The organism is Pseudomonas sp. TH41 (assembly GCF_016650695.1).
Lineage (GTDB): Bacteria > Pseudomonadota > Gammaproteobacteria > Pseudomonadales > Pseudomonadaceae > Aquipseudomonas.
The window spans coordinates 288358-403700 of sequence record NZ_JAEKFH010000004.1 but is presented as its reverse complement, the minus strand read 5'-3'; the positions used below and the strand labels follow the sequence as shown (position 1 = coordinate 403700).

General features: G+C 58.3%; 94 protein-coding genes and 5 pseudogenes (2 of these 99 only partly in view). 40 read left to right on the top strand and 59 right to left on the bottom strand.

Translation table 11 applies throughout. The features are described from left to right. The 3 genes in view from JFU37_RS18495 to JFU37_RS18485 are tightly spaced (at most 58 nt apart) and all read left to right on the top strand, a layout consistent with a single transcriptional unit that may run on beyond the window. Positions 1 to 821 carry the 3' portion of a DUF1254 domain-containing protein gene (locus tag JFU37_RS18495; RefSeq protein WP_342214951.1) on the top strand. The gene continues 580 nt to the left of window position 1, outside the view, so the window shows 821 of its 1401 coding nt (coding positions 581-1401); the start codon falls outside the window, past its left edge; it ends in the stop codon at positions 819 to 821. Positions 822 to 853: 32 nt separating this feature from the next. Then, positions 854 to 1687 (top strand): SDR family NAD(P)-dependent oxidoreductase, encoded by an 834-nt coding sequence (locus tag JFU37_RS18490; RefSeq protein WP_201117131.1) that lies wholly within the window; start codon positions 854 to 856, stop codon positions 1685 to 1687. Positions 1688 to 1745: 58 nt separating this feature from the next. Beyond that, complete coding sequence (locus JFU37_RS18485; RefSeq protein WP_201117129.1) at positions 1746 to 3380, top strand: 3-(methylthio)propionyl-CoA ligase; 1635 nt, start codon at positions 1746 to 1748, stop codon at positions 3378 to 3380. 3 nt (positions 3381 to 3383) lie between these two features. Here JFU37_RS18485 and JFU37_RS18480 read toward each other — a convergent pair whose 3' ends face one another. The 10 genes from JFU37_RS18480 to JFU37_RS18435 form a co-directional block, all read right to left on the bottom strand. Next, positions 3384 to 4652, bottom strand: a complete 1269-nt coding sequence (locus JFU37_RS18480) for an anaerobic sulfatase maturase (RefSeq protein WP_201117127.1) — start codon at positions 4650 to 4652, stop codon at positions 3384 to 3386. 112 nt (positions 4653 to 4764) lie between these two features. Beyond that, on the bottom strand, positions 4765 to 7128 hold the full coding sequence (locus tag JFU37_RS18475) for an arylsulfatase (protein WP_201117125.1): 2364 nt from the start codon (positions 7126 to 7128) through the stop codon (positions 4765 to 4767). Between the two features lie 80 nt (positions 7129 to 7208). Continuing rightward, positions 7209 to 7685, bottom strand: coding sequence for a 2,4'-dihydroxyacetophenone dioxygenase family protein (locus tag JFU37_RS18470; protein ID WP_201117123.1), 477 nt, complete (start codon positions 7683 to 7685; stop codon positions 7209 to 7211). A gap of 97 nt (positions 7686 to 7782) precedes the next feature. Continuing rightward, a complete protein-coding gene (locus tag JFU37_RS18465) occupies positions 7783 to 8178 on the bottom strand; it encodes a hypothetical protein (RefSeq protein ID WP_201117121.1) in 396 nt (131 codons plus the stop codon). An 11-nt stretch (positions 8179 to 8189) separates the two neighbouring features. Next, positions 8190 to 8984, bottom strand: a complete 795-nt coding sequence (locus JFU37_RS18460) for an SDR family NAD(P)-dependent oxidoreductase (protein WP_201117119.1) — start codon at positions 8982 to 8984, stop codon at positions 8190 to 8192. A 61-nt stretch (positions 8985 to 9045) separates the two neighbouring features. Beyond that, positions 9046 to 10284, bottom strand: a complete 1239-nt coding sequence (locus JFU37_RS18455; protein ID WP_201117117.1) for a thiolase family protein — start codon at positions 10282 to 10284, stop codon at positions 9046 to 9048. Positions 10285 to 10353: 69 nt separating this feature from the next. Next, complete coding sequence (locus JFU37_RS18450) at positions 10354 to 11910, bottom strand: AMP-binding protein (protein ID WP_201117114.1); 1557 nt, start codon at positions 11908 to 11910, stop codon at positions 10354 to 10356. Positions 11911 to 11928: 18 nt separating this feature from the next. After that, on the bottom strand, positions 11929 to 13062 hold the full coding sequence (locus tag JFU37_RS18445; RefSeq protein WP_201117112.1) for a saccharopine dehydrogenase family protein: 1134 nt from the start codon (positions 13060 to 13062) through the stop codon (positions 11929 to 11931). A gap of 49 nt (positions 13063 to 13111) precedes the next feature. Continuing rightward, a complete protein-coding gene (locus tag JFU37_RS18440) occupies positions 13112 to 14395 on the bottom strand; it encodes an acyl-CoA dehydrogenase family protein (RefSeq protein WP_201117110.1) in 1284 nt (427 codons plus the stop codon). A gap of 306 nt (positions 14396 to 14701) precedes the next feature. After that, positions 14702 to 17185: an arylsulfatase gene (locus JFU37_RS18435; RefSeq protein ID WP_201117108.1), complete on the bottom strand. Its 2484-nt coding sequence runs from the start codon at positions 17183 to 17185 to the stop codon at positions 14702 to 14704. A 181-nt stretch (positions 17186 to 17366) separates the two neighbouring features. Between JFU37_RS18435 and JFU37_RS18430 the strand changes: the two genes are divergently transcribed. After that, positions 17367 to 18482, top strand: a complete 1116-nt coding sequence (locus JFU37_RS18430; protein WP_201117106.1) for a formylglycine-generating enzyme family protein — start codon at positions 17367 to 17369, stop codon at positions 18480 to 18482. Positions 18483 to 18856: 374 nt separating this feature from the next. Next, positions 18857 to 20278 carry a DUF1254 domain-containing protein gene (locus tag JFU37_RS18425; protein WP_242485772.1) on the top strand — a complete coding sequence of 474 codons (1422 nt, stop codon included), beginning with the start codon at positions 18857 to 18859 and terminating at the stop codon, positions 20276 to 20278. Between the two features lie 71 nt (positions 20279 to 20349). Here JFU37_RS18425 and JFU37_RS18420 read toward each other — a convergent pair whose 3' ends face one another. Further along, a complete protein-coding gene (locus tag JFU37_RS18420) occupies positions 20350 to 21972 on the bottom strand; it encodes a DUF1254 domain-containing protein (protein WP_201117104.1) in 1623 nt (540 codons plus the stop codon). 372 nt (positions 21973 to 22344) lie between these two features. Further along, entirely contained in the window at positions 22345 to 23490 is a 1146-nt protein-coding gene (locus JFU37_RS18415; RefSeq protein WP_201117102.1) for a cytochrome P450, read from the bottom strand. Positions 23491 to 23572: 82 nt separating this feature from the next. Between JFU37_RS18415 and JFU37_RS18410 the strand changes: the two genes are divergently transcribed. Beyond that, positions 23573 to 24337 carry an ArsR/SmtB family transcription factor gene (locus JFU37_RS18410; RefSeq protein WP_201117100.1) on the top strand — a complete coding sequence of 255 codons (765 nt, stop codon included), beginning with the start codon at positions 23573 to 23575 and terminating at the stop codon, positions 24335 to 24337. Between the two features lie 362 nt (positions 24338 to 24699). Here the strand turns inward: JFU37_RS18410 and JFU37_RS18405 are convergent, their stop codons facing one another. The 5 genes from JFU37_RS18405 to JFU37_RS18385 form a co-directional block, all read right to left on the bottom strand. Beyond that, entirely contained in the window at positions 24700 to 25719 is a 1020-nt protein-coding gene (locus tag JFU37_RS18405; RefSeq protein WP_201117097.1) for a branched-chain amino acid aminotransferase, read from the bottom strand. 252 nt (positions 25720 to 25971) lie between these two features. Beyond that, on the bottom strand, positions 25972 to 27357 hold the full coding sequence (gene lpdA, locus JFU37_RS18400) for a dihydrolipoyl dehydrogenase (protein ID WP_201117095.1): 1386 nt from the start codon (positions 27355 to 27357) through the stop codon (positions 25972 to 25974). A gap of 3 nt (positions 27358 to 27360) precedes the next feature. Further along, positions 27361 to 28632 (bottom strand): dihydrolipoamide acetyltransferase family protein, encoded by a 1272-nt coding sequence (locus JFU37_RS18395; protein ID WP_201117093.1) that lies wholly within the window; start codon positions 28630 to 28632, stop codon positions 27361 to 27363. Continuing rightward, positions 28633 to 29691 (bottom strand): alpha-ketoacid dehydrogenase subunit beta, encoded by a 1059-nt coding sequence (locus JFU37_RS18390; protein ID WP_201117091.1) that lies wholly within the window; start codon positions 29689 to 29691, stop codon positions 28633 to 28635. Position 29692: 1 nt separating this feature from the next. Next, positions 29693 to 30928, bottom strand: coding sequence for a 3-methyl-2-oxobutanoate dehydrogenase (2-methylpropanoyl-transferring) subunit alpha (locus tag JFU37_RS18385; RefSeq protein WP_201117089.1), 1236 nt, complete (start codon positions 30926 to 30928; stop codon positions 29693 to 29695). 185 nt (positions 30929 to 31113) lie between these two features. Between JFU37_RS18385 and bkdR the strand changes: the two genes are divergently transcribed. Beyond that, positions 31114 to 31599, top strand: coding sequence for a Bkd operon transcriptional regulator BkdR (gene bkdR, locus JFU37_RS18380; protein WP_123408806.1), 486 nt, complete (start codon positions 31114 to 31116; stop codon positions 31597 to 31599). A 1127-nt stretch (positions 31600 to 32726) separates the two neighbouring features. Here bkdR and JFU37_RS18375 read toward each other — a convergent pair. Then, a complete protein-coding gene (locus JFU37_RS18375) occupies positions 32727 to 33590 on the bottom strand; it encodes an MBL fold metallo-hydrolase (protein WP_201117087.1) in 864 nt (287 codons plus the stop codon). A gap of 162 nt (positions 33591 to 33752) precedes the next feature. Between JFU37_RS18375 and JFU37_RS18370 the strand changes: the two genes are divergently transcribed. From JFU37_RS18370 to nahK, 6 genes and pseudogenes are all read left to right on the top strand, one after another. Further along, on the top strand, positions 33753 to 34559 hold the full coding sequence (locus tag JFU37_RS18370) for a sulfite exporter TauE/SafE family protein (protein ID WP_201117085.1): 807 nt from the start codon (positions 33753 to 33755) through the stop codon (positions 34557 to 34559). A 39-nt stretch (positions 34560 to 34598) separates the two neighbouring features. Then, a pseudogene (locus JFU37_RS18365) lies at positions 34599 to 34730 on the top strand (porin); the annotation flags it as partial. A gap of 103 nt (positions 34731 to 34833) precedes the next feature. Continuing rightward, positions 34834 to 35862: an IS110 family transposase gene (locus JFU37_RS18360; protein WP_201112718.1), complete on the top strand. Its 1029-nt coding sequence runs from the start codon at positions 34834 to 34836 to the stop codon at positions 35860 to 35862. A 187-nt stretch (positions 35863 to 36049) separates the two neighbouring features. Further along, positions 36050 to 36280: a hypothetical protein gene (locus JFU37_RS18355; RefSeq protein WP_201117083.1), complete on the top strand. Its 231-nt coding sequence runs from the start codon at positions 36050 to 36052 to the stop codon at positions 36278 to 36280. Between the two features lie 114 nt (positions 36281 to 36394). Beyond that, the gene (gene nosP, locus JFU37_RS18350) at positions 36395 to 37558 is read left to right on the top strand and encodes a nitric oxide-sensing protein NosP (protein WP_201117081.1); all 1164 of its coding nucleotides are present in this window, start codon (positions 36395 to 36397) and stop codon (positions 37556 to 37558) included. Further along, the gene (nahK, locus tag JFU37_RS18345) at positions 37527 to 40121 is read left to right on the top strand and encodes a hybrid sensor histidine kinase/response regulator NahK/ErcS' (protein ID WP_201117159.1); all 2595 of its coding nucleotides are present in this window, start codon (positions 37527 to 37529) and stop codon (positions 40119 to 40121) included. The genes nosP and nahK overlap by 32 nt, the downstream gene beginning before the upstream one ends. A gap of 132 nt (positions 40122 to 40253) precedes the next feature. On the opposite strand, the gene JFU37_RS18340 is transcribed toward nahK, so the two are convergent. The 6 genes from JFU37_RS18340 to JFU37_RS18315 all read right to left on the bottom strand — a co-directional run bounded on the left by JFU37_RS18340 (position 40254) and on the right by JFU37_RS18315 (position 45431). Then, positions 40254 to 40919 (bottom strand): response regulator transcription factor, encoded by a 666-nt coding sequence (locus JFU37_RS18340; protein WP_201117079.1) that lies wholly within the window; start codon positions 40917 to 40919, stop codon positions 40254 to 40256. 56 nt (positions 40920 to 40975) lie between these two features. Beyond that, complete coding sequence (locus JFU37_RS18335; RefSeq protein WP_201117077.1) at positions 40976 to 41533, bottom strand: PQQ-dependent catabolism-associated CXXCW motif protein; 558 nt, start codon at positions 41531 to 41533, stop codon at positions 40976 to 40978. Positions 41534 to 41739: 206 nt separating this feature from the next. Further along, complete coding sequence (locus JFU37_RS18330) at positions 41740 to 42531, bottom strand: ABC transporter permease (RefSeq protein WP_201117076.1); 792 nt, start codon at positions 42529 to 42531, stop codon at positions 41740 to 41742. Continuing rightward, positions 42528 to 43259 carry an ABC transporter ATP-binding protein gene (locus tag JFU37_RS18325; protein WP_201117075.1) on the bottom strand — a complete coding sequence of 244 codons (732 nt, stop codon included), beginning with the start codon at positions 43257 to 43259 and terminating at the stop codon, positions 42528 to 42530. The genes JFU37_RS18330 and JFU37_RS18325 overlap by 4 nt, the downstream gene beginning before the upstream one ends. Next, on the bottom strand, positions 43256 to 44215 hold the full coding sequence (locus JFU37_RS18320) for a YVTN family beta-propeller repeat protein (RefSeq protein WP_201117074.1): 960 nt from the start codon (positions 44213 to 44215) through the stop codon (positions 43256 to 43258). The genes JFU37_RS18325 and JFU37_RS18320 overlap by 4 nt, the downstream gene beginning before the upstream one ends. A 31-nt stretch (positions 44216 to 44246) precedes the next feature. Next, entirely contained in the window at positions 44247 to 45431 is a 1185-nt protein-coding gene (locus tag JFU37_RS18315; protein WP_201117073.1) for an ABC transporter substrate-binding protein, read from the bottom strand. A 430-nt stretch (positions 45432 to 45861) separates the two neighbouring features. On the opposite strand from JFU37_RS18315, the gene pedF reads away from it, so the two are divergent. From pedF to pqqE, 10 genes are all read left to right on the top strand, one after another. Next, positions 45862 to 46323: a cytochrome c-550 PedF gene (gene pedF / locus JFU37_RS18310; RefSeq protein ID WP_201117072.1), complete on the top strand. Its 462-nt coding sequence runs from the start codon at positions 45862 to 45864 to the stop codon at positions 46321 to 46323. 3 nt (positions 46324 to 46326) lie between these two features. Next, on the top strand, positions 46327 to 47202 hold the full coding sequence (locus JFU37_RS18305) for a substrate-binding periplasmic protein (RefSeq protein ID WP_201117070.1): 876 nt from the start codon (positions 46327 to 46329) through the stop codon (positions 47200 to 47202). Then, positions 47202 to 47963, top strand: a complete 762-nt coding sequence (locus JFU37_RS18300; RefSeq protein WP_201117068.1) for a quinoprotein dehydrogenase-associated SoxYZ-like carrier — start codon at positions 47202 to 47204, stop codon at positions 47961 to 47963. The genes JFU37_RS18305 and JFU37_RS18300 overlap by 1 nt, the downstream gene beginning before the upstream one ends. Before the next feature lie 16 nt (positions 47964 to 47979). Next, complete coding sequence (locus JFU37_RS18295) at positions 47980 to 48918, top strand: quinoprotein relay system zinc metallohydrolase 1 (RefSeq protein ID WP_201117066.1); 939 nt, start codon at positions 47980 to 47982, stop codon at positions 48916 to 48918. A gap of 278 nt (positions 48919 to 49196) precedes the next feature. Continuing rightward, positions 49197 to 50972 (top strand): PQQ-dependent methanol/ethanol family dehydrogenase, encoded by a 1776-nt coding sequence (locus JFU37_RS18290; RefSeq protein WP_201117063.1) that lies wholly within the window; start codon positions 49197 to 49199, stop codon positions 50970 to 50972. Between the two features lie 236 nt (positions 50973 to 51208). Continuing rightward, positions 51209 to 52729, top strand: coding sequence for an acetaldehyde dehydrogenase ExaC (gene exaC / locus JFU37_RS18285; RefSeq protein WP_201117061.1), 1521 nt, complete (start codon positions 51209 to 51211; stop codon positions 52727 to 52729). Between the two features lie 269 nt (positions 52730 to 52998). Continuing rightward, complete coding sequence (gene pqqA / locus JFU37_RS18280) at positions 52999 to 53070, top strand: pyrroloquinoline quinone precursor peptide PqqA (RefSeq protein WP_010455123.1); 72 nt, start codon at positions 52999 to 53001, stop codon at positions 53068 to 53070. 55 nt (positions 53071 to 53125) lie between these two features. After that, positions 53126 to 54040 carry a pyrroloquinoline quinone biosynthesis protein PqqB gene (gene pqqB / locus JFU37_RS18275; protein WP_201117059.1) on the top strand — a complete coding sequence of 305 codons (915 nt, stop codon included), beginning with the start codon at positions 53126 to 53128 and terminating at the stop codon, positions 54038 to 54040. 156 nt (positions 54041 to 54196) lie between these two features. Beyond that, entirely contained in the window at positions 54197 to 54949 is a 753-nt protein-coding gene (pqqC, locus tag JFU37_RS18270) for a pyrroloquinoline-quinone synthase PqqC (protein WP_201117057.1), read from the top strand. Further along, complete coding sequence (pqqE, locus tag JFU37_RS18265) at positions 54946 to 56079, top strand: pyrroloquinoline quinone biosynthesis protein PqqE (protein ID WP_201117055.1); 1134 nt, start codon at positions 54946 to 54948, stop codon at positions 56077 to 56079. The genes pqqC and pqqE overlap by 4 nt, the downstream gene beginning before the upstream one ends. Positions 56080 to 56099: 20 nt before the next feature. On the opposite strand, the pseudogene JFU37_RS30730 reads toward pqqE, so the two are convergent. After that, positions 56100 to 56177: pseudogene (locus JFU37_RS30730) on the bottom strand (outer membrane lipoprotein carrier protein LolA); the annotation flags it as partial. Between the two features lie 120 nt (positions 56178 to 56297). Between JFU37_RS30730 and ercA the strand changes: the two are divergent. Together ercA and JFU37_RS18255 are read left to right on the top strand one after the other, a co-directional pair. After that, complete coding sequence (gene ercA / locus JFU37_RS18260; protein ID WP_201117053.1) at positions 56298 to 57461, top strand: alcohol dehydrogenase-like regulatory protein ErcA; 1164 nt, start codon at positions 56298 to 56300, stop codon at positions 57459 to 57461. After that, positions 57445 to 59172 (top strand): PAS domain-containing hybrid sensor histidine kinase/response regulator, encoded by a 1728-nt coding sequence (locus JFU37_RS18255; protein WP_201117050.1) that lies wholly within the window; start codon positions 57445 to 57447, stop codon positions 59170 to 59172. Before ercA ends, JFU37_RS18255 begins: the two co-directional genes overlap by 17 nt. On the opposite strand, the gene JFU37_RS18250 is transcribed toward JFU37_RS18255, so the two are convergent. The 6 genes from JFU37_RS18250 to copC all read right to left on the bottom strand — a co-directional run bounded on the left by JFU37_RS18250 (position 59157) and on the right by copC (position 65191). Beyond that, positions 59157 to 60041, bottom strand: a complete 885-nt coding sequence (locus JFU37_RS18250) for an aldose 1-epimerase (RefSeq protein WP_201117048.1) — start codon at positions 60039 to 60041, stop codon at positions 59157 to 59159. The two genes, JFU37_RS18255 and JFU37_RS18250, sit on opposite strands and share 16 nt — an antisense overlap. 396 nt (positions 60042 to 60437) lie before the next feature. Further along, the gene (locus JFU37_RS18245) at positions 60438 to 61325 is read right to left on the bottom strand and encodes an SMP-30/gluconolactonase/LRE family protein (protein WP_201117046.1); all 888 of its coding nucleotides are present in this window, start codon (positions 61323 to 61325) and stop codon (positions 60438 to 60440) included. A gap of 40 nt (positions 61326 to 61365) precedes the next feature. Further along, positions 61366 to 62184 carry an NAD-dependent epimerase/dehydratase family protein gene (locus JFU37_RS18240; protein ID WP_201117044.1) on the bottom strand — a complete coding sequence of 273 codons (819 nt, stop codon included), beginning with the start codon at positions 62182 to 62184 and terminating at the stop codon, positions 61366 to 61368. Positions 62185 to 62441: 257 nt separating this feature from the next. Further along, a complete protein-coding gene (locus JFU37_RS18235; protein WP_201117042.1) occupies positions 62442 to 63734 on the bottom strand; it encodes an OprD family outer membrane porin in 1293 nt (430 codons plus the stop codon). Positions 63735 to 63964: 230 nt separating this feature from the next. Further along, positions 63965 to 64822: a copper homeostasis membrane protein CopD gene (copD, locus tag JFU37_RS18230; RefSeq protein WP_201117040.1), complete on the bottom strand. Its 858-nt coding sequence runs from the start codon at positions 64820 to 64822 to the stop codon at positions 63965 to 63967. 3 nt (positions 64823 to 64825) lie between these two features. Beyond that, positions 64826 to 65191, bottom strand: coding sequence for a copper homeostasis periplasmic binding protein CopC (gene copC / locus JFU37_RS18225; protein ID WP_201117038.1), 366 nt, complete (start codon positions 65189 to 65191; stop codon positions 64826 to 64828). A gap of 139 nt (positions 65192 to 65330) precedes the next feature. Here copC and JFU37_RS18220 point away from each other — a divergent pair, with 139 nt between their 5' ends. Next, entirely contained in the window at positions 65331 to 65951 is a 621-nt protein-coding gene (locus tag JFU37_RS18220) for a TetR/AcrR family transcriptional regulator (protein ID WP_201117033.1), read from the top strand. Positions 65952 to 66058: 107 nt separating this feature from the next. Here JFU37_RS18220 and preA read toward each other — a convergent pair whose 3' ends face one another. The 3 genes from preA to hydA form a co-directional block, all read right to left on the bottom strand. Further along, positions 66059 to 67333, bottom strand: coding sequence for an NAD-dependent dihydropyrimidine dehydrogenase subunit PreA (gene preA / locus JFU37_RS18215; protein WP_201117026.1), 1275 nt, complete (start codon positions 67331 to 67333; stop codon positions 66059 to 66061). After that, positions 67334 to 68701 carry an FAD-dependent oxidoreductase gene (locus JFU37_RS18210; protein ID WP_201117024.1) on the bottom strand — a complete coding sequence of 456 codons (1368 nt, stop codon included), beginning with the start codon at positions 68699 to 68701 and terminating at the stop codon, positions 67334 to 67336. It abuts the gene before it with no gap. Positions 68702 to 68906: 205 nt separating this feature from the next. Continuing rightward, positions 68907 to 70346 (bottom strand): dihydropyrimidinase, encoded by a 1440-nt coding sequence (gene hydA, locus JFU37_RS18205; protein WP_201117022.1) that lies wholly within the window; start codon positions 70344 to 70346, stop codon positions 68907 to 68909. Between the two features lie 552 nt (positions 70347 to 70898). Between hydA and JFU37_RS18200 the strand changes: the two genes are divergently transcribed. From JFU37_RS18200 to JFU37_RS18185, 4 genes are all read left to right on the top strand, one after another. Then, on the top strand, positions 70899 to 72383 hold the full coding sequence (locus tag JFU37_RS18200; protein ID WP_201117021.1) for an NCS1 family nucleobase:cation symporter-1: 1485 nt from the start codon (positions 70899 to 70901) through the stop codon (positions 72381 to 72383). 142 nt (positions 72384 to 72525) lie between these two features. After that, complete coding sequence (locus JFU37_RS18195) at positions 72526 to 73809, top strand: Zn-dependent hydrolase (RefSeq protein WP_201117020.1); 1284 nt, start codon at positions 72526 to 72528, stop codon at positions 73807 to 73809. Between the two features lie 198 nt (positions 73810 to 74007). Further along, entirely contained in the window at positions 74008 to 75504 is a 1497-nt protein-coding gene (locus JFU37_RS18190) for a helix-turn-helix transcriptional regulator (RefSeq protein ID WP_201117019.1), read from the top strand. A gap of 133 nt (positions 75505 to 75637) precedes the next feature. Beyond that, positions 75638 to 75886: a DUF1652 domain-containing protein gene (locus JFU37_RS18185; protein WP_201117149.1), complete on the top strand. Its 249-nt coding sequence runs from the start codon at positions 75638 to 75640 to the stop codon at positions 75884 to 75886. 554 nt (positions 75887 to 76440) lie between these two features. Here the strand turns inward: JFU37_RS18185 and JFU37_RS18180 are convergent. The 7 genes and pseudogenes from JFU37_RS18180 to JFU37_RS18150 all read right to left on the bottom strand — a co-directional run bounded on the left by JFU37_RS18180 (position 76441) and on the right by JFU37_RS18150 (position 83245). Continuing rightward, positions 76441 to 77208, bottom strand: coding sequence for an SDR family oxidoreductase (locus JFU37_RS18180; protein WP_201117018.1), 768 nt, complete (start codon positions 77206 to 77208; stop codon positions 76441 to 76443). A 44-nt stretch (positions 77209 to 77252) separates the two neighbouring features. After that, positions 77253 to 78320 (bottom strand): phosphotransferase family protein, encoded by a 1068-nt coding sequence (locus JFU37_RS18175; protein WP_201117017.1) that lies wholly within the window; start codon positions 78318 to 78320, stop codon positions 77253 to 77255. 144 nt (positions 78321 to 78464) lie between these two features. Further along, on the bottom strand, positions 78465 to 79430 hold the full coding sequence (locus JFU37_RS18170; protein WP_201117016.1) for a 2-hydroxyacid dehydrogenase: 966 nt from the start codon (positions 79428 to 79430) through the stop codon (positions 78465 to 78467). A 102-nt stretch (positions 79431 to 79532) separates the two neighbouring features. Next, positions 79533 to 80129 (bottom strand): TetR/AcrR family transcriptional regulator, encoded by a 597-nt coding sequence (locus tag JFU37_RS18165; RefSeq protein ID WP_201117014.1) that lies wholly within the window; start codon positions 80127 to 80129, stop codon positions 79533 to 79535. 30 nt (positions 80130 to 80159) lie between these two features. After that, positions 80160 to 80543 carry a tautomerase family protein gene (locus JFU37_RS18160; protein ID WP_201117011.1) on the bottom strand — a complete coding sequence of 128 codons (384 nt, stop codon included), beginning with the start codon at positions 80541 to 80543 and terminating at the stop codon, positions 80160 to 80162. Positions 80544 to 80961: 418 nt separating this feature from the next. Further along, a pseudogene (locus tag JFU37_RS18155) lies at positions 80962 to 81528 on the bottom strand (transposase); the annotation flags it as partial. A gap of 124 nt (positions 81529 to 81652) precedes the next feature. Next, positions 81653 to 83245, bottom strand: coding sequence for a GMC family oxidoreductase (locus tag JFU37_RS18150; RefSeq protein WP_201117009.1), 1593 nt, complete (start codon positions 83243 to 83245; stop codon positions 81653 to 81655). 97 nt (positions 83246 to 83342) lie between these two features. Between JFU37_RS18150 and JFU37_RS18145 the strand changes: the two genes are divergently transcribed. Further along, positions 83343 to 84380 (top strand): AraC family transcriptional regulator, encoded by a 1038-nt coding sequence (locus JFU37_RS18145; RefSeq protein ID WP_242485771.1) that lies wholly within the window; start codon positions 83343 to 83345, stop codon positions 84378 to 84380. Positions 84381 to 84429: 49 nt separating this feature from the next. Here JFU37_RS18145 and JFU37_RS18140 read toward each other — a convergent pair whose 3' ends face one another. From JFU37_RS18140 to JFU37_RS18130, 3 genes are all read right to left on the bottom strand, one after another. Next, the gene (locus tag JFU37_RS18140; RefSeq protein ID WP_201117007.1) at positions 84430 to 85425 is read right to left on the bottom strand and encodes a fatty acid desaturase family protein; all 996 of its coding nucleotides are present in this window, start codon (positions 85423 to 85425) and stop codon (positions 84430 to 84432) included. 56 nt (positions 85426 to 85481) lie between these two features. Next, positions 85482 to 86270 (bottom strand): PaaX family transcriptional regulator C-terminal domain-containing protein, encoded by a 789-nt coding sequence (locus tag JFU37_RS18135; RefSeq protein ID WP_207201671.1) that lies wholly within the window; start codon positions 86268 to 86270, stop codon positions 85482 to 85484. Positions 86271 to 86398: 128 nt separating this feature from the next. Further along, positions 86399 to 87358 carry a LysR family transcriptional regulator gene (locus JFU37_RS18130; protein ID WP_201117003.1) on the bottom strand — a complete coding sequence of 320 codons (960 nt, stop codon included), beginning with the start codon at positions 87356 to 87358 and terminating at the stop codon, positions 86399 to 86401. Between the two features lie 167 nt (positions 87359 to 87525). Between JFU37_RS18130 and JFU37_RS18125 the strand changes: the two genes are divergently transcribed. The 3 genes from JFU37_RS18125 (at position 87526) to JFU37_RS18115 (ending at position 92627) form a co-directional block, all read left to right on the top strand. Next, positions 87526 to 89562: an alkyl/aryl-sulfatase gene (locus JFU37_RS18125; RefSeq protein WP_201117001.1), complete on the top strand. Its 2037-nt coding sequence runs from the start codon at positions 87526 to 87528 to the stop codon at positions 89560 to 89562. A 504-nt stretch (positions 89563 to 90066) separates the two neighbouring features. Then, a complete protein-coding gene (locus JFU37_RS18120; protein WP_201116991.1) occupies positions 90067 to 90513 on the top strand; it encodes a hypothetical protein in 447 nt (148 codons plus the stop codon). Between the two features lie 401 nt (positions 90514 to 90914). Continuing rightward, entirely contained in the window at positions 90915 to 92627 is a 1713-nt protein-coding gene (locus tag JFU37_RS18115; protein WP_201116989.1) for an arylsulfatase, read from the top strand. A gap of 211 nt (positions 92628 to 92838) precedes the next feature. Here JFU37_RS18115 and JFU37_RS18110 read toward each other — a convergent pair whose 3' ends face one another. Continuing rightward, positions 92839 to 93498 carry a MarC family protein gene (locus JFU37_RS18110; protein WP_201116987.1) on the bottom strand — a complete coding sequence of 220 codons (660 nt, stop codon included), beginning with the start codon at positions 93496 to 93498 and terminating at the stop codon, positions 92839 to 92841. A gap of 456 nt (positions 93499 to 93954) precedes the next feature. On the opposite strand from JFU37_RS18110, the pseudogene JFU37_RS18105 reads away from it, so the two are divergent. Then, a pseudogene (locus JFU37_RS18105) lies at positions 93955 to 94376 on the top strand (IS5/IS1182 family transposase); the annotation flags it as partial. 695 nt (positions 94377 to 95071) lie between these two features. Here JFU37_RS18105 and JFU37_RS18100 read toward each other — a convergent pair. The 3 genes and pseudogenes from JFU37_RS18100 to JFU37_RS18095 form a co-directional block, all read right to left on the bottom strand. Next, on the bottom strand, positions 95072 to 96661 hold the full coding sequence (locus JFU37_RS18100) for a methyl-accepting chemotaxis protein (protein ID WP_201116985.1): 1590 nt from the start codon (positions 96659 to 96661) through the stop codon (positions 95072 to 95074). Between the two features lie 359 nt (positions 96662 to 97020). Then, positions 97021 to 97164: pseudogene (locus JFU37_RS30725) on the bottom strand (5-carboxymethyl-2-hydroxymuconate isomerase); the annotation flags it as partial. Positions 97165 to 97468: 304 nt separating this feature from the next. Continuing rightward, positions 97469 to 98806, bottom strand: coding sequence for a hypothetical protein (locus tag JFU37_RS18095; protein WP_342214949.1), 1338 nt, complete (start codon positions 98804 to 98806; stop codon positions 97469 to 97471). A gap of 447 nt (positions 98807 to 99253) precedes the next feature. On the opposite strand from JFU37_RS18095, the gene JFU37_RS18090 reads away from it, so the two are divergent. From JFU37_RS18090 to hpaR (JFU37_RS18080), 3 genes are all read left to right on the top strand, one after another. Next, positions 99254 to 100423, top strand: a complete 1170-nt coding sequence (locus JFU37_RS18090) for a p-hydroxyphenylacetate 3-hydroxylase oxygenase component (RefSeq protein ID WP_201116983.1) — start codon at positions 99254 to 99256, stop codon at positions 100421 to 100423. A gap of 73 nt (positions 100424 to 100496) precedes the next feature. After that, positions 100497 to 101438, top strand: coding sequence for a p-hydroxyphenylacetate 3-hydroxylase reductase component (locus JFU37_RS18085; protein ID WP_201116981.1), 942 nt, complete (start codon positions 100497 to 100499; stop codon positions 101436 to 101438). A 170-nt stretch (positions 101439 to 101608) separates the two neighbouring features. Further along, positions 101609 to 102031 carry a homoprotocatechuate degradation operon regulator HpaR gene (hpaR, locus tag JFU37_RS18080; RefSeq protein ID WP_201116979.1) on the top strand — a complete coding sequence of 141 codons (423 nt, stop codon included), beginning with the start codon at positions 101609 to 101611 and terminating at the stop codon, positions 102029 to 102031. 69 nt (positions 102032 to 102100) lie between these two features. On the opposite strand, the gene JFU37_RS18075 is transcribed toward hpaR (JFU37_RS18080), so the two are convergent. From JFU37_RS18075 to JFU37_RS18035, 9 genes are all read right to left on the bottom strand, one after another. Then, positions 102101 to 103561: an NAD-dependent succinate-semialdehyde dehydrogenase gene (locus JFU37_RS18075; RefSeq protein ID WP_201116977.1), complete on the bottom strand. Its 1461-nt coding sequence runs from the start codon at positions 103559 to 103561 to the stop codon at positions 102101 to 102103. Between the two features lie 16 nt (positions 103562 to 103577). Further along, positions 103578 to 104378, bottom strand: a complete 801-nt coding sequence (gene hpaI, locus JFU37_RS18070) for a 4-hydroxy-2-oxoheptanedioate aldolase (protein WP_201116975.1) — start codon at positions 104376 to 104378, stop codon at positions 103578 to 103580. Positions 104379 to 104393: 15 nt separating this feature from the next. Then, complete coding sequence (hpaH, locus tag JFU37_RS18065) at positions 104394 to 105197, bottom strand: 2-oxo-hept-4-ene-1,7-dioate hydratase (RefSeq protein WP_201116973.1); 804 nt, start codon at positions 105195 to 105197, stop codon at positions 104394 to 104396. Positions 105198 to 105209: 12 nt separating this feature from the next. Then, positions 105210 to 106514, bottom strand: coding sequence for an MFS transporter (locus JFU37_RS18060; RefSeq protein WP_201116971.1), 1305 nt, complete (start codon positions 106512 to 106514; stop codon positions 105210 to 105212). A 50-nt stretch (positions 106515 to 106564) separates the two neighbouring features. Then, positions 106565 to 106957, bottom strand: a complete 393-nt coding sequence (locus JFU37_RS18055) for a 5-carboxymethyl-2-hydroxymuconate Delta-isomerase (RefSeq protein ID WP_201116969.1) — start codon at positions 106955 to 106957, stop codon at positions 106565 to 106567. A gap of 49 nt (positions 106958 to 107006) precedes the next feature. Beyond that, on the bottom strand, positions 107007 to 107864 hold the full coding sequence (hpaD, locus tag JFU37_RS18050) for a 3,4-dihydroxyphenylacetate 2,3-dioxygenase (protein ID WP_201116967.1): 858 nt from the start codon (positions 107862 to 107864) through the stop codon (positions 107007 to 107009). Between the two features lie 102 nt (positions 107865 to 107966). Continuing rightward, positions 107967 to 109427, bottom strand: a complete 1461-nt coding sequence (hpaE, locus tag JFU37_RS18045) for a 5-carboxymethyl-2-hydroxymuconate semialdehyde dehydrogenase (RefSeq protein ID WP_201116965.1) — start codon at positions 109425 to 109427, stop codon at positions 107967 to 107969. Between the two features lie 5 nt (positions 109428 to 109432). Beyond that, positions 109433 to 110203, bottom strand: a complete 771-nt coding sequence (locus tag JFU37_RS18040; protein WP_201116963.1) for a fumarylacetoacetate hydrolase family protein — start codon at positions 110201 to 110203, stop codon at positions 109433 to 109435. A gap of 11 nt (positions 110204 to 110214) precedes the next feature. Next, a complete protein-coding gene (locus JFU37_RS18035) occupies positions 110215 to 110871 on the bottom strand; it encodes a fumarylacetoacetate hydrolase family protein (protein ID WP_201116953.1) in 657 nt (218 codons plus the stop codon). Positions 110872 to 111060: 189 nt separating this feature from the next. Here JFU37_RS18035 and hpaA point away from each other — a divergent pair, with 189 nt between their 5' ends. After that, positions 111061 to 111963, top strand: a complete 903-nt coding sequence (hpaA, locus tag JFU37_RS18030) for a 4-hydroxyphenylacetate catabolism regulatory protein HpaA (RefSeq protein ID WP_201116941.1) — start codon at positions 111061 to 111063, stop codon at positions 111961 to 111963. 253 nt (positions 111964 to 112216) lie between these two features. Then, entirely contained in the window at positions 112217 to 112639 is a 423-nt protein-coding gene (gene hpaR / locus JFU37_RS18025; protein WP_201116939.1) for a homoprotocatechuate degradation operon regulator HpaR, read from the top strand. Between the two features lie 91 nt (positions 112640 to 112730). On the opposite strand, the gene JFU37_RS18020 is transcribed toward hpaR (JFU37_RS18025), so the two are convergent. Together JFU37_RS18020 and JFU37_RS18015 are read right to left on the bottom strand one after the other, a co-directional pair. After that, on the bottom strand, positions 112731 to 113726 hold the full coding sequence (locus JFU37_RS18020; protein WP_201116937.1) for a helix-turn-helix domain-containing protein: 996 nt from the start codon (positions 113724 to 113726) through the stop codon (positions 112731 to 112733). 433 nt (positions 113727 to 114159) lie between these two features. After that, positions 114160 to 115343: the 3' portion of an aldehyde dehydrogenase family protein gene (locus JFU37_RS18015; protein ID WP_201116935.1), read on the bottom strand. It continues 304 nt past the right edge of the window; only the last 1184 of its 1488 coding nucleotides appear in the window; its start codon lies off the right edge, out of view; the stop codon is at positions 114160 to 114162.

Here is a 115343-nt window from a genome sequence, read left to right as displayed (position 1 = left end):
TGCAGGCCGGCTACACCGTGCAGACACTTTCGGCGTTCCTGGGCCGCCCGCCCGTGAAACCCGCGCCTGCCATCGATTTCGTCAAGCCGCTCAGCCGTGAGGAGCAAAAGACCTCGCTGCAGCTGTTCAGTACGCTGAACTTCCTGCTGCAGTTTTGCCCGACCGATCCTTCCGAAAAAGAACTGATGGCGCGCTTTGCCAAGATCGGTATCGGCGCTGGCAAAGCGTTCGACCCAGCCAAACTCAGCCCTGAGATCAAGGCGGCTTTCGAGCAAGGCATCGCCGATGCCTGGGCTGAATTTGCGGGTGGGGTCAAGCAGCTGAATGAGGGAACGCTGACCTCGGGCGATATTCTCGGCTCGCGCACGACCATGAAGAATAACTACCTGAACCGCATGCTCGGGACGATTGGTATCTATGGCGCCTCCAGGCAAGAGGCGATGTATCCGTTTTATCGTGTCGACGCGGATAAGCAGAAACTGGATGGCAGCAAGCGCTACAGCCTGCGCTTTGCGCCTGATCAGCTCCCACCCGTCAATGCGTTCTGGTCGCTGACGATGTATGAACTGCCAGGGAGCTGGTTGGTCGACAATCCTCTCAATCGTTATTTGATCAACTCACCGATGGTGCCCCAGTTCAAGCGCGATGCGGACGGTGGCGTGACATTGTTCATCCAGCACGAATCCCCAGGCTTGGACAAGGAAGCCAACTGGTTGCCAGCGCCAAAGGGTCCCTTTGCCATGTACATGCGGCTGTATTGGCCGCAAGTCCAGGCTTTGTCGGGAAACTGGACTGCGCCACCGCTGGAACAACTCAAGTAATCAGAACGTTCATTTCAGATGGAACCCCTCTAATGGCCATCCCCGAACTCAAAAACAAGAAAGTCATGATCACCGGCGCGGCCTCGGGCATCGGTCGTGCAGCGGCGTTTGCATTCGCCCGCCGAGGTGCCCACATCATCGCCACGGACGTTAATCGAGAGGCGCTGAAACAGCTCCAGATCGACCTCGTCGCGCTGGGAGCCATTTGCATGATCCATCAACTTGATGTTTCGAATGGCGACGAGATGCAGGCGTTCGCCGAGCATCCGTACATGAAGCTGCGGCCAATCGATGTACTGATCAACAACGCGGGTATCGGTTACCTGGGGCAGTTTCTCCAGAGTGATCTGGCTCACTGGCAGCGGGTCATGGACATCAACCTGATGGGCGTGGTGCATGGCTGCTATCACTTCATTCCGCAAATGATCCTGGCAGGCGGCGCGCGCCATGTGTTGAACGTGGCCTCGGTGGCGGGCGTCTATCCGTCACCGACCATGGGCGCCTATGCCGCCTCCAAACATGCGGTGTTCGGCTTGAGTGAAGTGCTGAAGATGGAACTGGCCGACTCCAATGTCCGCATCACCACGGTTTGCCCCGGCATCATCAATACCGCCATCACCCAGTCCCGCAGCAGCATCTCGCCTTCCATCAGTGAAGAGCAGCTCGAGCGATTGCAGGCCTACTACAAAGCCAAGGGCTGCGAGCCCGAACTGGTCGCTGAAGCGATGGTCCGCGCCGTGCAGAAGGGCCAGGACCTGGTGCTGGTCGGGCCGTTCGCCAAGCTGATTTTCCATCTCAAACGTTTGTCACTGGGGCTGATGCGCCGGGTGATCCTCAACGACGCGCGGAAGATCGGCTACCTGTAATCCGACGCCATGCCAGCAACACCGAACTCATACAAGAATAAAAAAGGAACACAAAACCATGCTGGGCTTGATGCAAGATCAACCGCTGTTGATTTCTTCTGTTCTGGAACATGCGCTGAAGGCGCACCCGCGCACTGAAATTGCCTCGCGCACGGCAGACGGATCCGTGCATCACTGCACCTATACCGACATTGGTCGTCGCGCCAAACAGGTGGCCAACGCGCTGGTTGCGCTAGGCGTACAACCCGGCGATCGAATCGGCACGCTGGCCTGGAACGGCTACCGGCACATGGAACTGTACTTCGGCGTGTCGGGCATGGGTGCGGTGCTGCACACGATCAACCCACGGTTGTTCGCCGAGCAGATCGAGTTTATCGGCAACCATGCCGAAGATCAGTACCTGATATTCGACCTATCGTTCGCGACGCTGGTCGAGCAAATCGCGCCGCAGTTGAAGAGTGTCAAAGGCTTCATTGCGCTGTGTGACCGTGAGCAGATGCCGGCGATCAATGTGCCTGGTTTGATCTGCTACGAAGACCTGATCGCCGAGCAAAGCAGTGATTTCAGCTGGCCCGTGTTCGATGAGCGCACGGCGTCATCGATGTGCTACACCTCGGGCACCACCGGTAATCCGAAGGGCGTGCTGTACTCGCACCGGTCCTCAATCCTGCATTCGCTGGCACTGTGCACCTCGGACGGCTTTGCCTTGTCGGCGGCGGATTCGGCGCTGTTGGTGGTGCCGATGTTTCACGTCAATGCCTGGGGCATGCCTTATGCCGCCGCGATGTGCGGCGCCAAACTGGTGTTGCCGGGTGCTGCTCTGGATGGCGAGAGCCTGTACACACTGATGCGGGATGAACAAGTGACCCTGGCGCTGGGCGTGCCAACGGTCTGGATGATGCTGCAACAGCATGTCGAGGCGCAGGGCCTGCATCCAGCGACAGAGCTGTGCCTGAACCGGGTGGTGATTGGCGGGGCTGCTGCACCACGTAGCCAGGTCGAGACGTTTGAGACGTCTTTTAACGCCCGGGTGTTGCATGCCTGGGGCATGACGGAGATGTCACCGCTCGGCACCGTCTGTAACCCCTTACCCAAACACTGCAATGCACCGCTCAGCGCAGTGCTCGACTTGCAGGCCAAACAAGGGCGGGCACTGTTCGGCGTGTCGATGAAGATTGTCGACGAGGAGGGCGCTGAACTCCCGCGCGATGGCAGAGCCTCTGGTCTTCTGCTGGTCAAGGGACCGTGGATCGCCAGCCAGTATTACGGCGGTGAGGGTGGGCAGATTCTCGATAGCGAGGGCTGGCTCGATACTGGCGATATCGCAACCATCGATACCGATGGCTACATGCAGATCACCGACCGCGCCAAGGATGTGATCAAGTCGGGCGGCGAGTGGATTTCATCGATCGACCTGGAAAACGCCGCCATCAGCCACCCGGCTGTGGCTGAAGCCGCGGTGATTGGCATCCCTCATCCCAAGTGGCAGGAACGCCCGTTGTTGGTGGTGGTGCTCAAACCCGGCAAAACAGCGAGTAAAGACGATCTGCTGCAGATTTTACAAAGCCGGGTGGCGAAGTGGTGGTTGCCGGACGATGTGGCCTTCGTCGAAGCGTTGCCGCATACCGCCACCGGCAAGTTGCAAAAAATGAAGCTGCGCGAGCAGTTCCGCGACTACCGTTTTCCGGGCTAAAGGCTATTTATCCAGTGGCACGATCAGCGGGCCGGCAAACGCCTGCATGATCAGTGCCGCGGGTTGTTTGTGACTCACCAGTTGGGCCATGGCATTCATGTACGGCGTCAGGTGGCGGAAGTATTTCTTGTAACTCGGGCACAGATAATTCAGGCCCGATTCGCCATTCGGTGCGTTCATGAAACGATTTTTCGGGCACTCGCCATGGCAGGCGAAGCGGTAATCGCACTGCTGGCAATAACTCGGCAGTGTCTCTTCCTTGGCCGCGCCGAAGGCCTGTTGAGCGGGGGAGGCGAGTAGCACGGCAGGGTCATCGGACTTGAGGTTGCCCAGCAGGTACTCGGGGTACATGTAGTGATCGCAGGAGTAGACGTTACCGTCGTGCTCGACGATTGCCGCTTTACCGCAGCGTGGACTGAACAAGCACACAGAAGCCGGCAGCTGACACCATGAGGCCAGTGCCCACTCGAAGTTCATGACGTGAACTTCACCAACATCCTGGCGCACCCACTCGTCAAAAATCTTGATCAGAAAATCGCCGTAGGCCTCTTGCCCTACGGTGTGCTCCGTCACCAGTGCGGGCTCTGGTACCGCGTGCAAACGCAGCTCCGGCGGGACGGCAAAGTGCAGCCCCTGGCTGACCTGCGGCGCGCTCGGCTGGCGTTCCACCACCGGGTTGAACTGAATATGACGAACGCCTTCAGCCTTGAGGAAACGGTAGATTTCCAACGGATATTGGGCGACATCCCGCGCCACGGTCACCAGCACATTGAAGGCGACGCCGTGGTGCTTGAGCAGCCCGAGCCCGCGCATCACCTCATCGAAACTGGAACGCCCACGCTTGTCAGGGCGATACAGATCGTGGACGAAATCCGGGCCATCCAGGCTGATCCCGACCATGAAACTTTCGCGTGCGAGAAATGCGCACCAGTCATCGTCAAGTAGCGTGCCATTGGTCTGCAACGTATTGCGAATGACCTTGTCCCCGGCGAACTGGCGTTGATAGACGATCGCTCGCTGGAAAAACTCCAGGCCCAACAGCGTCGGTTCGCCGCCTTGCCAGGTGAATTCGACTTCCGGCGTGGGCTGGGCTTCGATGTAGCGCTGCACGTACAGACGCAATACGTCGTCGGTCATGCTGAAGCGTTCCCGGGGCGGGTAGAGCTGTTCTTTTTCAAGATAGAAACAGTAACTGCAATCGAGGTTGCAGATCGGCCCGACGGGCTTGGCCATGAGATGCAGGCCCTGGGGCGGGGTTTCGTGGATAGGCATGGTCGGCAGGCTACGTTCGGACCGCGTCGCGGATCGGAGCGGTTCCAATGCCAGAGGCTAGGGGCAGAACGGGTGTTGGCCGCCCCCCATGATTGGGGGGCAGCGTAGAGGGTTAAGGCAAGTAGGTCACGTGAACATCGTTGACCTTGCCATTAAAGGCAAAGGGCGCCCGGTCGAAGTAATCCAGAGTCACGGGGGAACCCAAGTCTTCAGCCACATCGAAGGTTTCACTCGCGGTGAACGTCAACGATGGTGTAAACGGCGTCACACCTTTGGCGACTTCCTTGCCGTCGACAAACAGGCTGAGATTGGCCGGTGCACCGAGCTTGGCTGAGGACATCGCAGTCAACATTTCGATGCTGACTTTACCCGCGGGTACTCGTTCTGCCGACTTCAACTTGACTCGCGCAATGGCCAGCGCGTTGTACTCGTAGACCAGGAAGCCGTCATCCATATACAGACTGACGCCACCGCCAATACCGCCCAAGGCATACAGCACGCCACTGGCGTTGGCCGGTACTTCGGCGTCGACGACAACCTTGCTGTTCTGGCTACGCAGGTTGGGCGCGGCGAACTCAGGGAAGCGCTGGACGCGATCGCTGAAGTGCCACTCATGTTGGCTGGTCGCAACCCGTGCTGCCGGATTGAGAAACGGGTACAGGCCGGCACCAATCGGATAGACATGGTTAGCCTTGGCCTGTACGTCGAACTCTGCTTTCAGTTCAGCCAGTTTTTCCGGGTTGCTGGCAGCAACGTCCTTGGCTTGCGAGTAGTCGTCCTTCAGGTTAAACAGCGACCACTGATCATTCGCCGGGTTCCAGCCCATGAACTGTGAAAAACCTTGCACCCACGGTTTTCGGGGGCCGAACACCGAGGCCATCCAGCCGTCTTTATAGACGCCACGGCTGCCGAGTACTTCAAAGTACTGCGCCGGTTTTTTCGACTTCACCTCAGCATCGTTGAAGGTGTAACGCATGCTCACGCCATCAATCGGGTCCTGAGCGATGCCGTTGACCTCTTTTGGCGGGGTGATCGACAGCACGTCGTAGACCGTAGGAGCGATGTCATTGACATGGTGGAATTGCCCGCGAACCTTGGCGTCGGCCTTGATCTGTTTTGGCCAGGAAACCGCCAACGGTGTGCGAGTGCCGCCGAAGTAACCAGCAACCAGTTTGGTGCCTACAAACGGTCCTGAACCGGCCCAGGCCCAGGCGGAGTTGTACATGCTTTCCAGCTTGGGCCCACCGAGCGCAGACAAGCCGCCATACATCTCGTTGAGGACTTTGAGCTGTTGCTCTTTGGGAACCGGAATACCGTTCTGCGCCAGCAATTCGTTGATCGTACCTTCCATGCCTTCGGAAGAGGCGCCGTTGTCGCTGAAGACATAAAAGATCAGTGTGTTGTCGCGTTTGCCTTCACGCTCCAGCTCGTCGAGGATCTTGCCGGCCTGTGTGTCGGCGTGTTCCAGGAAACCGGCATACACCTCCATCAAGCGTGCCTGATACTGCTTTTGTTCAGCCGACAGGCTGTCCCAGGCGGGCATTTCCGCGGGGCGCGGGGTCAGAACGGCGTCCTGTGGAATAAAGCCCAGGGCTTTCTGACGTTCGAACGTTTGTGCGCGATAAGCATCCCAGCCACCATCAAACTTGCCTTTGTACTTGTTTGCCCACTGCGCGTTCACCTGGTGCGGGCCGTGCACGGCACCCGGTGTCCAGTACATGAAAAACGGTTTGTCCGGTGCGTAGGTCTTTTGATCCTGCAGCCAGTTCACGGCCTGATTCGCCAGGTCTTCGCTGAGGTGATATTTCGGATCGCGCGGCGGTTCGATAGGCGTGTTGTCGCGGTACAGGCGCGGCTCGTACTGGGAGGTTTCGCCGGCCAGGAAGCCGTAGAAATGTTCGAAGCCGTAGGCCGTCGGCCAGCTGTCAAATGGCCCGGCAGCCGTCGTTTCCATCGGCGGGGTGTTATGCCATTTGCCAAACGCAGCGGTGCTGTAGCCGTATTGCTTGAGCACCTCGGCCATGGTCGCCGAGCTTTTTGGAATCTTGCCGGTGTAGCCGTCCCAATCGGTGGCCAGCTCGGCGATCACGCCGTTGCCGACGCGGTGGTGATTGCGTCCGGTCAGCAGTGCTGCGCGGGTGGCGGAGCTGATGGCAGCGGTATGAAAGGCGTTGTAACGCACGCCGCTGTCGGCGACACGCGTCAGGGTCGGCGTGTGGATCGCGCCGCCGACAGTGTCGGACTGCGCGAAGCCCGCGTCATCGAGCATGATCACCAGAATGTTCGGTGCGTCGGCAGGCAGGTGCGATTGTTGCTGACGTTTTTGGTGCTTCGATTCTTGCAGCGTCGGTTTGGCGTCACTGGCCGAAGGCGTAGGCGGGAAGGGCAGTGAGTCCTGTGCGGATGCGACGGAGCTGGCCAACAATGCGCAGAGTTTTAGAGTGAAACGTCCGGCGGGATGTAGCTTCTGGGACATGGTTGTCTCCGTTTTTTTTATTATTACAACGGCGCAGCCGCCCAGTGGATCACCGAGCGGCTGAGAGATTGGAGAGCCGGTCAGACCGAAAAACTGGTGATGTCTACAGGCTCGAGATCATTGGCTTTGCAGAACGCCAAGTAACGTTCCACACTGGTTTTCCAGTTTTCGATCGCGACGATATTGTCGTTCTCGTCGACGTACTGCAGGTCACCCTGGGTGATGTTCAAGGTGATGATTTCATCGCCGTATTCAGGCAAGGCGACAGGCGTGTGGCTGGTGCCCGCGGTTTCGAATACCACACCGCCTTGCTTGGAGACCCAGTCGTGTTCCAGGTATTTCCATCCACCTTTGATGGTGTAAACGATCACCGTGCCCGAGTGATGATGTTTGGGCAGAACGGTACCCGCCGGCGCTTTGAGCAGAGTAATGGTCTCGCCGCGAATCGGGTCGCACTTGAGGTATTTGATGAAGACTTCATCGCTGTAAGGCGCGAACGGGACCCACGGCAGTTCCTCGGCGTCGATGGCGGCGGTGTCGATGTTTTCATAAAACATGCTTGTTGTTCTCTTGTTGGTTGAAGGTGTTCACGGTGTTCAGAGGCATCCTGTATCGCCTCCGCATTTACCACCCCCCCATTGGCGAGGGGTATGATCAGCAGCGCTGAACCGCGGTCAATCGGCTGCCGCTCAAGTAACGCCAGAACAATGCCGCAAAGACGATGTCACCCGATGCCAGGGCCGGCAGCTGCCAGGGAATATTGCCCGTCAGCCAGTAACCGCCGATGAGCGCGACAACCATGATTTTCGAGGCAAGCCCCAGCCCGATGAACGGGCGGTAGCGCGCTGGATCGACGCTGACCATCCAGTAAGCCCAGCCAAACATGACGACCATCGCCATGGTGATTTGAATGAACAGCATGGAGGTCGGGGTCACTTCCAGTCCCACTAATGAGGCGACCGGTGTCGTGGCCAACAGAAATGGAAGGCCTGCAAGCAGGTTGAAACAGGCGGCGATCTTGAATAGCCCGCTGGAGTATTTGGTTTGCATGATTAGATTCCTCAAGCCATCAGTTTGAGCAGTTTTGGATAACTGTTCGGGAACAGTCGGCTGACCCAGTACACGGTTTTCGACTTGTTCCCGGTCATGATGCGTTTCGCGCCTTTGCGCAGGCCTTTGATGATGTCGGCGGCACACTCCTCAGGAGGGGTCAGCAGCATGCCGGCGGCGAGGGCCGCGAACTTTTCTTCTTCCACGCCGGCGGCCTTGCAGCGGCGGCTGGCTTTTTCGATGTTGGTCTTGATGCCGCCGGGGTGAACACACACCGCGCGTACGCCAGTGTTCTCCAGTTCCGACCACAGGCATTCGGTCAGGCCACGGATGGCAAATTTCGACATGTTGTAGGCGCTTTGCATCGGATAGCCGAGCAGGCCGAAAATGCTGGAGATGTTGACGACGCAACCTTCGCGCTGTTCGAACATCATCGGCAGGAAGGCCTTGGTGCCATAGAGCACCCCCCACATATTGATGCCCAGCTGCCACTCGAACTCTTCGATGGAGGTGTTGGCGACCGTGCCGACGACGGTGGCGCCGGCATTGTTGATGACGTAATGCGCGGTGCCGAAATCGCGTTTGACCTCATCGGCGTGGGCTTGAAACGCCTCCCACGAGGCCACGTCCAGCAGGTAACTGTTGGCGTTGCTGCCGGCGGGCAGGCGCCGCAGGGTTTCGTCGAGACCGACGCGATTGATGTCGGACAGGGCGAGGCGCGCCCCGGCCTCCGCAAACTGAATGGCCAGTTCCCGGCCAATGCCGGAACCCGCGCCGGTAATGACCACCACTTTGTTTTGAAACATGTCTTTTTATCCTTGTTGTTTTGATGTTTCGCCTGCCATCGACACTCGAAGAGCAGGTGACCTATTTGCTGAGAATGTGAATGGCGACAGCGGCCTCTTCGATGCCCTGAAGTCCGCCACCGTTTTCCTGAATGGCATGGCGCGCGCCTTCGATCTGGCGCTTGCCGGCCTCGCCGCGCAATTGCGTGACCAACTCGCAGAGCTGCCCGAGGCCGGTAGCGCTGATCGGATGGCCCTTGGATTCGAGACCGCCCGAGGGGTTGACCGGGATTCGACCGCCGAGGGTGAAATCGCCGCGCTCGGCGCACGGTCCGCCCATGCCCAATTCGGCCAGTCGCAGGTTTTCGACCTGGATGATTTCACCCATCGCCGACGCGTCATGCACTTCCGCGACATCGATATCCTCCGGCCCGAGGCCGGCGAGGTCGTACGCGTGATCAGCCGCCAGTCGCGCAATGTTCAGCTCTGGCTGATCGAGGCGACGATGGCTGAAGCTACGGATCACACTGGCCGAAACCTTGATGCAGCGGCTGCGGTCTGCGCCGATGCGCTTGAGGCCTTCCTCAGTGCAGAGGATCGCCGCCGCAGCGCCGTCCGACAGTGGGGCGCACATCGGCAAGGTGATCGGGTAGGTGATCGGCGGTGCCGCCAGGATTTCTTCGATGGTGAACGGCTTGCGGAACTGTGAAAACGGATTGTGCACCGAGTGGGTGTGGTTCTTGGCCGAGACCGCAGCAATCTGCCGTTGCGTCGTACCGTAGGTTTTCATGTGGTATCGGCACATGGCGGCATAGATCGCCATAAACCTGCTGTAGGGTTTGTCCGATTCCGAACCCTCGGGAATCTCGACGCCTTCGCCCATGTTCACCAGCGTCTGGTAATTCTCGTCGACGCGAGACACGTCCCAGCCACCTTCGAAAATCTGGAAGGCCCTCGCTTTGTCGGGGATGTTCATTTTCTCGGCGCCCAGCGCCAATGCGATATCGGTCGTGCCGGCCTGCAAACTTTGCACAGCGAGATTGAACGCAGAGCTGCCGGAGGCGCAGGCGTTTTCCACGTTGTAGACGGGGATGCTTTCGATGCCGATCTTGCTGAACACAACCTGGCCCGGGATGGAAATCTGACCTTGCAAAGGGCCATTGGTCATCCCGGCATAAAAGGCAATGCCCAGATCCAGGCGGCCGCATTTGGCGTCTTTCAGCGCGCCGTCCAGCGCTTCGCGGGCCAGGTCGTCGAGGCTGCGTTCCAGGTGACGACCGAAGACCGTCATGGCGATGCCGGCAATGTAGATGGTGCTCATGCAACTCTCCTGAGTGACGCCGCATGACTGCGGCGCCGTTCAACGATGGTGAAGGTGAGGGGCGATGAATCAGATCTGGCGTTGCGCGCCATCCCAGTAGCGGGCACGCAGGTCTTTCTTCAGCACCTTGCCCACCGGGCTGCGTGGCAGGCTGTCGATGAAGTCCACCGATTTGGGTGCCATGACGCCACCCAGCCGGGCTTTGCACAGGTCGATGAGTTCTTGTGAGGTGACGGTATGACCGGGGTTGAGTTCAACCACCGCCTTGACCGCTTCGCCCCATTTCTCGTCGGGCACGCCGATCACGGCGCAGTCCTGCACAGCCGGATGGCTCCACAGCACTTGCTCGACTTCGCTCGGGTAGACGTTGAAGCCACCGGTGATGATCATGTCCTTCTTGCGATCGGTCAGGTGCAGGTAGCCTTCGCTGTCGATATGGCCAATGTCGCCGGTGTGCAGCCAACCGCCGACGATGGTCTGCGCGGTCACTTCCGGCTGTTTGTAATAGCCTTTCATGATCAGGTCGCCCTGTACGCAGATTTCACCGGTTTCGCCCCGGGCGAGAATCTGCCCGGCGTCGTTCATCACCTCGACACGGATCAGCGGATTGGGGCGGCCGACAGATGAAAGACGGCTGTCACTTGCCAGTTCACCGTTAACCAGATGCTCGTCCGGACGCAGGTTGGCGATGCTCGCCGGGGCCTCGGTCTGACCGTAGCCGCCAGCCATGATCGGACCGAAGACTTCGATAGCCTTTTTCAGTTTCTCGACCGACATCGGCGCAGCGCCGTACAGCAGGTACTTGACCGAAGAGAAGTCGAGGTTTTCGATCCCTGGGATTTCCAGCAGCTTGTAAATCACCGTCGGCGGCAGGAAGAACTCGCTGACTTTGTGTTGTGTGATGGACGCCAGCATCAGCGCCGGATCAGGCTTTGGCAGGACGACGACCGTGCCGCCTTGCGCCGTGCAGGGCACCGCCAGCAGGCCGGCGGTGTGGGTCATCGGCGCAGCCGCCATGTTCACTGGCTTGAGCCCGTCGCGATAACTACAGGCCAGCATGAAATGAGCAATGAACGTTTGCGCGCTGCGATGCGTATTCATCACCCCTTTCGGCTTGCCGGTGGTGCCGCCGGTGGGCGAGAGCATGACCACGTCGTCCATGTCATAGGCGACTTCCGGGCGCGTCGACGGCTGGCCTGCGGTCCAGGTGTCCAGCGACGGCGTAACGCCGTCGGTGGCATCGATGCAAATCCAGTGCTTGATCTTCGGCAACAATGGACGGATGTCGGCCATCACGGCGGCAAAGTCGTGCTGGTAGAACATCACGTCGCAATCGAACGAATCGAGGATGTCGGCGTTTTCCTGCACCGCGTTGCGCGCGTTGACCGGAATCCAGGTCATGTTCGCGCGCCACAGCCCCAAGGTGCAGGCCCAGGCTGTCACGTCATTGCCGGCCCAGATCGCGCCTTTGGTTTCCTTCGGCAGGTCCAGTGCCAGCAGCGCGTTGGCGATGCGGCAGGACAGTTCTCCGATTTCATTAAACGTGAAAGAACGCTCGCCCTGGATGTAGGCGATGGCGGCCGGATCAATGCGCCAGCCGCGGTCGTAAAAATCGATAATTGCCATGTCAGTTCCTGTGCCCGATCAGAGCTGGGTAACGGTGGCGCGAGCCAAGCCACGTTCTTCGAGGAAGCCCAGCAGGTAGCGATGGCCGAAGGCTTTGGAGCCGGAGACGAAACCGACCTTGTTGGTGTCGCCATCGATCAGCTTGATCGCCGCTGCAGTCTGCAAGGCGCCGGTGGCGATGTAAGCGGTGGTGCCATGCACGGTGGCGCGCACGGATGAGAGCTGGCCACGGCCGATAGCGGTATCGACCATGCGCACGATGGTGGTGCGCTCGCGTGGCGGCATCGTCGGTGTGGTCGACTGGACCATTTGCTGGATCACCGCGTCTTGCTGCTCAGGTGGCAGGAACTTGTACTCCGACTCCCACTTCTGGCCGATGGAATGCACCATCTGCATCACGTTGTTGTCGTAGAAGCCGACGCAGGACACGCAAGAGCGCACCCGTGGATCGTTCTCGAAATACACCGGCAGCGACGTGCCTCCCCATGGTAAGGCGAACACCGGGGTCAGGAAGTCAGGCGAGGCGATGTTGAAGGACGTGCCCACCGGGTGCGCCACGAGCTTCTTCTCCCAGAGATAGCATTGCTCGGAGCGCAGCAGCTCGAAAATCGAAGCGGTCGAGCCAACGGTGACACCGGCGGCGCCGCCACGCGGGCCACGGCACAGAGTCGAGGTTTCCAGCGCATCGATGCCCGGGTGTTCCAGGGCCAGTTCGGCGGCGATTTCAGCGTAGGTGTACATGTAGGACAGCGACGGTGAGACCACCAGGCCGGCCTGGGCATACAGGTCGCCGAACTGCTCACGCACCTTGCGCATGTACTCTTGTTCGCCGGTTGTATCGAGGTGATGGCAACCCGCTTTGAGTGCTGCTTCAACGGTGGTCAGGCCGAATTTGACGAAAGGGCCGACGGTGTTGCACACGACTTTGGCACCTTTGAACGCATGCGTCAGCGCTTCGACGGTGTGTTCCGCTTCGATGATCTCGTAGGTGGCCGACTCAAGGCGAACCACCCGTTGCGCCATCATTTCCTGAGTGCGGCGGGCATCGCGGGCCACGGCAGTGAACGGGATGTTCTGGTCAATCAGCCAGTCCATTGTCAGCATGCCGGTGTAGCCGCTGGCGCCATAAACAACTACAGGGTATTTAGCCATTTCATCAGATCTCTTGTTTTTGGAGTGGTGCGGAGCAGGTTTGCAGCGGTCAGTTCTGTGACCAGCCTTCGGCGTACAGCTGCTGGCAGAGCAGGCCGACGCGCATGGTGATGATGTAGTTCTCGCCGTCCTCGATCAGCGCCGAACGGGCGTCGCGGAACAGCTTTTCAATCGGGTACTCACGGGAAGTGCCCGCGCCGCCGAACAGCTGCAGGGCTTCGCTGGCGACTTTCATGCACTCTTCGGTGACGGTCACTTTTGCGGAGGCAGTGGCGTAAGGATGGGTGTGCGGGGTAAGGCGGGCGTAGGCCAGCGAGCGACGCGCGACTCCACGTGACAACTCGACACGACGCATCATGTCGCCCAGGCGATAGCGGGTCAGTTGATGGTCAATCAGCAACTGGCCGCCTTGTTTGCGCTCATGGCAATACTGCAGCGCCAATTCGAAGGCCGAACGAGCGACACCGGTAAACACCTGCGACATGTGCGTGCCGGCGTAGGACCACGCCGACGATTGATTGCCGTAATACTCGTCTTTCAGCGCTACAGCGAAACGTATTGGCACTGTGACGTTGTCGAAGTAAATCTCGCCCTGCGGCAGCGAGCGTTGGCCGATCTTATCCAGCGGTTTGCCACGGGAAACGCCGGGCAGGTCGAGGGGGATAATCACCGCAAGTCCATGGGGTCGACCGTCGGCATCGAAGTAACCATCGCCATAATCGGCAGCGACGTAAGCCAGACCCACTTGAGCGACTGCACCGTTGGACACCCAGGCCGAGCATTGGCCGTTAAGGACGATGTTGTCCTTGTCGACCTTGGCGCCGAGGCTGCCCTTGTTGCCTGGCTGGTCCTTGGGCCATTCGCGCTTCATGTCGTAGACCATGATGTCGCTGCCCTTGTCCGGATGGGTGATCATCCAGCAGCCGATCTTGCCGGTGCACAGCTCCACCAGTTCCTGATTGCCGACGGCCATGGCCATTTGCAGGGGGAAGCCCGCCGCACCCAAAGAAACGCCCAGGCCCGCATCACCCCAACCCATCTCTTCGCCAATCAGCGACTCGAGTCGAACAGCGACGTCGGGTTCGAATTGGGAGAAGAAATCAGGGTCCAGCCCCAGCTTCGCGGCTTCCTGGTAAACCGTCCAGAACGGTGAACCGGCTGCGCAGACATCCTCGGCGCTCATTTTGTCGAGTTCCTGGCCGATGGGACGCAGGACGTTTTTGGCGAATTGGTGCACGGAGTGCTGGACGGCGCGTTCCACTTCGTTGAGCGGCGTTTCGAAGCCGGTCAATCCAACATCCGGTAACTGTAAGGTGTCGTGCAACTTGATCATTGTTTTTCCTCGCCCACAGTTGAAGTCGTTGTGTGCATGTACGTGCTGGGGAGGGAAAATGACGTGGTTTGATTGTTTAAACCCCCCCATTGGGGAGGGGGGAGGAGGGAACACGAGGAAATTTACATCCGGGTTTGTGACTCAATACCGGAACTACGCGCGTCGGCGTCTGTGGCGGATTTGTAGCAACGAGGGGGCTCGCGCCAAATCGGGTGGGGGTTTCTGAGGGCCGCTTTTGTTACATTAAGAAGGCTGTCGTTGGTAAATCGCGGATCATCCCGTGAGAGATGATCCGCGTGCTTTTTCCTAGTCTTTGTTGCCGACCTTGTTCTGAACTGCTTCCTTGCCCGCGACATTCAACTGCGTTGGTTCGAGCTTGACGGTAAGTTTGTGCAGTGAACCGGTGAATGCAAACGGTACCTGGTAATCCTTGTCATCGACGGGGGTGCCGGTGTCGGAACCGACATCGAAACTTTCATCCACACCGAAGACGAATGGAACGCTGTGGGGGATTGTTTGACTAGCCAGTTGCTTTCCATCCACCGACAGCACACCGGTGCCGCCTTTACCGAATCCCGGCCCGGCATATTTGAAATCAAAGCTGATGCTGTGCTTTCCGGGAGTGAGCGCCTCGGTCCCTTCCCAACGGAATCGCGCAACGCCTTCAAGGTTGTAGCTGAAAATCGGCTTACCTTTCAGGAGGTAGAGGGCGTAACCCCCAAAGCGGCCGCCGTCGGTCACCAGTACACCGTCGCCGCCATTTTCCGGAACAGTGATGTCAGCCGTAATGACGTAGGACTTGTTCAACACGTTGGGCTCGTTGCCTGGAAGAATGCCCGTCACTGGCGAAAGGTAATCGAACTCGGTGCGTCCGGCCACGATGCTCGGCCTCTGTGCAACGACGCGAGTAAATGCGGAAGCGTCGAGCGGCAGCACCTGATATTTGTTCGCTTCCACCCAGAACAGATCCTGTAGTTCCTTGAGTTTCGCAGGGTTGGCGGCGGCGATATCGTCATTCTGCGTCCAGTCCTTGGTGATGTCGTACAGCTCCCATTTGACGCCATTGACGATGTCCTTGGGTGGCTGAGAAGTAATGTCCCAAGGTGCGCGGTAGGGCGTCGTCGATGCCATCCAGCCCTCGTGATAAAGCGCGCGCATTCCAAACATCTCGAAATACTGCGTGGTGCGTGTAGAAGGCTTTTCGGCATTCTGCTTGTCGAAGAGGTAAGCCATGCTCGTGCCTTCGATGGGTTTTTGCGCAATGCCATCTACCTGGAGCGGCGCATCAATGCCGGTGGCTTCAAGGATCGTCGGCTCGATGTCAATGACGTGGTGGAACTGGTTACGGATGCCGCCGGCATCCTTGATCCGGTTCGGCCAGGAGATGGCCATGCCCTGGCGGGTGCCGCCAAAATGCGATGCAATTTGCTTGGTCCACTTGAAGGGGGTGTCCATGGCCCAGGTCCAGCCCACGGCCATGTGCGGATAAGTCTGGTCCGACCCCCAAGCATCCAGATACTTCATCTGATCGGCGACCGGAACGTCGATTCCGTTGAAAGTGGTCATTTCGTTTGGTGTGCCGTTAGGGGTGCCTTCTGCGCTACTGCCGTTGTCACCACTGATGTAGATAACCAGCGTGTTGTCGAGCTTGCCCATGTCATCAATCGCCTGGATCACCCGACCGATTTCATGATCGGTATACGCCAGATAAGCCGCATAGACTTCCATCTGGTGGGCGTACAGTTTTTTCTCGTCCGCCGAAAGTTCGTCCCATTTCTTCAGTGAATCCGGCCACGGCGTGAGCTTGGCTTCCGGCGGGATGACGCCGAGGCGCTTCTGATTGGCGAAGATCTGGTCGCGCGCGGCGTTCCAGCCCATGTCGAACTTGCCCTTGAACTTGTCGATCCATTCGGGCGTCGGGTGATGCGGCGCGTGGGTACCGCCGGGCGCGTAGTAAAGAAAGAACGGCTTCTTCGGATCGAGCGCATTCAATTCATTGACATAGCCAACGGCGTCATCCGCCATCGCGGTGATCAGGTTCCACCCCGGTTTGCCGACGTAAGGATGGATTGGTGTGGTGTTGCGCATCAGATTGCCCGGTTGCCACTGGCTGGTTTCGCCGCCCATGAACCCGAAGAAATAATCAAAGCCCATACCAATGGGCCATTGATCAAACGGACCGGCCTGACTGATCTGGAATGACGGCGTGTTGTGGTTTTTGCCAAACCACGACGTTGCATAGCCGTTGTCTTTGAGGATTTTGCCAATGGTCACCTTGTCCTTGGTGATGACACTGTTGTAACCGGGATACCCTGTCGAAATTTCCGTGATGACGCCGAAACCGACGGAGTGGTGATTGCGTCCGGTAATCAAGGCTGCACGTGTGGGCGAGCACAGTGCCGTCGAATTGAATTGCGTGAAGCGCAATCCGGCTGCCGCGACGCGATCCATGCTCGGCGTCGGGATGAGACCGCCGAACGTACTGGGGGCACCGAAGCCGACGTCGTCAGTGATGATCAACAACACATTCGGCGCGTCTTTGGGAGGTACGATGGTTGGCGACCAGTAGGGCGTGGAGTTCACGGCGTCGAGGTTGATGACGCCGCCAAACGCCGGGGGAGGGTTGGGTAGGTATCTGCCGTCGACGGTCGTGGTCGCACTGGGTGAACCGGGCGTGCCGTTGACTTCCTGTGACGCTGCATTGGCGGAGAGCGTAAGCATCGCAACGACCAGCCCTGCACCAAGCCTGTTGTGCAGCCGTAATGATTGAGTCCAGTTCGCAGTGGCCATGGCCAGCTCCTGTAACCCCCCGAAACCCCAAGCTCGGAGTGTAGAACCGTTTTGTTCTCTCGCCAGTCCATCTCAACGTTAACCCGAGTGGCCGTTGACTTTGGAGGAGTGGTGTCTATACCTGATGTTGATACCAAACAGGTTCAGCAAGGGCCGCAGACTGAAATGAGGAGGAGCGCACATGCTTACCAGGAAACGGCGTTTTGGTATCGCCATCGTCTGCGCCGGGATCGTGTCAGCTTGCTTGGCGTTTGTTGTTTATCAGCATATTCGCGGCCCTGTGCCATTGACGCTGGGTGATGGAAAAAATGGCCCCCTGGAAATGGTCTGGCTTCCTGCCGGTGAATTTTTGATGGGGAGCGATCACAAGCAGGCTCGTCCAAACGAGGGGCCGGCGCACAAGGTTCGGCTCGATGGCTATTGGATCGACCGCTATGACGTCACCAATGCCGATTTCGCCCGTTTCATTTCTGAAACGCATTACGTCACGACCGCCGAACGCAAACCCCGATGGGAAGATCTGAAGGTACAACTACCGCCGGGTACTCCTGAGCCGGATGACAGCGTCATGGTGCCTGGCGCAATGGTTTTTGTGGGTACAGACAGGCCGATCCCGCTCAATGATTTCAGCCAGTGGTGGGCATTTGTCCCGGGGGCTGACTGGCGTCACCCGCTGGGGCCTGACAGTACAATCGAGGGCAAGGAAAACCATCCGGTTGTTCAGGTTTCACGTGAAGATGTGCAGGCGTACGCCGCATGGGCGCACAAGCGCCTACTCACCGAGGCTGAATGGGAATACGCCGCAAGAGGCGGTCTTGAACAGGCCAATTATGCGTGGGGGAATGACTTCTCGCCCGGTGGAAAAAAGATGGCGAATACCTGGGATGAGATACAGCCGTTTCCCGTGACCGGAGCCAGCAACAAATTCAAAATTGGCACCAAGCCGGTAGGCAGTTACCAACCTAACGCCTATGGACTCTACGATATGTCCGGGAATGTTTGGCAATGGGTCGCCGATTGGTATCGTGCCGACGCGTTTAGAGTTGGGCTCAAACGTCAACCGGCGGGTGAAGCAGCGGTAAACCCGACGGGGCCTTCCGACAGCTATGACCCCGAACTTGGGGTGACGGCCAATGCACCGCAGCGTGTAGTCCGAGGCGGATCTTTTCTTTGTAGCGACAGCTACTGCACGAGTTTTCGAACCAGTGCCAGGCAAGGCGCAGATCCTATGAACTCCATGTCGCATCTCGGCTTTCGCTTGGCGATGAGTAATGATCAATGGGAAAAGAGCCATTGAATACAACATGCACGCGGGTGATGCGTGAAAACACGAATGACTGCTCAGCTGAATGCTGTCTATCGTGAAAGGGTGCAGTCGACCCATAGTTGCCGTTCAGACATCTCCTTTATGCCTTGGGAAATTGGCGCAATTCACCTCCTATTCCAATACCGTAACGCTTCTGATCACAGGTATGAAGGTTTTTACAAGCCTGAGTAAATCGCTAATACCCTCGATCCAGTCCCCTTAAATATCTTGGCCCCCTCGTCAACGGGGGGGCGTCGATCATCAAAACGTTCACTCTGATCATGTTTTCTGATGTTAAGCAGAGAAAACCTCGAAACCAGCGCGGGTAAATAGCGCCAACTTCCAATATTTCTTGAGGAGACATGATGAATCATCGCCCTAACATGCTGCGCGGCGCGCTTGCTGCCACCGTGCTGCTACTGGCCAATCTGGCCGCTGCGCAAACGCCTCCCCAGGAGCATGATGCCAGCGAAGCCGCACGCATCCAGAACATCGCCGAAGAAGCCTATATCTACGGCCTGCCTATCGTGATGAATTACGGTGTGATGTATTCCTATGCCGTAGACAAAGCCTCGCCGCAATACAAGGCGCCATTCAATCAAATACACAACATCCCCCGCGTGTTCACACCCGAGGACAAGGCCGTGGTCACGGCCAACAGCGATACGCCTTATTCCTTCGCTCCGTTGGACCTGCGCGCAGAACCGATGGTACTGAGCGTGCCGCCGGTGGAAAAGGGCCGTTACTACTCAGTGATGTTGTGTGACGGCAATACCTACAACTATGGGCTGATCGGCAGTATCGCCACCGCTGGCGAGCCGGGCGACTATCTGGTGGTCGGCCCTGATTGGCAAGGCGAGACGCCCAAGGGCATCAAGAAAATGTTTCGCTCGACGACGCAGTTCTCGCTCGCCGGCTACCGCACGCAACTGTTTTCGCCGCAAGACATCGAGAACGTCAAAGCCATTCAAGCGGGCTACAAAGTGCAGCCCCTGTCTACCTGGTTGAAGCAACCGGCACCCCCGACCGCTCAGCCGCTGGATTTTCCTCCCGCAGACAAGGATTCCATCAAGAAGAACTTCTTCACCTACCTGGACTTTGCCTTGCGCTTTGCGCCGGCCGCGCCTGAAGAAAAAGCCATCCGAGAAAAACTGGCGAGCATCGGTATCGGAAATGGCGAGATGGATCGTTTCAAGAATATTGCCGCCGTCTATGGCAAGGAACTCGCCGCCGGGGCAGCCGCTGGCGACCAGCGTATCACCCAGAGCATTGCCCGCCACGGCCAGCCCATCAACGGTTGGATCCTCATGAACGAGGGCGGCGGCGATCGCCAGCGCTATAACGGCGATTGGCAGGCCCGCGCTGTTGTGGCGAAAGCAGGTATCTACGCCCTGGATGCCTCCGAAGCACGCTACGCACTCACCCGCACCCTGCCCACCGGTGAGACGCTGGACGGCAGCAAACATAAGTACACCCTGACGTTTGCCGCCGGTGAACTGCCTCCGGCGAATGCCTTCTGGTCTGTGACTATGTATGACGGCGCCACGCAACTGCTGGTTGCTAACCCGATCCAGCGCTATCTGATCAACTCGCCGATGCTGCCAGATATGCAGAAGAATGCCGACGGCTCGGTGACACTCCACATCCAGAAGGACTCACCGGGCAAAGACAAGGAAAGCAACTGGTTGCCTGCGCCCGACGGCCCAATCTACCTGGCGCTACGCATCTACGGCCCCCAGGACAAGATGAACAAGTGGCAAGTGCCACCGCTGGCCCTTGCCGACTGACCCATCCGCAGAAGTCGGCGCTGGTGAACAGCGCCGATCGCATTCGAGCCTGACAGAGAGCTGTGGCCCCTTCACTGAACCTTTTCGATTTCGCTCGGCCGCCACGCTTTCGTGAAGAACGATTCAAGTGGGCTGTAGAGGCGCAGGATCGTAAACCAGCCCTTGTCAGGCGTGGTCTGAATCCAGTTACCCGCTTTGGCGTCGGCTGGCTTGGAAGGACCGAAATAGATTGTTGTGGACCCGTCCGCATTCTCCACGGCGGCCGGTGAAGGGTAGGTCTGGCTGCCGACGCGCGGGTAGCGCTGCGGCGTCTGGAGCATGGAACGCGTCTGGTTGTCGTAGACGGTGAACGACCAGAATTTGGCCGCTGGAATCTTCGGTGGCAGGGTCATCTTGTAGGTCTTGCCGCCATCAAAGGGATTCTTTTGCGCATCCGAGAAGCCCATGAGGTACTGCGAGCCCACGTTGGGCAATCGCATGATCATGCCTGGCGAATCCATGGTGTAGCCGTAATAAAATGCCGTGCGCGAATCGAGTGTGCGCGCGCCCGTCGGCGGCAATGGTTTGAAATAGCCTTCCTTGGTGATCATGGGCGGCGGTGTTTGAAAGTCGAAACCACCTTGCCACAGCATGTTGGCCCACATCGAGTTCGGGTAGTAGGCCCAGCCGGGGTACTCGGCAGCACGAAAGTTCAGTGATCGTCCCGCCGCATTGCCCACGGCCGCCGCGTCGGTGAGGATCTTCTTCATCCGCTCGTCCGGAGCAAAGGGCTTGCCCTTGACGATGCCAATGGCCGCCAGTTGGCCCAGGAGTTCCGGGTTGAACGAGGTGGAGGGTTCCAGCTGCACCAGCTTATCGAGCGTCTCGTAATAGGCGAAGTCATTAGGGGGGATGGTGTTGAAGGACTTGCCGCTGCCCTCGATGAACTTCGTCGGCGGTATTGGCGGGTTGGGTTCTAGCCTGATTTGGCCTGCCAGTGCCGTGGCAATACTGGTGCCGTAGCCGCCTGGTGTGTAGGGATAAATCTTCAGCTTGTCTTTGATCAGGTCGACAGCGGGCTTGGGATCGTTGTTCTCCATAAATGCACGAACGGCGTACAGCACATGGTTGGTTTTCGATCGGCCTACGAAGAAGCCGCTGTCTGGAAGCGGACCGTCGTAGTCCGGCGGCACGATCAGGTATTTGCCGCCTTCACCCCGATCAGGGCCAGGGGCGCCAAGGTCGATAATCCAGCCGAACCACATGTCATTGAGCGTGCCGAGCGACTTCGGTGGCACTTCAACCACCAAGGGTCCCTTAGTCAGGTCGAGGACCGAGAGCGTATAGATGGTGTCGGCGTTGGCGGTGAGAAACAGAGATTGGGAGTCCATCAACTCGGAGAAGATGATTACCGTGTTGTCGTCTGCCCCAATGCTGTGGAAGCCCTCGCGAATTGCATAGGCCGATGCGCCCGAAAAACTGTTCATGAACGCGTCTATGCCGCGAGTGAAAGCCAAGGTGTCGTAGACGTCCTGTGTGGTTTTTACGCTGGGCGCGCCGTCCTTGAACTCCAATGTGCCGATACGGGTCTCGATGCGATCGGGTGTGGTGATTCCCGGGGGAATTTCGGTATCCGCCTGCACCAGGCTTATGACAGGTATCGCCAGCACGGCGAAGGTTGCCAGAACGGTTATTGGTTTGAGAATTTGCGTCATAGAGTTCTCCCTGATGGATGCCAAATGCATGGACTACCCAAACTTAGGAACTAATGGCGCAGTGACATTTTCAGAGCGCGGTCAATCACACGCCTTGCGCTCGCGTCACCACTGAGGGTACTGGCATTGATTCGCTCGGATGACTTTTTACAAATGTTGCGCACCATTGTCGGAGCAGCACAGTCTGCTTGATCAATTCTTCCAGCAGACCAAGCATAGGTGCACATGTGCCATTGCTCCAGCCACCCGCTGCTTTTGGCCGCTCTCTGCCGGTCATGGGGGGATTCAAATGATGCAGCGTTTATCAGGACGCTATCGTCGGAACGCCGCCCGGACCAAGCAAGCTCCCACAGGTACTGCGTCGTATGCCAATCAAATGTGGGAGCGAGCCTGCTCGCGATGAACGATAACGCGGTCACTGAAGACAGGAATACGCCCGTTCAGCGAAGGGCGGTAGTTCCATGCCAAGCGGTTCAGCGCAGGTTTACGCGCCAGAATCTCTTTCAGCGTGGCGCTGGCAATACTCAACGCCACTATCTGCCCCGGACATTCATGTCGCCCCCCGCCAAAGGTAAAGCTGCGTCGCTGCGGACGGTCCAGCATAAAAGTGTCGGGACTGTCGTTAAGCTGCGGATCGCGATTAGCCGAAGCCAGTAACACCAGAATCACATCGTCGGGATTGAGACTTACACCGTCGATTTCACACGAGGCCACGACAAACCGGCGGGTGTTCTGCACCGACGGATCGAAGCGCTGGGTTTCGGCAATCAAATCCTCAACGCATGCCGCATCTCGCAATAACGTGGGGTTGCGAATCAACGCCACTACCCCATTGCCAATCAACCCGGCAGTGGCGTCATAGGTCTGGGAGAACAAGCCAATCAAATTGGCAATCAGCGTTTCCGGGTCGCCGGCGAAGCGCTTGCGAATCCCGGCGAGCAGCGGGCTTTTATTGTCCGGATCATCCAGCAGTTCAACGAAATAACCTCTCAATTGCTCCGCCGCAGCCTGTGCAGCATCCAGTTGAGCCTGATCGCTTAGCGGCGACAGGCACGCCACGAAATCCGCCGTCAGTTCACTGATCGCCCGACCCTGAGCCGGCGAGAACCCCAGCAATGCGGCTACAACGCAAACCGGCCCCCGAAACATAGCCTTGTACAGCCCATCGGCATCCGGCGTGATCAACCGTGCACCCACCAGCGCATTGACCTCGTCCACACCTATCAACACTAACTCCGGTTGAATCGCCGACCTCGGGCAGCGCTGCCGTTCGCCCTCATTCATCCGCATCAATTGCCCAAATACGTTGCCGGCCATACCGCCGGCAATCGCCTTGGGTACCGGCTCGCTGGGTGGCCGAACGTGACAGTCAGGATGCGCCAGCACCGCAGCCACAGCCCTGGCGCTGCTGGCCACCCACACTTTCAGCCCTTGATGAAAAACCAGCCCGCCCTCGGCGCGCAGTTGCGCGTAGTAGGGATAAGGATCGGCGTGAGTCGCAGCGATGATTGGGTCCATGGGTCGCAGCCTTGTTCGTGGTTGGGAAAGTGTTGCTACTATCTCCAGTCCGAAAGACCCTTGATTCGTCCGGGAGCGAAATATGAACGTAGAACAACACGACATCGGCGTCTCTCACGTAGCGGCGGCCATCGCGGAACCGGCCCGGACGAAAATCCTCTGCTCGTTGATGGACGGCCACGCCCGCACCAGCACCGAGCTGGCGGCGATTGCCGAGGTCAGCGCCTCTACCGCCAGTGCACACCTGGCCAAGCTCAAGGAATTGGCGCTGGTGCGGCTGCACGTACAGGGTCGCCATCGTTATTACAGCCTCGCGGACAAACGCGTGGCCCAGGCCCTGGAAGCGCTGATGGTGATCGGCCAGAATGCTGCGCCGACCTTTAACTCGCGCACTCCCGATCGCCTGCAATTTGCCCGTACGTGTTATGACCATATGGCTGGCACGTTGGCGGTGTTGTTGCATGACCGGATGCTGGAAGAAGGATGGTTGCTGGAAACCGATGAGCAGGCTTATCGGCTGAGCGACAGTGGCGAGGCGTTGCTGGAAGGATTGGGCATCGAGGTCAAAGACTTGAACACGCTACGCCGGCGATTCGCCTGCCCCTGTCTGGACTGGAGCATGCGCCGCCCGCATCTGGGTGGTTCGTTGGGCGCGGCGTTGTTGCAAACGGCGAACAAGCGCAAATGGGTGACGCAGGATCTGGACAGCCGGGCGCTGGCGTTGACGGCGGTAGGGCGCAAGGAGATGGTGGTTCGATTTGGGCTGGAGTTGCCATCGGCTATTGAAGGCAAGATCAAAAGATCGCAGGCTGCGCCAGCTCCTACAGAGTCCGGGTACACCCGATGAATAGCGGTCGAGCAGGGGCAATCGGGTACACCCGTTGAAAGCGGTTGTGTACGGTCAATCGGGTGCACCCGTTGAATTGCGGTCGAGTACGGTCAATTGGGAACACCCGTTGAATTGCGGTCGCGTACGGTCAACCGGGTACACCCGTTGAATAGCGGTCGAGCACGGTCAACCGGGTACACCCGTTGAATAGCGGTCGAGCACGGTCAATCGGGTACATCGGTTGAATAGCGGTCGAGCACGGTCAACGTAGGAGCTGGCGGAGCCTGCGATCTTTTGATCTTCGCTTCGCGGACGAAAAAAAGCCCGGCCCATCAAAATGATGGCCGGGCTTTTTTGCTCAAACGGACAGCAACGTCAGATCAAACCTTGACGATCCAACCCGCTGGCGCTTCGATGTCGCCGGTTTGCACGCCAGTCAGCTCTTTGTAGAGCTTCTGGGTGACCGGGCCGACTTCGGTTTCGCTGTGGAACACGTGCAGGTGGTCGTTGTAGCTGATGCCGCCGATCGGGGTAATCACCGCAGCCGTACCGCAAGCACCGGCTTCCTTGAAGTCGGACAGCTTGTCGATGAATACGTCACCTTCAACCACTTCCAGGCCCAGACGCGATTTTGCCAGCTCGATCAACGACAGACGGGTGATGCCCGGCAGTACCGACGGCGAGTTCGGAGTGACGAACTTGTTGTCGTGAGTGATCCCGAAGAAGTTGGCCGAACCGACTTCTTCGATTTTGGTGTGGGTCATCGGGTCCAGGTAGATGCAGTCGGCAAAATGCGCCTTCTTGGCCTGGGAACCTGGCATCAGGCTGGCCGCGTAGTTGCCGCCGACCTTGGCCGCGCCGGTGCCTTGAGGGGCTGCGCGGTCGTAGCTGGAGATCAGGAAGTTGTGCGGGGTCAGGCCACCCTTGAAGTAAGCGCCGACCGGAATGCAGAAGATCGAGAAGATGAACTCGGGCGCGGTACGCACGCCGATGTTGTCACCCACGCCGATCACAAACGGACGCAGGTACAGCGCGCCGCCGGTGCCATAAGGCGGGATGAAACGCTCGTTGGCGCGGACCACTTCCTTGCAGGCTTCGATGAACTGTTCGGTTTCCACGAACGGCATCAGCAGGCGTGCACAGCTGCGCTGCATGCGCAGGGCGTTCTGATCCGGGCGGAACAGGTTGATCGAGCCGTCCTTGCAACGATAGGCCTTCATGCCTTCGAAGCATTGCTGGCCATAGTGAAGGGCAGTCGAGCCTTCGCTGATGTGCAGCACGTTGTCTTCGGTCAGGGTGCCTTTGTCCCAGGAGCCGTTACGCCAGTACGACAAGAAACGCTTGTCTGTCTTGATGTAGTCAAAACCCAGCTTGTCCCAATTGATGCTTTCGTTACCCATGACACCCTCTATCACTTAACAACCGCCGAAACGGTTCAAGGCTTCTGACGTTTTTCTGGATGGGGACAACAATACTTCATTCCGGACCTAAATCGCAGCCCAGACGATCGGGTGATTGGCAGATAAATGATGTCGCCTTGAGAATTCGCGAGCAGGCTCGCTCCCACACTTGATCTGCGTCGTGCACAAATTCACTGTGGGAGCGGGCTTGCCCGCGAAGGGGCCATCAAATCCGCCATCAATTTCCCTGTATTACAGGTGTAACGCATGCCCCAAGGCACGCAACGCCGCTTCCTGGACCGCTTCACCCAGTGTCGGGTGCGCGTGGATGGTGCCGGCGATGTCTTCCAGTCGAGCGCCCATTTCCAGGCTCTGACCGAACGCCGTCGACAACTCCGAAACGCCCACACCGACCGCCTGCCAGCCAACAATCAGATGATTGTCCCGACGAGCGACGACCCGTACGAAGCCACTTTTCGACTCCAGGGTCATCGCCCGGCCATTGGCCGCGAACGGGAAGCTGGAAACGATACAGTCCAGACCGGCAGCCTTGACCTCGTCCGGGGTCTTGCCGACCACCACCAGTTCCGGGTCGGTAAAGCACACGGCAGCAATAGCGGTCGGGTTGAACTCGCGGGCTTTACCGCTGATCAGTTCGGCCACCATCTCGCCCTGGGCCATGGCCCGGTGCGCAAGCATCGGTTCGCCGCTCAGGTCGCCGATGGCGTAGACGTTGCGCATGCTGGTCTGGCAGCGGTTGTCGATTTTGATCGCTGAACCGTTCATGTCCAGGTTTAACGCTTCGAGGTTAAAACCCTGTGTATTCGGTTTGCGACCGACAGCCACCAGCACCTGGTCGGTTTCCAGGTTCAAGGTGGCGCCGCTTGGGTCAATAACTTGCAGAGTATTTTCAGCGGAATCAAAGCCTTGAACGCTATGCTTCAAGTAAAGCTTTACACCGAGTTTTTTCAATTCGTCATGAACGGGCTGGGTCAACTCGGCATCGTAGGCCGGCAGGATACGATCCTGAGCCTCGACCACGCTGACGTCGGCGCCGAGCTTGCGGTAGGCAATCCCCAGTTCCAGACCGATGTAACCGCCACCGACCACGATCAGCCGTTTTGGCACGGACGTCGGCGCCAGGGCTTCGGTGGAGGAGATGATCGGTCCGCCAATCGGCAGCATCGGCAGGTTCACGCTTTTCGAGCCGGTGGCCAGCACCAGGTGCTCGCACTGGATCCGCAGGTCGCCGACTTCGACGGTTTTGCCGTCGATGACCTTGGCCCAGCCTTCAACCACCTGGACTTTGTTCTTTTTCAGCAGCGCCGCAACGCCTGTGGTCAGGCGATCAACGATGCCGTCCTTCCACTCGACGCTTTTGTTGATGTCCAGGGTCGGCGCGGAAACGCTGATACCCAGGGCTGAGTGTTGGCTGTGGTGTTGCGTCTGGTGAAACTGTTCAGCGACGTGGATCAGCGCCTTGGACGGGATGCAGCCGATGTTCAGGCACGTTCCGCCCAGTGATTGGCCTTCCACCAGAATGGTTGGAATGCCCAACTGGCCGGCACGGATCGCCGTCACATAACCGCCAGGGCCGCCGCCAATGATCAGCAGCGTGGTGTTCAAAGTCTGTTGCATGACTTACTCCACAAACAGGGTGGCGGGTTGTTCGAGCAAGCCGCGAACGGCCTGGATGAATTGCGCCGCGTCCATGCCATCGACCACACGGTGATCGAAGGAGCTGGAGAGGTTCATCATCTTGCGAATCACGATCTGGCCTTTGACGACCATCGGGCGTTCAACGATTTTGTTGACGCCGACAATCGCCACTTCCGGCAGGTTCAGCACGGGCGTGCTGACGATGCCGCCCAAGGCACCGAGGCTGGTCAGGGTGATGCTTGAGCCAGACAATTCATCGCGACTGGCCTTGCCATTGCGTGCGGCCGTGGCCAAACGGGAGATTTCGCTCGCGCTGTCCCACAGGCTGCGGGCTTCAGCGTGACGCACCACCGGCACCATCAAACCGATGTCAGCTTGCGTGGCAATACCCACGTGCACCGCGCCGAGGCGGGTGATGACCTGGGCTTCGTCGTCGTAACGGGCGTTGATCTGCGGGAAGTCGCGCAGGGCGACGACCAGGGCGCGGACCAGGAACGGCAGCAAGGTCAGCTTGCCGCGCGTTGCGCCGTGTTTTTCGTTCAGGTGAGCGCGCAGTTCTTCGACCGCAGTGACGTCGATTTCCTCGACATAACTGAAGTGGGCGGCGCGTTGGGTGGCGTCCTGCATGCGCTGGGCAATCTTGCGGCGCATGCCGATGACCGGGATTTGCTCTTCATCGTTACGCTGGGCGTAAGCGGCGGCAGCGCTGGATTGTGGCTGCTGACCTTGCGCCAGATAGACGTCGAGGTCTTCGTGCAACACTCGGCCGGCAGGGCCGGTGCCGCGCACCAGACGCAACTGGATACCGAGGTCCAGCGCATGTTTGCGCACCGCCGGGGAGGCCAGCGGACGTTCATCGGCTTCGCGAGCGACCATCGGGCCTTGGCAAACGGCAGCACGTGGCGCTGCAGCAGCGACTGGTTTGCTTTCCACAACGGCTGCAGCTTTCGGCGCTGCAACCGGCGCTTCTTTAACGACAGCCGGCTGGGCCGACTCTTTAACGTTGCCCGCGCCTTCGACTTCAATGCTGATCAGGATGCTACCGACCGCCATGACTTCGCCTGGCACACCGCCCAGCGCAATCACCTTGCCATGCACGGGAGAAGGGATGTCGACCATCGCCTTGTCAGTCATGACATCGGCCAGCACCTGATCTTCGACGACCATATCGCCGACCTTGACGTGCCACACCGACAATTCAACTTCTGCAATGCCTTCACCAATGTCCGGCATTTTAATAACGTGCGTGCCCATTCAGACCTCCATAACCCGATGCAAAGCCGCGCCCACACGGGACGGACCAGGGAAATACGCCCACTCTTGTGCGTGCGGGTAAGGGGTGTCCCAACCGGTGACGCGCTCGATAGGCGCTTCCAGGTAGTGGAAGCAGTGTTCTTGCACCAGGGCGACCAATTCGGCGCCGAAACCGCAGGTGCGGGTCGCTTCGTGGACGACCACACAGCGGCCAGTCTTCTTCACCGACTTGACGATGGTTTCCAGATCCAGCGGCCACAGGCTGCGCAAGTCGATCACTTCCGCGTCGATGCCGGTTTCTTCGGCGGCCACTTGCGACACATACACCGTGGTGCCGTAGGTCAGGATGGTGACGTCCTTGCCCGGACGCGTAATGGCGGCGACATCCAGCGGTACGGTGTAGTAACCGTCCGGCACTTGCGCGGCCGGGTGTTTCGACCACGGGGTTACCGGGCGATCGTGGTGACCGTCGAACGGGCCGTTGTACAGGCGTTTTGGCTCAAGGAAGATCACCGGGTCATCGTTTTCGATGGAGGCGATCAGCAAGCCTTTGGCGTCGTAGGGGTTGGACGGCATGACGGTACGCAGGCCGCAGACCTGGGTAAACATCGCCTCGATACTTTGGCTGTGAGTCTGGCCACCGTAGATGCCACCGCCGCACGGCATGCGCAAGGTCATCGGCGCGGTGAACTCGCCGGCCGAGCGATAGCGCAGGCGTGCCGCTTCGGAAATGATCTGGTCCGACGCCGGGTAGACATAGTCGGCGAACTGGATTTCAGCCACCGGACGCAACCCGTAAGCGCCCATGCCGACGGCGACGCCGACGATGCCGCTTTCGGAGATCGGCGCGTCGAACACCCGGGAGGTGCCGTATTTGGTTTGCAGGCCTTCGGTGCAACGGAACACGCCGCCGAAGTAGCCGACGTCCTGGCCGAAGACCACCACGTTGTCGTCACGTTCGAGCATCACGTCCATGGCCGAGCGCAGGGCCTGGATCATGGTCATGGTGGTTGTGGTCATGGCGGTGTCCAACTGGATATTGTTGTTGTGGTCGTTCATGTCAGATCCCCAACTCTTGACGCTGGCGCTTCAAGTGCTCCGGCATCTCTTTATAGACGTCTTCGAACATGGTCGCGGCGCTTGGAATCTGGCCACCGGCGAGGGTGCCGTACTGTTCGGCCTCTTTCTGCGCGGCAATCACTTCGGCTTCCAGTTCGGCGCTGACGGCGACGTGTTCCTCTTCGGACCAGTGGCCGATCTTCACCAGGTGCTGCTTCAGGCGCGCAATCGGGTCGCCCAACGGGAAGTAGCTCCAGTCGTCGGCAGGACGGTATTTGGACGGATCATCGGAGGTGGAGTGCGGGCCGGCGCGGTAGGTGACCCATTCGAGCATGGTCGGGCCGAGGTTGCGGCGCGCGCGTTCGGCGGCCCAGGCAGAGGCGGCGTAGACCGCGACGAAATCGTTGCCGTCGACCCGAAGGGAGGCAATCCCGCAGCCAACGCCACGACCGGCGAACGTGGTGGCTTCACCGCCGGCAATCGCCTGGAATGTGGAGATCGCCCACTGGTTGTTGACCACGTTGAGGATTACCGGCGCCCGGTAAACGTGGGCGAAGGTGAGGGCGGTGTGGAAGTCGGATTCTGCGGTGGCGCCGTCGCCGATCCAGGCTGAGGCGATTTTGGTGTCGCCCTTGATCGCCGAGGCCATGCCCCAGCCCACACCTTGTACGAATTGGGTGGCCAGGTTGCCGGAAATGGTGAAGAAGCCGGATTCTTTGACCGAGTACATGATCGGCAACTGACGGCCTTTGAGCGGATCGCGCTCGTTGGACAGCAGTTGGCAGATCAGGTCCACCAGCGGTACTTCCCGCGCCATCAGAATGCTTTGCTGGCGGTAGGTGGGGAAGCACATGTCGTCGATGTTCAAGGCCAGGGCCTGGGCGCTGCCGATGGCTTCTTCGCCAAGGCTCTGCATGTAGAACGACATTTTTTTCTGACGCTGGGCGACCACCATGCGGTTGTCGAAAATCCGCGTCTTGAGCATGGCGCGCATGCCTTTGCGCAGGATCTCCACCGGAACGCCTTCACCCCAAGGACCGAGGGCGTTGCCCTGGTCGTCGAGCACGCGAATCAGGCCCTTCGCCAGATCAGCAGTGTCGGCAGGTTCAACGTCGATGGCGGGTTTGCGCACCGTACCGGCATCGGTCAGACGCAAGTAGGAGAAGTCGGTTTTGCAGCCAGGGCGGCCCGATGGTTCGGGAACGTGCAGGTGCAGCGGTTCGTACGCTTGGTTCATGGCTTCTACGCTCGATCTTGTGAATTTCTTGTAGTGAGCTGACAGAGTTCCTTCGATAAAAGGAATCTTGTCCTACAACAATCATAGGCCCGGCCAAGAAGAATATTTATCTCTGTTTCGTTGCACTGGAGATCATTTGAGGATAAAAAATCTGCACAAACATAAAAAACAGGTGTTTTTGTCTCATGCGCAAACTGGACCGTACCGATATCGGCATTTTGAACAGCCTTCAGGAGAATGCCCGCATCACCAACGCCGACCTCGCACGCTCGGTCAACCTGTCACCGACGCCGTGCTTCAATCGGGTCAAGGCGATGGAAGAATTGGGCCTGATACGGGAGCAAGTGACCCTGCTGGATGCCGACCTGCTTGGGCTGCATGTCAACGTGTTCATCCACGTCAGCCTGGAAAAGCAGGTGGAAGAGGCGCTGGCGCATTTCGAAGAGGCGATCTCGGATCGCCCGGAAGTGATGGAGTGCTACCTGATGGCCGGTGACCCGGACTATTTGATCCGGGTGCTGGTGCCAACCATCCAGTCGCTGGAGCGATTCATGATGGACTTTTTGACCAAGGTACCGGGCGTGGCGAACATCCGTTCGAGCTTTGCGCTCAAGCAGGTGCGCTATAAGACGGCGCTGCCGTTACCAGCCAATGGCCTGACCCTGGCGTAATGGCAAGATCAAAAGATCGCAGCCTGCGGCAGCTCCTACATGGAAATGTGATTTACATCGGACCTGTAGGCGCTGGCGAAGCCTGCGATCTTTTGATTTTCAGGTACGTCACCCCATTGTCTTCGGCCAACGGCCTGACCCTGGCGGGCTACACCCAATCTCCGTAGCAGCTGTCGAGCACCGCGAGGCAGCGTTCGGCGGCGCAGCCGTCGCAAACCCTGCAACCGGGTTCGTTCAGACAGGCCGCAGACGCAGCCTCGCGGTGCTCGTCAGCTGCTACAACGTCAGAGTTTGTTGATCGGGATTTTCAGGCACATCACCCCATTGTCTTCGGCCAACGGCCTGACCCTGGCAGGCTACACCCAATCTCCGTAGCAGCTGTCGAGCACCGCGAGGCAGCGTTCGGCGGCGCAGCCGTCGCAAACCCTGCAACCGAGTTCCCTCAGGCAGACTGCAGACGCAGCCTCGCGGTGCTCGTCAGCTGCTACAACGTCAGAGTTTGTTGATCGGGATTTTCAGGTACGTCACACCATTGTCTTCGGCCAATGGCCTGACCCTGGCGGGCTACACCCAATCTCCGTAGCAGCTGTCGAGCACCGCGAGGCAGCGTTCGGCGGCGCAGCCGTCGCAAACCCTGCAACCGGGTTCGTTCAGTCAGGCCACAGACGCAGCCTCGCGGTGCTCGTCAGCTGCTACAACGTCAGAGTTTGTTGATCGGGATTTTCAGGCACATCACCCCATTGTCTTCGGCCAATGGCCTGACCCTGGCGGGCTAAACCCAATCTCCGTAGCAGCTGTCGAGCACCGCGAGGCAGCGTTCGGCGGCGCAGCCGTCGCAAACCCTGCAACCGGGTTCGTTCAGTCAGGCCACAGACGCAGCCTCGCGGTGCTCGTCAGCTGCTACAACGTCAGAGTTTGTTGATCGGGATTTTCAGGTACATCACACCATTGTCCTCGGCCAACGGGTTGACCCTGGCGGGCTACACCCAATCCCCGTAGCAGCTGTCGAGCACCGCGAGGCAGCGTTCGGCGGCGCAGCCGTCGCAAACCCTGCAACCGGGTTCGTTCAGACAGGCCGCAGACGCAGCCTCGCGGTGCTCGACAGCTGCTACGGGTTGTGGGGGATGTCAGAGTTTGTTGATCGGGATTTTCAGGTACGTCACGCCATTGTCTTCGGCCGGTGGCAAATTCCCCGCCCGCACATTCACCTGAATCGCCGGTAGCAGCAGCGTCGGCATGCCCAGCCCTGCATCGCGCTGGGTGCGCATGGCGACAAAGGCCGCTTGGTCGATGCCATCGTGGACGTGAATATTGCTTTTGCGCTGCTCGCCAACCGTGGCCATGCACCGGGGGGCGCGGCCCACGGGCGGATAATCATGGCAGACGTACAAGCTCACGCTGGCGGGGAACGCCAACAGTCTGTGGATCGACGTAAACAGCTGAGTGGCGTCGCCACCGGGAAAGTCGCAGCGCGCGGTGCCCACGTCCGGCATGAACAACGTATCGCCCACCAGGATCACATCGCCGCCGATCAAGTAGGCCATGTCCGCCGGGGTGTGACCGGGCACATGCAGCGCCGTGGCCTTAAGGTTGCCGATCATGAACGACTCGTCCGGGGCGAACAGATGATCGAACTGCGAACCATCGATGCGAAACTCCGGTTCCAGATTGAACAGGGTCTTGAACACGCCCTGAACCTTGCTGATCGACTGGCCGATGGCGATCTTCCCTCCCAGCTCCCGGCGCAGGTAAGGCGCGGCGGATAAATGATCGGCATGGGCGTGGGTTTCCAGCAGCCATTGCACCTGCAATTGATGTTCACGGACGAAGGCGATGATCTTGTCGGCCTGTACGGTCGCGGTGCGTCCGGCGGCCGGGTCGTAGTCGAGCACCGGGTCGACGATTGCGCAGTGCCCGCCATCGTGCTCATGGACCACGTAGCTGTAGGTCGACGAGGCGGGGTCAAAAAAAGCTTCAATCAAGGCAGGCATGGTGGCCGATTCTATAAGGGCAGGCCTTGAGGTTAGATTCATTTTCCCCCGACTGACCAGCCCCCGATCAATTCTATGAAGGAAAAAAGCCGCGCGGGCTCTATCCTGTCAGTCATCGATACCGGGCGCTCCCGGCTTTTTGTCGCAGATCACGAGTGTTCTATGTTGCTGGCGAGTTTCTTTGGCGTGGTGATGGGGTTGGTGCTTGGGCTGACCGGGGCGGGTGGCGGCATTCTGGCGGTACCGGCCCTGGTGCTGGGGTTGGGTTGGACGATGACCCAGGCGGCGCCCGTCGCGCTGTTCGCGGTGGGCAGTGCGGCGGCTATCGGGGCCATCGACGGATTGCGCCATGGTCTGGTGCGCTATCGCGCGGCGTTGTTGATTGCGCTGTTGGGGGCGGTTTTTTCGCCGGTGGGGATTTTCTTCGCCCATCAGTTGCCGGAAAAGGTGTTGATGATCCTGTTCAGCCTGCTGATGGTCCTGGTCGCCTCGCGAATGCTGCGTCGTGAGCGACACGATGAAGGACCGAGCGACCACGGCCACGCCAACTGGGGCCAGAAAAACTGCATGCTCGATCAGCAGACCGGGCGGTTTTCCTGGACCGCCAAATGCACCGCGACGCTCGCAGCACTGGGCGCGGTGACCGGGGTCGTGTCCGGTTTGCTCGGAGTGGGCGGTGGTTTCCTGATCGTACCGGCGTTCAAGCAGCTGACCGATGTGCAAATGCGTGGGATCGTCGCCACGTCCCTGATGGTGATCAGCCTGATTTCCGCGATCGGCGTCATCGGTGCGTTTCAAGCCGGGGTGCGTATCGACAGCCTCGGTTACACCTTCATCGCCGCGAGCATCGTCGGCATGATCATTGGTCGAAAATTGTGCGCGCGCATACCGCCACGGGCCCTGCAAACAGGCTTTGCCGCCATTTGCATCGTGGTCGCCGCTTATATGTTGTTCCGAACGGCCATGTGACGGGTCTTACACCCTTGGTTCCGGGCCTTGCCTCGGCCGCTGTTCCATGACATCAACGACAACCTCAAGCTCGTGGCTGAATACAACCCGTTCGAAATCAACGGCCACGACACCAGCGCCCAGAACGAAAACACCGACACCTTTGCGGTGGGGGCGGTGTTGAACTGGTAACCCGTCGACCAGAGCCACACCCGATCTAATGAAATGGCTACCCCCGCCGCCCCCTGTGATCGCCCACTAAGCTTTCACCGGGGGCTCATCGGAGACTGATGCCATGACCAAAGTAGCTATTGCCGCCATCGACTTGGGAAAACACTCTTTTCATCTGCATGCACAAGATGATCGCGGTCATGAGCTTTGCCGCAAAAAATTCAATCGGGTGACGCTCATTCGGTACCTGGCCAACTTGGAATCCTGCACCGTCGTGATGGAGGCCTGCGGCGGCGCCCACTTCATGGCGCAGGAGGTCGCCAAGCTGGGGCATACGCCCAAGCTCATTGCACCTCATCTCGTGCGTCCGTATGTGAAAAGCAACAAAAACGACTTCGCTGATGCCGAGGCGATCTGCGAGGCGGCGACCCGGCCCACGATGCGTTTTGTGCCGCCAAAAACCCAAGCCCAACAGGCGCTGGCCATGTCCAACTCGCTCCGTGAGTCGTTCATTAAAGACCGCACTGCGACCGTCAATCGGATTCACGCAGCCCTTCTGGAGGTTGGTGTCAGCCTCGCAGCCGGCTTCAAAGCCATCAAAGAGCTTCCAGCGTTGCTTGAGGTGAGTTCATTTTCTGAACGCATCAAGAAAAATCTGATGGTGCTGCATGGGCACTTCAACTATCTGGATGGGCAGGTCAAGGCGCAGGACAAAGACATGGAATGCCAGGCCGCTGAAGATGATCTGGCAACGCGCTTGATGACCATGCCGTGCATCGGCCCGATCACCTCCACCGTCCTGGCTGCCGAGTTGGGCGATGGCAAACAGTTCAAATGTGGCCGAGGCTATGCGGCCTCGATCGGGTTGGTGCCCAAACAGCACTCCACGGGCGGCAAGACCGTTCTGCTGGGCATCAGCAAGCGTGGTGATCGAAACCAGAGACGCCTACTCATCCAGTGTGCCCGTGTTTATTTGATACAGCTGGAACGACAGAAAGGTGCTTTGGCGGACTGGGTCCGCCAGCTATTAGCGTCCCACCATCACTCCAATCTCGTGGTCTGTGCGTTGGCCAACAAGCTGGCAAGAATCGCCTGGGCGATTGCGGCACACCACACCGAATTCGATGCAGGGCCAAGCGTGATGAACGCCTGACCCTGCTGTCACCCAAGCACCACCCACCTGGTTTGCGATGCTGGATAACAGATGACGTGAACGGCCAACCGGCCTGACGACAACCCTGAGCTGCTACACGGCTGAAAGGCCGTCAATCTAATTAGGGTCGTTAGGCATCGATTCTCATCGAGGCGCGGGGCCACAACCCCACTCAGACGCCGGATAGATGAAAGCAAGCCAAACACGCATCAAAAACAGTATTGCAGAAAAGGGGGTAACCATAGATGTAGCAGCTGTCGAGCACCGCGAGGCAGCGTTCGGCGGCGAAGCCGTCGTCATCCGGTTGACGCGGTTTGCCAGGAAGAGTTCGGTTGCAGGTTTTACGACTGCTTCGCCGCCGAACGCTGCCTCGCGGTGCTCGACAGCTGCTACAGAGTTTGAGTTGTCTTTGAAATGACCTTACAGACTCTCATCCCATCGAAGCGGCTACCCGCTACCCAAGTAGCATACGTCGCAGGCCACAGGCTTCGTACACTCGAGCCTCATACATGTGCACCTGCGGGAGGCCACGATGCAGCAGGTCCAGAGCGAAGGCGTTGTCAGTGCAATGTCCCAGGCCACCGAGGCCCAGCAGGTGGCCCAGGAGCTGGCGCGACAGTTGTTGCACCCGCACCTGGGGTTTGTGCTGTTCTTTTGTTCCGCCGAGTACGACTTGCAGGCGCTGGGGCAGGCCTTGCAAGAAAGCTTCGGCGGCATTCGTCTGGTGGGGTGCACCAGTGCCGGAGAAATCACCCCGCTGGGTTACGGCCGTAATTGCGTGACGGCGGTGGGTTTCGACCATCGGCATTTTTCCATCGACGCTGAACTGATCGACGAAATGGAACGCTTCAGCCTGATCGACGCCCAGCACATGGTCGAGCGACTGGTCAGTGGCTGTCGTAGCAATACCCTGGCGCCGATCAAGGGCAACAGCTTTGCCCTGACCCTGCTCGATGGTTTGTCCAGCCGTGAAGAAATGGTCCTCGCCGCCTTGAGCGCGGCGTTGGGCGACATTCCTCATTTCGGCGGTTCAGCCGGTGACGACAACTACCTGACCCACACCCACGTCTATTTTAATGGCGAGTTCCACAGCGGCGCGGCGGTGGTGGTGCTGGTCAACACTTGGCTGGATTTTGAAGTCTTCACCACCCACCACATCCTGCCACGGGCGGAAAAACTGGTGGTCACCGGTGCCGACAGCGCTTCGCGCCGGGTCTTTGAGCTCAATGCCGAGCCCGCTGCCGAGGAGTACGCCCGACACATCGGCGTACCGGTGGCCGAACTCGACCACCGAATCTTCGCCGCGCACCCGCTGGCGGTGCGGATCAACGATCAGTATTACGTGCGGGCGATCCAGCAGGTTCATCCGGACCTCAGCCTGAGTTTCTACTGCGCGGTGGAGAACGGCATCGTTCTCACGGTCATGACCCCGGGCCCGATGCTGCCGAATCTGCAAGCCTTGTTCGAAGGGTTGCAGGAGCGCCTCGGCGATCTGTTGCTGACCCTTGGCTGCGACTGTTTTCTCAGGCGTCTGGAATTGGAAGACGACGGCCGTCTGGAGCAGATCGGAGCATTTTTGCGTGACCAACGGGTGATGGGTTTCAACACCTACGGAGAACAGTTCAATGGCATGCACATCAACCAGACCTTCACCGGGGTTGCCATTGCCCGAGGCCGGTCCCTTGGACACCGCTGAGCTTCAGGCTCAGATCGCCAGCCTGCGACACGAAAACCACAAACTGCAACGCATCAATGGCGCGCTGATCGAGCGGGTCGAGTCCGGCATCACGCGCGGTAACGACCCGTACGCGGCGTTCCAGCATTCCGTGGTGTTGGCCGAGCAAGTGCGTGAGCGCACCGACGCCTTGAACCAGGCCATGGCCGAACTCAGGGCCGGCAATCATCTGCTCAGCGAGGCGCGGCTGCGGGCTGAAACCGCCCACCAACATTTGATCGATGCCATCGAGAGCATTTCCGATGCCTTTGTGCTGTTCGATGCCGAGCAACGGATCGTGCTGTTCAACAGCCGTTTCAGGGCGTTTTGGGGCAGCAGTCGGGTGCGGATCAACGCCGGCATGCGCCTGGGCGAGGTTAAGCAACTGATGACAAGCACCGGCGTATTCACCGAGGAGCCTCGGGGGCATGCCGACGAAAATCTGCTTTATCGCCTGCAGGACGGGCGCTGGCTGCAAGTCAGCGAGCGGCCCACCCAGGAAGGCGGGCGGGTGATCCTGTTCACCGACATTACCGACGTCAAACTCAGCGAAGCCGTGCGCCGTGAGCAAGCGGTGGCGCAAAAATCCCACTTGTTGCAACGGGCGGTCGACAACCTGTCCCAAGGTGTGGCGATGGTCAATGCCGAGGGGATTCTGGAGTTGTGGAACCGGCGTTTTCTGGAGCTCAGCGGCCTGGCGCCGGTGGCGGCCCATCGCCCGTTCGCCGAAGTGATCGCCGACAGTGAATTGCACCTGTTGACCCCGGACAGTCGTGATTCAAACGGACGGCAGGTACAGGAATGCGAACAACGCCTCTACGATGGCCGAGTGCTGGAAATTCGCACACATCCGTTGCCCACCGGCGGCTTTGTCAACACCTTCACCGACATCACCGAGCGCTACCAGCACGCCGAAACGCTGATCGAAAGCGAGCGCTGGATTCGCCTGATCACCGACCATGTGCCGGCGTTGATCGCCTACCTCAATGCCGATCTGGTCTACGAATTCACCAACAAGGTCTACGAAGAATGGTACTGCTGGCCCCGCGGCGTGATGCTTGGGCAGAGCCTGCGGGAAGTGCACAGCGAACAGCATTATCAGCGCCTGGAAGCCTACGTGGCCCGGGCCTTGGCGGGGGAGAGCGTGACGTTCGAATTCGCCGAAATCAACATCAACAATCAGGAGCGTTACATGCTGCGCTCCTACGTGCCCAATCGCCTGGCCACCGGAGAAGTGGTGGGGATTTTTGTGTTGATCCGCGACATCACCGAGCGCCGACGCACGGCCGAGGCGTTGCATCAGGCCTATCAGAATCTGGAGCTGCGGGTGCGCGAACGCACGACCGAACTGACCACCCTCAATCACCAGTTACTGCGCGAAATCGATGAGCGTCGGCGCGTGGAATCGCGCTTGCGCGAAGCCAAGCTCGAGGCCGAGCAGGCCAATCTGTCGAAGACCAAGTTTCTCGCGGCCGTCAGCCATGACCTGCTGCAACCGCTGAATGCCGCGCGGCTGTTTACCAGTGCGTTGCTGGAGCGCCGGGAACCGGTGGCCAACGCGGTTTTGGTGCGCAATGTCAGCAATTCCCTGGAGGATGTGGAAAACCTGCTGGGTACGCTGGTGGACATTTCCAAGCTGGATGCCGGGGTGATCAAGGCCGATATTGCGCCGTTCGCCCTGAGTGAACTGCTGGAAAACCTCGCGGTCGAGTACACCCAGGTGGCCCGCAGCGAAGGACTGGCGTTGCATTTCATCCCCTGTTCAGCACTGGTGCGCAGCGATATTCAATTACTGGCGCGGATTCTTCGCAACCTGCTGAGCAACGCCATTCGTTACACCTACAGCGGTCGGGTGGTGCTTGGGTGCAGGCGTCATCACCAGCGGCTGTCGATCGAGATTTGGGACAGCGGCATGGGCATTGCGCAAAACCGTCTGCAAGAGATTTTCCAGGAGTTCAAACGCGGTGATGTGCAGCGACCGGATCAGGATCGTGGTTTAGGCCTGGGGCTGGCGATTGTCGAGAAAATTGCCGGGATACTCGGCCACCGGATTCACGTGCGTTCATGGCCGGGCAAGGGCTCGATGTTCTCCGTCGAAGTCCCGTTGAGCGCCACGGCACCCAAGGCGTTACCGAGCCTGGTGATGAGTGAACCGATGCTGGAGCGTCTGCGCGGGGCTCGCGTGTGGGTGCTGGACAACGACGCGGCCATTTGCGCGGGGATGCGCACGTTGCTTGAAGGTTGGGGGTGTCGGGTGGTGACGGCGTTGTCGGAGGAGGACCTGGCACGGCAGGTGGACAACTACCATGAAGAAGCCGACTTGCTGATTGCCGACTATCACCTGGATGACGATCAGAACGGTGTCGATGCCGTGGCCCGGATCAACGCGCGACGCGGCTCGGCCATTCCGGCGATGATGATCACCGCCAACTACAGCAACGAGCTCAAACAGCAAATCCGTGAACTGGGCCACACCTTGATGCACAAACCGGTGAGGCCGATGAAGCTCAAGACGGCGATGAGCCATTTGCTCGGCAGGCCTTGAATGCTCTAGTGCTTGTGCTGGCCTCTTCGCGAGCAAGCCCGCTCCCACATTTTACCAAGTTGAATCAGATCAAATGTGGGAGCGGGCTTGCTCGCGAAAGGGCCGACTCGATCTTCCGGTTGTCCCCTAAAGTCAGCGCCGCAGGTAAGACCCGAAATCAATATCTCCGGCACTCAAAATAGCCTGCACCCGGTTGTGCACGTTGAGTTTGCGCAGGATCGCCGAGACGTGAGCCTTGACCGTGGTTTCGGCGATTTCCAGGGTGTAGGCGATTTGTTTGTTCGACTCGCCCTTGGTCATGCGTTCCAGCACGAGCAACTGCTTGCGGGTCAGGGCTTGCAGCAGTTCAGGCGGGAAGCTTGGGGCATCGTTCATCCGGCGGTGGGTGCCGCTTTTTTGCGTGCGAATGATGTCCGGGGGCAGGTAGACGTTGCCGTTGAGAATCTGCTGGATGGCTTCGGTCATCTGAACACGCGGCGAGGATTTGGTGATGAACCCCACCGCGCCGTACGTGATGGCTTGCAGCACGATCTGTTTGTCTTGTTCGGCCGAGACGATTACCACCGGAATGGTCGGGGCTTCGTTGCGCAGGTTGATCAGGCCGTTGAGGCCGTGCATACCCGGCATGTTCAGGTCGAGCAGGATCAGATCGAGGTCGTCATGCTCCTGAGTCAGCAGCAGGGCGCTGTCGAGATCGGCGGTCTCCATGACCTCGCTGCCTGGAAACCCATCGCTGATGACGTTGTGTATGGCTTCGCGAAACAGCGGGTGATCATCGGCAATCAGAATTTTATACATAGCCTTTCACCTCATTATTTTGATTAGGGTGTGGCAACAACACGCAAGCGTAAAGATCAGGGAAAGGGCTCAGGTTGGGCCGGCGTCACGGGCAGGTTCGCCGCTTGCCAGGCGTCCAGGCCATCGCGATACCAATACAAAGACTTATAACCCATGGCGGCGGCGCGTTTGACCGCGTTCCAGCTCAACCAGCAATCGGCGCGGCAATAGAAGACCAGCGGTTGTGCACGATCGCCTGCGGTTAATGTGTTCAGGTTACGCGCAAAATAGGCGTGCCAGGCGGGCGTCAGGTCACCGTCGCCAGTATTGGCCAGCCAGTGGCTGCCGAGAAGGTTCTCATGGGGCTGGTCTTCGATGAAACGTCCTTCCAGCCATTGGCGGCGGTAAACGTCGATCAACACCGGACGCGGCGTCCGGGCCAGCAGCGTTTGCAGGGCGGCGGTGTCGATGATGGCCGCGCCCTCGACCTGATGGGGCGTCGGGCTGCGGTAGAGGCCGATGCGATAACCGTCGGCGGAGAACAGGGCTGTTTCGGCGTGCGTGACGCCCAGCACCAGGCTCAGCGATAGCGCAGCGAGAGAAGGGCACAACAGACGATGTCTGGCACGCGACATGGGGTTCAATCCTTATAGTTATGAACCCATTACATGCCAGTCACGGCGCGATTGGAATGCGACGATAGACAGGTAAACCCGTACTAAAGTAGTAATTTCGACGATCAATGTAGGAGCGAGCTTGCTCGCGATGGTGTGTCAGTCGACACTAATGCAGCTGACACACCATCGCGAGCAAGCTCGCTCCTACAAGGGGGATTGTGTGGTTAGTTGGATTTACGCAGAGCGGCGTGTTGCGGGTTGAAGGTGAGTACCGCCAGTAGCGAAAACAGCAGCGTCAGACCGATGCACACCGCCAGCGCCAACGGATTGAAGCGTTCATACAGGGCAAACCGTACCAGCTCCACCGCATGAGTAAACGGGTTCAACGCGCACAACCAGTACAACCATTCACTGGACTCGCGCATTTTCCACAACGGATACAAAGCCGACGACAGGAAAAACAGCGGGAAGATCACGAAATTCATCACCCCGGCAAAGTTCTCCAGTTGGCGGATCGCGTTCGACAGCAACAAGCCCAGGGCACTGAGCATCAATGCCACCAACAACAGCGCCGGCAACGCGATCAGCACCCCCATGGCCGGCGGTTGCACGCCATACACCCAGGCAATCGCCAGAAAGGCATACACCTGCAACAGCGAAATCAGCGAGGTGGCCAACAGTTTGCTGCACAGCAGAAAGGTCCGGGGCAGGGGGCTGGTCAGCAGCACCCGCATACTGCCCATCTCCCGGTCATAGACCATCGACAGCGAACCTTGCATGCCGTTGAACAGCAGGATCATGCAGGCCAGCCCCGGAATGATGTAGACCTCATAGGGAATGTAGGTGTCGTAGGGTTCGATGATCGCGATGCCGAGTGCCGCGCGAAAACCTGCCGCGAACACCAGCAGCCACAACAGTGGCCGCACCAACGCACTGAGAAACCGCGTGCGCTGCAACACAAAACGCAGCCATTCGCGCAGTACGATGCCGCTGAAACAGTGCCAATACGCATTCATCGGGCGGCTCCTGAGGTTGTCAGCCGAGCAAAGGCTGAACCGAGGTCGCCGCCGTGTTCCAGACTCAGGGAATCCGCCTGTCCGCTGGCCACCAAGCGTCCTTGATGCAGGATCAACAAATCGTCACTGGCCTGTACTTCGTCAAGCAGGTGAGTGGTCCAGAGCACGCTGATCCTTTGCTCGCGGCACAGGCTGCGGATGTGTTGATTGAGCGCCAGGCGACTGGCCGGGTCGAGGCCGACGCTGGCTTCATCCAGCAGCAACAAACGCGGTTCGTGCAGCAATGCCCGGGCGATTTCCACCCGGCGGCGATGGCCACCATTGAGCTCGCGCACTTTTTCGCGACGGCGTTCGGTCAGGGCCTGGCGGGCCAGTTCAGCATCGACCCGCAGGCCGGTCTGACGCCGGGACAGGCCATGCAGCGCAGCGTGATAACGCAGGTTTTGCTCGACACTGAGGTCCAGGTCCAGGGTGCTTTGTTGAAACACCACGCCCAATTGCTTGAGCGCCGGGCGCGGTGCATCGCGTAACGAGCAGCCGCCGACCCGGATATCCCCGCGTTGCAAATCGTAGAGCCGGGTCAGCAGCGCAATCAGCGTCGATTTACCCGCACCGTTCGGCCCCAGCAATGCGGCAAAACGCCCGGGCGCCAAATTGAAACTCACCTGACGCAAGGCCTCTTTCGCCCCATAGGCGAAGCTCAGCTCGCGGACCTCCAGTGCGTTCATGGCGTCACCACCACGCCCCACGGATAGCGCCCGACCTTGATCGATTTGCTGACCTTGAGACTGTCGACATCAATCACCGAGACATCGCCGCTGACGCCGTTAGTGGCAAGCAATTGCTTTTGATCCGGGGTAAACGCCATCTGCCAGACGCGCCGGCCCACCAACAGGTAATCAACAATCTCGTAGGTTTTGGCGTCGACCACCGCCACATGGTTGGCCGGACCGAGGGCGACGAAACCGTACTTGCCGTCGGCGCTGAGCTTGATGCCCACCGGCTGGACTTTGTCCGGGTGTACGCCCTTGATCTGAAAGGTCAGGGTCTTGAGGATCTTGCGGGTCGCCACGTCGAGCACCGTCACCGTGCCGCCGATTTCCGCCGAGGCCCAGAGTTGCGCGCCATCGGGCGAGAACTCGACAAAGCGCGGCCGCTGATCCACCAGGGTGCTGTCGGCCAGGGTCTGGGTGCTGGTGTCGATCCAGTGCAGCATGTTGGTGGTTTCGCTGGTGTTCACCGCCCATTTGCCGTCGGGGCTGACCGCCATGCCTTCCGGTTCGACGCCGACGTTGATCTGGCTGAGCACCTTGGAGGTTTCGGTGTCGATCACCGTCACCAGCGCATCATCTTCGTTGGAAACGTAGAGCCAGCGATTATTCGGGTGCAGGGCAAATTGCTCGGGGTCTTTGCCCGACGGCAGTTCCTTGATGATCTTGCGCGTGGCAACGTCCATCACCTGCACCCGGTCCGAGTCGCTGGCGCAGATGTACAGCAACTTACTGTCGTGGGACAGCAGCAAGCCGCGCGGGCGCTGGCCGACGGGCAGGGTGTCGGTAACTTGCAGCGTTTGCATGTCGATCAGGCTCAGGCTGTTGTCCTTTTCGTTAGAGACCCAGGCGGTGCTGGCCGCCGCGTGCCCGGCGGCGAGTAGCAGGGCGCAAGAAAGCAGGGTGCGGCGCATGGCGGATTCCTTTGTTGTTCTGATTGTCGGATCAGGGAAAGCGGCAACTGACCTCGGGCTTGTCGTAACCCAGGCTGTCCATCTCGTTGAAAGGGTGCAGAAAGCCGTCCTGCGGCGAGGTGCTGACCAGCGCCCGGGGTTGCACGATGGGAATTGGCTGGCGCAGCTGGCCGTTCCATGGTCGATAGCTGAGCTTGCGACCCTTGAAGCCATCCAGCGGCAGTTGGTCGCTGATTTCCAGCTGACGAATCGCCATCGGATCGGTCTGGCGCAGTTTGCTCACTGCGCTGGCAATGCTGCGCACGGCGATCCATGCCGCAAAATCGCGATCGTTCATCCAGCGCCCGGCCGTCGCTTCGAAGCGTTTTTGCAATTGGGCGGCGCCGTAGGTTTCCACGGTTTTGTGCCAGCCCACCGGGGTCAGCCCCTGAGTGCCGGCGACCGGGCGCGGGTACCAGGTCTGGTAGGGCACGTATTCGCCGAAATCGCCGCGTTCATCGGCCACCAGCACGACGTCGTACTCGGCGGTCTGGGTGAACAGCGGCATGTCGGCCTGGGCGCTGCGGCGTTGATCGTTGTCGAAACTCCAGGCCTTTTCCGCCACCAGTTGCAGGCCGAAACGTTTGGCGGCACGGCGCAGGGCGGCGGCATAGGCTTGATCGTCCGGGGTCGGGCCGACGATCAACAGCGCCCGCTGCCATTTGCGTACCACCAGGAATTGCGCCAGCGCATCGGCCAGCATCGCCCGGCTTGGCAAACTGTGCAGCACGTTGGGCAGGCAATCGGTGGTGCGCAAACTGTCGTCGGGGCTGCCGGCGTTGAACAGCAGGCTGTCGGGCAGCACTGCGCTGAGCCGGCGCAGGGTTTCCACCGGCGCGTTCACCACAAATAGTCGCAGGCCTTGCTCGTGTTGAGCCTTGGCCGCGTCGATCAGCGTATCCGCGCTGTCGGCGCTGGCACTGACGAGGCTGTAGCTGTGGTTGAGAAAGCGTCCGGTGCTGTTGCTGTCGGTAATCGCCAGTTCAGCGCCACGCAGCCCGGCATCGGTCGGTTCGGGAATGATGTTCGACAGCAGCGGACCCGGGTCGGGTCGATAGCCCAGGTAGCCGATCCGTACCTGCAACGGCGCGTCAGCCGCCTGACTCTGGGTCGCCAGCCCGGCGGCGCAGGCAATCGCCAACAGGTAGATCAAGGCGTAAGGGGCAAGCTGGCGCATAAGGCACTCCTTTACAGGTAGCGCCAGCATAGGAACCCTGCTGTGGGGATGAAATATGCAGAAAGTATCGAAGAGCCAGTACCAAGGTCGTAGCTCACCCCGGAAACGCGAGCCTAATGCGATCTGTAGTAGCTGGCGAAGCCTGCGTTCGGCTGTGTGTAGGAGCGAGCTTGCTCGCGATGGTCGTTCAGCCACAGAAAATGTGTCGGATGTTCCATCTTCGCGAGCAAGCTCGCTCCTACACGCAGCCGAACGCAGGCTGCTACAGAGCGCGTTACGGCCAGGCGTCAGGCGTGTTGGCCACTCGCCTTACTACCAAGGAACTAGACGGCGGCCACCAAAGCAGCATGGGGTTGGCGTGACGGGGTTCTTAAGATGGGTGCCATAGCCTCTGCCAAGAGGTTTTGCGTGCAATCCTGAGGGCATAACAATGACAACAAAACGCAACGCCTTGCTTGTTGCCGGACTGCTGGCCGGTTTTATCAGCGCAGGCTCTGTCTGGGCCCACGGCAACGTGGTGCCGCAAGCGGTCGAAACCCCGGGCCTGACCCCGATCAAGGACGCCGGCGTGCCGGTCGATGCCGATGGCTGGGCGGCGGTGAACCCCTATCGTTCTTCGCCGCAACACGATAAAGCGCTGGAAATCGGGTCTTCGGCCTACAACCAGAACTGCGCGGCCTGTCATGGCCTGGAAGCCAAATCCGGCGGCATCGCTCCCGATTTGCGCCTGCTGGATGTCGGCGACGCCGGTGATGAATGGTTTGTCCAGCGGGTGCGTAACGGCGCGGTGCGAGACGGCCGGGTCTACATGCCGAAAATGGCCGATTACTTGAGCCAGGAAGCTTTGTGGGCGGTGCGTACCTACCTGGACAGCGTGCACTCCGAGGAGTAACCCATGCGCCTGCTCACCGTGTTGATCAGCGCCGTGTTGCTGTGCTGCCAGATGGCGCAGGCGCAGGTCCGTACCTTTGACCAAATGATCGCCGCCGGGGAACTGAAAGTCGCGGTCTACAAAGACTTCGCGCCCTACAGCTTCGAAGACGCCGGCCAGCCACGAGGGGTGGATGTCGAACTCGCCGAGGCATTGGCCAAAGCACTGGGCGTGCACTTGACGCTGATCTGGGCGCCGGCCGGCGAGAAACTCGATGACGATTTGCGCGATTACATCTGGCGGGCCAGTCAGTTGCACAACCAGCAACTGGCCGACCTGATGATGCGCGTGCCGTACGACCGCGATTACTCGCAAAAACGCAATGAACTGGGCGAGCTGGAGAACGACCACGTGGTGATGTTCGGCCCGTACCAGAACGAGCAATGGCAAGTCGCTTATGATCGTCGCCGGCTGGACTCGGTGGGCAGTGTCGCGGTGTTCGAGCAGCACCCGATCGGTGTCGAAGTCGACAGCGTGCCGTCGTTCTACCTGACGTCGGTGTTCAACGGCATGCTCGCCGGCAAAACCCACCATTATCCGGGTGTGCCCCAGGCGTTTGCCGCGATGAAGGCCGGTGAAGTCGACGCAGTGATGGCCATGCGCGGCGAGATTGACTGGCAAGTGCATGAAGCGGCCGACCCGCAAGTGGCGCTGGCCGAAAACGCCTACCCGAACATGGGCAAGCAGCTCTGGGAAATCGGCATGGCGGTGCACGAGAGCAACCGTCAACTGGCTTACGCCGTGGAAGAGGCGCTGGAAGCGTTGATCCGCGACGGCTCGGTCAAAGCCATTTATGCCCGTTACGGCCTGCGGTATGACGTGCCCGAGATGTACCAATAGTGGACTGGCGAGTGAGTTGCCTGTTGGCCTGTTGGCTACCCATCGCCGCGCAGGCGGCGCAGATCGAGCCGGGGAAAGACCCGGTGCCGTCAGTGATGTGGGACTTCTATCACAAGCAGATGCTCGGTGATGCGCCGTTCGTTTTCGATGAGCGGGTCAAGTTGCTCGCACCGCCGTTCGCCGAAGACGCGCGGCAAGTGCCCCTGGAAATCGACGCCCGGGCGTTCAAGGGCGAGGTGGTGAAAATCCTCGCCTGGGCCGAACTTAATCCCTTGCCGAGAATCGTCGATTTCCAACCCGTGGATCGCGTGCTGCCCTGGCTGTCGATCCGCATCCGTATCGAACAAGCCACACCGTTGCGTGCCGCCGTCCTGACCCGCGACGGGCTCTGGCACGTCGGCTCGACCCTGATTGACGCGGCGGGCGGCGGTTGCACGGCGCCCAGCGTAGTGCGCACCCAGCCAGGCTGGCAGGAGCACATCGGCGAAGTGCTGGGCGGTCGCTACCCCCGTGGTGAATTCAGCCGCTTGCGCTTGCAGGTGGCGCATCCGATGGACAACGGCATGGTCAGCGGCATTCCGGAATTCTTTATCAACCATGCCGAGCTGCGGGATCAGAACGGTCAGGTGCTGGCTCGCCTTGAACTGTTTCCCGCCGTCAGCGAAAACCCCAACCTGACCTTCGACATCGAAGGGGCAGGACAGACGCGCCTGTTGCTGCGGGACAACAGCGGCAATCAATTCGATGCGGCCATACCCTGACCCTGAGGAGCGCATCATGCGCTGGATGCTGTTGTTGTTCATGAGCCTGAGTCTGCCGGTCCTGGCCGACCTCGACTACGTGCTCAAGCCTCGGCAAATCGCCGAAGACACCTGGCTGCTGGAAGGCAGCACCGACAATTTCTCCAAGGCCAACGGTGGCAACATCGTCAACACCGCCTTCATCGTCACCGAACGCGGCGTGGTGGTGATCGATACCGGGCCGTCGAAACGCTACGGCGAGGCCATGCGCAAAGCGATTGCCGCGACCACCGACAAGCCGGTGATTCTGGTCATGCTGACCCATCATCACCCGGACCATGTGCTGGGCAATCAAGCCTTCAGTGACGTGCCCATTGGCGCGCTGGCCGACACCACGGCGCTGCTGCATCAACAGGGCGACGCGATGGCCGAGAACATGTATCGGTTGGTGGGCGACTGGATGCGCGGAACCGAAGTTGTGTTGCCGTCTGAGACGCTGACACCCGGCGTGCGAAATTTTGGGAATCACGATCTACGCCTGCTGAGCCTGGGTGGGCACACGGGCGCGGATCTGGCTATTCTCGACCAGCAAACCGGCGTGCTGTTTGCCGGGGACCTGGTGTTTTATCAGCGTGCGCTGACCACGCCCAACAGCCCCGGGCTGTCGGTGTGGCTGGCAGACATCGCGACGCTGCAAGGCTTGCCGTGGACGCTGATCGTGCCCGGCCATGGGCCGGTGGCAACGGACTCAAAGCCCTTCGAGCAAATGCGTGACTACCTGACCTGGCTCGACCAGCTCATGCGTGACGGCGCCGCCAATGGCAGCGACATGGCCGAGATGATCCGTAGTCCTATCCCCGAACGTTTCGCCGGTATTAACCTGAGCCGCTACGAACTGATCCGCAGTGTCAGCCATCTATACCCGCGTTACGAACGCGCACAGATGACCCGAGTTGATTCCACCGCAGACAAGTGACACTTACACACAAAACCCCTGTGGGAGCGGGCTTGCTCGCGAAGGCGGTGTGTCGGGCAGCATCAATGGTGAATGTGAGGGCATCTTCGCGAGCAAGCCCGCTCCCACAGGGGGGCGGGGTAGATCACAAAATCCGAGGCTCATCTCATCCGACCCGGTACTAAGGGATTAGCAATCTCAGCATTGCGGGTAATTGTTACAAAGGCGGCGGCGGCCAAGAATCTGCACCAGACCGGGAGAATTTCCCGGGTATAACAAAAACCGCAGAGGTAGCCGTCATGACCCAACCCGCACGTCGCCAACCCTTCGTCTTGAGTGTGCTGCTCAGTGCCATGCTGTTGTCCGGCCAGGCATTGGCCGCCGTTTCCGATCAAGACATCCTCCAGGACCCCAAGAACCCGGAGCAGATCGTCACCAACGGTCTGGGCGTCCAGGGTCAGCGTTACAGCCCGCTGGACTCCCTCAACGTCGACAACGTGAAGGAGTTGCGGCCAGTGTGGGCGTTCTCCTTCGGCGGTGAAAAACAACGCGGTCAGCAAGCACAGCCGATGATCAAGGACGGCGTGATGTACATGACCGGTTCTTACTCGCGAGTGTTCGCGGTGGATGCGCGCACCGGCAAGAAGCTCTGGCAATACGACGCGCGCCTGCCTGACGACATCCGTCCGTGCTGCGACGTGATCAACCGCGGCGTGGCGCTGTATGGCGACCTGGTGTTCTTCGGCACCCTCGACGCCAAACTCGTGGCCCTGAACAAAGACACCGGCAAAGTGGTGTGGAGCAAGCAGGTTGCCGACCACAAAGAAGGCTATTCGATCAGCGCCGCGCCACTGGTGGTCAACGGCAAGCTGATTACCGGCGTGGCCGGCGGCGAGTTCGGGGTGGTCGGCAAGATCTCGGCCTACGATCCGAAAAACGGCGAATTGCTGTGGACCCGGCCCACCGTCGAAGGTCACATGGGCTACGTCTACAAGGACGGCAAAGCGATAGAAAACGGTATCTCCGGCGGTGAAGCGGGCAAGACCTGGCCTGGCGATCTCTGGAAAACCGGCGGCGCGGCGCCTTGGCTGGGCGGCTATTACGACCCGGAAACCAATCTGCTGCTGTTCGGCACCGGCAACCCGGCGCCATGGAACTCGCATTTGCGTCCGGGCGACAACCTCTACTCGTCGTCGCGTTTGGCTCTCAATCCAGACGACGGCACGATCAAATGGCACTTTCAGAGCACACCTCACGACGGCTGGGACTATGACGGCGTGAACGAACTGATCTCGTTCAACTACACCGAAAACGGCAAAGAAATCAAAGCTGCCGCCACCGCGGACCGCAATGGTTTCTTCTACGTGCTGGACCGCACCAACGGCAAATTCATCCGCGGCTTCCCGTTCGTGGACAAGATCACCTGGGCCTCCGGCCTGGATAAAGATGGCCGGCCGATCTACAACGAAGCCAGCCGTCCCGGCGCCCCAGGCACGGAAGCCAAAGGCAGTTCAGTGTTCGTCGCACCGGCCTTTCTCGGTGCAAAAAACTGGATGCCGATGGCCTACAACAAAGACACCGGGCTGTTCTACGTGCCGTCTAACGAGTGGGGCATGGACATCTGGAACGAAGGCATCGCCTACAAGAAAGGCGCCGCGTTCCTCGGAGCCGGGTTCACCATCAAACCATTGAATGAAGATTACATCGGTGTGCTGCGCGCCATCGACCCGAAAACCGGCAAGGAAGTCTGGCGCCACAAGAACTACGCGCCGCTGTGGGGCGGGGTGCTCACTACCAAAGGCAACCTGGTGTTCACCGGCACGCCGGAAGGTTTCCTCCAGGCGTTCAATGCCAAGACCGGCGAAAAAGTCTGGGAATTCCAGACCGGCTCCGGCGTGCTCGGCTCGCCTGTGACCTGGGAAATGGACGGCGAACAGTATGTCTCGGTGCTGTCCGGCTGGGGGGGCGCAGTTCCGCTCTGGGGCGGCGAAGTGGCCAAGCGCATCAAGGATTTCAACCAGGGCGGCATGCTTTGGACCTTCAAATTGCCCAAAGATCTCGTGGCCAAACACTAACCCTGAACCCACCGCATAACCCTGTAGGAGCGAGCTCGCTCGCGATGAACCCGAGAACGCCACGGAGTGTCAGGTTTCCAGCGTTATCGTTGACGACCATCGCGAGCAAGCTCGCTCCTACTACCAAATAACGAGAGTCCTCCTGCCAACGGCGCATTCGTCTGGCACGCGGGGCTCTCTACTATCGATTCATCGCCTGTCTGCCCGACAGGCATCGACCCAGACAGAGGCCCACCATGATCTACGCACAACCCGGAACACCTGGCGCCGTCGTTTCGTTCAAAGCGCGCTACGGCAATTTCATCGGCGGCGAATTCGTCGCGCCGGTCAATGGCCAGTACTTCACCAACACGTCGCCGGTCACCGGCGACGTGATTGCTGAATTCCCGCGCTCCAGCGCTGCCGACATCGACAAAGCACTCGACGCTGCCCATGCCGCCGCCGATGCCTGGGGCAAGACCTCGGCCCAGGACCGCTCCCTGGTGCTGCTGAAAATCGCCGACCGTATCGAACAGAATCTGGAAATCCTCGCGGTCACCGAAACCTGGGACAACGGCAAAGCCGTGCGCGAAACCCTGAACGCCGATGTGCCGCTGGCCGCCGACCATTTCCGTTACTTCGCCGGTTGCATCCGCGCTCAGGAAGGTGGCGCCGCCGAGATCAACGAACTGACCACCGCCTACCACTTTCACGAGCCGCTGGGCGTGGTCGGGCAGATCATTCCGTGGAACTTCCCGCTGCTGATGGCTGCCTGGAAACTCGCCCCGGCCCTCGCTGCAGGCAACTGCGTGGTGCTCAAGCCCGCCGAGCAGACGCCGCTGTCGATCATGGTGTTCGCCGAATTGATTGCCGACTTGCTGCCGGCCGGGGTGTTGAACATCGTTCAAGGCTTTGGTCGCGAAGCCGGTGAGGCGCTGGCCACCAGCAAGCGCATTGCGAAGATCGCCTTCACCGGTTCCACCCCGGTCGGCGCGCACATCATGCATTGTGCTGCCGAGAACATCATTCCAAGCACCGTGGAGCTGGGCGGCAAGTCGCCGAACATCTTCTTCGAAGACATCATGAGCGCCGAGCCGCAGTTCATCGAGAAAGCGGCCGAAGGGCTGGTGTTGGCCTTCTTCAACCAGGGCGAAGTCTGCACCTGTCCGTCACGGGCACTGGTTCAGGAGTCGATCTACGAGCCGTTCATGGCCGAAGTCATGAAGAAGATCGTCAAGATCAAGCGCGGCAATCCGCTGGACACCGAGACGATGGTCGGCGCCCAGGCCTCGGAGCAGCAATACGACAAGATCCTCTCGTACCTGAAAATCGCTCAGGAGGAGGGCGCCGAGTTGCTCACCGGCGGCGCGGCCGAACGCCTTGAAGGCGACTTGTCCAGCGGCTATTACATCCAGCCGACGCTGCTCAAGGGCCACAACAAAATGCGCGTGTTCCAGGAAGAAATCTTCGGCCCGGTGGTGGGTGTCACCACCTTCAAGGACGAAGCCGAAGCCTTGGCCATCGCCAACGACAGTGAGTTCGGCCTCGGCGCCGGCCTGTGGACCCGCGACATCAACCGTGCGTACCGCATGGGTCGGGCGATCAAGGCGGGACGTGTCTGGACCAACTGCTACCACCTGTACCCGGCCCATGCTGCGTTTGGTGGCTACAAGAAATCCGGTGTCGGTCGTGAAAACCACAAGATGATGCTCGACCACTACCAGCAGACCAAAAACCTGCTGGTGAGCTACGACATCAATCCGATGGGGTTCTTCTAACCCCTCAAACACACCACTAACCCTGTAGGAGCGAGCTTGCTCGCGATGGACGTCAACGATGACGTGTACCGCCTGGATGTACGCGGTGCCCTCACGTCCTTCGCGAGCAAGCTCGCTCCTACATTTTTGGTTTTAGGTGCACTGAAGATCGTGTGACACCCCCTACCAACGCACGCCGCCATCTCCTTCGAAAGTAGCATTCGATTGCCTGGCACCCCGTGCATTAATGGCTTTACCGGAATTACCCGGCACAAGAAGAGGATTGACCCATGTGGAATAAACCCGCGTTCACCGACCTGCGCATTGGCTTCGAAGTGACGATGTATTTCGCCAACCGCTGATTGTTCACCCGGCCGACCGTTGCGTTGGCCGGGCCTGCCTTCTGGAGCATCGCCCATGCATATCCGCGTTCTCGGTTCCGCCGCTGGCGGTGGTTTTCCGCAATGGAACTGCAACTGCCGCCAGTGCACCGGTGTGCGCAACGGCAGCTTGCGGGCGCACCCTCGCACGCAATCGTCCATTGCCCTGAGCGACAACGGTGTGGAGTGGGTGCTGTGCAATGCGTCACCGGACATCCGCGCGCAACTTGAGAATTTCCCAACGCTGCAACCGGCCCGTCGATTGCGCGATACCGCGATTGCCGGCGTGGTCCTGGTGGACAGCCAGATCGACCATTGCACCGGCCTGTTGAGCCTGCGCGAAGGTTGCCCGCATCACGTCTGGTGCACCGAGCGGGTGCATGAGGACCTGAGCAGTGGCTTTCCATTGTTCACCATGCTCAAGCACTGGAACGGCGGCTTGCAGTGGCAACCCATCGGCCTCGACCTCGAGCCGTTCAGCATCGCGGCCTGCGAACACCTGCAGTTTCGGGCGATTCCCCTGGTCAGCAACGCAGCGCCGTACTCGCCTAATCGCGGCAATCCGCAACCCGGCGACACGATCGGCCTGTTTGTCGAAGACCTCCGTAGCGGTACATCACTGTTCTATGCGCCTGGCCTGGGGCAGGTCGATGACGACGTGTTGGGCTGGATGCAACGCGCCGATTGCCTGTTGCTGGACGGCACGTTATGGCGCGATGACGAGATGCGCGTGTGTGAAGTCGGCCACAGTCTGGGCAGTGAAATGGGCCATCTGGCACAGAGCGGTCCCGGCGGCATGCTTGAGGTGCTGGAGGGTTTCACCCGCCAGCGCAAGGTGCTGATCCACATCAACAACACCAACCCGATCCTGGATGAAGACTCGGCGGAGCGGGCGTTACTGGAGCGGCGTGGGGTGGAAGTGGCTTATGACGGCATGAGTATTGAGCTGTAGCGGATGGTCCTTTCGCGAGCAAGCCCGCTCCCACACTGGATCTTCATTGGACACAAAATGTGTAAACAACAGAGAACCAATGTGGGAGCGGGCTTGCTCGCGAAGAGGCCAGACCAGACACCACAGCACCCAACGGTTGTTCCCCGGAGAACCGCAATGACTGACACCCCGATGTCCCCCACCGAATTCGAAGCCGCCCTGCGTGCCAAAGGCGCCTACTACCACATACATCATCCGTTCCACCAAGCCATGTACGCCGGGCGCGCAACCCGCGAGCAGATTCAGGGCTGGGTCGCCAATCGCTTCTACTATCAGGTCAACATCCCGCTCAAGGATGCCGCGATTCTGGCCAACTGCCCGGACCGCGACGTGCGCCGTGAATGGCTGCAACGCATCCTCGACCATGACGGCGCGCCCGGCAGCGAAGGTGGCATCGAGGCCTGGCTGCGTCTGGGGGAAGCGGTGGGGCTAGAACGCGAGCACCTACTCTCCCAGGAACGGGTGCTCCCCGGTGTGCGTTTCGCCGTGGATGCCTACGTCAATTTCGCGCGTCGTGCCTGTTGGCAGGAAGCTGCCAGCAGTTCACTCACCGAGCTGTTTGCTCCGCAGATCCATCAATCCCGCCTCGACGCCTGGCCGACTCACTATCCGTGGATCGACGTCGCCGGTTACGACTATTTCCGTACGCGCCTGGGGCAGGCGCGGCGGGATGTCGAGCACGGTTTGCGCATTACGTTGGCGCACTACGTCACCGCCGAAGGCCAACAGCGGATGCTGGAGATTCTGCAATTCAAACTCGACGTTCTCTGGAGCATGCTCGATGCCATGAGCATGGCTTACGAGCTGAACCGCCCGCCTTATCACACCGTCACCGCCCACAACGTCTGGCACCGGGGGATCGCCCTGTGAGCCCGATTGATCAGCGCCCCGGTCCACCTTTGTGGTTGTTGGCAGAGCTGACGTACCGCTGTCCGCTGCAATGTCCGTACTGCTCCAATCCACTGGATTTCGCCACGTCAGGCGAAGAGCTGAGCACCGAAGAGTGGATTCGCGTCTTTCGCGAGGCGCGAGAAATGGGCGCCGCGCAACTGGGGTTTTCCGGTGGCGAACCGTTGGTTCGACCGGATCTGGCCGAGTTGATCAAAGCGGCGCGGGACATGGGTTACTACACCAACCTCATCACCTCGGGGATCGGCCTGACCGAGCAGAAAGTGCGCGACTTCAAGGTCGCCGGACTGGACCACATCCAGATCAGCTTTCAAGCGGCAGACGAAGCGGTGAACAACATGCTCGCCGGCTCGCGCAAAGCCTTCGCGCAAAAACTCGCGATGGCCCGCGCCGTGAAGGCCCAGGGCTATCCGATGGTGCTCAACTTCGTCACCCACCGGCACAACATCGATCAGATTGCACAAATCATTGAGCTTTGCCTGGAGCTGGAAGCGGATTTCGTCGAATTGGCGACGTGCCAGTTTTACGGCTGGGCGGAGCTCAACCGCGTCGGCCTATTGCCCACCCGTGAGCAATTGCAGCGCGCCGAGCGCATCACCAACGAATATCGACAACGTCTGGAGGCGCAGGGCCATCCATGCAAGCTGATCTTCGTCACCCCGGATTACTACGAGGAGCGCCCCAAGACCTGCATGAACGGCTGGGCCAATCTGTTTCTCGACATCACCCCGGACGGCACCGCGTTGCCTTGCCACAGCGCCCGACAGTTGCCGGTCGAGTTTCCCAATGTGCGCGAGCACAGCATCGAACACATCTGGACCGATTCCTTCGGTTTCAATCGTTTTCGCGGTGATGACTGGATGAAAGAGCCGTGCCGCTCCTGCGATGAAAAGCACAAGGATCTCGGCGGCTGCCGCTGTCAGGCGTTTATGCTGACCGGCGATGCCAGCCATGCCGACCCGGTGTGCAGCAAGTCACCGCATCACGGCGTGATCCTCAAGGCCCGCGAGGAAGCCAATGCGCCGGGGCAGGGCATGGAGCACCTGACGTTGCGCAATGAAAAGGCCTCGCGACTGATCTACCGCGGATGAATCACCCGACACAAATCCCTTGTAGGAGCGAGCTTGCTCGCGAAGAACCCGAGAACGCCGCGGGGTGTCAGGTTCCCAGCGTTTTCGTTGACGACCATCGCGAGCAAGCTCGCTCCTACAGGGGGGGGAGCTGCTCTGTCCTTTGGTCTGATTGCATTCGCAGCCGGATGCTTTAGTGTGGGATCTACCTTTCAAAACAATAAAAAACAGGCTTTCCAATGAGCCAGAGTCTCAGCCAGCTGCGTAAATTCGTTTCACCTGAAATCATCTTTGGTGCCGGATGCCGGCACAATGTCGGCAATTACGCCAAGACCTTTGGTGCGCGTAAGGTGCTTGTGGTCAGCGATCCCGGGGTGATTGCCGCCGGTTGGGTCGCCGATGTCGAGGCCAGCCTGCAAGCGCAGGGCATCGATTACTTTTTATACAGCGACGTTTCACCCAACCCGCGGGTCGAGGAAGTCATGCTCGGCGCCGAGCTGTACCGGGAAAACCACTGCGATGTCATCGTGGCGGTCGGCGGTGGCAGCCCGATGGATTGCGGCAAAGGCATCGGCATTGTCGTCGCCCACGGACGCAACATCCTTGAATTCGAGGGTGTGGACACCATCCGCGTCCCAAGCCCGCCGCTGATCCTGATTCCAACCACCGCCGGCACATCGGCGGATGTCTCGCAATTCGTGATCATTTCCAACCAGCAAGAACGGATGAAGTTCTCCATCGTCAGCAAGGCAGTCGTGCCGGACGTGTCGCTGATCGACCCGGAAACCACCCTGAGCATGGACCCGTTCCTGTCGGCCTGTACCGGCATCGACGCGCTGGTCCATGCCATCGAAGCGTTCGTCTCGACCGGTCACGGGCCGCTGACCGACCCCCATGCACTGGAGGCGATGCGGTTGATCAACGGCAACCTGGTGCAAATGATCGCCAACCCGACGGACATCGCCCTGCGCGAAAAGATCATGCTGGGCAGCATGCAGGCCGGGCTGGCGTTTTCCAATGCGATCCTGGGCGCGGTGCACGCCATGTCCCACAGCCTGGGCGGCTTTCTGGATTTGCCCCACGGCTTGTGCAACGCGGTGCTGGTGGAACACGTCGTCGCATTCAATTACACGTCGGCACCGGACCGTTTCAAGGTGATCGCCGAGACCTTCGGTATTGATTGCCGGGGCCTCAATCACCGGCAGATATGCGGGCGCCTGGTCGAACACCTGATCGCCCTCAAACGTGCCATCGGCTTCCATGAAACCCTCGGTTTACACGGGGTCAGCACGGCAGACATCCCATTCCTGTCGCAACACGCCATGCACGATCCGTGCATCCTGACCAACCCGCGCGAGTCCAGTCAGCGTGATGTCGAGGTCGTCTATGGCGAAGCCCTCTGACGAACAGCAACGGGCGCTGGCCGGGTTACTGGGGTTAGGCAGCCACTCGGCGCGCAAGAGCCATTACCCGGAACTGGCCGCGCGCCTTGACGAACTGGAAGCCGAGCGCAATCGCTACAAATGGCTGTTCGAAAATGCGGTGCACGGGATCTTCCAGGCCAGCCTGCTCGAAGGCATGCGCGCCGCCAACCCGGCGTTGGCGCGGATGCTCGGCTATCAGGATCCGCAAGAGGTGCTGTTCTCCCTGGCCGACCTGGCGAGCAACCTGTTTGTCGGCGGTGCCAAAGAACTGGAAAACATTGGCGAAATCCTGAAAACCCAACGCAGTCTGCACGGCTATGAAACCCAGTTGCGCCGCAAGGATGGCAGCAGCCTCGACGTGCTGATGAACCTGCTGCTTAAACCCGATCAGGAAGGTCTGGTGGAGGGCTTCGTTGCCGACATCACCGAACGAAAACTGGCCCAGCAACGCCTGCAACAACTCAATGACGAGTTGGAACAACGGGTCACTGCGCGTACCGACGAGTTGCTGGAAGCCAACCGCAACCTGCAACAGCAGATCACCCAGCGAGAGCAGATCGAGCAGGCGCTGCGCGATGCCCGTGACGCCGCCCAGGCCGCCAACCGCAGCAAAGACAAATACCTCGCGGCCGCCAGCCACGACCTGCTGCAACCGCTCAATGCCGCGCGGTTGCTGATCTCGACCTTGCGCGAGCGCGCGCTGCCCGACGTCGAGCAGGTGCTGGTGGAGCGCACGCACCAGGCCCTGGAAGGGGCGGAAGATTTGCTCACGGATCTGCTGGACATTTCCCGGCTCGATCAGGCGGCGGTGAAACCAGACATCGCCCTGTACCGGCTCGACGAATTGCTCGGGCCGTTGGTTTCGGAGTTCCAGTCAGTGGCGCAAGCGGCCGGGTTGAACCTGCGGTCGCGCATCGGCGACTACGCCGTTCATACCGACTTGCGTTTGATGACCCGCATCCTGCGCAACTTCCTCAGTAACGCCTGCCGCTACACCGATCAGGGCAGCATTCTGCTGGGGGCCAGACGCAGGGACGACGTGTTGCGAATCGAGGTCTGGGACACCGGGCGCGGAATTGCGGCCGATCGGCTCGACTCGATTTTTCTCGAGTTCAACCAACTGGACGTCGGACGCGCCGCCGACCGCAAAGGCGTGGGGCTGGGGCTGGCGATCGTTGAACGGATCGCGAAAATTCTCGACTACCGGATTCAGGTTCATTCGCTGCCGGGGCGCGGTTCGATGTTCAGCATCGACGTGCCGATATCCCATGAGATACCGCTGCCCATCAGTCTGGCAACACCGCAGCCCGGGATGGGCAACCCATTGCCAGGCCGGCGTTTGCTGGTGCTGGACAACGAGGTGAGCATCCTCGAAAGCATGCGCGCGTTGCTCGGGCAGTGGGGCTGCGAAGTGGTCACCGCCACCGATGAGGTCTCAGCGCTGGCCGCGTTACAGGGCCAGGCACCGGAACTGATTCTGGCGGACTATCACCTCGACCACGGGGTGGTGGGCTGTGAGGTGGTCAGGCATTTACGCGAGCATTTCAACCAGACGATTCCAGCGGTCATCATCACCGCCGACCGCACTGATCAGTGTCGGCGGTCGTTGCAACGGCTCGAAGCACCGCTGCTGAACAAACCGGTGAAACCCGGCAAGTTGCGTGCGGTACTGAGTCAGATGCTGGCGTAGTCAAGTGCGCGATAGTGCAGGCTGAAACCCAACTCGGCGGATTGCCCCTGGTCCAGTAACCGTAACCCCGGTCGACCCGGTAGATGGTGCGCATTGACCGGATGACTCACCGGTTCGATACAGAAAAAGGCCAGGTCCACCGGGCAATACAGCAGGTAGTAGTCGCAACCGGTGACCTGACAGTCCAGTTCATAACCGAGGTCGGGTTGCTGGATCAGGCAATGGCCGTCCCATTCGCAGAAACCGTTGTCGACCAGCGTGTCGGGCAATCCCTTCAATGGCTGGAAATCCCACTCGGCGGGTAACGAACTGAGGTGTGTCGGAAGTTTTGCGGCATCGCATAACCAGACGTGTCGAGCCGGCGCCTGCAACTGCGTACGGGCGGTGCGCGGAAAGTAAGGATGCAACCCCAGCCCATGCCAGGCAGCCCGTTCGTCCAGGTGGGTAACGTGCAAATCGATGCTCAGCTTGCCTTCGCTCAGATGGAAACGTTGGCGGGCGCGGTAGGCGAAGGGTGTGGTGCTGTCGAGTTGCAGGACGACTTCATTGCGTGCCCGGGAAATCACCTGCCACGGCTGTTGCCAGGCGCTGCCATGAATCGGCAGGGGATCGGTGAGGCTGTTGGGTGTCAGTGCCAGCCAGCCATCGGGGCAGTCGAAACCACCTTCGGCAATCCGGTTTGACCAGGGCGCCAAGGGATAGCACGCGAGTTTCCCGGGCAGCCCGGTGTTCAGGGCGTGGGCGTCGCTGTGGCGCAACAGCGGCTGGCCCGTGTTGCGAACGGTCCAGTTGACGATGCTCGCGCCGGTGTCGGGGGCGAGAGTGAGGAGGGTGAAGTCGTCTTCGAGTTCGAGGAGTGTTGGCGTCATGTCAATTGAGCTCTGATGTGAGAACACCGCTGATCCTCGTAGCAGCTGTCGAGCACCGCGAGGCAGCGTTCGGCGGCACAGCCGTCGCAACCCCCGCAGCCGAGTTCCTTCAGGCAGATTGCAGACGCAGCCTCGCGGTGCTCGGCAGCTGCTACCTGGGCCCTCGGGGGCGAGAGTGAGGAGGGTGAAGTCGTCTTCGAGTTCGAGGAGTGTTGGCGTCATTTCAATTGAGCTCTGATGTGAGAACACCGCTGATCCTTGTAGCAGCTGTCGAGCACCGCGAGGCAGCGTTCGGCGGCGCAGCCGTCGCAAACCCCGCAACCGAGTTCCCTCAGGCAGACTGCAGACGCAGCCTCGCGGTGCTCGGCAGCTGCTACATGGGAACCTTGGTGTCTTTTATTCTTTGAACTGAGGTTCAGGCAAACCCTTGACGCCGGGATCAAGGGCGAACACGCCACCGGCCAGTGATTGTTCGTCATGATCGTCGCCGGGACGGATCGAGGTCACGAACAGCGTGTCCAGTCGACCGCCACCAAAGGCACACATGCTCGGTTTTTTGACGGGCACGGTCAGGGAACGGTCCAGTCGACCGTCGGGGGTAAAACGGTGAATCAGCCCGGCATCGTTGGCACAGATCCAGTAGCAACCGTCGGCATCGACGGCGGCGCCGTCGGGGCGTCCGCTGAAGTGATTCATGTCGACAAACACCCGACGGTTCGACGGTGTGCCGCTGTCGATGTCGTAATCGAAGGCCCAGATCTGTTGGCTCAAGGGATGAGAGTCCGACAGGTACATCGTTTTTCCGTCCGGACTGAAGCCCAGGCCATTGGGCACCATGAACCCGTCCAGTTGCGCATCGAGCGGTCCGCGCTGGCCGGCGCTGTAGCGATAAAGCCTGCCGTTGGCGACGTTAGCGTTCATGTTCAGCACCATGCTGCCGGCCCAAAAACGCCCCTGACGATCGCAGCGGCCATCGTTCAGGCGCATGTCGGTGCGGGCGTGTTCGACGTGGGCCTGCAGGTCGCTGTCGAGGCTGCCGTCATCATGCGGACGCAGATGAAAGAAGCCGCTTTCCATCCCGGCCATCCAGCCACCTGCGCTGCTGCGGGTAATGCAGGCGAGCATTTCCGGGGCCGTCCAGGTGTCGACATGGCCGGTTTCGGCACGCCAGCGCTGTAACCCTCCGGCAGGAATGTCAACCCAGTACAGGGCGTTTTCCTCGGGCACCCAGACCGGGCATTCACCGACCGCGTTACGGGCATCGACAATCAATTCGGCTTGCATGGCAACAGTGTCCCCTGGTTTTTATCGCTGGGATGTTGGTTCAGTCGCCGAACGGGCCGGCCACGCAAAAAGCCCCACCCTGGTAGACCCGGATCGGATCATCGGCAGACGGCAGTGGCAGCGCTTCGACCTTTTCACGAAACACGTCGGAGCTATCCTGTGGCGCATAACCGAGGCGGGTTGCCAGATGATTGTCCCACCAGACGTTGTTGTTATCGGACATGCCGTACACCACGGTGTGGCCGACGCCTGGAGCATACAGCGCACGTTCAATCAATCGAGTCAGGTCACCGAAACTCAGCCAGGTGCTCATCATCCGGCGATTTTGCGGTTCCGGGAACGCTGAGCCGATGCGGATGCTGACGGTCTCGATGCCATAGCGATCGAAGTAGAACGTGGCCATGTCTTCGCCGTAGGATTTGGACAAACCGTAATAGCTGTCCGGACGGCGCGGGGAGTGGGCATCGATCACTTCGTCTTGCTTATAGAAACCGATCACGTGATTGGAGCTGGCGAAAACGACGCGCTTCACGCCATGACGGCGTGCGGCTTCATAGATGTGGAAGACGCCGCAGATGTTGGCGCCGAGAATCTCTTCGAAGGAACGCTCCACCGACACACCACCGAAGTGCAGGATCGCGTCCACGCCTTCGACCAGTTGATCCACGGCTTGCTTGTCGGAAAGGTCGCAGCGCACCACTTCTTCACGGTCATCGATGGCCGGCGCGACGTCGGCGATGTCCGACAGGCGAATCACATTGGCGTAAGGGCGCAGGCTTTCGCGCAGCACTTTACCGAGGCCACCGGCGGCGCCGGTCAGCAGCAGGCGATTGAAAGGGGCGTTAGAAGTGGAGGTCATGGAAGTCCTGGGCGCGCAGTTATTGTTGTTGGATTTGTTGTAGGTTGTCGTACGACTGAGTTGGAGTATCGTTAGGCGTTCCGGGTCTTGTCAACGCGACTTTGGCTGAAAATGACGGAGGGTTATCCCTCTCCCTTGTAGGAGCGAGCTTGCTCGCGATGGACGTTAACGATAACGCGTGTTTTCTGAATAAATGCGCGGCTCTTAAGTCCATCGCGAGCAAGCTCGCTCCTACAGGGGGGCCGTGTCAGCCCGTCTTACAGCAACGAAATCGGGTAGCTGATGAAGACGCGGTTTTCGTCGAACTCGTTGCTGCTGAAGTCTTTGCGGATACTCGAGTTGCGCCATTTGACGTTGAGGTTTTTCAGCGCGCCGCTCTGCACGGTGTAAGCCAGTTCCGATTCGCGGCCCCATTCCTTGCCATCGGTGATCGCCCCGGTGTGCACGTTATCGCCGCTGATGTAGCGGTTCATCATCGTCAGACCGGGAATGCCGAGCGCGACGAAGTTGTAGTCGTGGCGCAGCTGCCAGGATTTCTCCCGGGCATTGTCATAACTGCTGTTGTAGCTGTCGTTGGCCAGGGTGCCGCCGCTGGTGCCGTTGACGCGCATCCAGACACTGTCGCCGGTGAGTTTTTGCAGGCCGACATAGAAGGTGCTGCCGCCGTATTTGGCCGAGAGCATGGCGAAGGTGGTTTTGTTGTCGAGGTCGCCGGCCAGCGCGCTGCCGTTTTCCTTGCCATTGAAGAAGCCGAGGTTGGCCCCTAACGTCCAGTCGCCGAGCGGTTGGCTGTGGTTGAGGTTGTAATACTGCTGCTGGTAAATGTCGCTGAGCTCCGAGTACCAGACGCCGACCTGGGTGTGCTTGTCATTGAAGGTGTACTCGCCACCGCCGAAGTTGAAACGGTCCGAGGTGAACGTCGCTTTGCCGTTCATGGACATGTCTTCCATGCTTGCATCATTGCGTGGGCTGTTCTGCTGGAACTGGCCGCCGTAGAGCGTCAGGCCGCTGATCTCGGTGGACGTCACCTGACCGCCACGGAAGGTTTGCGGCAGGGAGCGACCGTCATCCGAGCGCAGGATCGGCAGCACCGGCATCCATTCGCCGACCTTGACTTCGGTTTTCGAGATTTTGCCTTTCAGCGCCACACCGAGCCGGCCGAAGTTATCGGCGGGACGGCCGTCGCTGTCGATCGGCAACAACTGTGTACCACCCGTGCCTTTACCGCCGTCGAGTTTCTGCGAGAACAGCCCCAGCACATCGACGCCGAAACCGACGAAGCCCTGGGTGAAGCCGGACTTGGCATCGAGAATGAAGTTTTGAGTCCACTCTTCGGCCTTGCCCTGTGGGTACGCCGGGTTGGTGAAGTTGCGGTTGAAGTAGGCATTACGCAGGTTCAACGTCGCTTTCGCATCATCGGTGAACCCTTCGGCATGACTGGTCATCGGCAGGGCGAGCACCAGGCCGCTGCAACCGATCAGGCTCAGGGTATGGCGACGTGCGAAGGTCGGGCGAGGGGTGCAAACGGAATGGCGGACGAGCTTGCTCACGGTGACGCTCCCTTGTTACTTTTTGTTTTTATATTTGTCATACGTCGTCGTACAACTTAGGGGGCGATTATTTGCGAGGCTTTCAGGGGTTGTCAATCAGAAGTTGTACGATGACTCCTGTAGGAGCGAGCTTGCTCGCGATGGACTCAAGAGCCACGCGTTTATTCAGAAAGCACGCGTTATCGTTAACGTCCATCGCGAGCAAGCTCGCTCCTACACGGGTTTTACGTTCAGCCTGCAATCATGGGTGGCATGGTCCCCAGCAACGAAACCGCTGCCACAGCGCCCATCCCCAGAAACCACTCCAGCACCACGCTGGCGCGCAAGTTCGTCAGGCGTTGTTCGCAGTCTTTGATCCGCAGTCGATTGAACAGCGCCAAGCCCAGCATCACGCCGACCAGTGACACCTTGATCAGCAGAATCAACGCGAACCCGGCCAGCAATGGCGTCGGCCAAAAAGCCCCGGTGAGCACCCGCACATTGATCAGGCCGGTCACGACCAACCCGGCGACCAAGGCGAACCCGACACCGCTGAATCGCCGCAGGATGTCGCCGACGGCATGGCCGGCAGGTTGACGCAGGATCATCACCAACAGCATCAGCCCGCCAAGCCAGGCGCCGACGCAGATCAAGTGAATGATTTGATTGAGGATCAGCAATTGGCCGCTGAGACCATCAAGCATCGCCCCGTGGCCGACAGGGGCAAGGGTCGCCAACAAAAGGCTGGTGAGGCCGATGCGTAGCGGGAAGTTCGAACGCAATGGCGTCAGCACCAGCACCACCAATAACGCATTGATCAGCAGGTGCCAGCGCCAAACCTGACCGAAAAACGTTTTATCCAGCACCAGACCCAGAGTCGACGGCTCGAATGCTGCGCTCCAGGTTCCCGCCATGCTGGCGGTGATCAGCAGCAACCAACAGACGCCGCTGACCAACGCCACCGAGGCGAGCCATCGGGTGACACGGGCCAGCGGTTGATCAAGCACCGCCTCACGGCCCAGCAGCAGAGGCCTGAACAGGCAGGCCCCGAACAGCATCAGCACCACGGTGAAATGCAGGAAGCGGCACAGCACCATCGCACTTGTCATGAATTATTGGCCAACCTTGAAGCTGTAGGCGCCTTCGCTTTTGTGGGTGTCGACCGATACGGCGTGCCATTCGACTTTGTAGGCACCTGCTGCCAAAGGGGCGGCTGGGGTGACGATCAGGGTTTTCTTGTCGCTGCCTTCGGTGGTCAGGCTTTTCACCGGTACATCGGCACCGTCCTTGCTGATCGTGACTTTGCTGAAGGTTGATTCAACGCCTTCGGAAAACACCAGGCGCAGCTCCGACGGCGAGCTCACGGTGCTGTCGGCGGCCGGCGTCTGCTTTTTCAGATGGGCATGGGCAAACACCGACGATGCGGCGAGAAGCGAGCCCAGCAGGGCGGCAGCGGTCAGGGTTCTTTTGAACTGCATCGTGGAATACCTCTGAGGCGGAGTCGAAGGGGGGTCAGTTTACCTGTGCGAGGCGGGGTGTACGAAGTTTCGTTTTCCCCTGTCGCCGCGATGTAGAGCGGATGTTAGTCTTGACCCATGCTGTTGTCAGGGAGCCCTCATGGGCAATCACAAGATCGAGATTCGTCGCAGTAACGTCGAGAAAATTCTGCTGGGGGCCGAGAAGGTTTTCGCCGAAAAAGGCTTCGGCAGCACCGCCATGGCGGACATCGCCGCCGAAGTGCAACTGCCGCGCTCCAATCTGCATTACTACTTCAGCACCAAGAGTGAGTTGTACAGCGCGGTGCTGTTCGACCTGCTGGAGGTGTGGAAGCAGGATGCTCTGTGCTTCGAGATGTTCGACGACCCGCGCGTGGTGCTCAGCAGCTACATCCGCGCCAAGATGAACCATTCCCGCAGCCGGCCTTATGGCTCGAAAGTCTGGGCCAACGAGATCATTCACGGTGCGCCGACCCTCGGCGAGAAACTCGACGCGAGCCTGTACGACTGGGCCAAGATGAAAGAAGCGAAAATTCGCCAGTGGGTGGACGACAAACGCATCCTGCCGGTGGAACCTTCGAGCCTGCTGTACATGATCTGGGCGTCAACCCAGCATTACGCCGACTTTGATCATCAGGTGAATATTCTGAATGATCATCAGCCGTTGTCAGACATGCAGTTTGAGCGGGCGGTGCAGACGGTGACGAGTGTGATTTTGCGGGGGATTGGGTTGGAGCCTTGAATCAAGAGATCGCAGCCTCGTTTCACTCGACAGCTCCTACAGAAAAATGCGTTCTCCTGTAGGAGCTGTCGAGTGAAACGAGGCTGCGATCTCTTGATCTTCAACAATCAAACAGCAACGTGATACGGATTCCTCGGATCATGGTTCCAGTCCAGAAACGGCTTGCCGTTCTCGATCGGCACCATCTCGATACAATCCTGCACCGGGCAGGTGATCTGGCACAAATTGCACCCCACGCACTCATCGTCAATCACTTCATATTTATGCGTCCCGTCCGCCTGCTTCAGGCTGGCAATCGCCTGGTGCGCGGTGTCTTCGCAGGCGATATGGCAGCGCCCGCAACCGATGCACGCTTGCTGATCAATCTTCGCAATCACCTGGTAGTTGATGTCCAGGTACTTCCAGTCAGTGGTATTCCCCACCGCGCGCCCGGCAAAATCCGACACGCTGGCGTAGCCTTGACTGTCCATCCAGCGTGACAAACCGTCCTTCATCTCCTCTACGATCCGGAATCCGTGCAGCATGGCTGCCGTGCACACTTGCACCGAGCCGCTGCCCAGCGCAATAAACTCCGCTGCGTCGCGCCAGCTGCCGATGCCGCCAATGCCGGAGATCGGCAACCCTTGGGTCTGCGGGTCGCGGGCGATTTCGGCGACCATGTTCAGCGCAATCGGCTTCACTGCCGAGCCGCAATAACCGCCATGGGTGCTCTGGCTGCCGACGGCGGGATTGGCAACCATGCGTTCCAGGTTGACGCTGGTGATCGAGTTGATGGTGTTGATCAGCGACACCGCGTCAGCCCCGCCACGATGGGCCGCGCGGGCAGCGACGCGGATGTCGGTAATGTTCGGTGTGAGCTTGACGATCACCGGCAACGAGCAATACGTCTTGCACCAGCGCGTGACTTGCTCGACGTACTCCGGCACCTGGCCGACCGCTGCGCCCATGCCGCGTTCCGGCATGCCATGAGGGCAGCCGAAGTTCAACTCGATACCGTCGGCGCCGGTGGCTTCCACCAGCGGCAGGATGTGTTTCCACGATTCTTCAACGCAGGGCACCATCAGTGACACGATCAGTGCCCGGTCTGGCCAGTCCTTCTTGACCTGGGTGATTTCCCGCAGGTTGATCTCCAGCGAGCGGTCGGTGATCAGCTCGATGTTGTTGAAGCCCATCACCTCACGGTTGGCGCCGAAGTGCGCTGAGTAGCGCGACGAGACGTTAACCGCCGCCGGGTCTTCACCCAGGGTTTTCCAGACCACGCCGCCCCAGCCTGCCTCGAAGGCGCGGACCACGTTGTAGGCTTTGTCGGTGGGCGGCGCAGAGGCCAGCCAGAACGGGTTGGGGGCTTTGATACCGGCGAAGACAATCGAGAGATCGGCCATTTACGCAGCCTCCACGTTGAGCATGAGTTGAACGTTGATGGCTTCGGCGGCCCGCTTGCCGTGCTGCACGGCTTGCACGGTGAGGTCCTGATCGAGGCTGGTGCAATCACCGCCGGCATACACGCCGGGGATGCTGGTGCGCAGGTGTTCGTCTACCAGGATTCGATCACCCTGACGCTTGAGCTCACGGGCCAGTGGATCGGCAAGGGCACTGCTATCAAAGGCCTGGCCGATGGCTTTGAAGATGGCGTCGGCGACCAGTTCGAAGGTCTCCCCGGTGGTTTGCAAGCGACCTTCGACCATTGTTGTGCGGGCAAAGCGCATGCCGCGCACGTTGCCCTGATCGTCGAGCAACACTTCTTCGGGTTGTGCCCACGTCAGCAAGCGCACCTGATTGGCTTTGGCGATGTCCTGTTCGTGCCCGGTGGCGCCCATGTCCTCGACGCCGCGGCGGTACACCAGATTGACGTCATGCGCACCGAGGCGAGCCATCTGCACGGCCATGTCGATGGCCGTGTTGCCGGCGCCGAGGACGATGCAATGGTCGGCTAACGGCAGTTGCGTAAGGTCATCGGACTGGCGCAGTTCGCGGATGTAGTCGGTGGCGGCGAGCAGGCCGGGTGCGTCTTCATGGGCCAGGCCCAGTTGTTTGCTGGCGTTGAGGCCGATACCGAGGAACACCGCATCAAATTGCTGATGCAGTTCGCTGAGGGTCAAGTTCTCGCCGAGTTTCTGGCCGTGGCGGATTTCGATGCCACCGATCTCCAGCAGAAACTCCAGCTCCTTCTGCGCGTAATCATCCACCAGTGTGTACTTGGCAATCCCGTATTCATTGAGGCCGCCGGCCTTTTCCCGCGCCTCGAACATCACCACGTCGTGACCGTGCATGGCGCTGCGATGGGCGCAAGACAACCCCGCCGGTCCTGCGCCGACCACGGCGATGCGCTTGCCGGTTGCGGCGGCGCGTTGGAACGGGTGTTCGCTGAAATGCGCGTTGTCCACCGCGTAACGTTGCAACAGGCCAATCAGCACCGGGGCGCACTCATGGTCGTTGTTGCGCACACAGGCTTGCTGGCAGAGGATTTCCGTCGGGCAGACCCGGGCACAACTGCCGCCGAGGATGTTCGCCGAAAGGATTTTCTGCGCGGCGCCCTGAACGTTGTCCTGATGGATATTGCGGATGAACGACGGGATGTCGATCTCGCTCGGACAGGCATTCACACACGGCGCGTCGTAGCAGTACAGGCAGCGCGAAGCTTCCAGGTGCGCTTGCCGCTCGTTGAGGGGCGGCGCCAGATCGGTGAAATGGCCGGCGAGGGTGGCGGCACTCTCATGGGGATGCGGGAGATGGTTCAGGGTCTTGATCACGGTGTTGGCCTCACGGTTATTGAGGTGCTGCCTCTGATGGGCATTGGTTCGTTCACGCCCCCCTGTAGGAGCTGCCGCAGGCTGCGATCTTTTGACTTTGTTTTTTACAATCAAGATCAAAAGATCGCAGCCTGCGGCAGCTCCTACAGGGATGGTATTTCAAATGTGGGAGCGAGCCTGCTCGCGAAGGCCGCAGGCCTCGATCTCAGCGTTTCACCGCAGTAGGCCTGTTCAACTCAGCCCGCTTACTCAACAAATCAAACACCGCCGGATACGCCGGCCGCTCGACATACCGCCCGGCACCACGCTCGGCGCGCAGATCGCCATCGGCCCACACCACTCGGCCCTGGCTGATGGTATGGCTCGGCACGCCGCGCACGGTCTTGCCTTCGAAGATGTTGAAGTCAACCTGCTGGTGGTGGGTTTGCGCCGAAATGGTCCGCGTTCCTAGCGGGTCCCACAGCACCAGGTCCGCATCGGCCCCGACACGAATCGCCCCCTTGCGTGGGTAGAGGTTGAAGATCTTCGCGGTGTTGGTGGAGGTGAGCGCGACGAAGTGCTGCATCGACAAGCGACCGGTGTTCACCCCTTCGTCCCAGAGCACGGCCATGCGGTCTTCGATACCGGCGGTGCCGTTGGGGATTTTGCTGAAGTCGTCACGGCCCGCCGCTTTTTGCTCGGCGCAGAAGCAGCAATGGTCAGTGGCGGTGGTGTGCAGGTTGCCCGATTGCAGGCCGTGCCAAAGTGCTTCTTGATGGCCACGAGGACGGAAGGGCGGGCTCATCACGTAACCGGCAGCGGTCTGCCAGTCCGGGTGTTGGTAGACACTGTCGTCGAGCAGCAGATGCCCGGCCAGTACTTCGCCGTAGACTTGTTGGCCCTTGCTGCGGGCGTAGGTGATTTCGTCGAGGGCTTCCTTGGTCGAGACGTGCACCAGGTACAACGGGGTGCCCAACGTCTCGGCAATGCGGATCGCCCGGCTCGCAGCCTCGCCTTCCACCTGCGATGGCCGCGACAATGGATGCGCTTCAGGGCCCGTCATGCCCTGGGCCATCAACTTGCGCTGCAGGTGATAAACCAGTTCGCCGTTTTCTGCGTGCACGGTCGGTACCGCGCCAAGCTCCAGGCAACGCTCGAAACTCGCCACCAGGGTGTCGTCGGCCGCCATGATCGCGTTCTTGTAGGCCATGAAATGCTTGAAGCTGTTGACCCCGTGATGGCTGACCAGCTCAGCCATTTCCTCGCGGACCTGCTCACTCCACCACGTGATGGCGACGTGGAAACCATAATCTGCGGCCGACTTCTCGGCCCAGCCGCGCCACTGGTGAAAAGCCTCCATCAGCGATTGCTGCGGATTGGGAATCACGAAGTCGATGATCGACGTGGTGCCACCGGCCAGTCCCGCCGCTGTGCCACTGAAAAAGTCTTCGCTCGCCACCGTGCCCATGAAGGGCAGTTGCATATGCGTGTGGGGGTCGATGCCGCCGGGCATCAGGTATTGGCCGCTGCCGTCGAGCACTTCGGTGCCCGCCGCAACATCCAAGTTGTCACCGATGGCTTTGATCACGCCGTCAGCGCAATAGACATCGGCACGGTAACTTTCATCATGGGTAATAACGGTGGCGCCACGGATCAACAGAGACATTCCGAGTTCCTCGCAGGCAATGACCGACTTGTGCCGGTTCTAAATGTTTTATATGAAGCCGGCGCAAACAGGTGTATTCCTGTCAACGCTGTCAGGAATAGACGCTAGTCTGAGATTCAGGAATGAGCAAGAATATTTTTTATAAGCTTATAACGTAAATAAGTTGCTGATTAATAACGATTAAAGATGAAAATAACCAAAATGGTTCAAGCACTCACCATTTTGACGCACTTGACAGGTTCCAAAAATAGACGAGATTTCCTATGTGAAATCAGCCGCTTGAGAAAGGTCTATGGTTGATGCGCTACATTCAAAAAAAATTTGATGCACCCGATTGAGTCCTGACTTTTCGGACGACGTGCCTGGCATTCAGCCTGAGTGAACAGGCAAGTCACCGTGGACTCACTGGGTATGTCAATAAAACTGATAAACATCAGTTGGTTGCAAAGTTTTATGGAACTGCCCGATGCGCAAACGGGGTGCGCGGCACGATTATTGATGCCAGTTAGCCCCTGATGAGCAAAAAATAATTCAAAGAACAGTGGAGCGGCCATGCAACAGATCAGATCGCAAGTGACCGAGCGCAACGGCTTGTTTGAGCTGGAAGCCGGCAGCGACGTCCTCGACAGTCCCCGTTACAACCACGACATGGCACCGACCAAGGTGCACGAACGAACCTGGAACAAATGGCACATCACCGCGCTGTGGATCGGCATGTCGATCTGCGTGCCGACCTACACCCTCGGTGGGGTGCTCACGGCGTATTTCGGTCTGAGTGTGGGCGAAGCGTTGTTGGCAATACTGTTCGCCAACCTCATCGTGTTGATCCCGCTGACGCTGAACGCTTTTGCCGGCACCAAGTACGGCATTCCGTTCCCGGTGTTGTTGCGCTCGTCGTTCGGCATTCTCGGTTCCAACGTGCCCTGTTTGATTCGGGCGCTGGTCGCGTGCGGCTGGTTCGGCATTCAGACGATGTTCGGTGGCCTGGCCATTCACTTGTTTTTGGGGTCGATTTTCGAAGGCTGGAAATCCCTCGGTGGCACCGGTGAGGTGATCGGGTTCATGATCTTCTGGGTGCTGAATTTGTGGGTGGTGCTACGTGGCGCCGAGTCGATCAAATGGCTGGAAACGCTCTCGGCGCCGCTGCTGGTGCTGGTGGGTGTGGGGCTGTTGGTATGGGCCATGCCGAACGTATCGATGACCGAACTGTTGGCGATTCCGGCCAAGCGACCGGAAGGGGCCAGCGTCGTCAGCTACTTTGCCGCCGGTTTGACTGCCATGGTCGGGTTCTGGGCCACCTTGTCCCTGAATATCCCCGACTTCAGCCGCTACGCCAAAAGCCAGAAAGACCAGATCCTCGGGCAGGTTTTCGGCTTGCCGCTGACCATGTTCCTGTTCGCTTCCCTGGGCGTCGTCATGACCGCCGCATCGGTGAAACTGGTGGGTGTCACCGTCTCTGATCCGGTTAGCCTGATCGGTCATATCCAGAGCCCGGTATGGGTGGCATTGGCCATGGCGCTGATCATCATCGCCACGCTGTCCACCAACACCGCGGCGAACATTGTTTCGCCCACCAACGATTTCCAGAACATCGCGCCCAAGGTGATCAACCGCACCAAAGCGGTGTTGCTGACGGGGTTGGTGGGCCTGTTGCTGATGGGCCATGAACTGCTGAAAAAGCTCGGGCTGATTGTCTCGGACGTGAGCCTGGAAACGGTTTATTCCAACTGGTTGCTGGGGTACTCCAGCCTGCTCGGACCCATCGCCGGGATCATGGTGGTGGACTATTTCCTGATCAAGAAACAGCAACTGGACCTGGCCGGGTTGTATCGCGATGACGTCTATCCGGCGTGGAACTGGTTCGGGTTCATCGCCTTCGGCGTGCCGGTGGTGTTGACGCTGTTGTCACTGGGAAGCAATGCATTCAGCTGGTTTTACAGCTATGGCTGGTTCACCGGCTCGGCGTTGGGCGGGCTGATTTATTACGGGTTGTGCTCGATGCGGCCTAGTCCATCAGTCGCGAAATCGCCGGTGTGATGGATGGCCTCATCGCGAGCAGGCTCGCTCCCACATTTGGAATGCATTCCCCCTGTGGGAGCGAGCCTGCTCGCGAAGGCGGCCTCAAATGCACCAAAGAATTACCTGAAGAAACCTATAAAAACTGCCTGAGGAGATCATCATGAACGCTGCTGTAGACGTTCTGCAGTCCACCCATCAGCACATCAATCGCGACCGTCTGTGGCAGTCGCTCATGGAACTGGCCAAGCTCGGCGCCACGGTCAAGGGGGGTGTCTGTCGCCTGGCCCTGACCGACCTCGACCGCCAGGCCCGCGACATCTTCGTCAAGTGGTGCGAGGAGGCAGGTTGCACCGTCAGCATCGACGCCGTCGGCAACATTTTCGCCCGCCGCGCCGGCCGCAACCCAAACCTCCCTCCGGTGATGACCGGCAGTCACATCGACACCCAGCCCACCGGCGGCAAGTTCGACGGCTGTTTTGGCGTGCTGGCTGGCGTCGAAGTACTGCGCACCCTCAATGACCTCGGCGTGGAAACCGAAGCGCCGCTGGAAGTGGTGGTCTGGACCAACGAAGAAGGCTCGCGCTTCGCCCCGTGCATGATGGGCTCTGGCGTGTTCGCAGAAAAATTCACCCTCGAAGAAACCCTGGCCAAGGTCGATGCCGATGGCGTCACCGTCGGCGAAGCGCTGAACGCCATCGGCTATGCAGGTCCACGTAAGGTCAGCGGTCACGCCGTCGGCGCGTATTTCGAGGCCCACATCGAGCAAGGCCCGATCCTTGAAGACGAACACAAAACCATCGGCGTGGTAATGGGCGCCCTCGGTCAGAAATGGTTCGACCTGAAACTGCGCGGTGTCGAAGCCCACGCCGGCCCGACCCCGATGCATTTGCGCAAGGACGCACTGGTCGGCGCCGCGGTGATCGTCGGCGCCGTCAACCGCGCCGCCCTCGGCCATCAACCACACGCTTGCGGCACCGTGGGTTGCCTGCAAGCCTACCCCGGCTCACGCAATGTCATCCCCGGCGAAGTGCGCATGACCCTCGATTTCCGTCATCTGGAACCGGCGCGTCTGGACTCGATGATCGCCGAAGTCCGTGAGGTCATCGAAACCACCTGCGAAGAACACGGACTGACCTTCGAACTCACGCCTACTGCCGATTTCCCGCCGCTGTATTTCGACAAGGTGTGCGTCGAAGCGGTACGCGGCGCCGCCCAAGGTCTGGGCTTGTCGCACATGGACATCGTCAGCGGGGCAGGGCACGACGCGATCTTCCTCGCCGAACTCGGCCCGGCCGGGATGATCTTCGTGCCGTGTGAAGGTGGCATCAGCCACAACGAAATCGAAAACGCCGCGCCGGATGATTTGGCGGCCGGGTGTGCGGTGTTGTTGCGGGCGATGCTGGCGGCGTCGGCAGCGATTGCTGGCGGTCAACGGGCGGCCTGAAGCTCAAATACCGAGAGCCCTGTAGGAGCTGCCGCAGGCTGCGATCTTTTGATCTTTAGCGTTCGAAATGACGCCACAGATCAAAAGATCGCAGCCTGCGGCAGCTCCTACAGAACGGCTTAGCACTATCCCGACCCCCTGCGGTCGACATCTTCACAGGCCGGCGCGTGAGTGCGCCGGCGCACGTGTGGAGATCCAATGAGCCAGGACGTCCTGACCACCGAAACCAATCGCCGGCAGTTGCAGCAGATCATCGCCGGCTTGTCCGATGGCGTGATATTGCTGGAGCTCGACCAGACGATCCTTTGGGCCAATGACGCCGCGCTGGCCATGCACGGTGTCGGGCAGATCAGCGAGTTGGGCGCGAATGCCAAGGCGTACGCCAAACGCTTCGCCTTACGCTATCGCAACAATCATCCGGTCCCGGTAGATAACTACCCGATTAACCGTGTCGCACGTGGTGAGACGTTTAGCGATGTGGTGGTGGAAGTTCGGTCGGAGCGGGACCCGGAACGGACCTGGGTTCACAGCGTGCGCGGCATGGTATTGACCAACAGTGCGGGCGACCCGGAGTCGCGGGTGCTGATCATGGACGATGTCACCGAGTGGGCCAGCGCCGAGCAGCGCTTTGAAAAGACCTTCAACGCCAACCCGGCCCCCGCGGTGATCTGCCGACTCAGTGATTTGCGCTACATCAAGGTCAATTCCGGGTTTCTGGAAATGACCGGCTATGCGCGTGATCAGGTGATCGGTTGTTCGACGTATGAGTTGGACGTACTCGAAGGCGCCGAAAATAAAGACCTGGCCAAGCAGCGTTTGCGCGAGGGGGCAACCATCCCGCAAATGCAGGCCGAGCTGCAATTACCCGAGGGCGGGAGCAAGCAGGTGATCGTCGCCGGCCAGCCCCTGGAGCTCAATGACGAAGCGTGCATGCTGTTTTCCTTCGTCGACATGGAGCCTCGACGCAAGGCCGAGGTCGCCCTGCGTCAGAGTGAGGAGCGGTTCGCCAAAGCCTTTCGCCTGACGCCGGTGCCAATCCTGGTGTGCAGTGCTGCTAATCAGGGGGTGATGGACGTCAATGAAGCGTTCCTCGACACCCTCGGGTTCCCGAGTGAAGAAGTGCTCGGCAAGACCATCGCCGAGATCGATTTCATTCACGACAAGGGCGCACGGACACGGCTATTCGCGGCACTGGAGAAAACCGGAAATCTGGATCGTGTCGATGTTCGGGTGCATAAAAAAGACACCGAACTGATCGATTGCGCGGTGTCGGCCGACACCGTGAACATTCAGGACAGCCCTTGTTACCTGCTGGTGCTGATGGATATCACCGATCGTAAACGCACAGAGCTGGAGTTGGTGGCGGCGATCGAAGAGGTGATGAAAGACGCATCGTGGTTCAGCCATACGCTGATCGAAAAACTCGCCAACGTGAAGAGCGTGAATTCGCCCAAGTTGCCCAGCGTCACGTTCACCGACCTGACGGCCCGGGAGCGCGATGTGCTGGGGCTTATCTGTGAAGGCCTGGCCGACAAGGAGATAGCTGCACGGTTGAAACTGGCGCCCAATACAGTGCGCAATCATGTGTCGACGGTGTATTCCAAACTCGACGTTCACAGTCGCAGCGAGGCGATTGTCTGGGCGCGTGAACGTGGTTTGTTCTCCAGCGAGTGGCGGCCCAAGGCACAGCGATAAGGTGCAAATGCACTAATTAGGGAGGTGCAAATTCGTGTGTTGGCGCAGTGCGTCTGTGCTTAGCCTGTGAAGGTGCGATGCCGGTATTCAGGCCGGGATCGCATCCTTCGAAACAGCTACAGGAATGAGCAAAATGATTCATCTGGCGCAATTGCGTATGCATCTGGAGCGGAGTTTTTCGCCGTTGGCCTGTGATTGCACGGTCACGGGTGATCATTCATTGACGGTGAAGCTGTATCACCCGGTCTCAGGGCAGGTGGACCTGGTGGTCAGCGGGCTGAACGTGGCAACGCTAAGGACGCCGGACGCAGTGAACGCACTGATTGAAGAACTGCGTTATGAACTTGAGAGCAACACTTTGCATCGGCGTGAAATGTCGTAAAGCTGAATTCCGCAATTTTTGGCGAGCTTCAAAACCGCTAAAAGATCGCAGGCTGCGCCAGCTCCTACAGTGCGCGTAGGCGCCTGCAACGAATTGTCAGTCGGGCTAAGTATTTTTTCTGCACCCGGTCGGTGGACTTTCCTGTGTTGTTTTGTTGTCACAGAAATGTGTACATCACTTATCGCGGGTCAGCCTATGAACAGTCTTGGGATACGCGTTTTATCACCTCTGGCGCTCGCGCTCTGCGTAGCGATCCTCGGTGGTTGTGCCAGTCCACCACCGCCACCCCCTGCAGCACCGCCGCCCGATCCCGTGCGTACCTGCCAAACCAGTGAAAACACTGATGTGAATGGCGATGCGAGAGTGGACGCGCAGGTGACGCGAACTACGACCCTGACGCGCTGCATTACTCAGTAAGCCTGGGCGCTGATGATGTCTGTCTGTAGGAGCGAGCTTGCTCGCGAAGGACGTGAATGCAACGCGGTTATTCAGGAAGAACGCGTTATCGTTACGACCATCGCGAGCAAGCTCGCTCCTACAAGATATGCATCTGATCAGGACAGGAAACCACCATCCACGTTCAGCGAAACCCCTGTCGTGTAACTCGACGCATCGCTGGCGAGATAAAGAACGGCACCGGCCATTTCACTTGGATCCGCCACGCGCTTGAGCGGAATCTGCTGCAGCGCAGTGTTCAAAATAGCCTCGTTTTTCACCAGCGCCGACGCGAACTTGGTGTCGGTCAGGCCCGGCAGCAGGGCGTTGCAGCGGATGCCGAACTGCGCGCATTCCTTGGCGAAGACTTTGGTCATGTTGATCACCGCCGCCTTGGTCACAGAGTAGATGCCCTGGAAGATCCCCGGCGAGATGCCGTTGATCGAGGCGACGTTGATGATGCTGCCGCCGCCGTTGTCGCGCATCAGCTTGCCGGCTTCCACCGACATGAAGAAGTAGCCGCGGATGTTCACGTCGACGGTTTTCTGAAAGGCGCTGAGGTCGGTGTCCAGCACGTTGCAGAATTGCGGGTTGGTCGCGGCGTTGTTGACCAGAATGTCGAGGCGTCCGAACTGTTCCCGGATGCCGGCAAAGACCTCGCTGATCTGTTCCATTTCACCGATGTGGCAAGCAACCGCGGTGGCTTTGCCGCCGGCAGCGATGATGGCGTCGGCCACGTGCTGGCAACCGTCGAGTTTGCGGCTCGAGACGATGACGTGAGCGCCTTGTTGGGCCAACAGTTTGGCAATGGCTTCACCGATGCCGCGGCTGGCGCCGGATACGAAAGCGATTTTACCGTCGAGGTCGAACAACTGAGTCTTGGACATGGGATTCTCTTATAAAAAGTCTTGTTATTTAGCCAGGGGCGCGATCAAAGGCTGGAGTTCTGGATGACTTGCAGGCTCATCTGCTCCAGCAGTTTGTTCATGTGAATGAACTGCGCGAAGCGTTTGTCCTGGGTCTGACCATGGAAGAAGCGGTAGTAGATCTGCTGCACGATGCCGGCCAGGCGAAACAGACCGTAGGTGTAGTAGAAGTCGAAGTTGTCGATCTGGATGCCTGAACGTTCGGCGTAGTAATCGACAAACTCGCGACGGGTCAGCATGCCCGGGGCGTGGCTCGGCTGGCGGCGCATCAATTGCACGGGCGCCGGGTCGCCGGCTTCGATCCAGTAGGCGAGGGTGTTGCCCAGGTCCATCAGCGGGTCGCCGAGCGTGGTCAGTTCCCAGTCGAGCACGCCGATGATTTGCATCGGGTTATTCGGGTCGAGGATCACGTTGTCGAAGCGATAGTCGTTGTGAACGATGCTGGACGTCGGGTGGTCGGCCGGCATCTTGTCGTTGAGCCAGGCCTTGACCGATTCCCACTGCGGTGCGTCGGGGGTCAGGGCTTTTTCGTAACGATCGCTCCAGCCTTTAATCTGCCGGGCCACATACCCTTCCGGTTTACCGAGGTCGCCCAGGCCATAGGCCTTGTAGTCGACCTGGTGCAGCTCAACGAACTTGTCAATGAAGCTCTTGCACAAGGCTTCGGTTTTTTCCGGGTCCAGACCCAGTTCCGGCGGCAGTTCGGAGCGCAGGATGATGCCATTGACCCGTTCCATCACATAGAACTCGGCACCGATCACCGATTCGTCCGTGCAATGCACGTAGGCTTTGGGGCAGTACGGAAAGCCATCCTTGAGTTGGTTGAGGATGCGAAATTCGCGGCCCATGTCATGGGCGGACTTGGCTTTGTGACCGAACGGTGGCCGACGCAGGACAAACTCCTGCTCGGGGTATTCCAGCAAGTAGGTGAGGTTCGATGCACCGCCGGGAAACTGGCTGATCCGTGGCAAACCGCTCAGGCCCGGAATATGGGCCTTGAGGTACGGATCGATCAGGCTGGCATCGAGCTCTTCGCCGGTGCGGATACGGGTGGACTGATCAGTAAGCGCCATGCTTATCCCTTCTGCTTATTTTGGAGGCCTGAGACTATTGGCTAATCTAATGCGCACACCCGACACCCACAACCACGAGCAGCCCTTATAGGTGAGCGTGTTGCCTGCCAATCATTGCTTTTGATACACCTGTTTGAAAGAGTGTCAGAGCGAGGCCTGGCTCATCGCCGGGGGCAGGGCGATTGGCGTCAGCACCGGCTGATTGGAGAAAAACGCAACCAGGTTGCGGCCCACCAGCTCCACCGTGCCTCGCGTGGCTTCCGGTGACAGACCGGCGACATGTGGGGTCAGGATGACATTGGTCAGGCCCTTGAGGGCGTCTGGCACGTAGGGTTCGGCATCGAAGACATCCAGCGCGGCGCCGGCAATCCGCAGCTGCTCCAGCGCATTGATCAGGTCCGCAGTGACGATCACGCTGGCCCGGGCGATGTTGACGAGGAAACCTTTGGGGCCCAACGCGTCGAGCACTTGTCGGTTGATCAGGTGTTTTGTGCCAAGGCCGCCAGGCGTAGCGATGACCAGGAAGTCGGAGGCACGTGCCAGCTCGGTGGGCGTTGAACAGAAGGTATACGGCACGTCGCTGCGATGCTGGCGGTTGTGGTAGCTCACCGTCATGTCGAAACCGTGGGCGGCACGTTTGGCGATCGCCATGCCGACGGCCCCGAGGCCGAGGATGCCCAAGCGTTTGCCGGCGATGGAGGGGCGCATGATTTTTGGCCATTCGCCCCGGCGCACGGCGGCGTCGCAGCGCGGAATGTCTCGCACCAGTGACAGCAGCATCGCCATGGCGTGGTCGGCGACCGAAGAGGCATTGACCCCGGCACCGTTGGTGACGGTGATGCCCCGGTCGGCGGCGGCTTGCAAGTCGACGTGTTCATAACCTGCGCCGATCACGCAAATGATCTTGAGATTGGCCAAGGCGGCGATTTCATCGGCATACAGCCCCAGCGGACCGCGGGTCAGGACCGCATCGATTTGCCCGCCGTGCCGTGTAATGGCCGCGGCGCGCTCGGCAGGGGTGGGGGCCAGTATCAGGTGAAAGCCCTGATGTTCGAGAATCGGCAGGTAATCATTGATGGTTTCAACCAGTACCAGAACGGTTGCGGGCATGCTGGGCTCCTGTTAGCGGCGAAATGTCGAGGCTCGAATATCACTGGAGATTGCTGGCTCCAACGCCGTTTGGCAATGGCCAATGCTCCTGCACGCTGTAGCTTAGGCAGATGTGCCGTGCGACGTCAGAAAAGTCCGCGCTGCATCGAGAATTTCGTCGGACAACGCGTCACCCCGAGTGGCGCGGGCCAAGGTCAGGGCACCGACCATTAACGAATAATCCACCAATGCTTTTTGCCGATTGGCTTCGGGCTGATCGTCACCCATCAGCGGCGTCAGCATCTTCAGCAACGCTTCAAGCCCTTGAGTGTAGGTCTGGTGCAAGCCACTTTCCGCTGTTTCATGACACATGTCGCCGGCAAATGCGGTGACCGGGCAGCTTTCGCCCGGATTATCGCGATTGGCCGCTGACAGATAGGGCGCGATGATGCTCGCGCGGGCGGAGAGGCCATCGTCGTTATCGTCGATTTTTTGCTTCCAGCGTTCCATCGATTGGGTGAACGCCCGGGTACAGGCCTCTTTCGCCAGCGCTTCCTTGGACTCGAAGTGGCCATAGAAGCCCCCATGGGTCAGGCCGGCAGCACCCATCACATCGACGACGCTGATCCCATGCAGGCCGCGTTCGCGAAAGAGCCGTGTGGCGGCTTCGACGATGGTCTCGCGGTTGCGTTCGGCTTGTTTACGGGAGACTCGAGGCATTGGGGGCTCACAGGTATGTAAAGGCGGAAATCAGCTGGCGTATTGGGCAACGCCATTGCCGAACGACCAGTTTTCTTTTTTCACTTCCACCAGATTAATGAAAACATCCTCCAGGCGCACCGCAAGTTCCGAGTTAAGGCTCTCGGCGATGGTTTTGTAGAGCAGTTTTTTCTGCTCAAGGGTCCGGCCTTCGTTCATCGTGATCTGAATCACCACCAGATTGTCGGTGCGGTTGATGCCCAGATACTCGGCGTCAAAGATGAAATGCTGCTCATCGTGCTCCGCCAGAATCTGGAAATTATCGTGCTCCGGCACGCCAATGGCGCTGCGCATGGCGGCGTAAATCAGCTGCCCAACCCGTTTGGCGTGGGTGGGATCTTGATGCTTTTTGATGTCGACGCGAACCAGTGGCATGGGATGACTCCAGGAGGGATATCGGTTAATTCAAAATACATGATGGCTAACCTTTATCAAGCAGGAGTTGCTGTTCGGTGACGAAACGCAGAGACGGCAAGATCTCGAAGGCACAGTAAATCCCAGTGGGAGCGAGCCTGCTCGCGATAGCGGTGGCATCTTCAGCATGGCCGTGGCTGGTAGTCCGCTATCACGAGCAGGCTCGCTCCCACCATAGCCTTCCAAAATGAAGTGGAATGGGCCTGTTGAGTTCGTTGGGTTTTCCTAATACCTTTTCCAGCAATATTATTTTTTTTGTCCAAAAAAATTATTGATACCTAATGTCTAGGATTAATGACGTTATGCGGCTGAAAACACAGACCGACCAAGCCATCTCCAAAGAAATTGGCAAACGGATCCAAGCCATACGACTTAAGACCATTTCAGGCGTTGCCCGATCCGCCGAATCCATCGCAGACAGATATCGATCAATGTTCTGTTCGATCTGCAGCATGCGTGCCTTCACCTTGCCCTGAGTGAAGTTACGGTCGCGATTATTGACGGCTTTGAATTTGCTGCCGTCGATGGCGATGATCGATTGGGAGAACAGATTGAGGTTGCGACAAAGCACCACAAATTGCCGGCAGACACTGCGAATAGCCTTGCCGTTGTCCTGGCGGAAGTCGGCGATGGTTTTGAAATCTGGAACCAAACGCCCCGTCAGCCACATTAACTCGACGTTACGCTGGGCCTCACGCTCAAGCCGGCGGCTGGACTGTATCCGATTGAGATAGCTAGATATAGATCTTCAGCAAGATCGCTGGGTGCTAGGCCGGACGACCCGTTGCAGCAGGATCGACGCACTCAAAACCAAGTGCGCCCAGGTCGAGTTCATCGACGAAAACGTCGACTACTCGGACTGGATTTTCTTCGGTTACGTATCGCCCAGGCACTCCGGCAGCAGCGTCACTTGCGTTCGGGCCTCGCCTTTAATGAATCGCTTTATGATCGTCCCTGCTACGATCTCGACGATCATAAGATTAGACAATTCCAGGTGTTTTCACACAGCCTGGACCCAAAGCTGCCGATCGCGAAGTGCGACATAGGCAGCTCCGCTAACCAACTGACGGTCAATATCGTCCGCCCGCGGACAGCCAGTCGGCAGCACGTTCGGCGATCATGATTGAAGCGGCGTTGGTGTTTCCGCCAACCAGTGTCGGCATGATCGAGGCATCCACCACACGAAGCCCCTCGATCCCATGTACACGCAATTGGCTGTCCACCACTGCATGCTCGTCGATGCCCATCTTGCAGGTGCCGACCGGGTGATAAATGGTGTCCGTGCGCTGGCGCAAAAGCTCGATTAGCTGTTCGTCACCGTATATCCCTTCGCTGTGCATATCCTTCAGAGCGTAACGTGCCATTGGAGCTTGCTGGATAATCTCCCGGGTCATTCGGTATCCGGTGAGTAGGGTCTCCACATCATCGTCATGCCCCAGAATGTTGGGATCAATGCGCGGAGGGGCGCTTGGGTCATTCGATTGCAGGCCGACGCTGCCGATGCTCTTGGGGCGCAACACGCAAACGTGGCAACTAAAACCGTGCCCCCAGTGCAGCTTGCGGTTGTGGTCGTCAATCATCGCGATGACCGAGTGCAGCTGGATATCCGGGCGAGCAAGGTTTGTGTCTGTTTTCAGGAAAGCGCCGCCTTCGGCGAAGTTGCTGACGAAGGGGCCGCGTCGATGCCGGACGTAGTCGATCATTGCCTTGCCCATCTTGGCGCTGCCGCGCAGGGAAACTCCCATCAATGACGTATCGGGGCTCTTGTAGCGGAGCACGACATCCGGATGGTCTTGCAAGTTCTGCCCTACGCCGGGAAGTTCGTGGTGCACAGTTATGCCCTGAGGCTTGAGTTCGGCCTCCGGGCCAATGCCCGACAGCATCAACAAGTGCGGACTACCAAAACATCCGGCACTGAGCAGTACCTCCTGGCGAGCTTTGATGGTCTGACGATTGCCCTTGATGCGCAGCTCTACGCCGACAGCCTTCTTACCTTGCAGCACGATGCGCTCGGCGGCGACTGACGTCAGCACGGTGAGATTTTTGCGGGTATGTCGAATCGGTTTAAGGAAAGCTGTGGCCGTGCTCCAGCGTCGACCGTCGCGGATCGTCACGTCGAACTGACCGATGCCTTCCTGGTCGTTGCCGTTGAAGTCGGGGTTATGGCGGTGCCCGGCCATCTGCCCCGCCTCGATAAAGGCTTGGGTGACCGGATGTATCGGATTCCTGCCGACATAAAGCTCGCCTTCCGCTCCATGAAAATCACAGGCTCCGCGGTGGTTCATTTCACTCTTTCGAAAGTACGGCAGTACGTCGGAAAACGACCATCCCGGATTACCCAGCACCTGCCAGTCATCGTAGTCACTGTGATGACCACGGATATAAACCATGCCGTTGATCGAACTGCTGCCACCTAATACCTTGCCGCGCGGTTGGTAGCCGCGACGTCCGTTCAGGCCACGCTGTGGGACTGTCTGGAACGCCCAATTGACATGTCGGCTTGGCACGATTGCCGCGACGCCCACTGGTGCATGGATCAATGGCGAGCGGTCTTCCGGACCGGCCTCCACTAAGCAAACTGTGACATTGGGATTTGAACTCAGGCGATTGGCTAGGACGCAACCGGCTGAGCCGGCACCGATGATTACGTAGTCGAATTCCATCACAGAATGATCCCGATCAAGCGAATTAGGGCTGCTTCGCAAGGAAGCAACAGTGGATATCTGGGATGGATTGTGGGCTCAAGCTCTCAAAAAATAATTGACCTTCCATGACATTTATTTGATCTTTAATGACATGACTTCTTTGATAAGAACTACATCATTCACCGGCTTCCGTGAGGTGACGACTCAGCTGGGCGGGCAAGCTGACCTTATGCTTGAGCGCTTCCGAATCAATCTGGACACGCTGATGGACGAGGACGCACGGGTGCCATTACGTTCTTTGGTAGGGTTGTTGGAGTTTGCTGCGCGCGAGCTGGAATGCCCCGATTTTGGTCTGCGCATGGCCGAGTATCAGGATTTACATATACTCGGCCCGATTGCGGTGATCGCTCGAACGTGCGCAACAGCCGGAGAGGCGTTGGCGCAAGTCATCCGTTTCATCGGTTATCACAGTCCAGGCATCCAGCTAGATCTCGACTTGAGTGAGACCCGAGCGCCACGTTTGCTGATCGATATCCGGTTGTCCGGACCCAGCCCGCGACGGCAAATGGTGGATTTGGCGATGGGGGTGGCGCATAACGGCATGAAGCTGCTGTATGGCGACGACTTTGTTGCCCAGTCAGTACTATTTTCCAGTAATCATTCACCTGCGAAGACTTACCGGCGCTATTTCAAGACGACGGTGTACACCGGCCAATCGTGCAATGGGCTGGTTCTGCATGACGAACAACTGAACCAACGATTGGAGCAACATGCCCCCTACCTGCATCACGCACTGGAGCAGTATTTCGATCAGTTCGACTTGCAAGCGACATCGGATGTTGTCAATCAAGTCGAGCGCCTGATCCTGCGCATGATGCCGATACAACGTTGCCGTTTGCCATTGATTGCCGAGCAGCTCGGTATGCACGTGCGAATGTTGCAACGAAGGTTGGCCGAGCAAGGGCGAAGCTTCGATGAGATGGTTGAAACCCTCCGCCGCGACCGTGCCGACCATTATCTCGCGGAAAGGCACATGCCGATGTCGCAGGTTGCCGGTCTGCTCGGCTATAGCGAACAGAGTGTGTTCAATCGCGCTTGCCGGCGCTGGTTTTCCATGTCGCCAGGAGCCAGGCGCCGTCAGTTGCGCGAATGAAGCCGGACCGGCGCCCCATCTTTAACCGCCTTGCGGTACCACTCGGGCATCATTGCTGGCGAGTTCGCATGCTCACAAGCCTGAGCACCTGCAAATAAGTGGGGGGGGGCGATACGATGCCACGCTCGCGCAAAAGCGCATGCAATTTTGGCAGGCGAAAATACGGCACAGACGCCATCAGATGATGCTCAATGTGAAAGTTGACACGAATTGGCGCCACGCATGCGCGGGCGAATAATCCAGCGTGTGTGGTACGGGTATTGCGAAGCACGTCCGGGCTTGATTCCAAACAGGCATGTTCGGCCATTGAGCGAATGCGGATGAACAGCGGGAACGGTGTGATATAGGCGAGCACCCACACGCCGTACAACCAGGCATTTCCGCTGAGCCATAACGCGCCAAGGAGAAGACCGTTGATGAGCAGCATTCCGCTGGCGTTTTTGAAGAAAGTCCGTGGATAGTCCCACCAGTGACGACCTTCCAGTGGCAGGCGCCGGATATCGCTGGTCAACGACCATTGCAATACGCCGGCATCCATCAGCAAGCGTCCCACCAAAAACTTGAGTCCGGTAACACCTGAAAGGTCACGCAGGCACTTGCGCATCATCGAGCGGTGAGTCGTCGGCAGTCCCGCCACCAGACAGAGATCGGGATCGTCGACAGTGGACGTCTTGGCGTGATGGGTCAGATGATACGGGCGGTACTTGCGCAACTCATTCCAGATCGGCCGAGCGCACAACCAGTCGACCAGTACGTCATTGCACCATTTGCTCTTGAACAAAGTGCCGTGCGCGGCGTCGTGCTGCAAAATACCAAAGCACAACTGGCGTCCGGCAATAACGATGACACCCAGGATCAGGACGAGGCTGAATCCCCACCACGGCAAGACATCGCGAGTCCAGGCCAGACAAATGAAAGTCAGGGCCAGAACACCCCAGGTTGAACCCACGGCCCAGGCGCCCCATGCGTCTGAGCGTTGGCTGAACGATTTGATTTCGTCGCGACTGAGAATATCGCTGATCTTGGTCTTGTTATTGTTATTCATGTGTATCCTCGACATCTAAGGCCCGTGCCCGGCCTGGGTGATGAGTCAGTTGGGCTTTATGGTTGTTGCAAAAAGGTGCGCCAGATCTGGTGACCGTGGTCCACGAAACGCTGGGTAGCGGCCACGAATTCGCTGCGCAGCGCCACATCGACCATGGGTTGCGGCAACAGGGGATCGAAGACAATCTGGCGGATGGCTTCGCGGCCGAGGGTGAACGACTCGCGTGCGGCCGCATCCAGCCTCAGTTGCTCGGCGCGCAAGGCCCAGCTCTCCAGCTGCTCGCAATTGCGGCGATAGCTGTCGTTGAGCAACTCGCCATTCCACAGGTTCTGAATTCGCTGTATTTGCGCCTCTTCGAAGCCCATCGCCTGAAAAACCAGCGCGGCCGGTTCCAGGCCGAGATCGATCAAACGTCGACGCAACGACTCGATATCTGGCTCGATATTGTTCGGGCGAACATACAGATCCTTATCCAGTTCTGCGAAGCCCAACATGTGCAGCGATCGTTCACGCTGGCGCAGGATATTGCGATCACTGCGGCCCAAGGCGTTGCACGCGACCATCAGGTAACTGCCGTCCCACGGCCGCAAATGCTGCTCGACGCTTCGCCAGGCAAACAACTGGGACGAAATGTCCCTGGCCTGTGGTCCCAACTGATAACTGCCACGCCCCGCACCTTCAAGCAGTGCTTCGATGGTGAGGCGTGCCAGGGTGACACGAACGTTGTTTTCGCTGATCCCGAACAGCTCGCACGCGACAATGGCTTCCCTGACCTGCAACGGAACGCCGTTTTTGGCAACCAGCAGCTCGAGAACCAGGCTTTTTACGCAAGGTTTCACCGTCATCCTCCAAAAAACACAAGTCATTACGAATTAGGATTGAATCTAGCGTTATGAGTAATATTACGCAATAAACAAACAAAAAATAATTTTTGTAATGAGTTGGGCCAAGATGCTCATATACAGCGCGCGGCTCACTCCTTGTTCATCCGGGCGAGAAGGCTTTCGCGCTGACTGATCTCTTCTTCCACGGCCCGCACTTCCCTCATGTACACCTCGACCGCGGGTGGCAATGAGCGCTCTTTGAGGTAGATGAAGCCGTAACGGGTACGCAGTGCAAGGTCATGGATAGGCAATGCGACGATTTCACCCGCTCTGATTTCCTGCTCGAAATTCGACAAGTTGCCTACCGCCAGGGCGTTACTGTTCTCGACGAATTTTACGATTTGCATGGGCACGTCTATCTCAATTGCCGGTACAAAATCACCGTTCACCGCATCGTATGCACCGGCACAGCCCAACGTGGCCGGGAGCAAATGGGTCGCCAGCCGCAGCGGAATACGCGAAGCCACCCAGGGATAATCGAGTGTTTGCGCCAACGTCAATGAACGCTTTTGCGAAAGCAGAGGATGGCCGGGCCGACAAAACAAACGTCCCTGGTGCTCACCCAACAGCTCACAGGTGAATTCTTCCCGGCCTTCCAAGGTACTGATTTCGGCGATCCCCAAATCCACCACTCCGGTCGCGACCTGATGAGCAACGTCACGCCATCCGGCAACATGGGCCGTGACTTTGATGTTCGGGTGCCGGGCATGCAGCCGCGCGATGCTGGTGTATCCGCTGGTGATACTTGGATAGGGACCCAAGGCCACTTTCAGCGCTCCGATATCACCTCCCGCCAGCAAGGCAATGTCACGCCGCAAATCTTCCTCGGCCACTAACAAGCGCCGACTTTTTTCCCGAAGCAAATGACCAAACGCAGTCAGCGCAATGCCTTCAGGGCGTCGGTCGAACAGCGTGACTCCAAGTTCACTCTCCAGCAACTGGATGCTTTTGCTCAGCGCCGGCTGGGAAACCCCTAACGCTTTGGCCGCTCGACCAAAGTGCGCATGTTCAATCAATGCCAAAAACTGACGTAAGCGACGGGGTGTCATCTCATAACCTTTATGTTATCGGAAGCCACTGAAACGGAATTTTTCGTAATGAAATGAATATGCTATTCATGGTCTGACGGGTCAAGTAGACGCGTACCCAATAAATAAAATCGGGCGCAATTATCCGCATTGACGCTCTTGGCAGCCCTTGGTACAGGAACCCCCTCATGCACAACAAGACCCTTCATCTGGCACTGGCAATTACGTTGGGCTGTGGCGTTAGCCCTGCCATTTTTGCGGCCGATGCAAACGGCGCAAGTTCTGATCCTTCCTCAACAAAAAGTGCGCACTTCGATACCAAAGGCAAACCGCCTTCGGCCTACACGATCGAACTGCAAAACGGTGTACGCAAGACACTTCCGTTCGCGGACAAACGAGATTTTGAGGAGGCCAAAAAAGGCTTTATTGCGGCACCGACCTACAACAAGATCATGGCTGAAGCCGGAAATGTCGCCTGGAACATGGGGAGCTATGACTTCCTGCTCGACGGCAAGGATTACGACAGCATCAATCCGTCGTTGCAGCGTCAGGCGATACTCAATATGGCCTTCGGTCTGTACGAGGTGGTTCCGGAAAAGATTTACCAAGTGCGCGGGTTTGACCTGGCGAACATCACGTTCATCAAGGGCGATACGGGCTGGATTGTGTTCGACACGCTGATGTCGAAGGAAACCGCCAAGGCTGCGCTGGACTTTATCAATGAAAAACTCGGTAAGCGCCCGGTCGTAGCGGTGGTGATCTCTCACTCCCATGCCGACCATTTTGGTGGCGTCCGCGGGTTGGTCGATGAGGCCGATGTGCGCAGCGGCAAAATCCCGCTGATAGCACCCACCGGTTTCATGGAACATGCCGTGGCTGAAAACGTCTACGCCGGTAACGCAATGACCCGGCGCGCATTTTTCCAATATGGCGTGTTGTTGCCGCACAGTCCTTATGGCCACGTCGACATGGCCATCGGAAAAAATGCGTCCATTGGCAACATGGGCCTGATCGAACCCAATCGCTATATCACGAAAGATTTCGAGACCCTGACGATCGACGGCGTGGAAATGGAATTTCAAAGTACTCCGGGCACCGAAGCGCCAGCGGAGATGAATACCTGGTTCCCGCAGTTCAAGGCATTCTGGGCCGCGGAAAACATCGTCGGCACCATCCATAACATTTACACCCTTCGCGGTGCTCTGGTCCGTGATCCACTGGTCTGGTCGAAGAACATCAACAACGCTTTGTATCGCTACGGACAACAGGCGGACGTCATGTTCGCCGCGCACAGTTGGCCACGTTGGGGTAATGAGCGGATTCAGGACGTCATGCGCGCGCAACGCGACGCCTACGCCAACCTGAATAACGCCGTGCTGCACGCGGCCAACCAGGGCGTCACCATCAACGAGATTCACAACGTCTACAAGTTGCCAGACAGCCTGAAAAACAACTGGGCGACCCACAGCTACCACGGCTCCGAAGAGCACAACAGCCGCGCCGTGATCAATCGCTACCTGGGTTACTGGGATGCCAACCCAGCGACGCTGATGCCGCTGTCACCGAAGGATTCGGCACCGCTGTACGTGGAAATGATGGGGGGCTCAGAGAAGATCATGACCAAGTGCAAATCCTTGTTCGATCAGGGTAAATACCGCGAAGCCTATGAAATTCTCAATAAGCTGGTGTATGCCGAACCCCAAAACACCGAGGCCAAGGACTTGCTCGCGGACGTCTATGAGCAGGTCGGCTATCAGAAGGAAAGTGCCGGGGTGCGTAACAGCTTCCTCGCGGCGGCGTATGAGTTACGCCACGGCATGCCAAAGGGTGTACCGCCCAAAACCACCGGGCCTGACATGATTCGCGCCATGAGTACCGAGTTGTGGCTGGAGTACCTCGGCATCGCCCTTGATGGCAGCAAAGTTGCGGATCAACACTTTGTCTTGAATCTCAAGACGCCCGACAACGGTGAGCAGTTTGTTGTTGAGTTAAGCAATTCAACACTGACCAATATCAAGGGGCAGCAAGCGAAAAATGCCGACCTTACTATCACCCTTGATCGTTCTGATCTTGAAGGCGTAATGGCAAGGAAAACCAGCTTCGCTCAACTCGTTGCGGCCGGAAAAGCCACATTCGTAGGCGACCATAAACCCTTCGAGCTGTTGATGGCTGCCATCACGCCGTTTAACCCAACCTTTGAGCTACTGCCTGGCACCAGTCAGTAATCCATAGGGGACTGCGTGTCATCCTGTTTAGGGTGACGCAATCTTGCGATCAACACCCAATTTGGTCATTTGCTGCCTATTGCCGAAGGCAGCAATCGACCATCTTTCACGCTCCATCACTATGGATTCAATCGACCCTTGGCGCGACACACAAAGGGATCACCAGTAGCAGCCCATTCCCCGACAGAAATCAAGTCCTGGGTGCGGCAACTCCGTTAGTGAGATAGTCCTCAGCAAGCATTTGTTGGAGGCATTTACACTCTTCAGTTCCGGGTAAGACGCCAGTCGTCGTTACCTCCAGCACCGTAATTTCTGCGCGTTGAATATCCTGACTTCGGCTTTTTGCGTGACCGCTTCATCGATGTAAGCGATGACTAGATGCAGGTGATTTGCTCGTCTGCATAAACCGGGTTTTTGAACTCAGATTTATGAGAACAGCACATTTACTAATGAGCTATACCCAATGTTCCCCCCATGCACTTCTTCCACTTTTGGAGGTTGTTTATGAATACCCGCATCGTCCCGCTCGCGCTACTTATGGTCGGTCTCTTCGGTTGCAGTACGGCTTCTAACCATTCAATGAATTTGCCTCTGACTGCCACCCACAGCAATGCGGGCCAGAGCGCCAACACCACATTGACCGCGGAAGGCAATCAAACCAATTTTGACTTCTATATCACTGGCGTTCCGACCGGAACTATCCTGCCACCGCGCATTTACACGTTCATCAATAAAGGCAGCTGCCAGCAACCCGGGCCAGACGCCTACGCAATGAACGATAAGGTCAACACAAGTGATGCCGCCGGGGGCAACGGCTGGAGCTTTTACCGTAGTGCGCCTATCGCAACGTCAGAATTGCTTTCCGGCAAATACTCCATCGTCGTACGGACATCACCCGAAGATGGCAGCGTCGATATTTTCTGCGGCGATGTCGCGCAGGCAAAGCGGTGAAATGATGTGACGGATGGCGGGGGCGGCTTTGCCATCAAGCAGCTTCCGCAAACGTTTTCCCGACGTTTTCGCCAATTTTGCAGCATGGACTGGGTGATAGAGGTTTCCAGAAGGAGACGCAGAAACGTTGAAGGCCCATTTCCCTAAATTTCTACCGGCCGGCACCTTATAAATGCGCGTCTATACTCACCATCCTGTTAGTGGTAGGGCTGAATTCCGGGTATGCATGCGATAAGAGCCACACGCCATTGCGGTCAAAGCTCAAGATATTAAGGATGCCCAATGACGGATGACCGTCAGTATAAGGATGAGGCAGTTGAAGTTTTTGAGCCTTGAGAGATGAGAACACAACGTACCCGAGATGGGTGGTTATGTGAATCAACTGGAAGAGGATCAAACTCATGAAACTGAGAAAACTTGTACTAGCGGGATTGGCGTTGAGTAGTCTGGTGGGGGGAGCCAGCATGTCGGCAGTGACTCAAGCTGCCGATAAGAAACCCAACATCATGTTCATCATGGCCGATGACGTTGGCTGGATGCAGCCGAGTATCTATCACCAGGGGCTGGCGGTCGGTGAAACGCCGAATATCGATCGCATCGCCCAGGAAGGTGCGAAATTCATGACCTACTACGCCGAGCAGAGTTGTACGGCGGGGCGCAACGCTTTCTTTACCGGGATGCATCCGCTGCGTACCGGCATGATTCCACCGCAACTACCCGGCAGCCCATCATGGCTGCGTCCTGGTACACCCGCACTGTCCAAATTTTTGCTTGATTTGGGCTATACCACTGGCGAATTCGGCAAGAACCATTTGGGTGACAATTTTGAGGCACTGCCGACCTCCCACGGCTTCCAGGAGTTCTGGGGCTACCTCTATCACCTCGATGCGATGCAGGGCGTGAGCTTTGTCGACATCAACAAGACTCCGCAAGAGCAGAGCATTGCACCGCCATGCAAGGCCGCCCCGATCAACGGGCTGCCGGAAGTACCCGGAGCCATCGATCCGAGGGAGGGTACCTGCTTGACGCCACCACGTCCGGTCATATCCTGCGTCTCCAGCGACGGTACGCAGAAGAACACCACTTGCAAGGACGAAGGGCCGCTGACGCTAGAACGCTCGAAGACTGTGGATGAAGAAATTTCCGCCAAGGTCATCGACTTCCTCGACCGCAACGATCCGAAGAAAACCAATAAGCCGTTCTTCGTCTGGTACAACCCGGCACGCATGCACATCACCACGGTACTGCCACCCAAGTATGAAGCCATGGTTGGTGAAGCCGGCGGTAAGGACTGGGGGACCAATGAAGCGGGCATGAAGCAGCTGGATGACAATATTGGTTATGTCTTGAAGAAACTTCAGGACATGGGCGAGTTGGACAACACCATTGTCGTCTTCACCACCGACAACGGCGCGGAAACCATTACCTTCCCGGACGGCGGTACTACTCCGTTCAAGGGCGGCAAGTTGACCACTTGGGAGGGCGGCATGCGCGCTCCGCTGGTCATGCGCTGGCCTGGGGTGATCAAGCCGGGCACGATCCTTACCGACATCTTTGCCTCTCTCGACTGGTTGCCGACCTTGGTCGATATCGCTGGTGGCAAGAAGGGTAATGAACTAAATGAGCAGGTCATGGCGGGCAAGTACCCCGGTATTGTCAAGACCAAGCTCGACGGCGTGGATCAAACTGACTATCTGACTGGCAAATCCGAAAAGTCGGCGCGTGACACCTTCTTCTACTACACCGGATCGCAACCTTCGGCTGTGCGCTACAAGAATTGGAAGATGTATTACACCATAGTGCCGGATACCGCGACGGGCGGGTTATATGGCGCTACCACTTTCCACTGGACTCAACTGCTCAACCTCAAGCGCGACCCCTTTGAAACAACAGTCGGCGATGACGCGAAGTCCATCACGGGCTATGGCGGTGCTTTGGGTTCCCCTGGTAACGCCTATATCTACAACTGGAACATGCTGCCAATCGGGCAGTTGCTCTGGGAGAAGGAGTTAATGTCGTACAAAGATTTCCCGCCCATGCAGGCGCCGGAAACCTACAACTTGGACGGTATTCTCAAAGCCATGCAGCAGAACGGTCATAACGGGCACGATTAACGGCGTATCTAAGCAGCCGCTAAAAATCCACGGGCGCCTCCACACAGGCGCCCTTTTGTTGATCGCATGGTCTTTTCTTTATGAAAACCGGTCTATTGCGAACTTCAGGCAGCGTTCAACTCAATCAGCCAAGTTGAACCGGACTGATTGAGACAGGAGTAGTGAGAACCATTGATTTTGAATGGCAGTAAAATCAAAGAACTTTGCAGTCCTACTTTGTAACACCGTTGAGTAGCGCCCCATACGACTGTAGAAACTCCACCGTCCCATGAAAAATCAGGCCTACGCCCATCGCCGAAACGAAGAAGCCGACGATACGGGTCGCGGCGTCGATGCCTTGCGGGCCAATCTTTCTGAGAATGTTATTGGCGTAAGCCAGAGAGAGGTAAGTGATTAACATGGTGGTGCAGATCGCCAGTGCCACTACGGCGAAGGACAGTATGGCGCGGTCGGAGTTCTTGATGGTGCTGGTCAGGCCAATCACTGTGGCAATGGCGCCGGGGCCAAACATGATCGGCATGGCCATTGGTATGAAGGATACGTCCTCGTTGCCTTTGCCCCCGCTTGGAATCAGGCTGCTGTTGGGTGAGGGAGCAAATAGCTCGAACCCGATCCGCATCAGGATCAATCCTCCGACCACCCGAATCATGCTTAGGGGAACTTCGAACAAGCGCAACAGCAAGTTGCCGAAGATCAGAAAGAAAAACATCAACAGCAGTGCATAAAGGCAGGCTTTGCGTGCCACCCGTCGCTGTTCGGCGGCGTCTTTGTCTTGCAGCAGACCCAAAAATACCGGAATGGCCTCAAGTGGATTGATGATTGCCAGTAGCGTGGTGAACATGCTTAGGAAAAGAGTGAGGTATGAGTCCATGGAGGATCTGCCCAAGAGCGTGGTCTACTGAATTACCATAGCTGATCAGAAACAACTCACCTCAAGTCATTGCCCCGAAACATTCGGAGAGTCCGCTATTGGCCGCTTGATCCGGGGATTCCCCTTGATAGGAAGGCACCAGAAACTCTAGGGACTGGGCAACCACATCCAGACTTACACCTTTAAAAGTTACAACCCAATGTCTCTCAAAATCAGATTTGTTCTCAGATGCGAGCAGAGAATAATCAATCAGGTGGAGCTCATACGGGGCTAGGCCTGCGTTAAAAAGCTGATGTCTCGACAGCGATTCGTCTGTGATGGCCTGGATTCGATGTTCGATTAGATCCTTGAAGACTGCGATCGAAAACCATCCATCGGCATGTTCCTCGAAGCAAACGTACAGATGCCCGTTAGCGATCCGGGTCCCTGGATGTGCCCAAGTAGGAAACCTTGGCCTGCACGGACGCCGGCCTGGTCAAAGGCGAAGGTTTGCCGTGGACGCCAGCATCATCAAAGCGGATGCGCGTCGGCAGCGCGGCGTACCGGGTGATGAACCGGTCAACTGGAGCGATCCGTTCCTGAGCACCCGCGCCGTGCGTGAGTACCTTGAGGCACACGATGAGGAGGCCCTGGCCGAAACGCTACCGAAGCGCCTATCGCTGACTGATCACAAGCCCGCTGGACCGCTGCTCCGGGCGGCCCAGCGTTTTTCGCCTATTCCACGAACTATCTGATCGATACCGAGAACGGCGTCATCGTGGATGTGGGACCAACCCCCCGCTCATCGAACGGCCGAGGTTGAGAGCACCAAGACCATGGTTGACCACGTCGAAGCGCAGTTCGACATCAAGCCAGAGCGCCTCATTTGCGACACCGCGGCATGAGAGGCGCAACCGATGAGTTCACGCTGACCGCCGCGGTGCAGAACCTGCGACGGCTGGCCGAATTTACATCTTAAGGGCCACCGGTCACGGGATAGGTGCGCCTGCACTAAGCAAAAAACCTCAAACCAACCCAATAACAGAGCAGCAAAGGTCAACGAAGGGCCGAGAAACCACTCAATGTGGTGAGTAGGTTCTCCGATGGTGGTCGTGCCTGAGTTCAGGCCAGCTGAAATTCCGACTTTTTCAACAGAATCGGCCGTTCTCTGCCGATCATGGTTACAAAGCGCGCTGGTCAAGTCGATGCAAATGACTGGTCAGGTCGAATGCAAACAGGTGCTCAAGTCAGTGCATTTACCCACTTCCATAGATCTATCAAAAGCCGATGCTCAATCAGCGTAGCCATCGGCAAAGATAGGCAGGCCCGTAGTCTGAAACGCTGAGATCAGGAAGGTGTGTAGCCGGACGCTTACGATGCATCCATGGCTTTGGACAAGGAGGTCGTCTACGCCGGCGAGCGTTTCAATGTAGGGTGCGGCCATAGATGTACTCTTCAATATAAGCTAAAGGGCTGCAGAAAGGAGCAGTTGTCCGCTGCCCATTTTGACTGCGCGTGCACACAACACATAACTCTGATTGCCAAAAAAAACCGGTTCGCATTTCAGCAGGGATGTACGTGGAGCCTTTTCGCGTTAGCCGTTTCGAAAACGTTGTGAAAGCTCCAGTTGCGCATGGGCAAGTTGTTGCAACTCAAGACCGATTTCGTTGCTGCGCTGCGCGTGTTCGCTGCTGTGTTCGGCCAAGGTGGCTATTCGGGTGATTTGACCATTCACTTCTTCGACGACCTGACCCTGTTCTTCGATTGCCGCGGCCATTTGCAGGCTCATGCCTGTTATTTCGCCAACCTCTTCGCATATTCGACGCAACGCCTGCTGCACATGAACCACGTCTTCGCTGGCCGCCCGAGCTGCCGTTTCGCCTCGCCCGGCAGTAGCCAATGCCGATGAGCTACCTTCGCGCAATTGCGCAACAGATCGTTGAATGTGCTCGGTGGATTGACGGGTTCGCATGGCCAGCGCTCGCACTTCATCGGCAACGACCGCAAACCCACGTCCAGATTCACCCGCCCTGGCGGCTTCTATGGCCGCATTGAGTGCCAGCAGGTTGGTTTGTTCCGCGATGCTGTGAATAGCCTCAGTAATGCCGCCGATCGACTCGATGGATTCGGCAAGCGTAGTGACGGAGCGGCTGATGTCTTCTACGCAAGCGTATAACGTTTGGGTGGATGCCAGGCTTTGCACGGCGATTTTCTCGCCGTTGCGGGCAAGCCCGTCAACCGACAGCGTAGCTTGTGCCGCTTGTTGCAGATTACGTGAGAGCTCCTGGATCGTTGCGCTCATTTCGTGAATCGCCGCCGCGGACTGTTCGGTTTTGTGCAGTTGTTCTTCAAGTTGATCTACTTGCGTTCGAACCATGGACGAAGATTCTGCAACGCGACTCAGCAAGGTCTCACCGCTAATCTGGGTTCGTCCCATGACGGTGCGCATGCGTAATGTTTGGCTGTGCAGCGCCATGTCGAGATGGGCGAAGAGCCCTGGTGTGTCGGTGTATAGGGCGATCAGTAATGGCTCGCTGTAGACATGCGGATGTTTTGACAAAGTGTCTCTCAGATGCCGTCGTAGCATTGTCTTTGACTGCCAGCAGGCCGCTAACAGACCCGCAACCAGCGCTCCTCCGAGCCCCAAACTGATGTGCTCGAAATAAGCTGCTGCGACCATTCCTGCGATCATCAGTGCAAAGAATCCGTAGGAGGTGACGGCGCTTTTTACGCGACTACCTGGATTGAAAGGCTTCAAGCCGTTGTTCAAGCGCCTGTAAATCGTTTCAATGTGTTGGATACGGTCGGCAGGGATCGGATGGTAAACCGCTCCGAAGTCCGACAGTTTCTGGTGGGCGTCGTACAGCGGGACAACGTAAAGATCTCTCCAAAATATCTGACCGCTGTGATCACATCCCATCAGTGGCGCGCACCACGGCTTGCCGGCCAATACGGTTTTGAGCATGCTTGCGCTGACCAGGACTGGCATGTACTCATGCACGATGAGCTCGTGCCGATTGCCGATCAATTCGTCACGTCCATAGCCGGACATCGTCGCAAAAGCTTCGTTGCAGCCGATCAGTCGACCGTGGGTATCCAGGCGTGAGAAGGGCAGTTCCTTTTCGGCCTCCTCGCGTTCTGGAAACGTGTCAACGTTGGCCCGGATGGGATGTTGATCGCTCATGTGCGGTTCTCCTCTTTTTATTCGAGATGGGGCTTACCCAAGGGGCATGTTTCTTTCTACGCAGAGCGGTTCAGCCGATGCCCTCATCGTGCTTCGTGCGGTCTCAGTAAACGCCCTCTCTGGAGCGCTCAATTCAGCATAGGTTTTGTGCTGGCTTACCAGCATCGGCAGGCCGCGCTTCAACTCGGTGGTGTCCACTCCAACGACATCTGACGAATTTGTTCGCGGAAGCGTTCTGCGACGTTCAGACGTTCAGTGACCTGTTCAGTGATTGATGCGTTGGGCATGACTGTTCCTTCATGGGGATAACGATGGAGGCGAGCGCTCCGGAGATTTGCGCTATGCGCAATGCGGCATAATCAGGTCGCCTGATTTTCCAAGAACGCATGAACGTTGTTGTGCTTGTAATTGAGCTCGGCATTTAGCTCGATCATTTCGAACGACAGCGCCAGCAGTTGGCGTTATTGCAGTTCGGCAAAGTGCCCTTTGATGATGGCGAACAACTAATTCTGGGTGGTGGTGCAGAAAGTTGGGGCGGCAACTTCATGTTGACGTTCAGCGCTGCAGTAGCATTCGCCTACACTATCGCGGTCGTGGTGGGGCTCACGCTGGCAGCCGCTTCCGCGCTAGCCCATGACATCAACGTAGGCGTTATCTGCCATGGCATAACCACAGAGCACCTATTTGCACCCTCTAGGTGAAAAATACCGCCAATGGAGGTGCCCGTGCACCTCCTGAGTCCAGCAATAGTTTTGGTACAAGCGCTAACAACTTAATATTTCATCAGCCATCGTACGCTTGAGTACGTTAGAAATTAACGCCCAATATCACCTGGGCATAGAGGTTGGTATTACTGTTGCCCAACTGAGTACCGCCACTCTCGGTACTGTGTTCAGGTTTGTATAGCCCGACTAGTGGCATCAGCATGAAATGCTGATTGATCGTCCACTCTGCGTAGAGATCGGCCTCGCGTGCGCCGAGGTTTTGTACGCTGCTGTTCAAGGACGAGAAGTCGTAGAGCAACGCGCCGACGTTCACGGTCGGGGAGGCCGCCGCTTTGATGCCAACATGATGGACCTGGGTATTGGTATTAAAGGGGCCGGCGTAGTTGGACGCAACCTCGCCCTGGAACCAGGTACCCAGTGCTCGGCCATTGCCGTAGAACATGGGGTCATAGCCCTCGGAGAAGCGGCTGTAGCGATAGTTGACTACAGGCTTCATTGGCAATTCGCTGAACGTCCATCCTGCTTCCATATACCAGGCGTTTTCTTGCCGGGTATCAGTGTGTTCCCAGGCATATTCACTCGACAGGAACAAGTTCGGCACTCCGGCGTTGCCCTGCGCACGAATGCTGTATTGCTTCATGCCCTTGCGCTCTGGATAAAGCTGCTCGGCCAGGGCTTTGTCGGTATCCAGCACTTTGATGTAGGTCAGGCCCACCGTGCCTTGCTCAGCTACATGCTCGAGGGTGCCGACCGCTAATTCGGGTTTGGCTTGTGCAGGGTTGTCGGATTTCAGCCACATCAGGTCGCTGCGCCAGCCTTGTTTACCTCCCAGGCGCAATATTGCGGTGCGGTCAAAGTCCTTGCGCGCTGTCAGGTAGTACGCGCCGCCACGATTGAGATGACCATCATCGATGCCATTACCAAAATTCAAGGCATCCCCGGACATCAGGAAGCCATCGCCGATCACAACGGTCTGGCGGCCGAACGAAAAGTCGATCCCATCGGTGCCAAATGCCGGGACCAGGTCAGTTGAGCGCCAACCTATATAAGCGTCTTCTATCTTGGTTGTCCGTTCGGTCCCGTCACTCCAGCCAGCCGAATCGCCGTCGCCATAGGTGCCTGTAGACACCCAGTTCAGGGCGCCATAGGTCGTACCAAAGTCTTTGTTTGCATGCTTGATGTCCAGGCCGTACTGAAACATGGACTCCTGCCAGTTGCTTGAGCCCTCAGAAAGCGTCCCGGATTGCGCGTAGTTCTCCCGGCTGTAGTAAGCACCAAAAGCTGCGGCTAATTTGGCGTCGATGGTCGTTTCATCGTCAGCATACAAGGGCAGTGCATGGCTCAAGGGCGATAGTGCCAGCAGCAAGGTAAGTGAAGCCGATCGATAAGGCAGCGAGGCACGTTTTGCTTTTGTTATCACGTATTTTCTCCAAACCCGAATAAGTGCATCCGCAGGGTGCAAGGTAAAGGCAGCCGGTGCTTTCGTTACCGGTGCTGAACAAAGGCTAGGGTCTTTGAGGGTTACAGTCTTGGCTCACAGAGACATGCACTCGTCTGTGAGTGCCAAATTCGGAGGGGGTCTTTGCCAAAGATGGTCGGGTGGCGGATCGAACTGATCGGGTCATAGCGCGGATGTCGTACTTGCAATGCGATCTTTCGGTCAGCCTGCCGCTCGATTTTTCCGCGAGAACTGTCCCGCTATGAAAAGTGCAATTTTCCATTGGAAACGTGCATTTTTCATAACGTCCTGCTTACGCATACTGATTGGGAAAACATGATTGATCACCGCCAATTTTCTGCACCCTAAGAAGCAGTGGGGTGCCAGGTCAGACGGAATCAGCAGACACCAATAATAAAGAGTCAGTCCATGAAAAAGCCAAACCCGATGCTCGAAGACCTGAAGTCCATCCTGCCTGCCATTGCGGCTAATGCTTTCCAGGCAGAGACGGATCGAACCGTACCTGCCGAGAACATCGCACTGCTTAAAAGCATTGGTATGCATCGCGCCTTTCAGCCGAAAAAGTTTGGTGGGATGGAGATTTCCTTGCCGCAGTTCGCCGATTGCATCGCGTTGCTGGCGGGTTCTTGTGCCAGTACGGCTTGGGCAATGAGTTTGCTTTGCACCCACAGTCACCAGCTAGCGATGTTCCCTGCTAAGACTCAGCAGGAGGTATGGGGCGATGATCCTGATGCCACCGCCAGCAGCAGTATCGCGCCCTTCGGTCGCACTGAAGAGGTCAACGGCGGAGTGATGTTCAGTGGAGAGATGGGATGGAGCAGCGGTTGCGATCATGCCGAGTGGGCAATCGTCGGTTTCAGACGCAAGAACGCTGAAGGCTCCCAGGACTACTGCTTTGCAGTTCTACCGCGCAGTGATTACGACATTCGTGATGACTGGTACGCCGTGGGCATGCGCGGCAGCGGCTCCAAAACTTTGATCATTGATAATGCATTCGTGCCTGAACATCACATCCAGAAAGCCAAGGACATGATGGAGGGCAAGTCGGGCGGATTTGGTCTGTACCCTGACAGCAAGATCTTTTACTCGCCGTATCGCCCTTACTTTGCCAGCGGATTTTCCACGGTAAGCCTGGGTGTGGCTGAACGGATGCTGGATGTCTTCCGCGAAAAAACCAGGACCCGCGTGCGTGCTTATACCGGTGCGGCGGTCGGTGCTGCGATACCTGCCTTGATGCGCTTGGCCGAATCCACTCATCAGGTGGCGGCAGCTCGGGCCTTCCTTGAAAAAACCTGGCAGGAACATGCCGATCACAGCGAGCGCCATGAATACCCAAGCCGGGAAACCCTGGCCTTCTGGCGGACCAATCAGGGATACGCGACCAAGATGTGCATCCAGGCGGTTGATCGCCTGATGGAGGCCGCCGGCGGCGGTTCCTGGTTCGAGACCAATGAACTGCAACGGTTGTTCCGTGATGCACATCTGACCGGCGCTCACGCCTACACCGACTATGACGTCTGCGCACAAATCCTGGGTCGTGAGTTGATGGGCCTGGAACCCGATCCCACCATGGTTTGATCCACCAATTCTCTGGGTTGCGGTTCACATAAAACAATCGAGGCCATTAAATTCGATGGCCCAGGAGTCTTGCATGTCTAGTGTTTCTGATGCCGCCTTTGATACCCGTGCGTTTCGCCGGGCGCTTGGCAATTTTGCAACAGGCGTGACGGTCGTCACGGCGGCCACTGAAGATGGGCGCAAGGTTGGCGTGACGGCCAACAGTTTCAACTCGGTATCACTGGATCCACCACTGATTTTGTGGAGCATTGATAAGCGCTCCAGTAGTCATGAGGTGTTCGAAGCCGCTAGTCACTTTGCTGTGAACATACTGGCAGCCGATCAGATAGATCTGTCGAACAACTTTGCCAAACCCAAGGAAGACCGCTTCGCCGAAATCGAGTTCGAGGCGGGCGAGGGTGGTTCACCGGTTTTTGTCGATTGCTCGGCGCGTTTCCACTGTAAAAAATTTCAGCAAATCGACGGCGGCGATCACTGGATCATGATCGGCAAGGTGGTGGCGTTTGACGATTTCGGTCGCTCACCGTTGCTCTATCATCAGGGCGCCTATTCGATGGTATTACCGCACACCCGCATGACCACGCGTGAAGAGGGGCAGTTACCGAGCAGTCATTTCCAAGGCCGCCTGACCCACAATATTTATTACCTGATGACCCAGGCATTGCGAGCCTATCAGGCCAGTTACCAGCCACGTCAGTTGTCCACCGGGTTGCGCACCAGTGAAGCGCGGATGTTGATGGTGTTGGAGAACGATGCGGGTCTGAACATGGCCGATTTGCAGCGGGAAGTAGCAATGCCTGTTCGGGAGATTGAAGAGGCGGTAGCCAACCTCAAACGCAAAGGCTTGGTTAATGATGAGGGTGATCGCGTGCGTCTCACCATCAAAGGCATCGACGAAACGGAAGGGCTCTGGGCGATCGCCAAACAGCAGCAGGACAAAGTGTTTGGTCAGTTCAGCGAGGAACAGGTCGAACATCTCAAAGCCGTACTCAAGGGTGTCATTCAGGAGGCTTGAGTCGGCGATTGATAGTAGAAAAAAACGGCACCAAACGGCGCCGTTTTTGCGCCCGCCGATCGCTGGTGAGGCGCCTGAAGACCAGGAGGTGAAGGCGCGAGCAACGCACAACCGATAATGATAGAATTTTAGTTAATAAATTAACTAAATACGGTCTCAACAGTATCCCCATGCCCAAGCCGCGCGAATCCTTGACCCTGACATTGCTCCAGGCCCGTGAAGCGGCCATGGGGTTTTTCCGTCCGTCTCTTAATCAACACGGTCTGACCGAGCAGCAGTGGCGAGTCATTCGAATCCTTAGTCAACATGATGAGCTTGAGATCAATCGACTGGCCGAGCTGGCGTGCATTCTCAAACCTAGCATGTCCGGTGTGCTTGTGCGCATGGAGGCCGCCGGCATGGTTGTACGTCGCAAAGCGGAACAGGATCAACGGCGAGTATTGGTGCGTCTGGCCGAAAAGGGGGAGACCTGTTTCAGCTCGATGAGCCAAAGCATGGAAGCCAATTATCAGCGGTTGCAGGCTGGATTTGGCGAGGAAAAGTTGCAGGCGTTGCTGACGTTGCTCAACGAGTTGAAAGCGCTCAAGCGCTAGTCACGAGTGGTTACCTGACCAATCCCCAGCGTTGCGCTGGGGTGGTTTGTTATCGCCGGATGAGACGCGTCAGGCTAGGCCAATTCCCAGGCACATGTACTTCAGTTCGATGTAATCATCGATGCCGTACTTTGAGCCTTCGCGGCCCAGACCCGACTGCTTGATACCGCCGAACGGTGCCACTTCGGTTGAGATCAATCCTTCATTTACGCCGACCATTCCGTACTCCAGCGCCTCGCTGACACGCCATGCGCGCCCCAGGTCGCGGGTGTAGAGGTAAGAAGCCAGGCCGAATTCGGTGTCGTTGGCCATGGCAATCGCTTCGGCCTCGGTCTCGAACCGGAACACCGGCGCCAATGGGCCGAAGGTTTCGTCGCGAGCGACCAGCATTGATGGAGTGACGTCCCCCAGCACTGTCGGCTGAAAGAAATTGCCGCCCAGCGCGTGGGTTTTTCCTCCGGCTAGTAAAATGGCGCCTTTGCCCAGCGCATCGCTGATATGTTCTTCAATCTTCGCAACGGCCTTGGCATTGATCAGCGGCCCTTGCTGTGCGTTATCCACGTCAGCGGCACCAACCTTCAGTTGATTGACCGCAGCCACCAATCGCCGCGTGAATTCATCGTAGACACTGTTCTGTACCAGGATTCGATTGGTGCAGACGCAAGTTTGCCCGCTATTGCGGAATTTCGAACCCATGGCGCCTTCGACCGCTGCATCCAGGTCGGCATCTTCGAACACGATGAAGGGTGCATTACCACCCAGCTCAAGGCTGACTTTCTTGATGGTCTCGGCGCATTGCGCCATCAAGGTTTTGCCGATATCAGTGGAACCGGTGAAAGATACTTTCTGAACGCTAGGGTTGCCGGTCAGCTCGGTGCCGATTTCACGGGCACGGTTACCGGTGACGATGTTTAGAACACCGGCCGGGATTCCTGCACGCTCACCCAGTTCAGCCAAGGCCAGCGCGGACAGCGGGGTATCCGAAGCAGGCTTGACGATAACGGTGCAACCAGCCGCCAGCGCAGGGCCGACTTTGCGAGTAATCATCGCATTGGGGAAATTCCACGGCGTGATGGCTGCCACCACGCCAATGGCTTGCTTGATTACCACTAGACGGCGGCCCTGCTTGTCATGCGGGATTACGTCACCATAGATGCGCTTGGCTTCCTCGGCGAACCATTCGATGAAACTGGCACCGTAGGCAATTTCGCCGCGGCTTTCGGTCAAGGGTTTGCCTTGCTCCAGGCTGAGCAAGCGGGCGAGGTCTTCCTGGTTGGCCAAGATCAGGTCAAACCAATTGCGCAGGATGTTGCTGCGCTCCTTAGCAGTCTTGCCGCGCCAGGCGGGCAGGGCAGCCTGGGCCGCGGCGATAGCGCGGGCGGTTTCGGCCTGGCCGAGGGAACTGACTTCGGCGATGATTTCGCCATTCGCCGGGTTGGTCACCGCGAAACGTGTGCCGTTATCGGCTTCGATCCATTGGCCATTGATGTAAGCCTGTTCGCGCAGCAGTTTCAAATCGTTAAGTTTCATCAGTCTTCTCAAAAAATCAGTACACGCCGCCGGAGCTTGTGGGCACCGGAGCATCTTTGAATGTGGCGGCGAGGGTTTGCAGACCGCGCATCAGAACTGTGGTGTCGACGCCGACAGCAACGAACGCCGCGCCCAGCTCGATGTATCGCTTGGCCAGTTTCTGGTCGGCGCTGAGAATGCCAGCCGCTTTACCGGCTTTCTGGATTCGGGCGATGGCGTCTTCGATCGCTGCCTGGACTTTGGGATGACCCGGATTGCCGCGGTAGCCCATCGATGCACTCAAATCCGCCGGCCCGATAAAGACTCCGTCGACACCCTCTACCGACGCGATTGCATCAAGATTGGCCAGGCCTTCGCGGTTCTCGATCTGCACCAGTAGGCACATTTGTTCATCGGATTTGTCGAGGTAACCGGGAATGCTGTTCCAGCGCGATGCGCGTGCCAGTGCACTGCCGACGCCACGAACACCATTGGGCGGGTAGTGGATCGCACGGACCAGCTCGCGCGCCTGGTTTGCGCTTTCCACCATAGGTACCAACAAGGTTTGCACACCGATGTCGAGCACTTGCTTGATCAGTGCGGTGTCGCCAATCACCGGGCGAATTACTGGGTGGCTGGGGTAGGGGGCCACGGCCTGAAGCTGGCTGAGCATTGCGCGCAAATCGTTGGGTGCATGTTCGCCGTCGATCAGCAGCCAATCGAATCCGGCGTTGGCGGCCAGTTCGGCACAATAGGCGTCGGCCAATCCAAGCCACAGGCCGATCTGCGCTTCACCACTTTGCAGGCGCAGTTTGAAGGTATTAATGGGCATATCCATCGTAGAAGTCTCCGATCAAACGAAACGACAGGCAATGGACCCCAGCATGTCGTAATCGACATGGAAGGTATCGCCAGGGTTTGCCGCAACAGGGCGGGTGAAGGAGCCACCCAGGATGATTTGCCCTGGCAGCAGCGTGACGTCATAGGCCGCTAGTTTATTTGCGAGCCAAGCCACGCCTTTCGCCGGGTGGTTGAGTACGGCAGCGGAGACGCCGGACTCCTCGATCACACCATTGCGGTAGAGGACGGCTGGCACCTTGCGCAAGTCGATCTCGGTCGGGCGCACGGCGCGGCCGCCCATGACCACGCCGGCATTGGCGGCATTGTCAGAAATGGTATCGAACACCTTGCGGGTCGTTTTGGTCTGCGGGTCGACCTGCTGGATGCGCGCATCGATGATTTCCAGTGCCGGGATCACCCATTCGGTGGCGTCCAACACATCAAAAACCGTCACGTTCGGACCTTTCAAGGGCTTGCCCAGAATGAACGCGAGTTCCACTTCCACCCGAGGCACTATAAAGCGCTCGAACGGAATATCAGTGCCTTCGTCGAAGAACATGTCATCGAGGAGCGCACCGTAATCTGGCTCGGTGATGTTGGAAGACACCTGCATGGCCCGCGAGGTCAGGCCAATTTTATGCCCGACCAACTTGCGACCATCCTTGATTTTTTGCGCTACCCAAGCACGCTGAATGGCATAGGCGTCTTCAATGGTGATGTCTGGATGGTCCAGGGAAAACTGACGTACCTGCTCGCGTGAGCGCTCGGCGCGGTCGAGGCGGGCGGCGGCTTGCTGAATGAGTTGTTGATCAAGCATGACAATGATCTCTTACTTAGGGTTGACAATGGAGGCCTGGGTACGCAGCACCAAAAAACCACCGAGAGCGATGAACAGTGCGAGCAGGTAAAGGGCCAGGCTGGCACTCTGGGTTGTGTCGCGCATCCAACCGATCAGATAGGGCGCGAAGAACGCCGCGATGCTGCCGAAGGAGCTGATCAGGGCAATGCCGGTGGCTTGGGTGCTGTTGGACAGGAAGGCCGGGGGCAGTTGCCAGAACATTGGCAACGCGGCACTGGCCCCCATGCCGGCGATGATCAAACCAGCCAGAACCGTGGTTGGATTGGCAGGTGAAAGTCCGGCGATGGCGATGCCGGCGGCAGACATCAGCAATGGCACGCAGAGGTGCCAGCGGCGTTCACGGTTGCGATCGGACGACCGTCCACAACCGATCATGAAGAAACAACCCGCCAGATAAGGTACGGCACTTAGCAAGCCGACCTTGCCGTCGCTGCCGATACCGGCGCCGTGGATCAGTGTCGGCATCCAGAACGCCAGGGTATTAACTGCCAGCATCACCGCGAAATACACCGCGACCAGCAGCCATACCTGCCGGTTCTTGAGGATTGAGGAGAACGAAGTGATCGATTTGCGACGTTCTTCCTTGTTCAATTGCTCGCGCAGTTGTTGCTTCTCCTGCGGAGCCAACCACTTGACCGTTTCGAAGCTGTCCGGCAGGCACTTGAACACGACAAGCCCAAGCAAGATGACGGGCACACCCTCGATGATGAACATCCACTGCCAGCCGTGCAGGCCTGCATAATCATGGAAACTTTCGAGGATGCCGCCGGACAACGGGCCGCCGATCACGCCGGCCATCGGTACGGCGATCGCAAACAATGCGGTGATTTGCGCTCGACGACCAGCCGGGTACCAGCGGTTCAGAAACACCAGAATGCCCGGAAAGAAACCGGCCTCGGCCACCCCCAGCAAAGAGCGCAGGACATAGAAGCCGGTAGCGCTGTCGATCAAGAACATACTGGTTGATAACGTTCCCCATACCACCATCAGCGTCGCGATCCAGCGCCGTGGGCCAACACGATCCAGGGCCATATTGCTCGGTACGCCGAACAGCGCGTAGGCGACGAAGAACAGACCGGCGCCCAAGCCGTACACCGTGTCGCTGAAATTCAAGTCAGCGCTCATCTGTATCTTGGCGAAGCCGATGTTGATTCGGTCGAGGTGAGCGAACAGGTAGCAGATCAACAACAGCGGCATCAGCCGCCAGGTGATGAGGCTGTGGGTACGCTCGCGCGCGACGGTGTTGATGGTGTCGGCGGTATTGGCTGAGCTCATGATTTTGTACTTTTTGTCTGAGAGGCCGATGGAACGAACGGCAGGCTGCCTTAACGGGCCTGAACCTTGAGAAACTCGTGGACGTTGTTTTCCTTGAAGTTGAGTTGCTCGTGCAGTTCGATCATCTCGAACGACAAGGCCAGCAGGCGTTGGGCCTGAAGCTCGGCGAAGTGCTGGGTGATGACCTCGAACAGGCTCTCGGCGACTTTCTGGCGCGTCGCCAAATCACGGCCATGGCCGACCTTCAGCGTCATATGAACAAAGGCGTAGTCGTGCTTGCCGTCAGCCATGCGCCAGGTGTCCAGGCGTATGCCGCGACTGCGGATGCCGCCCAGGGGAAACACGCCGCTGTCTCCCAGGGCGCTGTGAACCTTTTCGAACAGCGCGGGCAAGTCCGCTTGCTGTTCGATGTTGTCGGAGTACTCGGCGATGAAATGTGGCATATGAATCTCCCAAGTCGCGAGCAACTTTCAGGCTGCCCGCGAGCGAGTGTCAGAGGGGGAAAATGGCATTGATCTGGCCGGTGCCGGAACTTCCGAACGGCTGAGTGATGATCTCGGCGGGTTTGTTATATTCAGGCCCGCCCAGTAGTCCGAGGAGCATCGCGGTGTCGTGCATCTTGCCTTCGCCGAAGCAATGCTCGGCGTAGTCCGGGAGCATCGCGCAGAACTCCTTGAAGCGGCCTTGCTTCCACATCTCGACCACATGCAGGTCCATCTGCTTGTCGAACTCGCGGGTCCAGTTGTGGATGTTGGCTTCGGCTTCACGGTCGTCGGAGAAACGGTGGGACAGTGAGCCCGAGGCCAGCACCAGCACCTTGCGGTCGCTCTTCTCGATGGCCCGACGTACAGCGGCGCCGAAAGTAAAGCTGTCTTCCAGACGGTGCCAGGCACACCAGGCGGCAATGGAGATCACGTCGAACTTCTGCTCGTCGGGAACGCCCATGTGCATGTAGCGCATCGGCACCAGGGTGCCGTATTCCAGCTCCAGGCTCGGGATGTTGTGAGCCATGGTGCGTACCCCGGCCTGATTGGCCTCGGCGGCGATCAGCTCACCCAGCTCAGGACAGCCCGGGTATTGGTACTCCATGTTCTTGATGAAGTGCGGTAACTCGTTGCTGGTATAGATGCCTTTGAAATGCTCGCCGCAGTTGACGTGATAGCCGCTGTTGACCATCCAGTGCACGTCAAACACCACGGCGGTATCGGCGCCGAGTTCGCGGGCGCGACGGCCGATTTCCTTGTGTCCGGCAATCGCTGCTTCGCGACAACCGTGATGCTTGCCGGGCAGTTCCGACAGGTACATCGAGGGTACGTGGCAGATCTTCGCGGCCAGGACGACTTCGCCCATGATGATTCTCCTGAAATTGTTGTTGTTTGATTCAGTCTGGCAGTTGTCGAGGCTTGCGATGGGCCGATGCGCGCCCCATCGCAGCCTTCAACAGCCGCTAGTTCAGACGCCCCAACGCGGGATGTGATGACTGCCCATGGAAATGCAAACGTTCTTGATCTCGGCGAATACTTCGAAGCTGTACTGGCCACCTTCTCGACCGGTGCCGGAGCCTTTCACACCGCCGAACGGCTGACGTAAATCACGTACGTTCTGGCTATTGATGAACACCATTCCGGCTTCGATGCCATAGGCCAGACGATGCGCTTTGCCGATGTCCTGGGTCCAGATGTAAGACGCCAGGCCGTATTCCGTATCGTTGGCCAGTTGCAGAGCCTCGGCTTCATCCTTGAACGGGATCAGGCAGACCACCGGGCCGAAGATTTCTTCCTGGGCGATGCGCATCTTGTTGCTCACGTCGGCGAACACTGTCGGCTGGATGAACTGGCCTTTATTCAGGTGCGCCGGCAAGTTGGCTGGACGTTCCAGACCGCCAGCGACGAGGGTGGCGCCTTCTTCGATACCGATCTTGATGTAGCCGGTGACCTTGTCGTAGTGGGCTTGAGTGATCATCGAACCGACCTGGGTCTTCGGATCCTGTGGGTCGCCAACGATGAGGCGTTTGGCACGAGCGGCAAACTCGGCGACAAACTGCGGGTACACGCTTTCCTGGATGAAGATCCGGCTACCGGCGGTGCAGCGTTCACCGTTCAACGAGAAAATGGTGAACAGCGCCGCGTCGAGGGCACGCTCCAGGTCGGCATCTTCAAAGATCAGCACCGGTGACTTGCCGCCCAGTTCCATGGAGTACTTTTTCAGGCCCGCGGTCTGCATGATTTTTTTGCCGGTCGCGGTACCACCGGTGAAGGAAATCGCCCGCACGTCCGGGTGCCGAACCAAGGCATCACCCGCGGTGGCGCCGTAACCCTGGATGACGTTGAGCACGCCATTGGGAATGCCCGCTTCGACGGCCAGGCGACCCAGTTCGTTTGCGGTCAATGGCGACAGTTCTGACATTTTCAGGACGGCAGTATTGCCCAGCGCCAGGCACGGCGCGGTCTTCCAGGTCGCCGTCATGAACGGCACGTTCCATGGTGATACCAGGCCGCAAACCCCCACTGGCTGATAGAGGGTGTAGTTGAGCATCTGGTCGTCGACTGGGTAACTGTGACCGTCCATGCGGGTGCAGACTTCGGCGAAAAAGTCGAAGTTGTGCGAGGCCCGTGGAATCAACACGTTTTTGGTCTGATGGATCGGCAAACCGGTATCGAGGGTTTCGAGTTCGGCCAGTTGTGGCACGTTTTGCTCGATCAGCTCACCGAGCTTGCGCATCAGTCGGGCACGTTCCTTGGCCGGGGTGTTGGCCCACTTGGGGAAGGCTTCCTTGGCCGCGGCCACGGCCTGGGCGACTTCTTCGGCGCCGCCGCTGGCGACTTCGCCGATGGCCTCACCGGTGGCCGGGTTGTAGTTGACGAAAACGTCTTTGCTTTCGACCTCGCGGCCATTGATCCAATGTTTGATCATGTTGCTCAAGCCTCTTTACGCGCGGAGAAAAAATCCGCTTCGCTGACGATTCGATTGACCAGGCGACCCACGCCTTCCACTTCCACGATTACTTCATCGCCTGGCACGACATCGGCCAGACCTTCCGGCGTGCCCGTGGCGATCATGTCGCCGGGTTGCAGGGTCATGAAACTGGACAGGTACTCGATCAGGTAAGGGATATCGAAAATCATGTCCTTGGTGCTGCCTTCCTGACGCAGTTCACCGTTGATCCAGGTGCGCAGTTTCAGGTTGCTCGGATCCGGTACATCGGCGACATCGACGATCCACGGACCGACGGGCGTCGTGGCATCGCGGTTCTTCACCCGCAGGTTGGGACGGTAGTAATTTTCCAGGTAGTCGCGAATCGCGTAGTCGTTGCACACTGTGTAACCCGCCAGATATTCCAGGGCGTTTTCACGTTTGACGTTGCGTGCCGGCTTGCCGATAACGGCAACGAGTTCGCACTCGTAGTGCATGTAGGCGACGTTATCTGGGCGCCAGGTCACTTGGTTATGGCCGCTGTAGGTGCCGGGGGATTTGATAAAGGCCAGGGGCTCGGTGGGCGGCTTGAAGGCCAGTTCGGCGGCGTGGTCGGCGTAGTTCAGACCCAGGGCGAACATGCTGCCGGTGGCCGGTGGTAGCCACTCAACCTGACTTTCTCCTAGCAGGCGCCCGTCGGCCAGGCGCAGGGCGTTGTGCTCTTCGACATGTGCGAGATGGACTTCGCCTTCAAAACGGATGCGGGCGTGTTTCATGGAAGCTCCTGTTACTCGGCTACGATGTGGTTGACGAGGCGGCCCAGGCCGCTGATTTCGACTTCGACGGTATCGCCGGGCTGGACATCGACGCGGCATTCGGGGGTGCCGGTGATCAGCACATCGCCTTCGTGGAGGGTCATGAATTCACTGATCTCGGCGATCAACTGGGGAATGCTGCGGACAAAGTTGGCCGTGGAGTTTTCCTGGCGCAATTGACCATTGACGAACAGTTTCAGGCTCAACTGATGCGGGTTGGCGACTTGGTCACGGGCCACCAGTTCCGGGCCCAGCGAGCAAAAGCCGTCACGGCACTTGGCCTTGACTGCCGGGCGGTAGTAGCTGTCTTCCGGCAGACTGAACTCATTGACGATGATGTAGCCGGCCACATGTTCCAGCGCCTGTTCAACGCTGACCCGGCTAGCGCTTTTGCCAATCACTACGCCCAATGCCGGGCCCGGTTGCAGGCGTTCACCTTGCGGATGAACCACGGCGCAGTCATGACCATTACGGGTATTGGGCGTCTTGATGAACAGCACCGGTTTGGTCGGCGGTTTCTGGTAAGGCGCTTGCTCGAATTCGGCGATACGTTGGTTCAGCAACCCTTGGTAGTTCAGCGCAACGCCGAACAGGGTGCCGTTCGCAACATCATGCAGGGCACGGCTCATGCTTTTCTCCTGGCAGTGGCGGGACAATGACTGCTCCGCGAAATATTCGTTAACCTGTTAACGTTATAATTAATATGTTAACTATCGTCAAGCGTGGCAAAATCCTCTGCCAATGGTTAGTCGCCTGAAACCGGCGCAGGATGAAAGTCCTTGCACTGCCAACATCCAAACAAAAAAGAGAACCGAGCGATGAGCGATCGTCAGCCGATCCCCAATATCAACATCGGTCAGGTCTACGACCAGCGCTACAGCGATGCCGAAGTGCACTACGACAAACTCGGCAACTTGGCGGAATTCTTCGGCCGTAACATGCCGGTGCATCGGCACGACCGGTTCTTCCAGGTGCATTACGTAAAGAGCGGTGCGGTGCGGGTCTATCTGGACGACCAGCAATACCTCGAGTCGGGGCCAATGTTTTTTCTCACGCCACCGACGGTAGCCCATTCTTTCGTCACTGAAGCGGATGCCGACGGGCATGTGCTGACGGTGCGCCAGCAGCTGGTCTGGCAGTTGATCGATGCCGATACGAGTCTGGCGCCCGGCGCGCAGTTGCCGGCAGCCTGCGTGGCTCTGACGCGGCTGGCGCCACAATTCCAGCCCGAGGTCAGGAGGCTGGAGTTTCTGTTCGAGGAGCTGTGCAGCGAGATCAACGCCGATGGACCTGGGCGGGGTTCGGCGCTGGACAGCCTGACGCGATTGATCATGATCAGTCTGCTTAGGCTTTGCGCCAACTCCCTGGAAGCCCGTCCGGCACGTCATGAAGACTTGCGGATCTTCCACCGCTTCAACGAGTTGATCGAAGACCACTACCTGCAGCACTGGCCGCTGTCGCGCTATGCCGCTGGCATCGGGGTTACCGAGGCACGGCTCAACGACGTCTGCCGGCGCATTGCCGACCTGCCGTCGAAACGGTTGATCCTCGAGCGGTTGATGCAAGAGGCTAAACGTTTGCTGCTGTTCACTGGCAATTCGGCCAACGAAATTTGCTACCAGCTGGGGTTTAAGGACCCTGCCTACTTCAGTCGGTTCTTCCAGCGTTATGCACAGGTCACTCCGGGGGAGTACCGCCAGCGCCAATCGGGTTTGCGTTGAGCAGGGCATAGGTCTTGTTGCTGTGGCCTTGTCGATGTTGTGCTGATCATCATGGTCACGGAATCGGTGCGGCAAAATGGCTTTTACAGAGAACGGATTGCACTTTTCACAGGGCGCGGCTAAGGGGCGATGTGTAATCGAATTCACCTTGTGAAGACGGTTAACAAGAAAACAAAACGGCCGTTGGTTTGCAGCTTGCACCGGCTAGCTGGCGACATTAAGCTGCCGATTCGCCCATTCAAGTAATTCGATTATGGCTAACCCCAGACCTTCACTGACACTGACCTTATTGCAAGCTCGCGAAGCCGCAATGGCATTCTTCCGACCAGCGCTCAACAAGCATGACCTGACGGAACAGCAGTGGCGGGTCATTCGGATACTGCGCCAGCAGGGCGAGCTTGAGAGTCATCAACTTGCACACCAAGCGTGCATTCTCAAACCAAGCATGACTGGCGTTCTGAGTCGTCTGGAGCGCGACGGCCTCGTGCGCCGGCAGAAGTCCAGTCAGGACCAGCGGCGGGTTTTTGTTGCCCTGACAGAACGAGGTCAGCAGTGCTTTGTCTCGATGAGCGAAGGCATGGAAAGCAACTATCTGAAGATCCAGAAGCAGTTTGGCGCGGAGAAAATGGAGCAGCTATTGGCCTTGCTCAATGAGCTAAAAAATATCAAACCCTGATGGTCGACTGCGAAAGGTCTGAGCAGCCATCGGTGCATAAACGATGAGCTGCTGGACGTAGCAGCAATGGTTAAGATTGTCGACGACCGCGCTACAGCATTCTAACTTCCTGCTTTGCGCGACTAAGTGTTTCCGAAGGCAGCTCATTGAATATCTTTTTATATTCGGAGCTGAAACGGCTCAAGTGCCAGAAGCCCCAATTGGCAACAACATCTTTTACTTGCACCGGACGACCACCGGCATTCACCAGCTCACGACGGGCGCCATTCAGCCTGAGCAACCGAAGGTAACTCACTGGATTGATATTCAATAAATCCTGAAAACTATATTGCAATACTCTCCGAGACACGCGAAGTTCACGACAGACATCGATAATTTGCATGGGCTCTGAAATGTTATCGATCAAAAACTCGCGTGCCCGACGCGCGATCTGCACATGATTAAACTCCCTGTGAACAATCACCGGCAGTTCAAAGTTTTTCAGAATAAGGGGGGAGAGCACCTCCATCGTCTTCTGCATCAACGCTGAGCGTACCTCGGGACGACTGAGTAACTCCGGATCATCATGGCAAGCATCGAGCATCCCGATAAACACTTCGATCATGCTTGCTGTGCATGCTGCATCGCTAACCAGGAGCATCCCGCGCTTTAGCCAGTTGTTCACAGAAACATGCTCGACCGCTTCCATGTATTCAGCAACGACTTCACGAGAAATTGCCACAATCAGAAGCTTGGCAGGAGGAACCAGGGCGTCGTAATCATACTCGCCTCGAAACATGACAACTTCATTGGCCGCCCAGCTTCGACCGTTAGCTCGTCCTTCGTGCGCCATGCGCCAAGGCAGGGCGAAAACAAAAGAATTAGCCCATGCAATACCAGATTGGTGGCTCGTTACATTTCCGACCTCTGTATATATCTGTAAACCAGAGAGCCATAGTTCTTTGGTGTCACACTGATATTGGCCGGAAGAAAGTTGGGCATACTCCAAATCCCAGCCGTCAAAAGCTGCGGAATTTGTGAATGGATCCGAATGATGACTCGCGTGAACATAATAATCACTAGTACGGCAAACTTTCTCTAGTTTCATATTGTTATAGCCCTGCTCAAGATCCGACTGTTGCCGGTAACGAAAAACTGTCGGAGCAAAGCAAGCAAAATACGCTCCAGAAATCCGAAGCGACTACGTAATTTTTCAATTTATTTTTGGTAAACGACGAATGGCCATTCAGACGGTGAAAAACCGCAATAAAGTTATAAAATTCGCATTATTACAGCCATTCAAGTCTGTAAGGAAACACAAAAGCCGTATCGATGAAATCTGCAAATCCTTTGAGTGGGCATCGTTGGGTAAAACCGTTACAAAAATTGTTTAACGCGAGAGCTCAACAGACTATTGCGCGGCAGAACTGGAACAACCGTCATCGTGCACCACCGTTTTGATTGATGCACAGACTTCCCAATAGTCAGACCCGACCGAAGTCGGGTCCGCAGCGATGAGATAACGCCGATGCTCGGAAGGTTTAGTAACGAATCATCACGGATTTAAGTTCCGTGTAGTCATCAATAAACGCTGCGCCGAATTCACGACCGATTCCAGAGGACTTGATACCACCAAACGGCACAGCTGGATCAAGCATGTTATGCATGTTTACCCAAACTGTTCCAGCTTGGATTTCAGGTACCAGGCGCAGCGCTTTGGATAGGTCGTTGGTCCACAAGCCGGCGCTGAGGCCGTAGGGAGTGTCGTTCATCAGGTGCAGCAGCTCTTCTTCGGTGTCGTAAGGGAAGAAGGTGGCAATGGGGCCGAAGGTTTCTTCATTCAGCAACGTGTCGTTGATCGAATTAGCCAGGATGATCGTCGGTTCTACGAAGCAGCCAGCTCCGTCGATGATCTTGCCGCCGTAGACAATGGTACTGTTCTCCGCGCGTGCGGTATCGAAGAAACCAGCGAGTTTCTGTTGGTGCTGTTTATTGGTGACCGGGCCAAACTGAGTGGCTTCATCCAGCGGTGAGCCTATCTTCAAAGTGGCGAGTCGTTGCGACAGCTTCTCCATGATCGGTTCGATTTGCGAGCGGTGAACGAAGAAGCGCTCGGCAGCCGCGCAGATCTGTCCGGAATGCAGAAAACCGGCTTCGATGATGCCGTCGGCCGCTTTGTCCAGATCGACATCTCGCAGAAAACCAACGGAGTTTTTACCACCTAACTCCAGCGTGGCGCGGGTCAGCTTAGCGTCAATTGCGCCCTTGCCCACAGCAATGCCTGTAGACACCGAACCGGTAAACGAAACCTTATCGGTACCGGGGTGCTCAATTAAAGCTTTACCGACCAGGCCGCTCCCGGTCACCACGTTTAACGCACCGGGAGGTAGACCCGCTTCAGTCGCCAATTCGGCAATCCGCAAAATAGTTAGCGGTGTGAATTCGCTCGGTTTGATGATGATGCTGCAACCGGTCGTCAGGGCTGAGGCAAGCTTCCAGATGGCGATCATGGTGGAGAAGTTCCACGGCACAATGCCGACCACTACGCCGACTGGCTCACGCAGGGTGAATGCGGTGTAGCGTTCACCTGCGAAAGAAGGCAACGAGGGCGTGATGGTCTCGCCAGTAATTTTTGTCGCCCAGCCGGCATAGTAGCGCAGGAAGTGCGCGGCCTGATCCACTTCAAAGGCGCGGGAAATCTGAATGATCTTTCCGGACTGGCAGG

Excerpts from the sequence above, each read along its gene's own strand:
- JFU37_RS18490 (WP_201117131.1), top strand. The coding sequence starts at position 854 with ATGGCCATCCCCGAACTCAAAAACAAGAAAGTCATGATCACCGGCGCG.
- JFU37_RS18485 (WP_201117129.1), top strand. The coding sequence starts at position 1,746 with ATGCTGGGCTTGATGCAAGATCAACCGCTGTTGATTTCTTCTGTTCTG.
- JFU37_RS18480 (WP_201117127.1), bottom strand. The coding sequence starts at position 4,652 with ATGCCTATCCACGAAACCCCGCCCCAGGGCCTGCATCTCATGGCCAAG.
- JFU37_RS18475 (WP_201117125.1), bottom strand. The coding sequence starts at position 7,128 with ATGTCCCAGAAGCTACATCCCGCCGGACGTTTCACTCTAAAACTCTGC.
- JFU37_RS18470 (WP_201117123.1), bottom strand. The coding sequence starts at position 7,685 with ATGTTTTATGAAAACATCGACACCGCCGCCATCGACGCCGAGGAACTG.
- JFU37_RS18465 (WP_201117121.1), bottom strand. The coding sequence starts at position 8,178 with ATGCAAACCAAATACTCCAGCGGGCTATTCAAGATCGCCGCCTGTTTC.
- JFU37_RS18460 (WP_201117119.1), bottom strand. The coding sequence starts at position 8,984 with ATGTTTCAAAACAAAGTGGTGGTCATTACCGGCGCGGGTTCCGGCATT.
- JFU37_RS18455 (WP_201117117.1), bottom strand. The coding sequence starts at position 10,284 with ATGAGCACCATCTACATTGCCGGCATCGCCATGACGGTCTTCGGTCGT.
- JFU37_RS18450 (WP_201117114.1), bottom strand. The coding sequence starts at position 11,910 with ATGGCAATTATCGATTTTTACGACCGCGGCTGGCGCATTGATCCGGCC.
- JFU37_RS18445 (WP_201117112.1), bottom strand. The coding sequence starts at position 13,062 with ATGGCTAAATACCCTGTAGTTGTTTATGGCGCCAGCGGCTACACCGGC.
- JFU37_RS18440 (WP_201117110.1), bottom strand. The coding sequence starts at position 14,395 with ATGATCAAGTTGCACGACACCTTACAGTTACCGGATGTTGGATTGACC.
- JFU37_RS18435 (WP_201117108.1), bottom strand. The coding sequence starts at position 17,185 with ATGGCCACTGCGAACTGGACTCAATCATTACGGCTGCACAACAGGCTT.
- JFU37_RS18430 (WP_201117106.1), top strand. The coding sequence starts at position 17,367 with ATGCTTACCAGGAAACGGCGTTTTGGTATCGCCATCGTCTGCGCCGGG.
- JFU37_RS18425 (WP_242485772.1), top strand. The coding sequence starts at position 18,857 with ATGAATCATCGCCCTAACATGCTGCGCGGCGCGCTTGCTGCCACCGTG.
- JFU37_RS18420 (WP_201117104.1), bottom strand. The coding sequence starts at position 21,972 with ATGACGCAAATTCTCAAACCAATAACCGTTCTGGCAACCTTCGCCGTG.
- JFU37_RS18415 (WP_201117102.1), bottom strand. The coding sequence starts at position 23,490 with ATGGACCCAATCATCGCTGCGACTCACGCCGATCCTTATCCCTACTAC.
- JFU37_RS18410 (WP_201117100.1), top strand. The coding sequence starts at position 23,573 with ATGAACGTAGAACAACACGACATCGGCGTCTCTCACGTAGCGGCGGCC.
- JFU37_RS18405 (WP_201117097.1), bottom strand. The coding sequence starts at position 25,719 with ATGGGTAACGAAAGCATCAATTGGGACAAGCTGGGTTTTGACTACATC.
- lpdA (WP_201117095.1), bottom strand. The coding sequence starts at position 27,357 with ATGCAACAGACTTTGAACACCACGCTGCTGATCATTGGCGGCGGCCCT.
- JFU37_RS18395 (WP_201117093.1), bottom strand. The coding sequence starts at position 28,632 with ATGGGCACGCACGTTATTAAAATGCCGGACATTGGTGAAGGCATTGCA.
- JFU37_RS18390 (WP_201117091.1), bottom strand. The coding sequence starts at position 29,691 with ATGAACGACCACAACAACAATATCCAGTTGGACACCGCCATGACCACA.
- JFU37_RS18385 (WP_201117089.1), bottom strand. The coding sequence starts at position 30,928 with ATGAACCAAGCGTACGAACCGCTGCACCTGCACGTTCCCGAACCATCG.
- bkdR (WP_123408806.1), top strand. The coding sequence starts at position 31,114 with ATGCGCAAACTGGACCGTACCGATATCGGCATTTTGAACAGCCTTCAG.
- JFU37_RS18375 (WP_201117087.1), bottom strand. The coding sequence starts at position 33,590 with ATGCCTGCCTTGATTGAAGCTTTTTTTGACCCCGCCTCGTCGACCTAC.
- JFU37_RS18370 (WP_201117085.1), top strand. The coding sequence starts at position 33,753 with ATGTTGCTGGCGAGTTTCTTTGGCGTGGTGATGGGGTTGGTGCTTGGG.
- JFU37_RS18360 (WP_201112718.1), top strand. The coding sequence starts at position 34,834 with ATGACCAAAGTAGCTATTGCCGCCATCGACTTGGGAAAACACTCTTTT.
- JFU37_RS18355 (WP_201117083.1), top strand. The coding sequence starts at position 36,050 with ATGAAAGCAAGCCAAACACGCATCAAAAACAGTATTGCAGAAAAGGGG.
- nosP (WP_201117081.1), top strand. The coding sequence starts at position 36,395 with ATGCAGCAGGTCCAGAGCGAAGGCGTTGTCAGTGCAATGTCCCAGGCC.
- JFU37_RS18340 (WP_201117079.1), bottom strand. The coding sequence starts at position 40,919 with ATGTATAAAATTCTGATTGCCGATGATCACCCGCTGTTTCGCGAAGCC.
- JFU37_RS18335 (WP_201117077.1), bottom strand. The coding sequence starts at position 41,533 with ATGTCGCGTGCCAGACATCGTCTGTTGTGCCCTTCTCTCGCTGCGCTA.
- JFU37_RS18330 (WP_201117076.1), bottom strand. The coding sequence starts at position 42,531 with ATGAATGCGTATTGGCACTGTTTCAGCGGCATCGTACTGCGCGAATGG.
- JFU37_RS18325 (WP_201117075.1), bottom strand. The coding sequence starts at position 43,259 with ATGAACGCACTGGAGGTCCGCGAGCTGAGCTTCGCCTATGGGGCGAAA.
- JFU37_RS18320 (WP_201117074.1), bottom strand. The coding sequence starts at position 44,215 with ATGCGCCGCACCCTGCTTTCTTGCGCCCTGCTACTCGCCGCCGGGCAC.
- JFU37_RS18315 (WP_201117073.1), bottom strand. The coding sequence starts at position 45,431 with ATGCGCCAGCTTGCCCCTTACGCCTTGATCTACCTGTTGGCGATTGCC.
- pedF (WP_201117072.1), top strand. The coding sequence starts at position 45,862 with ATGACAACAAAACGCAACGCCTTGCTTGTTGCCGGACTGCTGGCCGGT.
- JFU37_RS18305 (WP_201117070.1), top strand. The coding sequence starts at position 46,327 with ATGCGCCTGCTCACCGTGTTGATCAGCGCCGTGTTGCTGTGCTGCCAG.
- JFU37_RS18295 (WP_201117066.1), top strand. The coding sequence starts at position 47,980 with ATGCGCTGGATGCTGTTGTTGTTCATGAGCCTGAGTCTGCCGGTCCTG.
- JFU37_RS18290 (WP_201117063.1), top strand. The coding sequence starts at position 49,197 with ATGACCCAACCCGCACGTCGCCAACCCTTCGTCTTGAGTGTGCTGCTC.
- exaC (WP_201117061.1), top strand. The coding sequence starts at position 51,209 with ATGATCTACGCACAACCCGGAACACCTGGCGCCGTCGTTTCGTTCAAA.
- pqqB (WP_201117059.1), top strand. The coding sequence starts at position 53,126 with ATGCATATCCGCGTTCTCGGTTCCGCCGCTGGCGGTGGTTTTCCGCAA.
- pqqC (WP_201117057.1), top strand. The coding sequence starts at position 54,197 with ATGACTGACACCCCGATGTCCCCCACCGAATTCGAAGCCGCCCTGCGT.
- ercA (WP_201117053.1), top strand. The coding sequence starts at position 56,298 with ATGAGCCAGAGTCTCAGCCAGCTGCGTAAATTCGTTTCACCTGAAATC.
- JFU37_RS18255 (WP_201117050.1), top strand. The coding sequence starts at position 57,445 with ATGGCGAAGCCCTCTGACGAACAGCAACGGGCGCTGGCCGGGTTACTG.
- JFU37_RS18250 (WP_201117048.1), bottom strand. The coding sequence starts at position 60,041 with ATGACGCCAACACTCCTCGAACTCGAAGACGACTTCACCCTCCTCACT.
- JFU37_RS18245 (WP_201117046.1), bottom strand. The coding sequence starts at position 61,325 with ATGCAAGCCGAATTGATTGTCGATGCCCGTAACGCGGTCGGTGAATGC.
- JFU37_RS18240 (WP_201117044.1), bottom strand. The coding sequence starts at position 62,184 with ATGACCTCCACTTCTAACGCCCCTTTCAATCGCCTGCTGCTGACCGGC.
- copD (WP_201117040.1), bottom strand. The coding sequence starts at position 64,822 with ATGACAAGTGCGATGGTGCTGTGCCGCTTCCTGCATTTCACCGTGGTG.
- copC (WP_201117038.1), bottom strand. The coding sequence starts at position 65,191 with ATGCAGTTCAAAAGAACCCTGACCGCTGCCGCCCTGCTGGGCTCGCTT.
- JFU37_RS18220 (WP_201117033.1), top strand. The coding sequence starts at position 65,331 with ATGGGCAATCACAAGATCGAGATTCGTCGCAGTAACGTCGAGAAAATT.
- preA (WP_201117026.1), bottom strand. The coding sequence starts at position 67,333 with ATGGCCGATCTCTCGATTGTCTTCGCCGGTATCAAAGCCCCCAACCCG.
- hydA (WP_201117022.1), bottom strand. The coding sequence starts at position 70,346 with ATGTCTCTGTTGATCCGTGGCGCCACCGTTATTACCCATGATGAAAGT.
- JFU37_RS18200 (WP_201117021.1), top strand. The coding sequence starts at position 70,899 with ATGCAACAGATCAGATCGCAAGTGACCGAGCGCAACGGCTTGTTTGAG.
- JFU37_RS18195 (WP_201117020.1), top strand. The coding sequence starts at position 72,526 with ATGAACGCTGCTGTAGACGTTCTGCAGTCCACCCATCAGCACATCAAT.
- JFU37_RS18190 (WP_201117019.1), top strand. The coding sequence starts at position 74,008 with ATGAGCCAGGACGTCCTGACCACCGAAACCAATCGCCGGCAGTTGCAG.
- JFU37_RS18185 (WP_201117149.1), top strand. The coding sequence starts at position 75,638 with ATGATTCATCTGGCGCAATTGCGTATGCATCTGGAGCGGAGTTTTTCG.
- JFU37_RS18180 (WP_201117018.1), bottom strand. The coding sequence starts at position 77,208 with ATGTCCAAGACTCAGTTGTTCGACCTCGACGGTAAAATCGCTTTCGTA.
- JFU37_RS18175 (WP_201117017.1), bottom strand. The coding sequence starts at position 78,320 with ATGGCGCTTACTGATCAGTCCACCCGTATCCGCACCGGCGAAGAGCTC.
- JFU37_RS18170 (WP_201117016.1), bottom strand. The coding sequence starts at position 79,430 with ATGCCCGCAACCGTTCTGGTACTGGTTGAAACCATCAATGATTACCTG.
- JFU37_RS18165 (WP_201117014.1), bottom strand. The coding sequence starts at position 80,129 with ATGCCTCGAGTCTCCCGTAAACAAGCCGAACGCAACCGCGAGACCATC.
- JFU37_RS18160 (WP_201117011.1), bottom strand. The coding sequence starts at position 80,543 with ATGCCACTGGTTCGCGTCGACATCAAAAAGCATCAAGATCCCACCCAC.
- JFU37_RS18150 (WP_201117009.1), bottom strand. The coding sequence starts at position 83,245 with ATGGAATTCGACTACGTAATCATCGGTGCCGGCTCAGCCGGTTGCGTC.
- JFU37_RS18140 (WP_201117007.1), bottom strand. The coding sequence starts at position 85,425 with ATGAATAACAATAACAAGACCAAGATCAGCGATATTCTCAGTCGCGAC.
- JFU37_RS18135 (WP_207201671.1), bottom strand. The coding sequence starts at position 86,270 with ATGACGGTGAAACCTTGCGTAAAAAGCCTGGTTCTCGAGCTGCTGGTT.
- JFU37_RS18130 (WP_201117003.1), bottom strand. The coding sequence starts at position 87,358 with ATGACACCCCGTCGCTTACGTCAGTTTTTGGCATTGATTGAACATGCG.
- JFU37_RS18125 (WP_201117001.1), top strand. The coding sequence starts at position 87,526 with ATGCACAACAAGACCCTTCATCTGGCACTGGCAATTACGTTGGGCTGT.
- JFU37_RS18120 (WP_201116991.1), top strand. The coding sequence starts at position 90,067 with ATGAATACCCGCATCGTCCCGCTCGCGCTACTTATGGTCGGTCTCTTC.
- JFU37_RS18115 (WP_201116989.1), top strand. The coding sequence starts at position 90,915 with ATGAAACTGAGAAAACTTGTACTAGCGGGATTGGCGTTGAGTAGTCTG.
- JFU37_RS18110 (WP_201116987.1), bottom strand. The coding sequence starts at position 93,498 with ATGGACTCATACCTCACTCTTTTCCTAAGCATGTTCACCACGCTACTG.
- JFU37_RS18100 (WP_201116985.1), bottom strand. The coding sequence starts at position 96,661 with ATGAGCGATCAACATCCCATCCGGGCCAACGTTGACACGTTTCCAGAA.
- JFU37_RS18090 (WP_201116983.1), top strand. The coding sequence starts at position 99,254 with ATGAAAAAGCCAAACCCGATGCTCGAAGACCTGAAGTCCATCCTGCCT.
- JFU37_RS18085 (WP_201116981.1), top strand. The coding sequence starts at position 100,497 with ATGTCTAGTGTTTCTGATGCCGCCTTTGATACCCGTGCGTTTCGCCGG.
- hpaR (WP_201116979.1), top strand. The coding sequence starts at position 101,609 with ATGCCCAAGCCGCGCGAATCCTTGACCCTGACATTGCTCCAGGCCCGT.
- JFU37_RS18075 (WP_201116977.1), bottom strand. The coding sequence starts at position 103,561 with ATGAAACTTAACGATTTGAAACTGCTGCGCGAACAGGCTTACATCAAT.
- hpaI (WP_201116975.1), bottom strand. The coding sequence starts at position 104,378 with ATGGATATGCCCATTAATACCTTCAAACTGCGCCTGCAAAGTGGTGAA.
- hpaH (WP_201116973.1), bottom strand. The coding sequence starts at position 105,197 with ATGCTTGATCAACAACTCATTCAGCAAGCCGCCGCCCGCCTCGACCGC.
- JFU37_RS18060 (WP_201116971.1), bottom strand. The coding sequence starts at position 106,514 with ATGAGCTCAGCCAATACCGCCGACACCATCAACACCGTCGCGCGCGAG.
- JFU37_RS18055 (WP_201116969.1), bottom strand. The coding sequence starts at position 106,957 with ATGCCACATTTCATCGCCGAGTACTCCGACAACATCGAACAGCAAGCG.
- hpaD (WP_201116967.1), bottom strand. The coding sequence starts at position 107,864 with ATGGGCGAAGTCGTCCTGGCCGCGAAGATCTGCCACGTACCCTCGATG.
- hpaE (WP_201116965.1), bottom strand. The coding sequence starts at position 109,427 with ATGATCAAACATTGGATCAATGGCCGCGAGGTCGAAAGCAAAGACGTT.
- JFU37_RS18040 (WP_201116963.1), bottom strand. The coding sequence starts at position 110,203 with ATGAAACACGCCCGCATCCGTTTTGAAGGCGAAGTCCATCTCGCACAT.
- JFU37_RS18035 (WP_201116953.1), bottom strand. The coding sequence starts at position 110,871 with ATGAGCCGTGCCCTGCATGATGTTGCGAACGGCACCCTGTTCGGCGTT.
- hpaA (WP_201116941.1), top strand. The coding sequence starts at position 111,061 with ATGAGCGATCGTCAGCCGATCCCCAATATCAACATCGGTCAGGTCTAC.
- hpaR (WP_201116939.1), top strand. The coding sequence starts at position 112,217 with ATGGCTAACCCCAGACCTTCACTGACACTGACCTTATTGCAAGCTCGC.
- JFU37_RS18020 (WP_201116937.1), bottom strand. The coding sequence starts at position 113,726 with ATGAAACTAGAGAAAGTTTGCCGTACTAGTGATTATTATGTTCACGCG.